Below are 81,859 nucleotides of genomic sequence, written 5' to 3' on the forward strand. Positions count from 1 at the left end.
GTAGCGACTTCCGTCTTCCCTGTAGCGACTTCCGGCTTCCCTGTAGCGACTTCCGGCTTCCCTGTAGCGACTTCCGGCTTCCCTGTAGCGACTACCGTCTTCCCTGTAGTGACTACCGCCTTCCCTGTAGCAGCTTCCGGCTCGATCGCCTATGCAATATCTTGAGGTGTAGCGTCTGTTACTAACATCGTTATTTTTTGATCGGGTTGGGGAACTCTATAAATACGTTTCAGTAATTGCCCAACGCTAAATGTGGGCTGCTCTGAACCGTGTTGTAACGATATCTGGAGTTTTGAGGATCGGCTGATGGATAAATCAATTATTCAGTTGGTTGACGAGTTACCGACTGACAATATTACTGTCAAAGTTTTAAATGCTCTTGATTATGTAGCACCAGGTGAATGGAGCAATTTGACGGGGTTTGACAATAATATCCGCGCCATTACAGGAGTTACCGATGCTAAGGTAATTCAAAAAATCCGCGATCGCGCTGCTAGTTTATACATAGATCCTCAACAAGGCTACCAGTTTGCAATCAAACTTTATCAAACAATTGATAAGGCAGACACAGCGATGGCAGCTGCGGCTTTAGCGAATAAAGTTAGTGAAAAAATCGGCTTTCTCTCTTTTTTAGGCAAAATTACTCCCAAAGCTGATGTCACTCAATCCATTGACTTGGTATTGAAGATTGCTGTCGAAATCATTGCCTTTTGCAAACTAAACGGTATTCCTCAACCTAATCCCCAAGAGTTTGCTAATTCCCTGACTAACAACTATCAAAATGCATCCCTAATGCGGATGGTAGCTTTAGTTTGTCTAGATGGAATTCTGCCCTTGGGCCCTGACTTTCTCAGCAAAATTCAGGGAGTTATTAATGGTACTGATGCTAGTGCAATAACTCAAAATCCGGTTTTCTTAGCGGTTAATAACTTTCTTCCAGGCAGTAATCCTTCTGATAAAGTTGGTTTTATCAGTCAGAGTTTTAACTCCGTGCAAGGCTGGATGAATAATTTAGTATCCAAGACGGGCATAACCCCACAATCAATTTCTAGTAATTTGGGTAATTTTATTCAGATTGCTGATGATAATTTAGATTTAGTTGCAGCATTTTTAGACCAAACTACCAATTACTACGAGCATACAGGAATTCAAACTGTCGCTCGCAGTTTGATTTTGCAAGCATACACTCTAGTAAAAGAGGAAATCAAACAAGAAGAACAAAAACCAATTCAAGATGTCTCATCTGCCGTTAAATCAGATCGGAATCAGTATGAAGTAAGCAAAACAGTAGAAGTCTGGGATAATGATGAGGAGGATTGGTATCAGGGAACCATTGAGAAAATCCAAGATGACCAGTTCTTTATTCATTACCTTGGATACGGTTCATCTTATGACGAGTGGGTAGGCGAAGATGACATTCGGACTCGCGATCTTCGCTCCACTGATGAAAATGGATATGCAGTAGGTCAAAAGGTAAAATGTTGGGATGATGACCAAGAGGCTTGGTATTCCGCAACGATTGAGCAAATCCAAGGCCAGCAATACTATCTTCACTACGTTGGTTATGACTCATCTTATGACGAGTGGGTTGATAGCGATGAGATTTCTTAACTGTTGAATTAGCACGGGATTGACGAGAATTGCAACCCGCAGCTCCCCGACTTTTCAAATAAGTCGAGGAGCTTGTTTTTCACGGATGGATTCAGGATTGCTTTAGTACTTCTAAAAATTCATAATTGACATCTCGTTAATCAATTACGAATTACGTTAGCGTAGCGGTAGCGAGTCCGCGAGCGTCATTACGAATTACGAATTACAAATTATCTTGATACTTGCGCTACGATATCCCCTATTGCTTTCGTGCAATGTACGTGAGGAGTAGTAGAGATGAAACAGATGATAGAAGAATTAAATACACAGGATACCCGGAATCTAGAGGCGATCGCTAACCAATTCGCCCAACAGGGAAAGGTTACAGGCGTTAAAGCATTTGGCAGTGGTAATATAAATGACACCTTTTTAGCAACTCTCGATTCCTCAAAGGAACAATATTTTGTCCTGCAACGCATTAACACACAGGTGTTTCGTCAGCCACAACTGATTATGCAGAATATGCGTACCTTAACTGAACACGTTCAAAAAAGGTTGCAGGATACACCCCTGAATCGTCGCTGGGAAGTGCCACGCGTACTGTTGACCAAAAACGCTCAAGACCACTGGAAGGATGCAGATGGCTCATTTTGGCGGGCAATCAGCTTTATTCAAGGCTCCCAGTCTTTTGATAGTATGCGCGATCGCTCCCACGCGAAAGAAATTGGTTATGCCTTGGGGATGTTCCACAATCTAATCAGCGATTTGCCAGCAGAAAAACTAGCTGACACCCTCGAAGGGTTTCATATTACACCGTTTTATCTCCAGCATTACGAGGAAGTTTTGCCGAAAACTAGTGTGCGTCAATCTTCGGAAGTTAATTATTGCTTACAGTTTGTTAGCGATCGCCAAACCTTTGCACATATCCTAGAAAATGCCAAAGCTGAAGGCAAGTTACCTCTACGTCTGATGCACGGCGATCCCAAAATCAATAACGTGATGTTTGACATTGTTACCCAGCAAGCCGTCAGCGTCATCGACCTAGACACAGTGAAACCCGGTCTGGTACATTACGATATTGGCGATTGCCTGCGATCGGGTTGCAATCCTGCTGGCGAAGAAACCGAGAATTGGGAAAGTATTTATTTCGATACCGATCTGTGTCAAGAAATCCTCCACGGTTATCTTGCTGTGGCTAAGGCATTTCTGACTGAAAATGATTATGCATACATATATGATGCGATTCGTCTAATTACTTTTGAACTAGGACTGAGATTTTTTGCTGATTATTTAGCAGGGAATGTCTACTTCAAAGTTAAGCACCCAGAACATAACTTAGCAAGAGCGATCGTCCAGTTTAAGCTGACCGAAAGTATTGAATCTCAAGAAACGCAGATTCGCCAAATTATCCAAGATATGAAATGAGCAAGCAGACATTTTCCCTGCAATCCTTCCCTTCCACCGAGTCTTTTCCTGATTTTAAAATTACAGGTAATATCTCCCGAAATGCTAATCAACTTGTCATCTCCTACAACCTTGAAGGCGATTTAAAAGAAATTGCAATTTCCCCACCATCAAATGCACCATCACGCAAGCATGAATTGTGGGAAGACACTTGCTTGGAATTCTTCCTTGGCATCAAAGATTCTCAACGTTATTGGGAATTCAACCTCTCCCCCGCTGGACACTGGAATGTCTATCGCTTTGATGATTATCGTCAAGGGATGCAAGAGGAAACTGCCTTTGAAAAGCTACCATTTAGTATTCAGAATCAAACCGATGCTTTGGTACTTGCGTTAGATGTCGATTTGGATAAAATCGTCTCGGTAAACCAAGCCATCGAAATTGGCATTACTACCGTTATCAAACACAGAGATGGTGAGGTGACTTACTGGGCGTTAACTCATCGAGGCGCGGAGGCTGACTTTCATCTCCGAGACAGTTTTATCGTTGAGTTGTGAAATGTGGTTACTGTTACCAATATGCCAAAACGAGAAGGCAGCAACAAGTCACCCATTTGGATGAAAGGCAATTCAACCGTTTGGGTGAGTCAATTGTATGAGGTTAATTTCTATAAATAAGAGGAATCTATTAGTAGAAACTATTAATTCCACTTCACTCTACTTAAGGAGTACCTGATGAAATTAACAACATTGATAAATTCTACAGTTATCATTGCCTCTCTTGCCTTCACATCTGGCATTGCTAGCGCTCAAACAACCAAATCGATAAACACAGCAGTTAATCTTGATGCATTAGGCAGTAATTCTACCAATGTCAGCTACATTCAGCCGTTTAATCTTGTTAATCTTGCTTACCAAGGTGGTTTAAAACAGCAAGGAGTTCCTAGCGGGGGAAGTTTGATTTCTAAAGGTCAACGCGGAAATATTACTGCGAAAGATTTAGTTAAAGCTGCGATCAATGCTAAAAAATTACCAGCACAAGTTTTAAACAATCAAGATTACATCAGTGCTGTTAATTTACAATTGGGGATATTAACCGGAGTAAATTATCCTGGATAAGTACAGCTTTGCCTATGGCTATTTGTAAATTTCTAATTGGATGAAATACAAGTTAACTTTTTCTTTGAACCCTTACGCGCGAGCCAAAATAACCCCTGTACATCTAAGGTACGGGGGTTTTAGATTAAGTTTTTTTATTAGACCGGAGACAATACTTGTCGGGTTTTGGGGAAAAGGGGAAGGTGGGGCCCCCTCTGGGGATAAGGGGCGGGGGGAAGGGGAAAGAAAAAACCTTTACCCTTTAACCTTTACCCTTTAACCCTTTCCCCAAGGCTTTGGGTTTGACGAACTTGAGGGTCATGCGATCGCTCTCTCCAATAGTGAGGAAGCGTTGCCTGTCCTGTTGACCTTGGCTCAAAGTTGGAGGTAGTGTCCAAACTCCGCCCGGATAGTCCTTGGTATCTTTTGGGTTGGCGTTAATCTCTGATTTGCCCACCAATTTGAAACCAGCCTTCTTTACAGCAGCAATTACCCCATCTTCAGACATATAGCCAGTTTTGATACTCTCTTGTAAAGAAATCCCCCCAAGGGCGCGGTGTTCTTCCACCCCTAAGATGCCCCCTGGCTTAAGTGCTTTATAAGCCGCAGCGTAAACCTGCTCGGCATAGCCAGCTTTCACCCAGTTGTGAATATTGCGGAAAGTAACAACCATATCCACAGAGTTTTCTGGGGCTAAGGTAAGTTCATTTGGAGGATTGATTTGGGCTACTTCGACTTTACCAAAAACCTCTGGATTAGCTGCCAGTTTCTCTTGCAAAGCCAAAGCTGGTTTACTTGTGCTAGAACCCAAGTTAGTAACTATGAGTTGTCCTTTGGGTGCTAGAAATGGGGCTAATATCTCAGTATACCAGCCGCTTCCTGGCCACAATTCAACCACCGTCATATTTGGGCACAGCCCGAAGAATTCGAGAGTCTGGGCTGGGTGGCGGTACTTGTCTCGAAGGCGATTCTGCTCTGAACGATGACTACTAGTTAGTATGGTTTGGAGTGTGGTTGTGCCGTTGAATGTCGCTTTTTCGCTCTCGTTGGCTAAAACACTGGGAGATATCACAGATGCCAATACGAGAAAAGCTAAAGTTAGGGCTTTCAGTAAACCTTGGCGGGGGATAAAATTTTGTAAAAATTTCATAGCTGTTGTTTTTATTTTCCCTATCAGCATAAGGGTTAGTAGTGTAGCGATCGCACATCAACTCACTACAACCACAAATCAACTCTATCGATTGACACTAGTAGTCTGCCAACCCAAAAATGCTATGTGGAGGTTGGGTAAAGGGTAAGGGATAAAAAACATGAGTCCCTTTCACCCTTCCCCTTTACCCCGACAAATGCCAAGAAGTCTAACGAATCTGATTAAAAACTTTTAGGCTTATTTTTTCCCTACCTTGCCAAGTGCAGATGTACGCGGAAAATTTCTTGAATTACCTCTTGTACAGCTTCTTTACTCAAGCTGCCATCTACCCGAACAATTCGTGAGGGATGGGATGCTGCCAAATGTGCGTATCCTTGTTGAACGCGCCGATGAAAAGCGATTGTCTCTTGTTCAATGCGGTCTAGTCCTACTTTATCTGAGAGTTTGCGGGACAGTCCGACTTCGACATCGACATCTAGCCAAATAGTTAGGTCGCTTTCTAAACCACCAGTAGCAATATTATTAAGCTGATTGATTAAACTCATGTTCAGACCGCGACCATATCCTTGGTAGGCAATGGTAGAGTCAGTGTAGCGATCGCATAAAATATATTTACCGGCGGCGAGATTTGGTTTGAGTTCTTGTTCAACGTGTTGCGATCGGTCAGCAGCATACAACAAGAGTTCTGTCACTTCTGCAACTGGCTTATCCTCTGCCTTTTCTAGTAACAAGCGGCGAAGATGTACACCTAACTCTGTTCCCCCTGGTTCACGAGTTACCAACACAGAAACGCCCAGACTTTCCAACCACTCAGAACAAAGCTGCATTTGGCTGGTTTTGCCACAGCCTTCCACCCCTTCAAATACAATTAATTTCCCACCCATACTTTTTTGTGCGCTGCTATAAACTGATTCGATGACGTTTCATCAGATCAAGAATAGCGCGAAGTGTAAAATTAACCTGCAATTGCGTAGGCGTAGCCCATCGTAGCTTGGTGGAAAGGCTGTTGTCAATGAAACCGGAAGCCCACACTTACTCCGTCAGGAAAAGTGTGGGTAGTTCACTTACCTGAAAATTACTATCACTCAGACGGTATAATATCTCGCCAGCCTTTGGCACAAGCAATATACCTTCATCCTCTCGGTTAGCCCATTCACTAGGTCGAATAGTCGCCGGATCGCGATAGTTCAAGTTATGAGCAGCACAGCGTTCAGCAGAAATGCCAGTAGCTAAAGTAACCCGAATTCGTGCTTGTTCTTCTTTTATCGGATCAAAAGTACCCATCCCTTTTAAGTGAGTACTATGGGCTAGCACTCCAGCAGGATACTCTTGGAATTTATGCCACTGTTTAAGAAAGTAATCCCGCACATGATAGCCAATTTCGGATAAGATTTCGCCGTGTGTATAGCTAAACTCAGTAATATGAGGAGCATATATAATTACTTCGCCTCCATCGGCTACTACTGGCTCTAACTTGTACATTCCTTTTGCTGCTGTCCAAATGTCATCATACATTTGGGGCATGACTGAAAGCACTTGTTTAAAAGGTCGCTCTACATATTTAATATGCAGTTTAGCTGATAGTTTTGCAGCAGCTTCCCAGGCTGCTTCTGGTTCATCTATATAAAGTCCAGCTAGCTGATTTGTTTTCGGTGCGACCACCATCGCCAAACAAACTTTTGGGGTAGAAATCAGGCTAGCGGCTTGGTTAATCAAACGCCGAACTGGTGTAATTCCCAGTGTACCAATAATTTCGTAACAGGTGATTAAAGCACCTAACCAGTGTGAGATATTAATTACTTCTTGACCACCAATCCCAGGAAAAAAATATTTATTTCCACCAGAGAAACCGACAACTTCATGAGGAAAAACTGGCCCACAAATCGCGATTAAATCGTATTCTGTGACCAGCTTATTAATACGCACATCAACCGACTGATGTAGCATACCACCGCTAATTTCTGCTATTTCGTCTGCCGAAATTACTCCACAAGAAATAAAAGTCTCTGGCTCATTCCAAAGGTGGTTAAAAATGCGAATTTTTTTAAAAGTTGTCTCTCGCTCCTCCGGTGTCACTCCTACCAAGCGATTGATTTGTTTTTCACTCATCGGATTATGTGTACCCAAAGCGATCAAAAAATCCAGAGCCGCTACTCTTTGACTCAATTCCTGATGAAGCAATCGAAACATTTGCGGGATGGGAGCAGTACGGGTACTGTCTGGAATTAACACTAAGATGCGCTGTCCATCAAACTTCGGGTCTGCTAAAGCTTGATGAACTAGCCCGGAAACTTGCTCATCTGAAAGTGTCCCATTATTTACAGCCAGTGAATACATGACATTATTAAACTCCACTGTAGATACTAAATCCACCATCTACCGGCACAACTACCCCGTTAACAAAACTAGAACCAGAACTGCATAACCAGATTAAGGTACTGAGTAATTCATCTGGTTTTCCGAAACGTCCGGCGGGGGTATGGTCAATAATTTTTTGCCCGCGTTCAGTCAAACTGCCATCTGCATTTAGAAGTAAATCTCGATTTTGTTCCCCAATAAAAAAACCTGGTGCGATCGCATTTACTCGCATTCCATCACCATATTTTTGGGCGAGTTCTACGGCTAGCCAACGAGTAAAGTTATCTAGCCCCGCTTTCGCAGCTGAGTAACCAACCACGCGGCTAATCGCTCGGATAGCAGACATAGAAGAAATATTCACAATGCAACCGTGGGGTTGGCTTCTTTCCACCATTGCTTGACCAAAAACCTGACAAGGTAGGAGAGTGCCAACTAAGTTGAGGCTAACCACTTCCTCAAAAGCTGTATGTGGCATCTCAAAAATATTCCCATCAGCAGTAATTGTGGCAGCCGGAATATTACCGCCAGCCATATTTACCAAGATATCTATCTCATCCCAACGCTGTATAATAACATCCCTAGCGATTTCTAATTGGGAGCGATCGCTAACATCTGCTACCACAGCCATACTTTCTCCACCGTCAGCAGTAATCTCAGCCACCACCGCCCCCGCCCTGACTTCATTGCGACCCAAAACCACCACTCGCGCTCCAGCCAAAGCCAAACCCTTTGCCATAGCCCCACCAAGCACACCAGAACCACCCGTAACTACTGCAACCCGCTCCGTCAAGCTAAAAAGTTTACTTAAAATCAACTCCGACATCACCCATTCCCCCAGTACAATTCTCTGCGTACCTCTGCGCTTCCCTTTGCGTCCCTACCCTATGGGAAGGCGAAGCGCCTATGCGTTTCAATTCCCCTCAAACTTATAAGCAACCTTAGCAAGGTCATAAGCCAAAGCACGAGCCATACCATACCCTTCCTCCTCCTCAACCAATCCCCGCGCAACCAATCCAGCCAACCAATTACAAGCTACCCGCCGCCAGACATGATGACGAGCCGGAATCGAAACAAAAGCCCGTGTATCATCATTAAACCCGGCAGTATTATAAATTCCCGCAGTTTCCATTACCTGATTGAAATAACGCTCCATACCATTTACGCTGTCGTGAAACCACCAAGGCGGCCCGAGCAATACACTGGGATAATGACCAGCTAACGGAGCCATCTCGCGGCTATAAGTGCTTTCATCCATGCCAAAAATGATTAAATGGAAGCGGCGATCGTTACCGTAAGCTGATAACAACGGGCGTAGATTTTCAGTCCATTCAATTTTTACAGGAATATCAGCACCTTTATCAGCTCCAAATTTCTCAAATAAAGCCGGATTATGGTTACGCATTACACCACAATGCATTTGCATCACCAACCCATCTTCTACACTCATCCGCGCCATTTCCATGAAGATATGACCGGTAAAATTTTCGACATCACCTGGATTCAGCTTGTTGGCTAATGCTCTCGCAAAGATAGCTTCAGCTTCTTGCTCAGAAAGGCGTGTGGTATAAGGTGTAGCTGCACCTTGATCGGTAGCTGTCGCGCCCATTTTTTTAAAGAAAGCTCGACGTTCTTCTAAAGCTTGCACAAAATTGGCGTAAGTATTAATTTCTCTACCGATAGTGCTTTCCAACTTGCTAAGATTTTCGCGCCAACCAGGAGCATCCAGATTAACTACTGCATCTGGGCGAAAAGTTGGTCTAATTTGAGTAAAACCTTCTTCGTGGAGCGATCGCTGATTCTCTAGGTTATCACTGGCAGCATCGGTAGTACAAAGCACTTCGATGTTAAAGCGTTTGAATAAAGCACGAGGCGAAAATTCTGGTGAGGCTAATAAATCTTCCAGATAATCATAGATACGTCCGGCGTTGCGAGAGTTTAAAGGTTCATCCACCCCAAAGACGTTAGTTAGTTCCTCTTTCAACCATAACCCTGACGGAGTACCTTGGAATAGATAAAAATGGTCGGCGAACAATTGCCAGATTTTACGGTGGTCGGTTTCTGCTGGCGAACCATCATTGCTTGGTATCCCCAAAGATTGCAGAGATACACCCCGACTATAGAGCATCCGCAAAAGGTAGTGGTCAGGGATAATCAGTAATTCCGTGGGCGAACCAAAACGGGCTGCCGGATTAGCTAACAAAACTGGATCTACGTGTCCGTGTGGGCAAACTAAAGGTAACGCAGATATGCTATCAAAAAATTGATGAGCCAATCGTCTTTGAACTGGTTCAGGAGAAAAGCAGCGATCAGGAGATAAACTCAGTTTTTTAGTTAACATAATTTTTGTATAAATTGTTTTGAGTTTTAAATTGTTAATAATGCTGCACTACTACCACGCTGTACTAGAAAAGGAGATAAAACGCGGTTTTCCACAGTTTTTTCTTCTATTAAATCGAGTAACATTTGCATGGCATAACCACCAATTTCTAACATGGGCTGACTAATTGTGGTCAGCGCCGGCGTAACGTAACCGCCCAAAGCAATACCATCAAATCCGACAAGGCTTAAATTTCGTGGTACTAAAATACCTAATTCTTGGCAAGCTAACAAAGCACCAACCGCCACCATATCGTTGTAACAAAATATGGCTGTAACTTCCGCAGCCAATAGTTTAGACAGCATATTTTGTCCGGTGTTCACGTCACTGGTTCTGGTATTATATTCGTCACTAATTGAAACCCAATCAGTATTTTGTGGGATACCAGCTTCTGCAAGGGCCATTTGATATCCTTCTAGGCGCTGCTGGTTCGACCGACTGCGATCGCCTACACCCAAATAACCAATAGCGGTGTGTCCTAAACTAATTAGATGCTCTGTCGCTAATTTAGCACCTAAGCGATCGTCTATTGCAACTGAATAAAATATTTCTGATTGGTCTTCAGTCTGACTATTAATTAGAACTGTTGGTACAGCAATTTGTGTGAGTTGTTTAGTATGCTGTTTACTAATTCGCGAGTCAGCTATTAAGATCCCGTCCACCCTACGGCGATGAAAAGTATCAATAGCTGCCATTTCCTGATCAAAATCTCGGTGTGAAGCACTCAATAAAACACTCAAACCCGCTGGTCTGGCTATCTTCTCGATTCCCTCTACCACCTCACCATAAAAGGGATCTGAAATTGAAGTTACTACTACACCAATAGTATTAGTACATTTATTTTGCAAGCTTTGAGCAATAGCATTTGGCACATAACTCATCTCCTGTGCCAGTCGCTTAATTTCTTCTCGCACTTTCGGGCTAATGAGAGCATTATCTCGCAAAGCGCGTGAAACTGTAGAATGAGAAACCCCTGCTCTACGGGCAATATCTTCAATTGAAATTCTTCGTTTATTCATTATTTTATCTTAGCTTTCAAATATTGCACACGTGTGCATTTGTATGTATTATAGAAAATAATCGTAACTTGTCAAGAGAATTTAATACAACTCACATTTCGCATGGCAAGGAGTTAAAAGTCCTCATTTTCGCCTCCGTTCATGATTGCAACTACAAGTTACGAATTACAAATTCCGAATTAGTGGAACTTTTATTAAGAAAAAAATGATTATTATCGTCATGGGTGTATCTGGTTCTGGAAAAACCACCATCGGAAAACTGCTAGCAGACTCCTTAGAATGGGAATTTAGCGACGCTGATACTTTCCACTCGCCAGAGAATGTTGAGAAAATGCGGCGCGGTATCCCTCTGAGTGAAGATGACAGAATGCCTTGGTTACAAGATTTGCAAACAGCCATCAAGCATTGGCTACAAGAAAATAAAAATGTGGTACTGGCGTGTTCGGCTTTAAAAAATAGCTATCGGCAATTTTTGGTAGTGAATAGCGAACGCATCAAGCTAGTTTACCTCAAAGGGTCTTACGAGTTGATTCAAATGCGCTTACAAGAGCGTAGCAATCATTACATGAGTGAAAAACTGCTCGACAGCCAGTTTTATACCCTTGAAGAACCAGTAGATACTCTATCTATGGATGTTGCACAGCCACCCCAGATAATTGTCCAAAACATTAGAACTGCTCTAGAAATTTAGCTGAGTGATGACAACCGTAATATTAAGATTAATCACGTATCTAGGAAAACACGAACTTTTGGCAACTAAATCACATCAGATGTAAGTCTAAAGAAATATCAAAGCAAGCAGATAACTGTAATGGTAGGAGAAAAGTAGTGTTTCTAAGATTAGCGCAACAGCATCAACAATTCGTCCAAGACTTGGTAATGAACCTGCAAGCCTTGACAACTATACTTGAGCGGCGTGGCTATACTGCGTCTTGTTATACATGCGGCGAGCAAATGAGTGCTTCATTTATGGTTAGCCTGAAAGAAAAGCACCTGATTCGGTTTTTAGTGTCTGATTACGGAATTACTTGGATGGAATTATGGGACGATCGCGAACTAATGAAGTTGGAGGGTGCAGAAGCGATAAACCAGCTACAAGAGTTGGCTAATCTTGTTAAGTATTCCACGACTGTACAATTGAGAAATTGATACTAGGGTGATTGAGTCAGACAGAAAGATTCATAATTATAGCTCTTGCATACGTGTGTCACCTAAAAGATTAGCTTATATCTAGTAAATTCATGCACGGTTGTGCAAAAAAAACAAAAGCACTGTTTTCAATCTGAACTAAACACATTGGGTAAGACAGTGAGGAAAGTGGATTGTGCATAGGTATGCAAAGATGAAATGAAACTTAACACGCATTTTTGCACACGTGTGCAAAAATAAATCCAAGACAGGTTTTGCACACCTGTGCATAATAGAGTGCGAAAGTCCCATTTAACAAATACAATATCGACAAGTAGGAAGATATGTCTCAAACTCTAAATAATGCCATTCTTCAGGCTCAAAACAATCCCTTACATTCACTAGAAGAATGGGAAGAAGACTTACTTAATCGCTATCCCGATCCAGATAACATCGTTAAAGAAGGTAAAACCACCGAAGAGTACAGGAATTACGAAACCACTATCAGAGATACGGTGAAAGAGTTTTATCGGTTAAATCATATTAACCAAACATATAATTTTGTACTTCAAAAAGAAAAAGAATTTTTGAAGTTTGATAAAAAAGAAATGTCTGTTTGGGATGCGATCGAATTTTTGAATCAATTAGTCGATGATTCCGATCCTGATACAGACATGGATCAGTTACAGCATCTATTGCAAACATCAGAAGCTATTCGCGCCGATGGTCATCCTGGCTGGATGGTACTTACTGGCTTCTTTCACGATATGGGGAAAGTGCTTTGTCTGTTTGGTGAACCTCAATGGGCTACTGTAGGCGATACTTATCCTGTAGGTTGTGCATTTTCAGATAAAATTGTTTTTTCAGAATTCTTTAAAAAAAATCCTGATTATAATAACCCCGATTACAACACTAAATATGGCATTTACGAGCCTAACTGTGGATTGAATAATGTACATATGTCATGGGGGCATGATGAGTATTTTTATCAGATGATGAAAAACTATTTGCCCGAACCTGCATTGTATATGCTTCGCTATCACTCATTTTATCCTCAACATCGTGAAAATGCGTATGAACATTTGATGGATAAACATGATAAAGAAATGTTTAAATGGGTACGTTTATTCAATCCCTACGATTTGTATTCCAAAAACCCTATTCCTCCTGATTGGCAAAAATTAAAACCATACTATGAAGATTTGGTGGCTAAATATTTACCCACAACATTAAAATTTTAAACTGCTTGGAGAAGAATTCAGGAGCCAGAATTCAGAATCCTCTATTTCTAAGGGAATAGAGTCAGAACAAGAAATTACATCTGCAAAAAATAAAACAGATATGTAACTGTTCTTTATCCCTAATCAGGCTTAAAAAAATTACTTCTGTATGGTCTTCAAGTGATGGAGGAGCAATAACAAATAAATACGCTTGGCAAGCAGATTTGAGTTGATTTTTAAAATCTAACCAAAGGATGTTTACATTTATCAAAATCCAGCAGTCAAATCAAATTATTTGTCCACTATAAGAGGATCTTTTCTGAAGGAGATTGATTGAGAAATGTTAACGATTTTAACATTGACCTTAATATTGAATAAGCTAATTTATACGAGTATTTTTGAATGTAGACTTTAAGTTATATCGAGAGATTTAAAACCCTTTAAATTTGTAAAGTTCGATAAACAAAATTAATTTCTGTACTAGAGCGGGATAAAATGAAAAAAGTCGATGAACAAATAAAGATTTACAATTTTAATAAAACTAGTTTTTGGAAGTTTCACTTAAAAGCTATTTTCAGGCTATGCGCTACGAAATAATTTTACAAAAAAAATGCGATTGTTTCAAGTAGTGTAATGTTCATAATTGTGCTTGAAGAATAAACTGTTTTCTTTTGTGAAACTAATAGCAATAACTGCAATTAACCAAATTACCAAACTTTTGAAGTTTAAATTCCAGAAGCTAGTAGTAACGCTAGGTTAGGTCTAAGTTTTTCAGACCTACTTTATCTTGTGATAACGTTTATCAAATTTAAATCAGTTGTTAGAAATAGATGAATATGAAAAGAATTTCGCTCATAGTTGGCATATTAGGTTTCGCGGTTGTTGGTTGCACAAATGGCGCTCAAAATAGCAACACAGCTAGTAATAGTACTAACAAGGCTACTAATATAAGCGCAGAAAGTCTTAGTACGCCAAATAGAAAATTGCAAACAATTGGCGTAGCTTTGGGTGATTTAGGCAATCCCTTCTATAATGCAGTGCAGAAGGGGACTGAGACAGAAGCTCAAAAAATCGGAGGGAATATCAGAGTTAATGCAGTTTCTAGTGCCTTTGATCTGAACCAACAAAGCAACCAAATCGAAAATTTTACGGCTGCTAATACTGACTTAATTATCCTCAGCGCTGTTGATAAAAAAGGAGTTAAACCAGTTATCGATCAAGCAAGGCTTGCAGGTAGGGTTGTTATTGCATTAGATTCAGCCGTTGATGCAGATGTAGATGCAATGATTAGTTCCAACAATACCCAAGCTGGTGAGGTTGCTTGCCAATATATTGCCGATCGCCTCAAAGGTCAAGGTAGTGTAGTCATCCTCAACGGTACTCCGATGGACTCAATCAATCAGCGAGTGAGTGGCTGTGAGAAATCATTGTCTAAATATCCGAATATTAAACTCATCTCTAAAGAGCAAAACGCTGAAGGGACAAGGGATGGAGGACTGAGAGTCATGAGCGATTTGCTGACAACCTTTCCGAAAATTGATGCCGTTTTTGCCACTAACGACCAAAGCGGTGTCGGCGCAGATTTAGCAGCTAAACAAGCGAGACGTAAAGAATTTTTTATTGTTGGGGTTGATGGATCGCCCGATGCAACCAAAGCAATGGAAGATAAAGATGGTCTATTTGCTGCAACTGCTGCTCAAAATCCCGCAGGGATGGCTCAAAAAGCGGTTCAGATTGGCAACGATATCATCCAGGGTAAAAAACCTGAGTCACCAAATATCCTGATTCCAGTCAAGTTGGTTACTAGAGAGAACCTCAGCAGCTATCAAGGCTGGTAATTTATAATTCGTAATTCGTAATTATAAAACACAGAAAAAGGCTTGATAAAGGAGGGTTAGTATATTTGACCCGGTTTTTAAAATACATCGTTTTCAAAATTTGTGTAAGTAAGAAATGACTTGTAGGAGATATATGAATGTGAAAAATATTGTAATTGCAGCTAGTCTACTAGGTATGATCAGTGGCAGTCTGATCGGCTGTACAAATAGTTCTCCCGATGGCAACACTGCTACTAATACTGATATTAAACCTGTTACCAATACTAGTGCAGAAATTAAAACCGCCACTGGGAATAGAAAGTTGCGATCGGTTGCCTTCACCGTTGGCGATTTAAGTAACCCTTTCTTCGTTGTTATGGGACAAGCAGTTGAGGCAGAAGCGAAGAGAATTGGCGGAAAAGATGTCAATGTGATTATAGCTTCCAGTGCCTATGACCTCAACCAACAAGCAAACCAAATTGAAAATTTTACTGCCGCGAATACTGACATCATTGTTTTAAATGCTGCTGACAAAAGTGGAATTAGACCAATAGTTCAAAGAGCAAAAAAAGCAGGTGGAATTGTCATTGCCGTAGACACAGGTGCAGAGGGAGGTGTGGATGCCACCATTACGACCAATAATGTCCAAGCTGGAGAAGTTAGTTGTAAATATATTGCTGACCGCCTCAAAGGTAAAGGCAATGTAGTAATAGTTAATGGGCCGCCAGTGGACTCAGTAATTCAGCGAGTTAGTGGCTGCGAAAATGTATTATCCAAATATCCCAATATCAAAATTCTCTCTAAAAACCAGAATGCAGATGGTAGCCGGGATGGAGGGCTGAGAGTTATGACTGATTTGCTCACAACCTTTCCGAAGATTGATGCTGTTTTTGCCATTAACGATCCGAGTGGACTTGGCGCAGAACTAGCAGCGAACCAAGCACAACGTAAAGATTTCTTTATTGTTGGGGTTGATGGTGCGCCAGAAGCAATAACTGCGATCGCCAATAAAGATGGTATATATGCAGCAACTGCTACTCAAAATCCGCGAGGGATGGCCGAAAAAGCAGTTCAAGTTGGCAATGACATTTTAAATGGGAAAAAACTTAGCAGTTCCACCATTTTGATTCCAGTTAAGTTGATCACCAAAGATAACGTCAGTACAGAAAAAGGCTGGAAGTAATAGAAATTGTGAATTTGCAATTGAAAAATATGCCTTTTGATATCAATCTTTTGGTGCGTTTGTAAAGTTTTTGCACATACCTAGAATGTCTGGCGGTTTTCACTTAAATTAATACCAAACCTCATCTTTATTCCTGTCTTTTATTTAATAGCAAGATGGGTTTGGAAAGAGGTTAAAACTCTGCTGCACCCAATTGAGAACCGCTATGTATGTGCATCAGGGGAAAATCTAAGTGTCTATTTATAGCACTCGAATTTTCCCAACAACCTCTATTAAGTAACCTTAACAACCAAGTATGAAAATATCTCTTCCCCATTCCCTATTTTCACACTAGTAGTCAGCTTTTAAAACATGATTTGCGGTCAATCAAATATGAGTTTATTAGTTTCTAATTTACAATCGTGCGATGCCTACGGCGGGCTGCGCCTACGCGAATTTTAAATAGTTTTTACAGGTTTTGCTCATGACAACCAATATTGAAACCTCACGTTCTGATACACCAACTAGCACCCCAGTGTTAGAAATGCAAGGAATTACAAAACGATTTCATGGTGTATCTGCGCTCCAAAATGTTAATCTCACGATTTACCCAGGAGAAGTTCACGCCCTCATGGGTGAAAACGGAGCGGGCAAAAGCACATTGATGAAAATCCTGGCAGGGGCTTACATTGCCGACGAAGGAGAAATTCGCATCAATAGTCAACCCTTGAAAATCACCGATCCGGCGACAGCACGCAAGGCGGGTATTAATCTCATTTATCAAGAATTGAATGTTGCACCGAATTTAACCGTTACCGAAAATATGTTTATGGGTAGCGAGTTGCGGCGAGGTCAGTTTTTAGACCGCAAAGCGATGCAACAAGAAGCAGAAGAAGTGCTGGAAAGCCTTGGAGCCAATTTTACTGCGCAGACTATAGTTGGTACCTTATCGATCGCTGAACAGCAGCAAGTGGAAATTGCCCGAGCGCTGAAGGATAAAAGCCGCGTTTTAGTGATGGATGAACCAACAGCTGCCCTATCTGACCGCGAGAGCGACCATTTATTTGAGGTCATTCGCAAACTGCGGCGTGATGGTATTGCCATTATCTACATCAGCCATCGCATGGAAGAAATCTATGCCCTAGCTGATCGGATTAGCGTGTTGCGTGATGGTCAATATATTGGCAGTCTGACACGCAGTGAAATTTCTCCCCAGCGATTAGTGCAGATGATGGTTGGTCGCTCCATGCAAGACTTTTACGAACATCAACGGCAAATGAATCCTGGGCCAGTGGTGCTGTCAGTCAGAAATATGAGCGACGCCCGCAAAAAGATTGAGCCGGCTAGTTTTGAACTTCATGCTGGAGAAATTCTGGGTTTAGCTGGGTTGGTTGGTGCCGGACGCACAGAACTATCCCGGCTGATTTTTGGTGCAGACCGTAAAGCTAGTGGCGAAGTATTCTTGAATGGGATGAAACTGGAAATTAATAGCCCCAGTGATGCCATTGCTGCGGGAATTGGCTACGTTCCAGAAGACCGCAAAGATCAAGGTTTATTTCTGGAAATGAGTGCCCGCAAGAATATTGCCATCAACACACTCAAGCAAGATGCAAAGGGTGGAATTGTTAACTGGCCTTCAGTGAATCGCCTGTCAACAGATGCGGTGGAAAACTTTAATATCCGCCTAGCCAATTTGGAAATTAGAGCGCTCGATCTTTCTGGTGGTAATCAACAGAAGCTATTGCTAGCGCGTTGGTTAGCCATTAAACCGCGAGTGTTGATGTTAGATGAGCCGACACGCGGCGTAGATATCGGTGCTAAAAGCGAAATTTATCGAATCATGAGCGAATTAGCAGCACAAGGTGTTGCTATTTTAATGGTTTCCAGCGAACTATCAGAGATTGTCGGCATGAGCGATCGCGTCTTAGTGATGCGAGAAGGACAGCTGGTAGGTGAGCTGGATGGCAGTCTTGGCAAAGAAATCACCCAAGAAAAGATTATGCACTACGCAACTGGAGCATCGGAGGTATCAGCATTATGAGTCAAACAGTCAGACCGCCTATCAATAAATCAGCCAACAATCCCGCAGCTCGCAACCGGAAATCAATCAGCAGTCTGTTGGAAGTTGCAGGTATTTTGCCAATTTTAGTAATTATCTGCATCTTATTTGCATTCCTTTCTCCCAACTTCCTCACCGGCGGTAACATCGTCAATATCTTGCGTCAGGCATCAATCAATATTGTGCTGGCGACAGGAATGACTTTTGTAATTCTCACCGGCGGTATTGACCTTTCGGTTGGGTCAATATTGGCTGTTTCTGCGGTAGTTGCATTGCTGGTATCACTACTACCGGCTTTAAGTTGGGCAGCTGTACCTGCTGCGTTGCTTGCAGGATTGCTGTTAGGCTTACTCAACGGTGCGCTCATTACCTTCTTGGATGTGCCACCTTTTATTGTCACGCTGGGTTCACTTACAGCCTTACGGGGTGTTGCCTTTTTAATTGCCAAGGGTACAACCCTGATTAATCGGGACATAAATTTTGCTTGGGTGGGTAATACATACGTCGGCCCCATTCCTTGGCTAGTGATAATTGCGTTACTGACTGTGATAGCTAGCTGGTTTATCCTGCGGCAAACTGTTTTAGGAGTGCAGATATATGCTGTGGGTGGTAACGAACGGGCAGCCAGATTAACAGGGATTAAAGTTAATCGGGTGTTGCTATTCGTCTATGGTATTAGCGGATTACTAGCAGGTTTAGCAGGAATCATGAGTGCTAGCCGTCTTTATAGTGCCAGTGGCGTAATAGGTCAGGGGTACGAATTAGATGCGATCGCAGCTGTTATTCTAGGTGGAACCAGCTTTACAGGTGGTATTGGTACCATTGGTGGCACCCTTTTAGGTGCATTAATTATTGCGATTCTCAACAACGGTTTAACCTTGTTGAACCTATCTTACTTCTGGCAACTAGTCGTCAAAGGACTAGTAATTATTTTGGCAGTAACGATCGATCGGTTACGCAGACGTTCTAGACGGTGAACAAAAGGCAGGGGAGCGGGGGAGCAGAGGAGAAGTTGCAGTAAGTCTTTCCCCTCTGCCCCTCTCCCCCTCCGCCCCTCTGCCTTCTATACCCAATTCTCAATATATAAACTTATGTCTTCTACTACTGTTCGTCGTAAAGCCAGCACGTTTTATGTAATTTTGATCGCTGGTGCCGCTGCCCTCGGCGGGTTTTTATTCGGTTTTGGCACTGCTGTAATCAATGGTGCGCACTTTCGATTGCTGCTGCTATGCAATGGGTTGCTAATTTCCTCATTTCGACAACATTTCCTCCGATACTGCAATATTTCGGTCTAGGTTCTGCCTATGGACTCTATACAGTTGCAGCAGCTACCTCATTCTTTTTCATTCTCTTTTTTATTAAAGAAACCAAAGAAATTGAGTTAGAGGATATGTAATTTGTACTCTTCATCAAGTCTGATTTTGCTACAAGTATTAAGGTAAGAATTCAGGAGTCAGAATTCAGAATTCAGAATAGTTAAAGAATTAGGAGATAATTGGATACATAAATGTACTAATCATGCTGCATTCCTTTTCAATTATGACTTTTGAGTTCTGAATGCTGAATTATTACATTTGTAGTAAGCACTTTAGTGCTTAGATGAAAGTTAGAGCCACCCACTACGAACTTATCAAAATTAATTTGGTGAACTAAATACAAACTCTCGCTTCAGTCAATCACTAAAAAGATGGAAACTATCAATACGGCTCTTTGTTCATCTGGTTTATCCGGCATGGTATTTCATGCGCCGTTTATTGATTTACATCCCGGATTTAAATTAGCTGGTTCTTGGGAAAGAAGCAAAAAGCTGATACAGGAAAATTATCCTGATGTTAAAAGCTATCCTTCTTTGGAAGCATTGCTAGCAGATGAGCAAGTAATCTTGGTGGTAGTAAATACACCCACTTATACCCATTACGATTATGCTAAACAGGCATTGCTTGCAGATAAGCATATAGTGGTAGAAAAAGCATTCACCACAACGGTAGCAGAAGCAGAACACCTCAAAGAATTGGCACACAAACAGGGAAAAAAATTATCTATATATCAAAACCGGAGGTGGGATAGTGATTTTCAAACAGTCAAAAAAATTGTTCAAGCGGGCTTATTAGGTGATATTGTTGAAGCAGAATTTCAATTTCAAAAATATAAGCCAACCCTTAGTCATAAACAACATGTTGAAGTTCCCAGTCCGGGGGCAGGAACATTAAACAATTTAGGGCCGCACTTAATAGACCAAGCTTTGCATTTATTTGGAATGCCCAATGCTATTTTTGCAGATATCCGTATAACTAGGCTGCGATCGCAGGTAGATGATTGTTTTGAGTTGATACTATACTACGACAAACTGCGCGTCAAATTAAAAGCAGGTTTCCTTGTACGTGAACCTGCACCTGCCTACATCATACATGGCACTCATGGTTCTTTTCTTAAAAGCAGAGCCGATAAACAAGAAGAGTATTTAGTGGCGGGTATGAAGCCTAACACACTTGATTGGTATACAGAACCGGAAAGTGAATATGGCTTGCTTCATACAGAAAAAGACACAAAAGTAATTCGGGAAAAAGTCAAAAGTTCACAGGGCAGTTATTTAGATTATTACGATGCAGTATATAAATCTATTGTTAGTAATCAGCCAATTGCTGTTACTGCCGAAAACGGAATTAATGTAATGAAAATTATAGAAGCCGCTATGAAAAGCAGCAATGAGCAAAAAGTCATAACATTGCTTGAAGTGAGCTAAAACTCCAACTTAAAATATGTAACTTTAATGTTGATTAGCTCATACTTTGGTTCGAGGATAACTTCTTTCGTTACAAGCTCGTAATTCAACCATTTTAAATTAATAAATCAATGCTAAAAACTATTTTTCCTAGCTTTTTTATTTTATTTTTGGCAATTCCAGCAGTTTGGGCAGTACCTCCAGAAGACGATCCGAATGCAACAGATGCTAATCGGACTTTGCAGGGACAAGTCACTTCTGTTTCCCAGTTTTCTGATGTACAACCAACCGATTGGGCATTTGGTGCATTGCAATCGTTAGTCGAACGCTACGGTTGTATTGCAGGTTATCCCAATTCCACCTATCGCGGCAACCGTGCCTTAACCCGTTATGAGTTTGCCGCAGGTTTAAATGCTTGTTTGGATCGGATTAATGAGTTAATTGCCACAGCTACTAGCGATTTAGTTAATAAGCAAGATTTGGCAGTGATGCAAAAGTTGCAGCAAGACTTTGCCGCAGAACTGACAACTCTGCGCGGACGAGTAGATACCTTAGAGGCACAGACAGCAACATTGGAGGCGCAGCAGTTTTCCACAACTACTAAGTTGAATGCTCAAATTATTACCGCTATTAGTGATACCTTTGGCGATCGAGTAGGTGGTGAAGATGATGAATCCAATCTCTACTTTGCAAATCGGGGTCGTCTCAACTTTGAGAGCAGTTTTACGGGCAAAGATTTGTTGCGAGTCCGGCTGGAGTTTGGCAACTTTGCGAATTCCAATGGTGCAAGCCAAATTGCCGCAGCCACAGGCACAGGGATGACACGCCTGAATTTCGATTATGACAGCAACAATACACTTTTTGTCCCCCACATCCGTTATTACTTCCCAGTCAGTGAATCCCTAAACTTCGTTGTTGGGCCTACAGGCATTGGTTACACCGACATTTCAACTACCGTCACTCCTCCCACAATTGCTGACGACGGCAATGGGGTTCCCTCACTTTTTGGATCGTACAGTCCCTTATTCCGGCGAGGTGGCGGCGGTGCAGCCGCTAACTGGAACATTACCAAAGACTTGGTTCTCACCTTGGGCTATTTAGCAAGCACTCCCAATGTGCCATCGGCGAGCAACGGGTTGTTTGATGGTGGCTACAATGCCCTAGCGCACTTAGCCTATTATGGTAAGCAAGGAGCGATCGGTGTTGCCTACTCTCATGGCTATAGTCCTGCTGGAGTACCCGATGTCGCAGCTGGGACGGGTAGCGTCTTGTCAAACGCTCCCTTTGGCAACAACATTGCTACTTCCAACGATATTGTCGGCACACAGGGATACTATCGCTTCTCCCCGAATTTCCAAGTTCACGCTTGGGGTGGATATATTTGGGCAAATGCCGAGAGTTCTGGTTTGAGTGATATTTCTAATGGTAGGGGTGGAACAGATTCTGTATTTGTGAACAATGGTGACAATGCCAATGTCTGGTTTGGGGCGATTGGTGTGTCGTTTCCTGATGTGGGTGGTAGAGGTAATCTGCCAGGAATTCTCTTTGGTATACCACCCCATGTTTCTAACAGTGATGTCCGTCAAGAGCGAGACAATGCTTACCATATCGAAGCATTTTATCGTTATCGACTAAATGACAACATCTCAGTGACTCCTGGTTTTTGGGTGATTCTCAACCCGGAAAACGATAGCAGAAATGATACGCAGTATGTGGGTGTGCTTCGCACAACCTTCGATTTTTAAAAAATCGGCGGGAATCTCATCCTTTCAAAGGGTCTTCGGGATAGTTTCCCGCCGCCACAAGTCATTAGTCCTTAGCCTCTAGTCATTAGTACTAATAACTGGTAATTAATAGACTTCTTGGCATTTGTCGGGGTAAAGGGGAAGGTGGGGCCCCCTCTGGGAATAAGCTACGGTGTACACACAAGTCGAAAAAAGCTTGATTTTCCATTGTTTTCTCGTTGATCTCGTTCCCATGAAGAGCATGGGAATGCCTGATTTAGAGGCTCTGCCTCCAGTCAGATATTGAGTCTCTGACTCAATGAATGCATTCCCAGTCTCCGACTGGGAACGAGGAAAAACAGGAAAGTCTTATCAAGCTAGGTTTTTAGGACTTGTGTGTACACCGTAGCTGGGGATAAGGGGCAGGGGAAAAGGGTAAAGAAACTCAAAATCCTTTCCCTTTAACATGCACCCTTTTCCCTAAGAGTGCAAAAATATATTTTTGCAAGAGACTCCATGAGCTGCGCTCACAAGGAACAATGAAAATAATCTGGGAATGATTTTGCGTTGTTTCAGCCTCTATTTTTAAGCCAGGTCTAATGACCAATACCTTCGCCAAAAAAAGAGAATTAAGAGAAAGAGCTGATTAAGTCATACTCATATCCGGCTAATTAGTTATAATTCCCAAATCTATGTAGAAAGCCCAAAAACCCTCCCTCGTTATTTTTATTTTTCTCGGCTACCCCTATTTATTGAGTCGATACTTACTCGTGATGATTGCTTTTAAGTTGACCATCTTCCATATAAATAATGCGGTCAGCAATATCTAAAATGCGGTTGTCGTGGGTAACAAGTAAAATGGTACAGTCTTGTTCTTTAGCGAGCTTCTGCATTAGTTCAACAACATCGCGCCCAGATTTTTTATCGAGTGCGGCAGTAGGTTCATCAGCTAAGACAATTTTAGGATAACTCACTAAAGCACGAGCAATAGCTACCCGTTGTTTTTGCCCACCAGAAAGATTTTCGGGGTAGTAATTGAGACGCTCTGCTAAACCAACAGCCTCTAGCATGGTCATTGCTTTGCTGTTTATATCATTATTTAAATACTCTTTATGCAATTCCAATGACATACGCACATTTTCTTGAGCAGTTAAAAATGTCATCAGGTTATGCGCTTGAAAAATATAACCAATTTGGCGGCGTAATTTAGCTAACTGCTGTTTATTAGCTCCACAAATTTCCTGCCCCAAAATTTTCAAACTACCTTCTTGAGCAGAACGCAAACCGCCCATTAAAGTCAAGAGAGTAGTTTTACCTGAGCCGGAAGGTCCAGTCAGAATTACAATTTCCCCCGCATAAATTTCTAAGTTAATGTTAAATAACACTTGTTTGCGTAATCCACCTGACCCAAAATAATGATTGAGGTTATGCACCGAAATCACAGGTTCACAAATAGGGAACGATAAATTAGTGATGACTGATTTTACTTCAGGAGTTTGGCTTATCGACGAAACTAGGGCAGTGAGTAACATTATAGTTCCGGCTCCTACAAATAAACCTGTTAGGCTAACTTCAAGTAATGCTCCAGAAATAGCCTGAGACAAAGGATCAAGAGCTACAGCCGCAAACATTGTTAGACCCATGATTCTTCCCTGCATATTTGCAGCTGTATTCTGTTGCAGCCAAGTTATACCCAGTACAGTGACAGTTCCACCCCCTATGCCCATCAGTCCAATTATTCCTGATATTATCCAAAGCTGCTGCACAAATCCTAGTGCTATTAGTCCTGCACCCAGACCATAAGACAACAAAATCAGGGGGGTTTTGGGACTCTTGACTGCACTAAGTTGACTGGCAACTAAGACTCCGATTAATGCACCTATACCGTAAGCTGCTTGCAGATAACCAAATGTTGTGGCGTTACTTTCAAACCGGACATTGACTAAGGCTGCAACACCGATGATGATTGGCCCTAACATGGCGAAATTAATCATCGCTAGGAGCAATAGGCTGATGCGAATGGGAGGCTGTGTCCAGGCATATTTTAAACCTAAAATAATTTCACCTATCAAAGCTGGTTCCTGTGTTTCAGTAGCAAGAGGTTGGCGACGACGAATCCGAACCAGGTAGATAAAGAAACTACCAAACGCAAATATGAGTGTATTGATAGCAAAAGCAATGGTTAACCCAAACGCACCAATTATAAAACCTGCACCAGCAGGACCGATGACTTCGGTGATCTGTTCACTACCCTGCATCCAAGCGTTTGCTTCTGCCAGTTGGGATTTTCTGACTAATTGAGGCAGTAGGGCAAGAATCGCTGGATATAAAATAGCTTCCAACAATCCAAACAGAATAGCGATCGCAATCAAATATATCAGTCGAACAGCATCAAATACTAATAAAGCAGTAGCCAAGGCAATCAAAACAGTATTAATCGTCGCAGCAATGATGGCAACATTTCTGGTTGACAAGCGATCGCTAATTGCACCTCCTATTAACATAAACAATGCTCGTGGAATGGCAGCCGCCACTAATACAGTTCCAACAGCCAATCCTGAACCCATTTTTTGGAGTACCAGCCATGTCAACGAGACAAACCAAAATTGAGCAGCACTCAAAATCAGCGTTTGTCCTAACCATAGCCAGCGAAAGTTAGGAAAATATAACGGCGATCGCAGCATATACATTTCACTACAGTAAATCTTTGCTCAAGTATCATTTCCCTGTTTTATTACTTTAGGGAGAGAAAAATAAATAATAGTTGGAAAAGCTTGAGGATAGAAGCAAACTACACTTTATTCTCAAAATAATTGTTGTCTTGCTCATTCTTGTCAACATAATTCTTGCGAAATATCTTCTCAGTCAAGAGATAAGGAATCGGCAATAAAAACCAGACATACTCCCACCAAGATTGATCTATAATAGCGACTGCTATTGTAAATAATGAGAAAACAGGCTCTATCAAGATTATCCATCGCGTCAAAATAATAGTTTTACTATCTAGATCAGGAGTAATTAACCGATGCTTATGAGTCGCGTAAGTCCAGTTCGCAAATGATAGTAACCCAATCAGCGTAGTGTTTACACTGAAGCAGATTTTGACAATTGCATTTCCTGGAAAATAGATGACTAAGGTATCAGAATAAGGAATCAGAAACATACTCATCAGATAGAGTAAGTAGAGTGATATATGAATATCATCTGATTTTTTGTAATACCTAAATTGCTTAATATGATCAAGCCAATAGTAACCTACAATAACAAATGCGATTGCATAGCTGGTAAGTGGTTTTACTTGAGCTAGTAAAAATCTAAAAACTTCTGAATTTGTAGGCTGCTGAAGCTCTTCTGGAAAACCAAGAGTAAAGAAGCACTGTGCCATTGCCAGTGCGAAGATAATATCAGCTATTCTTCCAAGGCGAACAATAGAGCTATTTTGAGCAGAATTATTGTCTTGAGCTTCATTCATTAAACTATTTCTTATTGATTTTAGAGGATGTATAAAAAACTCCACCCACAAGGAGATGAAGTTTTACCTAATGGGGAATAAGGAAGAGTCACCAATGCCCAATGCCCCAAGTCGGCGGGGGAACTATCCCTCTCTTGGGGATGGAGAGGAATAGCCGACTTTCTATGAAGCTTACCCTATTTCTGCGAGCAGTTTACCCCATTTCTCGTAGAAATTAGCTTGTCGCTGTTGGATTAAGACTAACTGGAATTGCGAATAATCAGGATTACTCTGTAAGGCATTTATGAGATTCTCTTTACTTTCAGAATCCATAAAATCTAACAATGGCTGCCTAACGTCCAGAGCGCAATTCAAAGCCTCAGTCATCCGAGAAAACCAGATCGGCGAATAAGTTTTATAGTTTACAGCACGGATATCTTTCCTACAGTTCTGACTACCACACTTACATACCGCATAAGTTCTATCGTTAGATTTGAAACATGCATCAAGCAAGGCATAATCTAATGTTATTTCCTCACCTTCAGCAATATTCCTTACGGCAATGGATACCGCATATCCAGTAATAAGAGTGTTAAAGTCACAGCTATGGTTTATATACTTGGCATTATTCCAATTCAAAACGACATTACCTTCCATATTCACATAAGCAAAAAAATCGATCATTTCCCTAAAATTTACATCTAAAGAAGCAAACTTGTCTGGTGTAACCTCTATATCAAGAGGATCTTCATACACAACAATAGTCCCTTTGGGAATTGGTTCAGTGGCAAAAATACCATATCCAATTTCTGAATTAACAAAGCGAACTTCAGTTGAATGATGTAGCATTATTCTTTAACCTTACTTTTGTAAAAACTTGGAATCGCAGCGGCACTTTCAGCAACAGTTTCTATCCTTCAGAGGTTGTCTGAAAAGCATACTCTGTAGTTGGCTTTGGTCTTCATGGTCAGGTTGAGTGGCAAAAAGAAATAGAGAATAGGTGATTAATATCTTCGCCAAAATAGAGGTAAATGCCAATACGAAGATGATCTAGGCTATCAACATCAATTTGGTTGTTCCATAATTGTCTATAAGTATCTAGGATACCGTATAAAATATCTAGATTATCTGCACATAGGCCCTGCTGTGCTTCTGGTAATTTATATCAGGGAATAGTAGGACAAAAATGGTGAACATAGTGATAACTTGCATTATGAAAGAAAAAATTAACGACTTTTCTTGAATAAAGTTTGTTTAGGTAATCATGAAAAGTCTACAGATGATAAGCCTGTAGGAGGTGTGATGCCACAGCCTAACGCACTGAAAATCTCTGATGGTGCGTTAAGACTAATGTCTATAACGCACCTTACCAGATAGATTCAAGCCAATGTAGATCAGGTTTTTTTACTACTATCCCTAGCCAGTACTCAATTAATTTGACACCAGTTAAACACTCAGTTATTCAGCACTACTTAGCACAAAATCTACATATTGATGAGTAAACTGCTTCTCACATGGCGGACACCAGTGTAAATAAGTATCAACTTGGTCTGTATTGATATTCCTGAACATCGTATTAAATTGTTTTTCTAACTCAGGTGATACCACTGATTTCAATAGTTTCATGCCCTTTTTATCTGTATTCCGAACATACTCTTCATACTTATCAACAAAAGTTCTGAGTGGCACAATCTCAACGTCCTTATTCAATTTCTGGAAGTAGCTAATTACATCAGACCAATTCAGTGGTTCTGGATTATAAAAAGTGTAGTTGTGTTTTCTCTCATTAATAGATAGTAACGATGTAGAAACGATCGTCTTAGCCGCATATTCAACTGACATCAAATCGAAATCAGCATCCATATCAGGAATACAACCTATATGAGAAATGGCACAGAGGAAATTCTCAAAGGCATCTTCATCGATAAAAAAGTCGTCGTCTATATTCTCGTAAGCCTTTTCTATCAAGGCAAATAGTTTGTTCAATGGGGTGTTTTGCTCGATATGCTTGACCCGCAGGGTATATAAATAGCCTAATCGGTAGTTGACCCACGGGTATCCCTGTTCTGCGAGGCGTAATACGATTTGCTCTGTCACATACTTGGTTTGTGCATATCCATTAACAAGACCAATGGGGATAGGTTGATTTGCGCAGTCTTCTAGCAAGGACGCGGCACAACTCGACACATTGTAAAGAGATTTAACCTTTCCGGCTAATGCGAAATCTGCAACTTCAATAGTGCCAATAACATTGGTATTTTTGATGATGTCGTATGGTAGATAGAAGTTATCTACAGCCGCTACATGATATACGCTATCAATGTTTTGTGCTAATTCTTCATAGCGATCATTTTCTAGCCCAAATCGCTTCTTAGACATATCACCGATAATAATTTGTACGCGATTCTCCCATCCTGGTAAGAAATGAACATCGAACTTTCGCGCTGTTTTTTTGATTCGTTGAAGACCTGCTTCTTCATTGGCTGCTCGAACTAAACAAGCAATATTGAGATTAGTAGTGTCGAGCAGTTCTTTTAAAAAATAAGTACCGACAAAACCCGATGCTCCGGTAAGTAAGCAAGTATTGGTTTGACGGCTCTGGCTTACACTAACTTCGTTGTCACGACGACGAAGAAGGTATTCTAAAGCATTTTCTATTTCTATATTTAGAGGTTGGCTGTGTGTCAGTCTAACTTTCGACCCGCCTTCACCAGAGATGGCACGAACTATATCGTCAATCATCCCCAAGAAGGTATTCGCATAGAAAAAAGCTTCTGTAGGAATTTGACAACCTAGTTCCCCTTCAAGTGTGCTATGAATTTCAATGATTTTTAAAGAGTCGATTCCATAGAAAAAGATTGACTTCTCTACATCAAAATCAGCCATTCGTACCTGATATCTCTTAGTTAGAATCTGTATGAGGCTAGTAAAGACCTTGAGGTGCATTGGCCCCATAGATGTGATCCGTTCAAATGTCTTTTCAATATTCAACATACTTACGTCTCCTTTTGATTGAGTTCTAGATTCTTCTTTAGGCCATTTAGCTAGAGCATCAAGATTGTTTTGGAGAAACTCTTGTTTGCACTGTTGTCTACGGATTTTGCCGCTAGATGTTTTCGGGATTTGCATATGTCCTAAAAACACGAGTTGGCGTAAGGGCATCTCGAAGTTATCTCCCAAAGCGAGACAAATAGCTTCAGCCAGTTCCTCCAAATAACTAGCTCGACGCAGATTGATGACACCTGTTTTTGTTAATTCAGCAAAAATTACCAATTCCTCGCCAGCTTCACCTGGGACACTAAAAGCGGCGACACAACTGAAGCGAATATCAGGATGTGCCTGCTGCACACAAATCTCAATGTCTTGGGGGTAGTAATTCACACCATTGACGATAATGATGTCTTTGATTCGGCCTGTAATGTATAGTTCGCCCTTCTCATCAATAAAGCCCAGATCACCGGTACGGAGGTAAGTCCGACTGTCATCTGGCAAAGAAACTAGGGTCTTGTCCGTGGCTTCTGGATTGTTGTAATAACCAGCCATGACGTTAGAACCAGTAGTCCAAATTTCTCCGACATGATTTGGGGATAATACACAATTTTTATCAGGATCGACAATATAAATTCTTTGGTCTAGCCAAGGGTGTCCACAACCGACAAAAACCTTTTCTTTGCTGCTGTCGGTCGCTTCTTGGGCTATGTTGTACTGACCCAGTGCTGTCCAATCAACTGCCTTAAAAACTGGGTCTTGATCAACATATCCAGAAGATATGTATACTGTCGCCTCGGCCATGCCATAAGCAGGGAGGAACATATGAGGCTTGAATCCGTTTTCCGCAAACTTTTCACAGAAGTCCCGTATAGTTTCTGGATTGATGGGTTCGGCGGCGTTAATTGCCATCCGCAACGAGGATAGATCGAGGGTCTTTTGATCGCTGGGCTGGATTTTATCAACACATAGTTGATAGGCGAAGTTAGGTGCACCTGTATATGCAGCACGGTATTTACTAATGGCACGTAGCCATTGTATTGGTTGGGAGGCAAAGGTTGCTGGGGCGAGTAGCACACAATGACCGCCACTATAAAGGCTGTGCAGAAGATGAGCGACTAAACCGAGGTCGTGATAGTGTGGCAACCAAGATACTGAAGTAGAATCGGCATCGGCATGACTCATGGCTACAATCATCTCTAGGTTATTGAGACAATTTTTATGGCTAATCATCACACCTTTTGGTAGTGAGGTCGAACCAGAAGTGAACTGCAAGAAAGCGATCACCGAGCCATCGATCTCTGGAAGAGGTAACTTCTGAGAGTTCAATGCCTCTTTAGTCATGTCTGTTGGTACATAAATCAGATCCTTAGGCCAGTTTTCTTCTTTGCTTAAGACATCATAAAAAGCTTGTTGATGGCTAGCAGGAAGTAGTATTGCTGAGGCTTTTGTGGCAACTACGATATCTGCAATTTTCTTGTTGGAACGATTGTGTTTTGGGATATGGATAGGTGCAGGCAATACCCCAGCATAAAGGCATCCGAAGAATGCAACTATAAATTCGATTCCAGGTGGATAAAGCAAAATGGCATTCTGTGATCGCAGTCCCTGAGATAACAACCCTTGGGCTATATCAATAGCCTGAGAGTACATATCTTTGTAGGTAATATAGCTATTCTCTGCACCATGAGAATCGAGCATTGTATAAGCCCTACGGTCAGGCTGTACCTCAGTCCAGTAAGTAAGAACCTCAGCCAAGTTATTAAAGCCTTGAGACTTGATCATCTAACAAAATCCTCAATCAAATTTGTTGGATATTGCAAAAGTCATATATTGACTAAATGACAAACTTGTTAACCACAAATCCTGAATAATTATGGTGCAAAGGTGCAGGGGCTTTAGGGAAAGAACTATTTAATATATGAACAACCCAGTTGAATGTTCCGTTTCACCTACACTGCTACACATTCACACCCAACGTTCAAAAGGGTTTTGGCTTATTTTAGTGCCATTTTTTCATGAACTGACATCACTTCTTACTTGAATTTTGGACGAATTAATCTTCGTTAAAAAATTGCGTGGATTCCTTAATGTCCATAATTCTAATGATTTTTGCAATTCGTTAGCTTAATGCAGTATATCGAAGTAACAATAATACTTAAAAGTAAAAATTAAGTTAAGCAACATTTACTTTTAAGTTAACTTTCGATAAACAAAGTAAGGGGAAAACCACAATCAGGCGATTCCCCTGCACATTATCGATCAGAAGTTGCATACTTTCTCATATCATTTCACTTTAGAGTTAATACATTTAGGCAAGCTCTCACGGCAGTGGTGTTTTGGTAAAACCTCAAAACACCACTGCCGTGAGGCTGGAGAAGTGAACTGTATCAGTATCTTCGTGAAATATTATTAGTTCATTTTCTGGATTTTACTTCTACAGTAGACCATGCCAGTTTCCATAGTACACTTATCTATTTGAGGTTCCTCAAGTCAGCACAGGTTCAATCTGGAAAATGGGTTGGATATTCAGTTCTGCCTGCCATACAGCAACTGGTTTTTCCCAGGCTTCTTCCCATTTTTGAGCAATCAATGGTTTAGCTGTTTGCCCCATTTCCCATCCCTTGGCGATCGCACTTAGAAGTAGAGATAGTTCGTCTGGTTGCAATAATGTAGTACTGATCAGGCTATTAGCGATGAGCATACTTGCAAGGGGTAGCTGAAACTGCGCTAGATAGAAAGCTTGCAAACCAATTTCACCGATTTCACTAGTGTCGAATCCGGTAATAATGTGCCAGATATCGTGGGTTTGTTGCCAGCGATTTTCTACATAGCTGGTATCTGAGTCAATTTTGACTTTTGCCGTTATTGTCTGCAAACCTGCCTCTTTCAAACTACTGGCATAGGTATAGCCTAAGGAATCTTGGGGATATTCCAACAAGGCTTTGAGATCGTGGGGAGGAGCCATATAGCGTTCAGCAATAATTGAGGCGACTTCTGGCTTGGCTTTCATAGACTCAACAGTGAGCTGGAAGGCTCGATTGTCAACTAGGCTAGTACTTAACTCCTCAACTAAATCTAGATTTCCTCTATCGTCAAGAAGTACTTTCAAAAATGCTTTTGTAGTTTTAAAAATACGAAAGAAGTTTTTTACACTCGTCCATATTGAGCCATTGGCTTGTGGCTTCCCGCTCTGATTACTTGTGACTGATGATAAATACTTGTAATTCATAGACTCCATTGGATTATCTTTAATGAGTGGAATTATCGTAATATATGAACAATGTTCACATATCTATAATATGAACATTGTTCAGATTATGCAAGGGTAATTTTAAATAATGGCAGATAATTTTCCAAAGCCTGTAAGAACGAGACGACAGCCAAAGCAGGCACGTAGCCAGGAGCGCGTCAACTGCATCCTTGGTGTTGCCGAACAGTTATTTATTGAACTGGGGTATGACCAGACTACAACAAGAGCGATCGCATCTCGTGCCGACATTCCTATAGGATCGCTCTATCAGTTTTTTCCTGATAAAAAAGCGATCCTTAAAGCTTGGGCAAATCAGTATTTTGAGCAAGAATATCAACTGTTTGTACAACTTCACTCCGAACTAGCCGAAGTACCAATCGAAGTCTATGTTGAGCGCATGGTTGGCGCTTTTGACCAGTTTGCAACCGATAATCCTGGCTATCGAGCTGTACTAGAACAATTGATCGATTTGATGATAGCAAGCGATATTAGTACCCTAGATAATTACGACTCACAAATTCTCAAAGAACTTGCCCATTTTCTGATACAGCGAAATCCTTCTTTAGATATTGCAATGAGTGAATTAATTGCTACAACTGTTGTGAAAGTTGTTAACGAGATGCTATGGCTTTCGCTTACCCGTGATCAAGTCTTTCGCAAACAAATTTTAGCAGAGACAAAAATATTAATTACAGCGTACTTACAAACTTACCAAATTTAACACAGAGATAAAATTGCTCCTAATTACAATAATATTTGCTATCGCTCTTTTATCACTCTCTTCAGATAAAAAGCTAATAATCCTTGCCACACAAGACTTTAATTTCAAAGAGATTATTTTAGCCGTAATGTTAAAAAATAAAGTTCTAAACCTAGTTTCTGCCTCTTGTTGAAAAGATAACTGAGATTTTTATCTGTCTAAAGTGATGAAAGAGCAATGTATTATATAGATCCCCAGTAGAGACGTAAAAACGTATAACAGGAGTAAGAAGGTAGAAAGTATAATTCTTACTATTCCTAGCATTAACGCTTTCAAAATGTCCTATCATATATCCCTCCTGACATCTTGTTTTCTATCTAAGTTATAACCATCCCTTGGATTTTTGATGCTGATGGGTTGGTTTATTATTAGATTTTAATACAATTAAGAATCTGTAAATTTTTTGAAAGCTAGGCTGACATTGTGACCACCAAAACCAAAGGAATTAGAAATAGCTAAATCTATCTTCTGTTTTCGACTTTGGTGTGGAACATAATCCAAATCACATGCTGGATCAGGAGAATCTAAATTGATGGTAGGAGGAATTTCATCTTTTGCAACTGTTAATGCTGTGGCGACTGCTTCAATACCTCCAGAACCGCCCAAAAGGTGGCCAGTCATGGATTTTGGCGAACTAATACTAATATTATAAGCGTGTTGTCCTAAGGCTTTTTTGATTGCTAAGGTTTCATTAACATCATTGGCAGGCGTACTAGTACCATGAGCATTAATGTAGCTGACTTGATTCACGGATAAACCAGCATCTTTGATTGCTAGTTCTATAGCTCTAGCAGCTCCTATACCTCCAGGAATGGGAGATGTCATGTGGTAAGCATCACAGGTCATCCCATAGCCAACGATTTCTGCATATATGTTAGCTCCACGGCTTTTGGCATGTTCTAGTTCTTCTAGGAACAGAATGCCAGCTCCTTCCCCCATGACAAATCCATCGCGGTCATAGTTAAAAGGACGAGAAGCGCAAGTTGGTTCTTCGTTACGAGTTGATAGAGCTTTGGCAGCAGCAAACCCAGCAACTAATAAAGGGGTAATGGGTGCTTCTGTACCACCGCAGATCATAGCTTGAGCATAACCCTGTTGAATTAAACGAAAAGCTTCTCCTATAGCATTGCTCCCCGCAGCACAGGCGGTGACTGTACAGGAGTTAGGGCCTTTTGCTCCTGTATGAATTGCTATTAATCCAGCAGCCATATTGGCAATAAACATTGGTATCAAAAAAGGACTACATCGGTCGGGGCCTTTGGTGAGATAAATTTCTTGTTGTTTTTCTAAAACATTCATGCCTCCACAACCATTACCGATGATTGCCCCAACTAAAGGGGCATTTAATTCAGTGATTGTGAATTTAGCATCTGCGATCGCTTGTAGGCTAGCACACACTGCAAAGTAAGCATAGCGATCCATACGTTTAACTTCCTTGCGCTCTAAATAATCACATGGATCAAAGCCTTTGACCTCTGCTGCAATCTGACAGTCGTGTTTTGAGGCATCAAAACACCTAATAGGTGCGACACCACTACGGCCTTGCATTAGCCCCTGCCAATATTCTGCTACAGTGTTTCCTATGGGGGTAATTGCTCCTAAACCTGTAATTACTACACGTTTTAACTGCAAGTTTTGCATAATCAAGTCTTATTTGTAGATTGTTGTAAATCTCATCAACTGTGCGGGAAAATAACTAAAGTAAGAGCGTGAACTCAAATTCGCACTGGTAAGTTCAGTAGTTTTTTGGTTTTAGTACTTTTCATCTTTCATTAACTGCCTGTAAAAGCTATCGATAATGAAACTATCACAATTTAATCCAGAGATAATTTATTTTTTCCATAAGGTAAGGTTAAATTTAAAGATCCAAAACTATTTAGTAAATAACCATCTTTTCATTCTTCGATAAAATAATTTTGCAATGAAGTCTATTGAAGATAGCAGAATTTATCTTAAACGATTGCAGCATTGCTTCTCTAAATCCAAAAAAGCTGCTAAAAACAGGGCTAAGTTTAGAAACAAATTATCTCGTCAACACCTCAAGGTCAGTCGGCAACGCAAAGAATTTGCTGTAAAGACAGCAAGGTGCGTAGTAAAAGTAAGTCGAGTCGCAAAAAGAGGAAGCCCAAAGAGTGATCTTTGGAATTCCCTACGCTCATTTGATACTCCAAATCAGTGGTGGGAGGATGTCAATTTTGCATATTCCGCTTCATTTGTTCTAACTCATCCTGAGTTTCCCAGCTACGAAACTTCTCTTCTAAGTCATCAAACCCACTAGAAAAATTGCTAGTTTGATTCGACCAACCACTGGTTTCAAAACGCTGCTGGGTTTGGGCTTTAGCACGGGCTGTCTGTGCTTCGGCGGCTTTAGCTTGCACTTCTTGTCGCCGTTGCTGAATTTTTTTCAGTAGTTCTTGAGATTGGTTAATGCGTTCTTTCAACCCTTGCATGTGTCCCCAGCGCTGATTTCCTTCGCGCAACAGAGCTGCTTCTCGCTCACCCGCCGCCGCCGCCAAATCCTCTCTATTAGCGTTTTTGGCTTTTTGAATGCGGATATGCCAACGCTGAATTTCTTGAGCAGTGGAGAGAATTTCTTCTTGCGATCGCTTCTCTTGTAATTTTAAATCTGCGATTAACTTTAATGTGTCTTCTTCTTGCTCACGCAGCTGTTCTAGCAGCGCCTCTAACTCCAAATGTGGATTGTTACGCAAGAATTCTTCTAAACGGTTTTCTAGAAACCGACTCAAATCATCAAATAATCCCACTGCTAGAACTCCAGAGATCGGGTGCGTGACTATTTTATTGTAGTGGGCGGAATGTAAATTTTAATCTTTCCCATTAGGTAAACTTCTGGCTGTTAGTTAGATTTCAAAGTTGGGAAGAATGTATTTGGTGAAACTACGCAAATAACCCTGACTTACGAAATAAGGCTTTAATCAGTATGAGTTCTGACTTTCAACCACCACCTAAGAGCTTGTCCATACTAGCTACTGTAGGAGGAGTCGTTACCGCTGCGATCGCGATCGCACTTTTAAATGGTTGGTCTAAGCAACTTTCCAATACTTCTATAAAAAAACCTGAAATCTCAACATCCCCAACTGCTTCTCAACCACAGAAAACCCAACCCCCTGTCTCTATTGCAAATCAAGCTGAAATAATTGCCAGCCTTGATGCTAAATCCGTAGTTTTGCCAGGTCAACCGATTCCTAAGAATCAATTAACAGTAGCCATAATTCCATACGTTGCCCCTGGAGTTGGAAAACTGACCCCAGAAGAAATGACAACGGCCCGTCAAGCTTGGTCATACTTCCAGCGCAACTGGAACGATGAAACTGGCTTGATCAATTCTGTTGATGGCTTTGCCTCGATAAGTATGTGGGATCAGACAGCAGCGATCGCAGCCTTAGTTAGTGCTAAAGAACTGAATATCGTACCTGCGGCTGAATTTGAAGCCAAAATGAGCAAAATGTTGAATACACTGGCATCAATGCCTTTGTATAAAGGAGAACTACCCAACAAGGTTTACAATGCGAAAACTCTCCTACCTGTTAATTATGGTCAACTAGATAAACGCGAAGAAATTGGCTGGTCAGCCATCGATTTAGGAAGAATGGCAATCTGGCTAAAGATTGTCGGTGCAAAGTATCCAGAAATGCGATCGCAAACAGCAGCAGTTTGGAAACATTGGCAAGTCAAGCGTTTGACCACAAATGGTCAAATGTATGGTACTGCTGTCATCAAAGGCAAAGAACAATACAACCAAGAAGGTCGCTTGGGCTATGAAAATTATGCTGCTTATGGTCTGAAGCTTTGGGGCTTGGATGTTAAAAAAGCTTTAGATTATCAGTCCCATACTGCCTTTGTCGATCTTTACGGACAGGGAATTCCTTACGACAAACGGGACTATAAAAACTCTGAAGCCAATAACTACGTTCTTAGCGAACCCTATATCTTGGATGGCATTGAAACTGGGTTTCAAGCTTTGCCTAAAGCTTATGCCGATCGCATTTTAGCTGCCCAAGCCGCGCGTTATGAAGCGACAAAACAATTAACTGCCGTCACCGAAGATAACTTAGATCGCCCGCCATACTTTGTTTACAGCACCCTATTTGTCAACGGACAACCTTGGGCAACCATCGCGGATACTAGAGAACAGCACAACAATTTGCGATTTCTCAGTGCGAAAGCTGCGATCGGCTGGCATGTGCTTTATAACACTGCTTATACCCGTCAGTTATTTGATTTTGTTCAAGGCAATCTTAAGTCTCAAGATGGCTGGTACAACGGCTTTTATGAGTCTCTGCGTCAGCCGAATAAAACTCTCACTGCTAACAATAATGGTGTAATTCTGGAAAGCTTACTGTATAAGCAAGTTGGGCAGCCACTTACTGTTTGGGCAGGAGTCAGGAGCCATAAGTCAACCGAGAAGACTATAAAAAGACCGTAAGTTATTTCATGTCCGTGATAATATCCCTCCTCAATCCTCCCCTTGCTACAGTGGATAGATGGGTATTGCCCACTCAAAATAAATCGCAGAAAAAAACCCCTAGCATTTCTACTAGGGGTGAGAAATAATACCATTTCACTTGATGTTTGTCTGAGATGACCCTGTTTGTGCCTCTGCTCTACGCAAGAGGCTGGAGTGTTTCTCAAATATTACAGTAAAAAGCGATCGGGTATAAAATTAGCCAACATTTGCCAAGAGCAATTCTCGTTTTTCTGATTTTTGTACTCTCACTTGAGAGTCATCATCAACATCGATAAGGGCTGTGTCTCCATCTGTAATTTCACCAGATAGCATTGCTTCGGCGAGAGAATCTTCTAAGAGGCGCATAATTGCCCGGCGTAATGGCCTAGCGCCGTAGCTGGGGTTATAACCTTCCTGTACCACAAGCTCTTTGAAGCGATCGCTAACTTCTAGGATAATTCCCTTTTCTGTCAAGCGGCTAGCAACATCGCGAAGCATAATTTCGGCGATTTGCTTAACTTCATCCTTGGAAAGCTGGGTGAAGACGATAATCTCATCAAGACGGTTAAGGAACTCAGGACGGAAGTAAGCTTTCAATTCCTCATTTACCAAGGTGCGGATGCGGTTATAACTAGCGTCGGCTTGAGTGTCGAAGTCAAAGCCTAAACCACTACCACCTTTTTCAATCACCTTGGAACCGATGTTAGAAGTCAAAATGATCAGCGTGTTCTTGAAGTCCACTTTCCGACCTTTAGCATCGGTAAGATGACCGTCATCCAAGAGTTGCAGCAGCATATTGAATACATCAGGGTGTGCTTTTTCGATTTCGTCGAATAGCAGCACTGTGTAAGGTTTCCGCCGCACGGCTTCTGTAAGCTGTCCGCCTTCGTCGTATCCTACATAACCAGGAGGCGAACCAATTAGCTTGGCAACGGTGTGACTTTCCATGTATTCGGACATATCTAGCCGAATCATCGAGTCTTCCGCACCGAAGAAGTAGGAAGCTAGTGCTTTCGCCAATTCTGTTTTACCAACGCCAGTCGGGCCAGAGAAGATAAAGCTCGCAATAGGACGATTGGGATTTTTCAAACCGACGCGGGCGCGACGGATACCGCGAGATACAGCCGTAACTGCTTGCTCTTGTCCGATGAGGCGCTGATGCAGAGTATCTTCTAGGTGTAGGAGCAACTCTGACTCAGATTCAGTCAGCTTATTAACTGGTACGCCAGTCCAAGAGGCAACGATTTGAGCAATATCTTCTTCGTCAACTACAGTCGAGTTGACAGGTTGCTCGTTTGATGTAAACGTTGCTTGCAGTTGTTCTGCGAGTTTTAACTCTTGGTCGCGCAGTTGTGTAGCTTTGTCAAAATCTTGGACTCTGACTGCTGCTTCTTTTTCTTTGGTGACGCCAGCGAGTTCACGCTTGAGTTCTTTATTGGGAGAACTTTGGGAGTTCCGCAGACGAACGCGAGAACCAGCTTCATCAATCAAGTCTATTGCCTTATCTGGCAAGAAGCGATCGCTAATATAGCGGTCTGATAATTCTGCGGCTGCGACAAGTGCTGAATCCAAAATTGTGACTTTGTGGTGCTGTTCATAAGCACCGCGCAAGCCGTAGAGAATTTGTACGGTTTCCTCTACCGATGGTTCTCCAACCTGAATCGGTTGGAAACGACGCTCTAGGGCGGCATCGCGCTCAATATGCTTCCGATACTCATCAAGGGTAGTTGCGCCGATGCACTGGAGTTCACCCCGTGCTAAGGCAGGTTTGAGGATGTTGGCTGCATCCAAACCACCTTCTGTACCACCAGCGCCAACCAAGGTGTGAATTTCGTCAATCACCAGGATGATATTGCCCACAGTGCGAACTTCTTCTACAACTTTTTTGATGCGTTCTTCAAAATCGCCACGGAAGCGAGTTCCAGCTACCAATGACCCCATATCGAGGCTGATAACTTGCTTGTCTTGTAAGCTTTCAGGAACATCCTGATTGATAATCCGTTGAGCTAGACCTTCTGCGATCGCAGTTTTGCCAACTCCTGGTTCTCCAATCAAGACTGGGTTATTCTTGGTGCGGCGACCGAGAATTTGGATCGCTCGCTCAATTTCCTTCTGGCGACCAACTACGGGGTCGAGTCTGCCTTCTTGGGCTAATTTGGTCAAATTTCTGCCAAACTCTTCCATTGTTAGCGGTTGGGTGCGCTTTTGATTACCACTACCAGCAAAAGCCGGTGCATTTTCACCCAAACGGCGAACTATGGCACTGCGGACACTCTTGAAGTCAACCCCTAGATTTTGCAGTACTTTGGCGGCGACACCTTCACCAGCCTCGGTTAATCCTAAGAGTAAGTGTTCAGTGTTGATGTAATTCTGTCCCAAACTATGAGCTTCTTTAAACGATTGCTCGAAGAGGCTTTTTACTTTAGGAGTAAAAGGAATTTCTGGTGGTACAAAGCCAGAACCCCTACCAATAATTTTTTCTACCTCGCGACGTGCATCTTTGAGGGTAACGCCTAATTCAGCTAGCACTTTAGCAGCAACCCCAGTTCCTTCTCCCATCAAACCCAGGAGAATTTGTTCTGTTCCTACAAAGTTGTGTCCCAGGCGACGGGCTTCCTCCTGAGCTAACATAATTACTCTAATGGCTTCGGAAGTGAAGTGTTCAAACATAATGGGTTCTTGCTCCCTCGCTGCTTGGACTTTGGGTGAGATAAAATTCACCCTCATCTAAAGTTTTTTGTATTTTCTTAAGAACAATGTAACTTTATTTAAAGTTAAGTGGCAGTGGTGAGAGCCGTAAGACATCAGGTGTACTTGCCGTCTAGTAGGAGTGCTGAGTGGAGTACGGGGAAAGTCAGAAGTTCTAAAGTTGACAGTTAAGCTTTCGGTATTTGACAATTTTCTTTTGTCTGTTCTGTTTTCCACTGTCAGCTAAACTTAAAACTTAGGACTTAGCACTCTCAACTCAGGACTGACAATGACTGAAGCAACGGCCGGTAAAGACCAACAACATCCACTTTATAACCGCGATCGCCCCCTTATTGATATTTTACTCTCTCAAGAGGCAACAGACTATAACTTAGCAGAATTGGCTAGACTGCGAATGCGCTATCAAGGGTTTCCAGGAGCGAGAGACATCCAAAAAGACCTAGATAAAGTCTTGCAACAGTGGGGTTTGACCGAAGCCGAGCTTTTTGAGAAAACTCGTCAAATTCACGATTCGGGTGGAATTTACAAAAGCCGTGGCAAGAAAGATGAACAGGATTGGAATTAGTTATTATTTTCCACTCCTAACTCCTGACTCAGCCTTGGAATGATGTTGGCAAAGCCCGCCGTAGGCATCGCTAATTCTGTGCCTTTGCCTAATTCAGATGTCAGTGTGAATTGTACACCATGTTTTTCTATAATCGACCGGGAAATGGCTAATCATCAGCAAGTATTTTTACTCACTGGTTTTGTGGTAAAGAAATAGCCAAATAGTTTTTGGAATATTAAAATAAACCTTGATTGCGATCGCTACCTCGTTTCCAGAACCAGATGAGTTTAGACAAGTCTTCTTGGAAATAGTCTAAATCGATTGTGGCGATCGCTTCTTCAATTTCTCCTCCTGCGATCGGGAAAGGTTTGCCAATAAAGCTTGATATCTGCCAGAGAATCGTAAAACTTGAAATATGTTAGGAATTCGTGTTGGCAAAAGTATTACATTTCTGAGGATCGCCCGTTTGGATACCTTGTTTAAACCAACGAACCCTTTGAGCGGAACTACCATGTGTAAAAGATTCTGGCACAGCATAGCCTTTAGCTTGTTTTTGCAAGCGGTCATCCCCAATACTGCTAGCTGCGTTCAATGCTTCTTCAATATCACCTGTCTCTAGAATTTGCCGTGAGCGTTGAGCATGATTTGCCCAAACGCCTGCAAAACAATCTGCTTGTAATTCTAATCGCACAGAAAGCTGATTTGCTTGCGTCTGATTCACTTGATTCTGCAAGGTTTGAACTTGCTGCGAAATCCCCAGTAAATTTTGGACATGATGTCCAATTTCATGAGCAATCACGTATGCTTGAGCAAAATCTCCCGGTGCCTGATATCGAGTCTTCAAATCACGGTAAAAACTCAAGTCAATATACACCTTTTGATCGCGCGGACAATAAAACGGCCCAACTGCTGAACGTGCAAATCCACAAGCAGACTCCACTGCTCCTGAGTAAAGAACTAACTTTGGTTCTACATAAGTTTCTCCGTCTTGCCGAAACTGCTCACTCCATGTATCTTCTGTATCAGCCAGTACAACAGATACAAAATCCGCCATTTGATCTTGAGTTTGAGATCCTGTTGTTTGAGGTGACTCAGCTATTGGGCTATCACTTGATGGGGAATCTTGTTGCCAAAGGGCACTAGGATCGCCACCCAATAGTAAAACCAGTAGCGATATGAGTGCTGCTCCTACGCCTCCACCCACGACAGGAGCGGAAATCTTCATCCCACGCCGATCTTCAACATTTGTACTCCGACGACCTATTTGCCAACGCATAATTACTGTTTACCAAACTCATAAAAAAATCCGGCTTGAACTAGGTAGGATGAAATCTACACAAGCCTTTTAGCTATACAAATAAATATTACTTATTCTATGTATCGATCTCTTCTGCCTACGGACAAACTATAAATAAAGGACAATCAGCCTTTAGAAAGGTTTTGTTAAACAGGTTGTTCATCAAATCACACAGAATTCCCAAACTCCTTAATAGAGAAAACCACAGTAAGGACAGAAGCGAAATTTCAAAGACGTAATTTGCACTCCATGACCAAGCTCTGAGGATTTGGGATATCAACACAAGAGAATTTCGTGATGTCTGCGTTGGACATACACATTTAGTTGAGGCTGTCCCGTGTCACTCAATACGGTTCGGTTAAAGGTGAAAGGGGAAAGGGTAAAGGTTTTTAATACATCCTTTCCCCTTTACCCGCAAACCCATTCCCCAGACCACAAGGAAAGTGAAAAATGCTTATCCAAACTGTATTGCCGTGTCACTCACTAATAATAATTCCGCATCAGTTAGGGATCTTTCCGACTTAGTGAATTCACTTTTTGACTTGCACCGTTGAGGGTGTTATTGCCTACCTCATGAGCGAAGAATGTATTTTATTACTAAGGATAGTTTTGAGTTGAACCAACTCGTATTTAATATAACAAGTACTGAAGGATCAACTTTGTCAGTGATTAATCTTTCCCCTGCGACCAAGGAGTAATAATGGTTTTAATTCAATATCAACGTGCTGTAGGCGTATTTACTCATCGAAGAGATGCAGAGCAGGCAATACATGAGTTGAGAGATTCTGGCTTGGCGATGGAGAAAGTATCTATACTTGTGCAAAATTCAGATCGCAATCATGAGATTGCCGATAATAAAGTTAAAGAGGACACTGGTGATAAAGCTGACGAAGGTGCAACAGTAGGAGGGCTTTCAGGGGGCGCTGTTGGTGGGTTAACTGGTTTATTAGTGGGTCTTGGAACTTTAGCAATCCCTGGAGTTGGCCCAATAATGCTGGCTGGGGCAGCGGCAACTGCTTTGGTTACAACCCTTGTTGGCGCAAGTATTGGTGCTGCCACTGGGACTTTTGCTGGTGCATTAGTTGGTTGGGGAATGTCGTCAGAGCAAGCTAGAGCATATAACGAGCGAGTAGAGGAGGGACACTATTTAATAATCGTGGATTGTACATCTTTTGAAATTGCTAAAGTACAAGAAATACTACAGCGTTGGGGTATTGAAGAATTTGGTATTTACGAGCATCTCAACAGTGAATATGAAACTACAAATTCTCCGACCACAACGACTTCTAATACTGCCATTCCTAATAAAAGTGGGATGATGTCTAAGTATAGTGTTAGTTGCTTTAATAGCATCGCTAATGCTGAAGCGGCAATTAAGGATATGTGTGTCGCAGGTTTTTCAGTAAATCAGATTTCCTTAATTTGCAAAGACTTTTCTCAATTCCTTGGGTCCACAGGCATTAATTTAAGTGAACGCTTTGACGCTATGAGGTTAGGAATAGCAGATGAGTGGGCACGCTTTTACAATGAGCAAATAGAGCAAGGAAATTACATACTTATCGTTAGTGGCACAGATGGTGAGCAAGATATAGCTAGGTCTATTCTGTGTAACTATGGGGTTCAAGAGTCTCAAATTTATGACCCAATGTTAATTCGTTCTTAAAAGCGGGTGCTGTCATGAATGGGAGCAAACTTATTATTTGAGTTTTGGAAGATACAGCAGAATTCAGGAGTAAAAAACGCTTTATATCTGGTTAACAGACTTACCTTGTGTAGCTCACTTTCCTTGCAATCTGCTGTATCAAAAAGCAATGGGTTTTGCAGCCTGAAAACTTTACTATGTAGAGAATCGACACCTTTCAAGGTTATAGCAAGTGGTGTCGATGAGCTTCAATATATTCACCTGACAGCAAAATATCTTACTTAAAATTCTCAACAGTTTTGCTTTGCTCAGGGTCAGCAGTGAGCGAAGTTGAAGGGTCAACCTGTATTGCCTCTTTCTCCGTCTCCAGTTCCTCCCGTTGCTTGCCATACTCCCGCAGCTGCTTCAAAAGGTTTTCTTGGGATGAGTTCGGGATAGACGGACTAGGACTTGGTTGAAGGTCGGTATCGGTACTTGCAAAATTAGCCGCTGAAGGATTATTTTCGTAGACTGGTAGCGACTTGTCATTAAACATAGCCTCTTGGGTTGGTGCTGAGGTAGGAATTAGATTCTTTGGTTTGCTGACAGCAGCTTTTACCGAATCTAGAGTAGTAGCAACCTGCACTTGTTGCTGCATCTGTTGTGTAGAAGATACTAAACCACTTAAACCATTCACCAATTGCCGCAAATTTTTACGGAAATTAGGATCGCCTGTCAATTCATCTAAATCAGATGTAATTTTTTGGGTATTTTCAAAGGTTACTCGTGCTGAATCTAAAGTTTGTTGCAGCAACACCGCATTCTTTGGATCGTTTAAGGTTTTAGAAGCATCACGTAAATTAGCTGAGGCTTGAGCTGCATTTGCTGAAAGCGTTTCTAAATTGTTGAGTAATTCTCCTTGAGTCAATCGATTGACAGATGGTGATAAGCTACTGACTGTAACACGCAATTGGTTGCTGGTTTCGGTGATATTGTTCAACGCACCAACCAGTGTCGAACGATTTGTTGTCAACAAATTATCCAGGTTGTTCAGCAATCGATTTGCTTGAGTTGCAGTTGCACCGAATTTATTTACTGTTTGATTTGCAGATGCATTAAGTTGGTTTGTCGCCCGTTGCACTGAATTAGCCGTAGCGGAAAATGTATTAAGTTGTAGTTGTAAGCTTTTGGTCAAACCTTGTAAATCTTGACTTAGCTCACTAAAACTGGATGCTGCGCCTGTGGTAGTTTCTAGAACTCTATTGACATTTCTATAAAATTTTGGGTCATTGTATACAGCGGCTAGCTCAGTTGAACTGCGAATTAGTGCATCAACACTGATGCCAACCTGACCTTTTAACCGAGAGCCATTACAGACGATGAGGCTGGGATCACAACTTTTATCTAAAGGTTTAGCAATCACAACCCCAGCAGGCAAGCTTGCTTTTGGTGTGATGTCGATAATACTTTCGCTAATTAATCCGCTTTGATTAGCTTCCACTACGACATTACGGGGGATAATCAGGCCAGTTTGGGCAATTTCAATTTCTACATCAATGGCATTTGGCCCTGGTCGAACCTGGGAAATAGTTCCTACCTTAACGCCACGATAGCGAACTGCTGCTCCCTTTTGCATTCCGCCAGCGTTGGCAAATTCTACAATAATTTTGTATGAACGGCCAGCAGCAGTGAATCTATTTAACCACAGAAAGAGTAATCCAAATACCCCTAGTCCTAGCAGGAGTAATAACCCCACAGAACCTTCTCTAAATGTTCGCCCAGACGCGAAGCGACTTGTCATAAGACCTCGCATTTTTTTGCCTCCACCAACAACCAATAACCAATTAGGAGTTAAAAGTTAGGAGTTAGTAGTTAAATTTAACTTTTTACTCCTGGCTTTTAAGTTTCTAGCCGGCGACTTTAATCGGGCCTTGAACACTTCCACTGATAAATTGTCTGATCAAGGGATCTTCTGTGTTGTATATTTCACTAACTGTACCTTGCCACTGCACTTTACCTTCATAGAGAAATATAAGTCTATCAGATGTACGGCGGATAGTGCTGTCTTGGTGGGTAACAACAGCATAAGTACTACAAACTCCATGTAAACATTGCAAGTGGCGGATTAAATCTTCGATGACTGTCGAGGCAATGGGATCGAGTCCAGCTGTTGGTTCGTCGTATAATAGAACTTCTGGCCCTTCATTGGGATTATCGGGGTTAGACATAATCGCACGGGCAAAACTTACCCGTTTGCGCATTCCCCCGGAAAGTTCGGCTGGGTAGAGGTCGGCTATTTCTGGCAAACCTACCATCTCCAATTTTTCGTTTACCAAATCTCGGATGCGCGATCGCCGCAGCCTTGAATTTTGATAAAGTAGAAATCCCACATTTTCCTCCACTGTCAGCGAATCAAATAGGGCCGCCTGCTGAAACACCATACCAATGCCAACCTGCTGGCCGCCATCCTCAATCAAACCCTCTCGCCGCACTCCTTGCACATAAATTTCTCCTTCATCAGGACTAAGTAACCCCGCTATTACTCGTAAGATAGTTGATTTCCCTGTCCCTGATGGCCCAATAATACCCAGTGCTTCTCCCCGGTAAATGGTCAAGTCTACATTATCTAGAACTTTATGGCTACCAAAGGACTTAGAAACACCTTTCAGTTCAATCAATGGTTCAGTCATTAGTTATTAGTCACTTGTACTGAGCACAGCCGAAGTATTGGTCATCGATCGTTGGTCATTAGTTAGTAGAAAATAAACAAATGACTACTGAGAACTAACAAAGGACAAATATGCCCAATAGTGATTTGATGGTGATTGGTAGGACATTGTATAGTGTATTATAAGTAGATAATGAGCATTCTGATTAGCAAACTTTATTTTTTTAGCATAATATTTAGTTACTGGCGATGTTTATCGTCTCAAAATACCCTCAATCCAAGGCTGAGGAGAAGACCGTAGTAATTAAACATCTCAGTGATGTGAAAATAACATTTCAGTTTTCTGTAGACATCAGCAAAGTTATTTATATATTATTAATATCCTACTTAACTTTATAACGATTCAGGTTGATACAAAATAGAAAAATCAAATTTAAGTTGTGAAAACCAAAAAGTTTAGACTTGCTATTTTTATATAAGTCACAAACCTGGTTTTTCATTAATTATGAATTATGGTTATAAAAAATTAGCTTCCTGCTATTCAAAGTTGTTGTAATTAGCAGAATTATTAAATAATTGGAAAAATTAATAGCATTACTCGCCAATGGATTTGGCAAAGTCAAAAATTATTTATTAAAATTATAATAATTAGTTACAAATCAAAATAAAAATTATGAGTAGCCAATTAGAACAGTTTGCAAGTGATAATTACTCTGGTATTTGTCCTGAAGCACTGGAATATATGATTAGGGCAAATCAAGGTAGTGTTCCAGCTTATGGAAATGATGAATGGACTCAAAAAGCAACAGATTATTTTCGGGAACTCTTTGAAATTGATTGTGAAGTATTTTTTACCTTTAACGGCACAGCCGCCAATTCTTTATCTTTAGCTGCTCTTTGCCAGTCATATCACAGCGTCATTTGCCATGAGACATCTCACATAGAAACAGATGAATGTGGCGCACCTGAATTTGCATCTAATGGCTCTAAATTGTTACTTGCTCAAGGTAAAAATGGCAAATTAACATCAGATTCTATAGAGTCAATTGTCACCAAACGTACTGACATTCATTATCCCAAACCGAAAGTTATTAGCATTACACAATCAACTGAATTAGGAACTTTATATTCTATTGAAGAACTTTTAAGTATTAGAGAAGTTGCAAACAAATATAACTTAAAACTTCACATGGATGGCGCTCGTTTTGCAAATGCAGTTGCCGCTATGAATAAAAGCCCTGCTGAAATTACTTGGAAAACTGGAGTGGATGTATTGTGTTTTTGTGGTACCAAGAATGGAATGGCATTAGGTGAAGCCATTCTTTTCTTCAATAAAGCCCTAGCAGAAGATTTTGATTATCGATGCAAGCAAGCAGGCCAGCTAGCTTCAAAAATGCGGTTTATTTCGGCTCCTTGGTTGGGTTTATTGGAAACTGGTGCTTGGCTAAAAAATGCTAGACATGCTAATCAATGTGCTGAATACTTAGAAAATCAACTATTAAACATAGAAGGTGTTAACTTGATGTTTCCTAGACAAGCTAACGCTGTATTTGTAAAATTACCTGAAGAAGTCATTCACAGTTTAAAAGCCAAAAACTGGCAGTTTTATACATTTATTGGTGTGGGGGGAGTACGTTTTATGTGTTCTTGGAACACTACTCAATTAAGGATTGATGAGTTGATTGATGATATTAAAAACGCAACAAAGTAAGCGATTTGATTACTTGAATCTATCCCACTAATACCAGAAATGTGATAATCTGCTTTTCAAATCAAAAAGGTATAATCACGGTATGGCTGGGCGGTTTGTTCGCGTAGCGTTCCGAAGGAAAGGATTAACAGACTAAGACTGGAGGCTGTTTGAAGATATATTTTCAAAAGAACCAGAAAAGCTATGGTCATAAGGGCAAAGGAATTTTAATACATACCCTAACTGACGGCAATGGAATGCCTTTAGCTAATAGTACAACAATCCTAAAATTAAATACGCTTGGGTTAAGGGTTATTGGTATAGATTATTGGTTTTTAAAGACGCGATAAATCGCGTCTCTACACTAGGGTTTTGTTGCTCATTTTAAACTGTATTGTCCTAAAATTGCTCCAGGTTATTATAACTGATAATGTCAGCGTTTACTTGGTATGTAACTCCAACTGCAATTTTGATTGTTGCCACAAACCCAAATGCTTATTTTTAGCATTAGCTTCTGCAATTAAAAATTGGGTTTTGCTCTCATAGCAATTTTGTAAAGATTCTTGGTCAACGACGGCATTACCTGACTCTACCAGAAGAAAATTTACTGACCGATTATCTACAAACACTTCACCCGCTGGGCGACCACTTTTAAGTTGTTCTGTGCTTCTAATCACGATAGGAGTTTGAGGTGGTAATAGCTGTTTTAGCTTTTGTATTGCTGCTAAACCATAACGCTTGTCAGTTGCCTCTGGTGCATTAATACACGCTAACTTGACTATAGTTGTTTGTCCTGCATTATCTTTTACCAAAATTGTGTTCCCATCTGTAACACCAACTACTGTACCTAGCACCAACATTAGTTGCAGTAATTCCATCATTTTATATCTGAGGGGGCGACATGAAAGCTAAAACGTAGACAGAATAAGCTTTATAGCCCTCAAACCTCGTAACTAATGCTCAATCTTATTGCGATTTAATTTCATTAATTTTTGAACAATACACTAACAATTATCCATGAAACTTACGCAGGGTTGACTATATAAACCGACATAAAAACTGTTATGTCTCCTGGTCAATCGTCCATATTCTTTGACTCTAGCAATATATTTTTGTACACCAATACACTTAATTTTTTGCCCTTGAAAGGTTGACATACTATAAGCATGCTTTCAAATAATATTGGTACAGGTAAAGCATTCGCCATTTTTTCTAGACTGACTTCTTTAATATCTTGTAGGACATTAATCAGCAGGTTTAAAAACAACAATTCGGACTCCGAGAGTTGATTTTCTAAGTTAGTTTGATACAATGGAGGTAACATTTTCAATAGATAGGTTTTCTTGACAATGAGTGATCTATCTTTTTTTACCATAATTCAGTCAAACCCTTGCATCAGTTGGAATATAAGGCGCGTGTCGCCCCTTCAGCGCAAAACGTTCAGCCTAATTATGATCAGGAAGAATTTCAGGGTAGTCAAGAAAATACTACCATTGAGAAGCTTTATCTCGTAAAGAACGTAAAAGGTTTATTGCTTCATATTTGCAATATTCTCCCTCAAGTGTCCCCTTTGCCAATACTATGCCACCTGAATTCTTACATTAGTGTTCTGCCACTACTAAAAAATACTGGTTATGTAACTGGGATATTGTGAACTTCTAGTATTTTTGCTTGTACAGATTTAATTTGTTGAATAGGAATCTCGATTATGAATTTAGCTCCTGCTCCTGGAGATGAAATACAGCCTAAATGTCCTTGATGTTTTTCTGTGATAATTTGATAGCTAATTGACATTCCTAAACCAGTTCCCTTACCTACCGGTTTGGTTGTAAAAAACGGATCAAATAGACGCTGTTGAACTTCTTGTGACATTCCTATGCCATTATCAGCAATCTCAATTGCAACCCAATCTGAGTTGAGTACAAGAATGCGGATAACGATTTGCGGATTGTCTGGCTGATTAATAACAAACAAATTTTCTAAAGCATCGATGGCATTAGTGAGGATGTTCATCAACACCTGGTTAAGTTGACCCACATAGCATTCTACTAAAGGCAGTTGACCGTACTCTTTAATAATTTCAATTGACGAAGGGTCGGATTTAGGTTTGAGGCGGTTTTGCAAAATCAATAGTGTACTTTCAATACCACTGTGGATATCCACAGTTTTCATTTGGGCTTCATCTAGTCGAGAGAAGTTCCGCAAGGATACTACAATATCACGAATGCGGTCGCTTCCCATTTTCATAGAATCTAGCAATTTTTTTAGGTCTTCAGTAATAAATTCTAACTCGTTCGCTGCGATGGCTGACTGAATTACTGGTGGAGGGTCAGGATATTGTAGTTGGTAGAGTTGTAGTATTTCTAGTAATTGTTGAACATATTCTTTAGCATGAGTAACATTACCATTGATAAAGCTAATAGGGTTGTTAATTTCATGAGCCACTCCAGCCACTAGTTGTCCTAAAGAAGACATCTTCTCAGTTTGAATTAGTTGCGCTTGCGTCTTTTTTAATTGTTTTAGTGCATCTTGAAGTTGTTGATTTTTTTCGGTTAATTCCCTCTCGCGCTGTCGCAAGGCTACCTTTGCCTTTTTCACAGCAGTAATATCTAAACCCATTTCCACAACCATTGGTTCACCATTCATATTCTTGAACGGATAATCATAAATCTGATACACATTGCCTGTTTTACTATCAACCCACTCCCAATGTTGCGGAGCATTAGTTTCAAAAACGCGAAAGGTAGGACAGACTGGACAAGGCTGCTTCAGCCCAGCGATCGCCTCATAACAAAGTTTCCCTGTGGGGTCTCCAAATACCTCCTGGAAGCGTTGGTTATAAAATCCTACGCCATAATCATTGGGTTGCAGATAAAGGAAAGCCGGTAGCTGATTCAGTAGGTTATGAAGGCTTTGGCGTTCAGTTGAGAGTGCTTCTATTTGGCGCAACTGCTGGTTGATATCTTTCCCTATTGCATAGATGAGTCCCTGTTGGCTAGTAGAAAGACTCCAAGACAACCACCGATAACTGCCATCTTTGTGAAGATAACGGTTATCCCAGTGCAAATTTTGCAGTGGTTCAGTTGGTAGCTGATTGATTGCAATATCATCTAGATGTACTAATTCTAACCAAGGATGCCCAATTAAGTTTTCTGGTTTCCATCCTAATACCTTTTCCCATGCAGGATTGACTTGCTGGTAGCAACCATCCCTTGAAATGATACAGAATAGGTCAGTTGAAAGGTTGAAGAAATCTTCTAGATTAAACACAGTAATCTTGCTATCTAAATTTTGTCCTCAAGGTAACTAAGTATATCCACTAGTCACAACGTCAAGATTACTGAATAATTATAAATACATGCATCATCACTGACATTCGTAACTGCGATCGCACTCTTGAGTTCATCAGCAGCCGGCTTCAGTGCAGGATTGACTCTGGTGGCAGAATTAACGGCTAACTGTGCGGCTTCATGAGATGAGGCTAAGGTTTGGGGTGTTTGCTCTTGTACGGCCTCTGTAGACTTCAGTCTTATGTAGTCTGACAAAAGTTTATAGTTAGCTTTAGCCATCTAGGTGTGGCATTAGCATAGCCCTTGGGTATCGCATATTTGCCTATCTGCCCATACTGGGGCATTTAGTTGATTTCTGAATCACACCAAAAGTGTGTCAGCATTATAATTGGCTTACTTTTTGTAAATGAGTTTTGCAAAGCGATCGCGTTGCTTCCTGGCTGGCGATCGCTTTTGCGTTATCACTACCTCAGTGTAATCAAAAAACTCTAAAGACACAAGGTGGTGTTGTAAATTAGAGGAGAGCTAAATGACAGAGGAGGTCTGCTTTGTGAAACTGTCCTATGTATCTCGTTTTACTTGGGATGAAGAAACAGCACAGCGATTGAGAAAACTACGGGGTAAAACTAGCCGAGATAAATTAGCGATTCAAGCTGGTCGCAGCAATACTTTTATCCAAAACCTTGAATGGGCAAACCCTGGAAATAGACCAGAATCAATTTCCAAAGAAGATGCATTTGCTATTTGTAATGCGCTTAATGTACCTATTTGGAAGTTATTTCCAGCGTTAGTGATCAATCCTGAAAGTTTACAAGAAATATGCAAAACTCTATTGATATAATACAAGACAGTGTTGTAAATTATATATACAAGAGAGGATTTGAGCGCGATGCCTCTCAGAGAAAGGAAGAAGCACTCAAAACTCAAACTAATCAAATTGAATTAGCAACAAAACTATTAGAAACCAATAGCCGACGGGATAAGTAGCCGCAGCCTAAAACTTGTAATGGCCAAGCCACCGCGAGATGATTCCGATGACCTACCACGTCTAAAAACTGGTTGTAAAAAACTTCAATCTTTGCAGAACAAAGGCGATTGTGAACTCCTCAATCGCCTTTTCAATTGTTGCCACGCGGCTGTACAGAGGACACGGTAACACCCCAATATCTTCCTACAGCTTTGTGCTGTCTGCTGTTTTGACACCATCTGATACGCTTTGCCTTGGAATTACTTTATGAGGCTTCGCCAATTCTAGATTGAGCGTTGTGCAAGCACAACGTTGTTCATGTAAATCAAAGGCGATCGCTTGCCTGAGAAACACTGCGATCGCCTTTCTATCCATAAGGAATCTTAAAATTATGCCACAAACAACAACAACTGTAACCTCTTGCGTTAAACCAGTTGAAGAACTGAGATCGGTAGAGATTTCGTTTGAAGATCACGAATTCTATGCAGGTCAAAAACTCGTAGCTAGGATTACCCACGACGATGACCTAACGCAACCTTGGATAGTAATGGTCAATGGTGAGGAGATCCATCGCACGAACACTTTTAAAAGATGCCATAGCTACATCACATGGCATTACCAGCGCGGAACACTGCCCATACAAGAAGAAGAAACCCCAGTCGCTACAACGGGGAATGAAATCATGGTACAGATTGCTGATGAATGCGAAAAGTACGGGTTTGAAATCCTAAACGATGGTATCTACGACCAGGATCAAAAGCTTGGCGAAGTAGGCTGTACTAACAGCAGATGGTGGGTTATTCGGGCAACTTTAGTGCATCAGCAGAAAGTTCCGTGTGATTCTGCCCTTGATGCGGTGTGGGTATTGTCGATGGTAGAACTGACGCAACCATCTTGTAAGGAACTGCTGGATAAGCCGTTTGATCGACTAACGGCTAATAATAGGAACAGCTACGGCAATATTAGCCATCCTCAGACGAGCCTCTTGATTGCGGTGGGTTCACAGACTCCGATTTTGCGCTGATAGAGGGAGTAGCGGCGTAAATGAAATGGTGGGCGTGGCTGAAATCTTCATCGGTCACGCCTACTGTTTTCTATTTTTAGCTACGCCTCGCTTAACAGATGACGAGATGACACAGCGATATAGCTAAAATTGTAGTTGAGGATGTCAGCAAGGAGAAAAGATGACAGACGATGTTAGATTTGACAATATTTACCTACGCCTCAATGAACTGACACAAGATGTTACAAACTTAAAAATTCAAGCAGGAACCATTGGAACATCTCAAACTGCCATAGCGAAAACTTTGACGCTGGCAACTGGTTTAGCTTCGGATATGCAGCAAGTGAAAGCAGATATTAGAGAAATGAAATCTGATCTGAGAAACTTAAACGCAGGCTTAGAAGAAGTTCTCAGGCTATTGCGTCAGAGAAACAGCCCAGAAGAATAGTTACACTTGATATAAATCACCAAGTTTTCCAGCACTTTTGTAATAGCAAGAGCGCTATTTTATTGGCTCTGCGCTTGATACATCTGAAATCAACGGCTTCGCCAATGTGAAAGTGAAAATGCTTTTGGTAAAAATAAATGACCCCTCAAGAAAATGCTGAATTACTATCTACACTGATGCGTCAGGAAGAGTTATTAAAGCAGTTAGTCGCAGCAATCAATAAACCAAAACTAGGATTGCACTCTGAAGCTGGCAGTTGCAAAATATACTGCAATCGTCACAATAGTTCGCTGTGGTATACCCTAAACAACAGTGAAGCGAGTGCGATTACCCATAACTGCCTTAACTGGATATCTAAAAGAACTCAAATTTGAGAAGTGTGAGCGCAGAGGTAAAGAAGTTTACAAGCTGCTGATTACAATTCAAGCAGACAGACCCTATATATTAGAAAGTGGTTATGATACTCACTTTGCTAAATCTGTATTAGCTGCGATCGCAACTCTGACCCCAGAACAATTATATTCTCCCATCACACACAGCCTACCCCTCTTCTGTCACTCTCCGGAATAAGCAAGTAGTTCAGGAGCTAAATCATCCAGAAGCATAAAAGGGTTTAAATTGATTCATAGCTGCAATTAAATGATTGAATCCCAGTAACAACTGTGAATTAGGGAAAATACTTAACCAGGGATAAATTAACCAAAATAGTAAAAGTGGTTGGATAATGAGATGCAGATTATCACATTTTTGACATTAGTGGGATAGGTTCATCAAAAAAGAGAGTCTTGCAAGTTGTGACTCAAACTTATCTTGACTTTTTAAGTGTTAATACGTTTTAAGTAGTATAAATAAATTTATACTACTGGAAAAATGATTTAGCGATCGCTTGTTTTTTAATGGATCTGACAAAACCGCATTGCTCTCACTACGACGTAACAATCGCTGTTGAGCCGATTAACGAGAAGTTTTCACGGGCAATTGAACGGGCTGTAAGTACTGATGCAGCATACGGACTCACCGAATATAACGGTTTAGTTTACGCCCTAACTGACTTATCTACTGGTTTGTTCACCTTTAACACCGATCCAACAGCAATCGGCTTAGAGGGCTTCCCAGAAGGCTTTATTGAATTTAGTGGTAGCGGTGCTAACAAGGTATCTGGAACGGCTACTGCCACCGCTTTAATTGACTTTGTAAACCTCAGAGGGTCTGGCTCTGGTTCTTTGATTATTACTGGCGGTGAGGGTATATTCACAGGTGCTACTGGCATACTAGACTTTTTTGAGAACGACACAATCAGTCCAAATCCAAACGATCCCATAAGAGGACAATCTGCAATCGGCTCATTTCCTTCATTAACCCCATATTCTCGCTCAATCAAACCCAACAACTTCTCCTCCACCTCCTTCAAATACGGCCGCTTCAACTCCCCCAGATACTTCAACATAGCACTTGGGGCCTCTTCCAAGTTCTTGCTTTCCCGTAGCCTACTGATGCGATCACAAATCACCTACATCTGCTGACACTCCGCAGGCAGATAATTGTAAGATTTGAGGTGCTTCAATTAATCTGTAAGGATGACGACGCTCAAACCCAAACCTGTCCTTGCAATACTCTTCAAAGGTTGAATGCGTCGAACGGTAGAGTCGGCGATCGCGCAATTCTGCCAACGCCTTACCTGCCTCAAAAAATGCCCGTTCCAGCTTCCGCTCCAGGTGAAGGCGATCCCGCTCCTCCGTTTCGGACAACTCCTCTACTTCAGCAGCAGTAACCATAATCGTTGCTGTAGCAGGATCTTCTGGATCAAAGATGTCTTCGGCAGAACTAGCGGATGGTTTTGAATTGTTGGATAGGGCAGAGATGGCTTTTTTGCGGTTCGAGGATGGTTTAGTCATGATTCCACCCTTTCAAATGGTATTTCTCAGACTAGATAACAATTTTATGGTTGTAGTCAGGAGGTACAATCGCTCGTAAAAAACTAAGGGCAAGGCGAGAGGAGTGAACTTGAGAGGTTAATCATCGAATTTCACTCCTAAGTCAATACCAAGTACTCGCTCAATTTTCCTTAATGTGTCTTCAGGCAAAGCATCTCGTATTCGTTCTGCCTCAATATCGTGCCAGTAAGATCGGCTGATATCAGCTTCTCCTGCCAAAACCTCAACTGAACGCCCATCAGCTTTTCTAGCTTGTCTGATTTTTCCTCCTAAACCTGAAATTTCAATGTCTGTGTAGCGTCTGATTTTCACTATATCTACCTAAACCACCTCCTTTAATGTAAAACGTCGTCCTACACTTACTATATAGTGTCGTGCATCAGTTGATAAGTGTAGAGCATCAGTCTACAATATTTGTATAGAGAAAGCGCCCCCGACCGGAAATCTGAAGCGCTTTTCTATGTCCATTAAGACTTTATCAATTATGACTTACAACATCTACAGTCATCAACAGCTGCAACTTCTAGCGAAACAGCAATGACACAAATACAGTTACTCGCTGCGATCGCCCAACAGATGGCAGAGCAAGAACAGCATTTACTTCAACAACAACAGCAACAGACTGAAATTTTGCATCGGCTAAAAGCCGTTGAAGTTGAGCAAGACAGAGTAAATACCCCATGTGGACATAAATACAGTGTTGTTGGTTTTGCTAATCTTCAAGGTTTAGAAATATCGGTGAAAGAAGCCGGTACTAAAGGTAGAAAGGCAAGTGCATTGTGTCGGAAGCAGGGCATAGAAATAGAACGCATTCATGACCCACGTTTTGGGAAAGTCGGTTTATATCCAGAAAGCGTGTTGATTGAGGTTTTCTCTACTGGTCAAAACTAACATGCCAATGCCAGAGCATATTACTGTTACCGAAGATGGTGAAGCACTCTTGTTTTAGGCTTGGGTAATGGCACATCCCGAAATCCCTGTATGCCTTACCGAGGGCGAGAAGAAAGCAGGTTGTCTCCTAACTTTGGGGTATGTAGCGATCGCACTTTCTGGAATCTGGAATGGTCGCGTGGGCAAGGAAGACTTGGAATACCTGCACCCTGATTTAGTCCCAATGGCTCAACACAAGCGTAAGTTTGTCATTCTCTTCGACTACGAAAGTAAGCCCAAAATCAAACAGCAGGTTTTTACTGCTACTCGCCGCACCTGCCAAGTCATTCTCCAACTTGCCTGCCAATGTGAAGTGGCACTACTCCCTGGACCAGAAAAAGGAATTGACGATTGGGTTGTAGCTTTGGGCAAGAAAGCTGAGAAAGCAGTGTCCACGATGATTGCCGATGCCTTGAGAATCAGCGAGTTAAACCAAAGATTTTTCGTGAATCGTGCCAGGGGGCTTCACATATTCAAACCTAATATTATCGTTAATACTCGCTATCTTTTTACAGTCATCCGCTCACTGCCTCAATCGGAGTTAGTTGGTTTGGCTTCTGACATGGGGACTGGCAAGACCGAAATCTTGGCAATGATTAGAAGAGATAACCCAGAAAGAAGCTTTTTGAACAACGGGCATCGGGTTACTTTGCTGAAAAATCTTAGCGATCGCTTGCAAACTGCCATGTACTCTGCAATTTCTTGCGGTGACTGGGCTAAAGCCAAAGCACTGAGTATCACTCTAGACTCATTGTATAAGATGGCGAATGGTTTACAGGCTTACGACATCTTATTTATAGATGAAGCCTGCCAGTATCTCGCTCACTTGCTCAAATCGAAAACCTGCAAAGATTCTCCAGAAGAATGAAATGACTGCCTTTCTCATCCGCATTGACAGAGAGACAGGCAGACGTGGTGCAGAGAAGGACTGGGCATTGGATGCTAGTTGTCAGATTGAAGCGCAACGGAATTGGTCGATTAATAATTTACGGGCTGATTTGTGATCGCTACTTGAAGAGATGGGGAATACGATTATTCCTTTGGGCGACGGTGGTGATGAAAGTACTTCTCGCTGGATGAAGGCGGCTGGTATCGCCATTGATGAAGAACATTATCGCAAGGTGGCGAATGCCAAATATATTGATAGGAGGACTTACACCAGTAGGCAGCATCAGGATTATCTCAAGCCGGAGGAGGTTTTGGAGTGTGAGAAGTTCCGCATACAGGATACTTATGGGATGAGCGTAACTCCTGAACTGGTTGAGCAAGATGATGGGGGACGCTTAATTAAGAAGATTGTCGCACTTGAAGCGATATTAGCAGCACCAGGAGAAATGATTACTGATGACCAGGGGCGAGAATTTGTCCCGCCGCCTGCTGTTGTTGCCGAACGTGATAAATCGGAACGGGAGCGATTAGCTATTTGCACAGACTGGAGCAACCATTCTACTGCGTGGTTGATGCGTCATCGGCTGGGACTCAGGGCAGTCCTAATGGATCTGATGGCTGGGGTTGAGATTAAAGGCGACGAGGCGATGATTCAGGCTTTCACTGAGTTCTCCAAGGTTTCAACAAAAGCAGGTATTGATGCTTCAACTGCCACGGTTACATGTGCTGTAACCATTGGCAGAGATCCAACCGATGGTGGATACATACTGTCTGCAAAATTAACTGTTGCTCTTCCTGGGGAAGACCGAGAGAAATCTGAACGGGTGGTTGCCCAAGCATACAAGCTCTGTCCCTACTCCAAAGCTATTCATGGCAATGTTGATGTGGAGGTGACGGTAGCTTGAATCATCTCGACATTATGACTGTTGATAGTCAGAACTGTCCACTTCGTGGATGATTACTGTGCGGTATATGAAGACAGATGGGATTACTTGGAATTTTAGATTAAAGCATCCACCTATGTGTGAATACTCTCTTCTTATCTCAGACTGTTACTGGGCACATCTATTGCTCTGGCTACCCCACTGTTCAAAGCAATAACGCCAAAAACAACTCCTCGACCATCGTTATAGTCTGCTTGATGAAAGTTGGGGAATGCCCCCGCGTAACCATTCCTGCCTGCCCAATCGTTAACTGCGCGGAATCTTTCTTCCATTGTTCTTGGATTACCTAATTCAGACATCAGCACATCTATTGAGAACAAGAGCTTTTTTCACCAGGCTGTTTCATAAAAATCTGGCGATAAGCGTTGCAATCTTGGGCAAAGACCATGCCATTCGACCACTGATTGTCGCCATCCAAGGTGCTAATAAACCCCAGCATGACATTCGGCTGTTGGAGACGCGCAGAAGTTCCCAGATCGCTCAGTAGACGATTCACTTCACTTTGACTCAGCAGAATCAGTTTGCTCATAAGGATCGTGTTGTAGGTTGCAGGCACCACATTGGGATTGAAGTATTCGCTGGGGTTGGTGTAGCCCGTATCGTTGATCTTCAGGTAATCGGCGTTGAAGCGTTGCAAGCTGGTATTTTCGCCGGCTCCACTACCCAACACCTGATTGAAGTATTGGTCTGGGCTTGTAAGGTATTCCTTCAGTTCCTGCTTGGTCATACCGATCGCAGACTTTAGCAACGTATTCAGCATATCTTCCTTCAGTTTACGGATCGGTTCGAGAAGAAAGTCTGGTGTAATTGCGTCGATAATATCGCTGACTACACCAATAGTCAGACCGACAAAATCAGGAGCTCCTGACATTGACAATAAATGATCCGTGACATATCGCTGCAACACATTTTCCGCTTGTTGCGTGTCTGCTGATCGACCGGGGTTAAAAAACAGTGCCTTTGCCACCTCATGGCTAACCCCAGGCCAAGCCCGAAGACCACTGTCAATGTCATCCCGCCATGCTTCTTTGTAGGTGACTTGAATCCCATTAGCGGCGACGTAAGCCGCTTTTTCAGCTAGGATGGCCACTCGGTTACAACTAAAGTCCAAGGGGCGACAGGCGTTGGCGCGGCGATCATAGTCCGCTTTTTTGGCATAGTAAGCATCGATATCACGCTGGAGATTAGCCCGCAAGGTCGAATAAATCCGAGGAATGGAAAATTCTGTGCCATTAGCTCCAGCTCGCAGTAGCTGACTATCCAGAGATGTTCCCGGTCGAGCATCGACCATGTTTTGGTAAATAAAGTCGTCAGCACCACTAATGCTGACATTAAAAAAATTGGCATCCAGGGCACTGGCATCTATACGTTTATCAATATAGCCCTCTAGAACGATATGCTTCACTGCATTGGCAGGTCCTGTGGGTGGCGTGATGGCAAAGGAGCCGCCCGAGAAATTATTGACAAAGGTATGACCGTACATATCCCCAGCCGCATGGGTGAGGTAGCCCACCGTAAACGCCCGAACTGCTGCGGTATTAGTGACGTTTGCGCGGTTCCATAGATAGGTCAGCCAAGCATCCGACCCCCCGGTAATTCCCGTATCTGACGAGGATGGGTGTATCACTTGCTGCCCAGTTAAGATGTCGGGATAGGCATCAGGTCCCAAAATTCCAGCACGGTATTGGGGGGCATGGCTGCGGAGGGCGGCAAGAATGCTGGGATCGACTTGGTAAGTACCGACTTCTCCAATAATTTGCCCATTATCATAGTTCACCCGAGGAATCGTGACTTTCCCGTCGTCTAAGGCATCATCAAGAGCCTGTTCGCCAAGGTAGACATGGGTGGTCGGCTTCCAAGCCCAAGCTTCCGTAGGATGCGATAGCAAACCGAGGGAAATGATAAGTAGGCTCGGACTACCCACTTTTAGCCAGTGCCAGAGAGAATGAAGTGTCGGTAGCATGGTGATCGGGGTGTTGCTGAATTAAGAGATGATTCGAGGTAAGTTGCGATTTATTTAACCGTTAAGTTATGAGCGAACACTCTTAAGATTACTGTCTACTTTCCTAAAAAATGAGCGATCTTATTTATACTTAACCTTCGAAAATTGCTGCTATTGAGTTTGGAGCAAATAATCTCTATTGCCAAGCCATTGAAAACATCTTGACCATTATCAAATGACTAAATCGCTTAATAGCATCCGATGGTCGGAATTTCCACCTTTGATAGTTTTACAATCTACTACTTTGATATCATTACTAACAAAAATATAATCTATCGGCAGCTTAATTACGCCTATAATCAAGGCTGGTAACTGAACAGAAGTTGTCGGTTCAATCCATGAAGGTTCTACTCCAAAGCCCAATTTTGTATTGTGTAGTTCCGTTTTTTCAACTAGTCTTTTATAGTAGGGCGACCAAGGAGTTAGGTTTAAGTCACCTGCAAATATTAGTCTTTTATCCTTTTGAGCTTGTAAGTACTGAGTTACTTCAGCTAATGCGGTGTTACGTTTAGCAAAAACATCAGGTTTGATCGGTACTGAAGGGTGGGCTGCTACTAAAGTGATATTTTTAGTGCCAGTTTTTACAGATGTGGTTAAAATCGTTCCTGCACTTAGTGTCTTTCCTTGAGGATTTACCAACCCAAAGCGGCTAAAAACAGCCAACCCACCACCACGAGTCCGGTAAGCAAAGGGTAAAGTAGCTTGCAGGTGCTTGGTTAGTTCCTTCATAGCTGGCGGGCTGATCTCGATTAATACAGCTATATCAGGCTTTTGCTGTTCAACGAGATTAGCGACCCTGGTCAACTGAGTATTTTGAATATTGATGTTAAATTCTATAATTCTAAGAGATTCGCCTCGCCCTTGATGGCTATTAGGCAGATACCAAGGTAATATCCAAACGCTATTAAACGCTAGCAAAGCAAGAGCAAAAAACAGTGTGCCCTGCCAGCGAATTCCAGCCAACCAAGCATACAAAATCCCGATAGTGATTAGTAAAGAGACTAAAAAGTAATAAACTCTGCCGTGACTTAATAACTCGAAAGGATACCACCAAAGGAAACCAACACCTATTGAAAGAAGGGCAGTAATCCCCAGTAGAAGGTTCAATAAAATTTGGCTATAATACTTTAACATCTAATACTGATATTTATACACAAAGATACTTAGCTATATATACAGTACTTACAAAGCTTATTACTGAAATTATACTAATTTTTAGTCAAACCATGATAGCCGATGCTGTGAAGAACTTCCACATTGGGTGAAATTGCTGAATCAGTAATCTGCATAGATACTTATAAAATTAGTTCTGTTACATACGAAAGATTTGTATTATGGCAACAGCCCCAATAAGCTCTCTAATATTTTGTATCCCCATTTGAGTGTTAGTAATCCGCAGAAAATTGCTAGGATCAGACTACCTATGATACCTGTGGTTATAGGTTCTGCATATCCAAACCAATCTGTATAACTCCAATACAATGCAGCGATCGCTACTCCAGTTATTACACCAATACCAAAACGCTTAATTAAGCTACCAACCTTTTCGGGTTTTAATTCAGGTGTATTGACTTCAGGGGGTAATGGGTTCATAAAAAACCTTTGCCTTTTTGGACAACAGAGGCGCTCTGCTTCCCATTTTAGTCTTACTTAGTTATCGAATAAACATTCTTGTTACTTTTTACCAGTTTGAGTTAGGTTGGGCGAATGAGCGCACTGCTTCACTCACTTTCGTGCGATGGCGTAACCGCTTTTTCCGTTGGCGTTCGTCGAACGCGAGTGCGTCTCGTAGAGAAGACGTGCCGAACGCGAGTGCGTTCCGCAGGAAAGGCATTGCCTCTCGAATGCGAGTGCGTCTCTGAAAGAGAAGAGAAGCTATCGCTCAAAAGCTTGAGATAACAAATCATCCGGCTATGTCTTTACCACTCTTGTAAGTCATAGCTCTGGGTTTTCTCTTCTTGAGAGGGACTACTGATTTTTTAGGTGCTTGTGGCGGACGGCATGTTTCACAGTAGAGTGGTCGCACACCAAAGGTTTCTCGTTGTGTGGGTTGTTCGCACTGCTTACATACGAAGTTAAAAATGCGAGTATGAATTTCCCGCTTATGCGCTCTGACGGTGTACTCTCGGACATCAATTGTTTTGCTGGGCATTGATTACCTATTGTGGTCTTACTTCTATAGTTTTTCATATTAGTTCTGCAAGACCCGTGCATCATCTGAGTAAAACATCCTTTTAATCAAATAAATACTCTTGGATGTCATTTTGATGTTGGCGGAGAATACTTATAGCTTTGACCTGGATTTGACGAATGCGCTCTCGACTGAGGTTTAACTGTTGGCCAATCTGAGCGAGATTGAAATGCTGATCATTTTCTAGCCCAAAGCTTAAAGTCAACACTTGACGCTGTATTGGTGTCAATGGTTCTAAGAATTTAACTACGTCTTGCGATAGAAGTTCTTGGGTAAGGAGTTTTTCTGGTGAAGCGCCAACGTTTGCTAAAATTTCGCCCAATTCTGTCTCTTTCTCATCTCCGACTTGTTTATTTAAAGAGATGGCTGTTCGAGAGGCGGCGAGATATTCTCGAAGTTTATCTGTACTTATGTTTAAGAGTGTTGCAATTTCTTCAGCAGTGGCATGACGACCGAGTTTTTGAAAGCTTTCTCGCTGCACTTTTTTAATTTTATTAAGTATTTCAGTGAGGTGAACAGGCAATCTAATAGTGCGGGATTGTTCTGCAATTGCTCTGGTTATAGCTTGACTAATCCACCAGTAGGCATAGGTTGATAGCTTATAGCCTCGGTTGGGATCAAACTTTTCTATACCTTTTTGTAAACCGATTGCTCCTTCTTGGATCAAATCTAGAAATTCCAAATTGCGGTTCTGATATTTCTTGGCAACAGATACTACCAGCCGCAGGTTTGCTGTCACCATTTTCTGTTTAGCTTTTTGACCAAGGTGTAGTGCTGCTCGGACTTGTGCTTCGGTTTTTTCAACAGCATTGGCTAATTGAGTCAAAGTTGGTTCCCGGTCTAGCTGTTGGGTGAGTTCATTTTTAGATTGGTGACATACTCCCCGCACCGCCTCTGGGACGGCGGGGGCTTCTCAGTGACTCCCGGCAACCCGTCGGATATTTCCTGAGCTTTCTAGGACGGAATGCCCCGCCGCCCTTTGTTTTAAATTTCGCGGTTGTAGTCGTTGGTTAGCTGGATGATGCGATCGCCCTCACGTAACAAATTCCCACCTCTATTAATCTCCACCTTGCTGGGGCTGGGCGGGTTGATCAACTGCTGCAAGACTGTGTTCAGGTTACGAGTCCCGATTACTCCCCGTGTCATCGGGCAAAGCACTTGGACATCAGTGGCCCGATTGTAACCTAAGCGTGGAATCAAATCGGTAATCAACTCGCAAATTGCCTGTACACCATGTTCGGGCTGATGTCCGCCGCCGTGCCAAATACAGTCAGACACAGGATTGTCAGAAATCGGTTCAATCGTGGGATAAATTCCTCGATTAATCTGATGAGCAGCAGTGATAATTGCACTTACTTGTTTGAGCTTGGCGGAATACCTGAGTTAACCGCACTACTGGCACACGACCAGATAATTATAGTACATAAATACTATGCTTTTTTGAGATTACAGTAATAGTAGATGATAAAGTCGAAAATGCTTTGCTTCACCATACGATGATTACGAGCGCAAGCTATGGAAGTTACGCCTCAAAGGTTGGTAAGAGTGAAAGATGTTGTAAAAAGCCGTAGATTTTACTCTAATAAAGCTTCAATTTGCCCTAACAACTTCTCTAAAACTTTTGCTTTATTAGGATCTTCCCAGACTTTAGCTTGCTTAACTCGCTGATAGGCTTCCTTCATCCGATTAGTCAGAATATTCGGCTGAGAAGACTTAGGAGGTTGATCTGCCGTGGCTGAATCTTAATTCCTAGACCTGTGGTTAAATTGCCTTGGGTATCAAAGTCAACTACAAGGCAGGAGGAACTTTCTGCCAGCAATCCACTTAGTGCGATAGTAGAGGTTGTCTTGGCTACTCCTCCCTTTTGATTAGTAACTGCGATAATCATATTTTCTTAGTACTATGCGATTCTTGATGAAAAAACATATATATATTAGTTACAGAATGAACTGATTTTATGACAATTTAAGTAGACCGCAAAGATTTTCACAAGTTTTACACCAAAGTAGTGAAAAACTAATGCTCTAAATTGCTTGTTACCTAAAAAGCTAACTATACTTTCGTTCTGGCGATGAGGAGCGTAACAAAGGCCGTCTTGGCTGGAAAGTTTGAGCGAATCAACGGGTCAATTACGTTCTTGTCAGGTCGCTGGGTGTACAAAAGTATGTGAATCCCTGCGCCACCTGCTTTTGCAAGCAACTTCATCAGCGCAGTCTCAATGCGATCGCAGTACTGATCATGGGAAAGTAGATCAAAACATTCATCAATTAGACAAATCACTCGCGGCATGACAAAATCAGGTGCAAACCGCAGGTTGTACTGTGCGATCGTTTCAATACTGCTGTGGCGCTCAAATTCTTGGTAGCGCAACAAGCACAGCCGTTCGGTAGCAATAGTTTTTAATGAAGTTATCTCTAGATTTATTAGCTAAATCAGTAAAATAACTAGTTTCTTTATTGCCCAAAAATAAATTATAAGATTCTCCTGAACTATTTTATAACCAATCTGCCTGGATAAACAGTAGTAAAGGTACACTTGATGACCAGGTACTTGATCCTTTGGATTTGGGAGAAGATTGGTTTGAAATTTTACTTCCTTCCCTACAATTAGTATTATAGCCGTAGCCACATAAGTTAGGACGCTGCTTGCTTGAGAACGGTTTCTATTGCATCACGCAAATTATCGGATGTGGGTAACAACTTACGAAGCCTACTTTTGAGCCATGCCCAACACTTTTCAATCCGATTGAGGTCTGGCGAGTAGGGCGGAAGGTAGAGGAGGTGGCATCGAGCGGCTTCAATTAATGAAGCAATGCGACCACCATGATGAAATGTCGCATTATCTATAATCACCCACTCACCCGAACGCAACACCGGAATCAAACAAGAATAAGCCAGGTTTCAAACACGGTTCGGTTACACGCTCCCTCAACGGTAAATGGTGCAATCAATTGCCCTTCTCGAAACGAACGCAATCATATTAATGCGACCTTGCCGCCGACCTGATTTAAGGTCGTAGAAGCGTTCGCCAACAGCAGAGTATCCGTAGCCATAGTTGTCGCGTTCATCCATACCAGATTCATCAACATATACTAGATGCGATGCTTTCGGATTTTTCAGTTGTGCTAAAAATGCTACCCGTTTGGCTTCGTCTCGTTGGCTATATCCGTAAGTTTTTTTTTACGCGAATGTCCGATCTTTTGTAATGCCCTGGAAATCGTGCGCTGGCTAATCTTTCCCTCCCATAACTGTGCCATCTCACTCTCTTGTTTATCCCCATGCTCTTTGACAAAGGAGCGAAACTTCTGCCAATCACCGATTTTGCTATTGTCTGACGATGCTTTCCTCTGTTTGGGCTTGACATCACCTGTTTCGGCTTTGCGCTGAAACCATAAGTTAATCGTGTTGCGACTGATATTAAACAAAAGGCTTGCCTCACACTTTTTGAGACCATCTAATTCAATCGCTTGCATAACTTTTCGCCGGAAATCATCACTATAAGCTTTTGCCATCAGGATGGGGTAGATTCAATGCTAACTCTTATAGTTTACGTCCTAATCTTTATGGCTATGGCTATAGTTTTTATACAATAGTTACAGCAATATTGCTTAGAAGATACAACCTACTACCAAAAACGAAGTTTATGTACATTATTGCTACTAGAAAAAAAGGTAAAATTTCCTTTCAGGAAGAGTTTTGAAATAGGAAGTATCTACCTTTATGGAAAAAAATATATCTGCGAATCTAAATTTTGCCGAGTCATTATCAGAATTGTTCCCAAATGAATCCAATTGAAACCCAATGGCATCAACTCAAAACTCATGAAATTGCCGGACAAATGTTTGATAATGAGTACGATTTAGCCATTGCTGTCATGGATGGCATGAAAACTCGTAGCCAAGCAGGTGAATACACATTGGAGCGTTTTATATTTACAGCAGTTTTCAAATGAATAGACCACAGTGGGCAAACCAACCCCAAGCATCATCAGAGGAAATTTGCTCATTCACAATCTGAGTTAAAAGTTGATTTAGTGTCTCATGGGTTGTAACTTTTGCCGCTCGCAAACAGTGCTTCAGTTTTGACCAGCATAATTCAATTGGAGATAAGTCAGGTGAGTAAGGAGGTAAAAAGACAAGACGTGCGCCAACTGCTTCAATTGAGTCTCGAATCACCGCAGCAGTATGTACTGATAAATTATCCATCACGACAATTGCTCCAACCCATAATTGTGGTGCTAAAATCTCTCGCACGTAAGTTACAAAGACATCAGTATTGACACTACCGGAGATACTCATGGTCGCAATTAGTCCATCCAAACTTAAAGCTCCGATAAAAGATATATTTTGCCCTCGATTGCGAGGACATGAATCGTGCAATCGCTCACCACTTTTTGCACGTCCGTACAGTCGCGTCATTCCTAACTTCAAACCGGATTCATCTACAAACACCAAATTATGTGGGTCTACACCCAAAACCCAATCTCGATACTCAAAACGCATTTGATTTACTCGTTGACTATCTTGCTCGCTAGCATATAGTGTTTTTTTTAGTGGTCAAATTCAGCCTTTGAACTGCTCGGTGCATAGTCGCAACGCTGACTTCAATACCACTTTTGGCTGCAAAACCAGAGCATAACTCTTCAAGTATTGCGTCTGGTTGCCGATCAACCAACTGCTCAACTACTGGTAAATTGCTATTCCTGATTTTAGCGATGCCTTCGGCGAGCTACGCTAACGCGCCACCTCCATGAGGCAAAGGTGCCACTTGTCCTGTATCTCGATAGCGACGAATTAACCTTTTAATGAAGGATAAGCTCACTTGAAAGCGTTCAGCCAGTTGCCGTTGCGACCCTTCTTGGGCTTCATAAGCATCTATCACACGTTGGCGTAAATCAGTTGAGTAAGGAGCAGGCATAACTATGAGTATTTTTGCTGCCTCTCCAGTTTCCTAAATTTGTGGTCTATTCAATTGAAAAACGCTGTAATGGAATTCGCTATCTCGATCGCTGGACTGTTGAGCAGATAATGGCAGCCATTGTTGCTGCAAATGATTAAGCTTTTTGATCCTTATCCCAACAAGTATTTCAGTGGGGAGTATTTCATAACTTCTATACCGACGACAAGAATCAGAAATTTCAGCAATTTAGCAAGAATACAGAGGCGATCGCAATGATAGTTTTTATATGGAAAAAAGTTCAAAAAATGTTGCTGTGCTTATTTGCATTAAGTGTTGTCGTTGTCATATCAATGCATCCAACACCAGCCACCTCCAAGGAATTACCTCAAGCGTCCAACTCTAAACCTGCGATCGTTCTCGTTCATGGGGCTTATGCTGATGGTACATCATGGCAACACGTCATTCCATTGTTGGAGAAAGATGGCTATAGAGTAACTGCTGTGCAGATTCCGCTGACCTCGCTTGCTGATGATGTCGCAACGACGAAGCGGGTGATTGATGCTCAAAAGGGTTCTGTTGTTGTAGTCGGACATTCTTATGGTGGAAATGTAATCACGGGTGCGGCGGCTGGCAATTCACAGGTGAAAGCTTTGGTTTATGTTAATGCTTTCGCACCAGATGTCGGTGAAAAGACGAGTGATTTGAATAAAAGGTACGCAGCACCTCCGATTAGTACGGCAATTGTGTCTGATGCTGCAAACTTTCTCTATGTAGATCGCGGGAAGTTTCACGAATTTTTTGCCCAGGACGTATCGAAGGCTGAGGCGCGAGTGATGGCAGCAACCCAAAAGCCGATCGCCAGCGCAGCCTTTGAGCAATCAGTGAATGAAATCGCTTGGAAAACGATTCCTTCCTGGTTTATCGTCACTCAAAGCGATCGCGCCATCAACCCTGAACTTCAGCGATTTATGGCTAAACGGATTGGTGCTAAGACAACCGAAGTTAACTCCAGTCATGTTCCTTTTATCTCTCATCCAAAAGAAGTTACCAAAGTGATTGAAGCAGCAAGCACGGCTCTGTAAAGTAATCCCAATTTAACGATTTGTTAGTGAGCTAAGTCCTGCAAACCAATGAGACGCAAGTTTGGTTTCTAGCAGAACATTTGGTGGATACAGCATTGGTACGCAGTTAAATTCAGCAGAGCGGGTGTTGTAAATCAAATAACTAACTAACAGTATCTCAGCGATCGCTCTTTCAATCAGTTCATTCTTGACTCCATTTATCCATTGTAGATAACAGAGGAAGAGAACTTTATGACTAATTATGACTACATTGTAATTGGTGCAGGGTCAGCAGGTTGTGTGGTTGCCAATCGTCTAACCGAAGACAATGACACAACTGTGTTACTACTCGAAGCGGGCAACCCAGATACAAAACCAGAGATTTTCATCCCAGCAGAGTGCGTCAATCTACTAGGCTCAGAGGTGGACTGGAGCTATTTCTCTGAACCAGAACCCTTTTTGAATAATCGCAAAATCTTTTGTTCCCGTGGCAAAGTCTTAGGAGGCAGCAGTTCGATTAATTTCATGATGTATGTCTGAGGCAATCATCACGATTATGACCACTGGCAGGAGTTGGGAAATCCTGGTTGGAGTTACCAGGATGTCTTGCCTTATTTCAAGAAATCTGAACACCAGCAACGCGGTGCCTCCGCCTACCACGGAGTTGATGGGGAGTTGAGCGTTACCGATCTCATTGCGCCTACTGCAATTTCTCAACGATTTGTAGAGGCATCTGTGGCAATGGGATTTGACTACAATCCTGATTTCAACGGTACGCAGCAGTCAGGAGCCGGACTCTATCAGCAAACTATCAAGGAGGGTAAACGGCACAGTGCTGCTGCTGCGTTCCTTGTACCCATTGCCCAGCGTCGCAATTTGACCATAATGACTGGGGCATTGGTGACTCGATTGTTGTTTGAGGGAACCCGCACCGTTGGGGTGGAATATCTGCACGAGGGAATGCTGCACCAAGTCAGGGTTGAGCGGGAAGTGATTTTAAGTGCGGGCGCGTTCGATTCGCCCAAGCTGCTAATGCTTTCCGGCATTGGGGATGCAGCACACTTACAAACATTAGGGATTCCTGTTGTCGTCGAGCTGCCAGGTGTTGGGCAAAACCTGCAAGACCACATTTTCTCTCCTGTGGTATACCAGGCAACTCAGGATTTACACTTTGCCAGCACCAGTAGTATCGGGGAAGCTGGATTATTTTTGCATAGCAAGTGGAATTCAGCGGTTGCACCCGATTTACAGTTTCTATTCGGTTCCATTCAGCTCTTACCCCCTGGCTATGCTCCAGCGGCATTTGGATTTACGGGTGCAGTCGCTTTGACCCATCTGCAAAATATTGGCAGTGTCGGTTTGCGTTCGCGAAGCGTGGGCTCTGCCCAAACGCCTGATCCTAAAGACACACCGATGTTGCGGATGAACTATCTGCAAAATGAAACCGATGTGAAGAAGCTAGTTGAAGGAATTAAATTAATGCGGCAATTGTTTCATAGCAACTTCTTTGATGAGTTTCGTGGTGCAGAAATTGCTCCGGGTGCTGAGGTTCAGAGTGATGAAGCACTCGTTGCTTATATCCGCAACAATTGCAACACAGTGTGGCATCCGGTTGGCACTTGCAAAATGGGCATTGACCCAATGGCAGTGGTCGATCCTGAGTTGCGGGTACATGGGGTTGAAGGATTACGAGTTGTTGATGCCTCCATCATGCCAACAATCACCACGGGAAATACGAACGCACCCACCATCATGATTGGTGAAAAGGCAGCGGATTTAATTAAAGCAGGTCGCACAGCACGAACGGTTCTCAGCAAATCTAACGTCCAAAATCCGGCGTATTCACCTACTTAGAAACGAGCGATCATCTTTGATTAATCTCAAATTATCATACCTGTTGAGCGTTTATCGGTCGATGTTAAGCAAACAGAACACTCGACCTCTGTAAAGGAATACACAATGGCACTGATTACAACACCATTCGGACGACATTCCACCGCCGCCGAGGTCGTAGAAGGAATTGATCTTTCCGGCAAGCGGGCGATCATTACGGGAGCTGCATCGGGCATCGGCGTAGAAACGGCGCGGGCACTGGCTCAAACTGGAGCGATCGTCACACTCAGCTGTGCGTAATACCGATGCTGGAGCGCAAGCCGCGGCTGACATTATGGCTACTACTGGGAACCGGAATATTCATGTTGCTCCGCTTGATTTAAGCGATCGCAACTCAATTGCCAAGTTCATTGCTGCCTGGCGTGAGCCACTGCACATCCTCGTTAATAATGCAGGGGTAATGGCACTGCCCGAACAGCGCACACCCGAAGGCTGGGAGATGCAATTTGCCACTAACTATCTCGGACAGTTTGCCCTAGCGCTCGGACTACACGACGCTCTCGCTGCCGAGGGTGCCGCCCGTATCGTGTCGGTTAGTTCTAGCGGGCACCTGATGTCGCCCATTGTGTTCGATGATATTCACTTCATGTTCCGTCCTTATGATCCGTGGTTGGCCTATGGACAGTCCAAGACCGCAAGTATCCTCTTTGCTGTGGGTACTACTGCGCGCTGGTTCAAGGATGGCATTACCGCTAATGCCCTGATGCCCGGGGCGATCGCAACCAACCTCCAGCGTCATACGGGCGGTCTTAGAACCCCACCTGAGCGGCAGAAGACAATAGCGCAGGGTGCGGCAACTTCCGTTCTGTTGGCAACCTCTGGGCTACTAAAGGGCGTTGGCGGACGCTATTTTGAGGACTGCAATGAAGCCACTCTCGTCACCAACGGGAACGGCTATATGAGCGGAGTTGCCCCCTACGCCCTGAACCCAGACAATGCCGATCGGCTCTGGAATGAATCGTTGCGCCTGCTCGCTTGACCTGGCAGTAACAGTGAGCTTCAGGCTGTTAATGAACAAATTGCCGATCGTAAGCCTGCCAGCCTTTCGTCCATCATGCCCACGATCACCACGGGAAATACGAACGTACCCACTATCATGATTGCTGAGAAGGCAGCAGATTTAATTAAAGCGGAGCGTAGCAAAGTCTTCCCAACAAGCTTAATGTTAAAAATTTGTCACACTTGTCTATCTAAAAACGGCATGAACGCCTGCCTTATCTGAACCGCAAACTTGAGCATTCGTAACACAATTTATTCATTAGAAGCATCTATTCCATGATAAAATCATTCTGGCTTCTTGGTTCTCGCCTCACTATCCTCGCCGATCACACCACGACTGACGGTAAATACGACCTGATTGAGGGCTATTTCACTCCTGGTACACAGACTCCACCCCATCGCCATACACGCTATTCCGAACAACTTTATGTGCTGGAAGGAGAGTTTACTGTCTGGGCAGGTGAGAACAAGGTTGTGCTAGGCGTTGGTGAAAGCTTCTTCATCCCGCCTAACACCATCCATGTAGTCGCCGCACTTAGCGATAAACCAGCTCGCGGGTTGGTTGTTGCTGCGCCTAGTGCCTTTGCTCAACTAATAGAAGCAACAGGGACGCTAAACGAGAATGAAAAAACTGACTTGGAATTATTCATGCGCGTCTCTAGCGAAATTGGCGATGAAACTCTGGGTGCGCCCGGAGATATCCCTTAGAGATTAAGCTGACTATTCTTCCTCCTGACTCCACTCTCCATTCGTAACTGACCACTTTAAACCCAACAATCAAAGGATTAGCATAATGGAAAAACTAGAAGGAAAAATCGCCCTTGTCACGGGTGGCAATAGTGGTATCGGTCTTGCCACAGCCAAACAGTTTGTTGCTGAAGGTGCCTATGTCTATATCACGGGTCGTCGCCAAGTCGAACTGGATGCTGCTGTAGAAGCCATTGGTAAAAATGTTACAGCTGTACAGAGCGATGTTTCTAATCTGGCAGACCTCGATCGTCTGTTTGCCACCATCAAGCAAGAGCAAGGACACCTCGATATCATCTTCGCTAATGCTGGCGGTGGACAAATTGCCCCACTTGGAGCAATCACTGAGGAACACTTTGACAAAACATTCAACGTAAACGTCAAAGGTTTGCTGTTCACCGTACAAAAGGCGCTGCCACTGTTACCAGAGGGCGCTTCTATTATCCTGAATGCTTCGATTACTTCTATAAAAGGTACGCCAGCTTTCAGTGTTTACAGCGCTACCAAAGCCGCCGTGAGATCGTTTGCTCGGAATTGGATACTCGACCTCAGAGAACGCAAGATCCGAGTGAATGCCATTAGCCCTGGTGTGGTTCCGACTCCTGGTTACGATCATTTGGGACTGAATGACCAGCAGTTGCAAGAATTCGTGGACAGCCAAGCTGTCACTATCCCATTAGGGCGAGTCGGCACAGCCGATGAGATTGCCAAAGCGGTTGTTTTTCTGGCTTCAGATGACAGCAGCTTTGTTAACGGCATTGAGTTGTTTGTTGATGGCGGTATGGCACAGATTTGAAGTCCAAAAGGAGTTGAAGATGAAGCTGATCTCTGTTAATGTCGGCCTGCCGCGTGAAGTGACCTGGAAAGGAAAACTCGTCCGCACTGGAATTTTCAAAGAGCCAGTTAATTCGAGAGTGATGGTGCGTGAACTCAATTTAGATGGCGATCGACAGGCTGATCTAACCGTTCATGGTGGTTTAGACAAAGCAGTTTATGTCTATCCCTTTGAGCATTACGACTACTGGCGAGATGAATTGCCTGACACAGAGTTAACGCCAGGAATCTTTGGTGAAAATTTCACAGTTACAGGATTTAAAGAAGAGGAAATTAACATTGGCGATCGCTTCAAAATCGGCAATGTAGAACTAATAGTTACTCAACCGCGCTTACCTTGCTACAAACTAAGCATTCGCTTTGGGCGCTCGGATATGGTGAAACGATTTCTCGCCAGTGGTCGCACCGGATTTTACTTTCGGGTTTTGCAAGAGGGCGAAGTTGGAGTCGGAGACACTTTAGAGTTGATGAGTCGAGATACTAACAATATTACTGTTACTGATATCACTAAGCTTTATGTTCGTGAGCGAAACAATCCAGAGTTACTGCATCGTGCAGCTCAACTCCAAGCGTTACCTGAAAGCTGGCGGGACTACTTTCAGGAACAGATCCGTCGTCAGGATGTGAGATAGCTCGACCTGTCGTAAAACGACATCATATCACTTTTATCACTTACAAGGAGTAATCCCATGACTACATATCGTACAGTATCGATCGATGGTTTAGATATCTTCTACCGTGAAGCTGGTTCTCGTAATAATCCGACGATTCTGCTATTGCATGGCTTTCCAACCTCGTCCCACATGTTCCGCAATCTTATACCTGCCCTCGCTGATAAATTCCATCTCGTTGCTCCTGACTACCCTGGCTACGGCAACAGTTCGATGCCAACTGTAAATGAATTTGACTACACGTTTGATCGCTTGGCTGAGATTGTGGAAAAATTCATTGCTGCGATCGCTCTCAAAAAGTACAGCCTTTATGTGATGGATTATGGTGCGCCGATAGGCTATCGGATTGCCGCTAAATATCCAGAGCGCGTGCAATCTCTGATTGTTCAAAATGGCAATGCTTACGAGGAAGGTCTGCGCGAATTCTGGGAGCCGATTAAGGCATACTGGCAAGAGCAATCGCCTGAGAATGCTGAAAAGCTCAAATATCTTGTCACCCTGGAAGCGACGAAGTGGCAATATACTAATGGTGTTCGCAATCTAGAAGCGATCAGCCCCGATACCTGGACTATCGATCAACATTTCCTCGATCGCCCTGGCAACGGTGAGATTCAACTGGCACTGCTGTATAGCTATGGTACGAATCCACCGCTCTATCCCCAATGGCAAGAGTATTTTCGCCAGTATCAACCCCCTACCCTGATTGTTTGGGGCAAGAACGACTACATCTTTCCTGCTGACGGTGCTTATCCCTACCAGCGTGACTTGAAAGATGTTGAGTTCCATCTACTCGATACCGGACATTTTGCCCTGGAAGAGGATGGGGATGCGATCGCAAACTATATCGATCAATTTCTCACATCACGACTGCAATCCGTTCTCACTTGATCGGTGGAAATGATGGATTATACCAATTCTCTAAAAAAATAAAAATACCTACCTTTGTAAGGGCTTTTAGTGAAAAATTAAGGAGGATTGGTCATGGCAGCAATCGATACAGCACCGTTAGAAAACAGCCTGGGATTTCTAGCTTTAGGAGCTTATATTCTCACCTTAATGCCCACGAATCTCAGAATCATTTTTCCTCAAACTAAACAAGCGAACCTTCCCAAATGGCTGTTAAAATATCGACGACTTATCGGTATTCTGGCTTTCTGCTTGGCTTTGCTTCACGCTTTCCTCTTAGTGAAAAAGAGAGACCTTGATTTTTTAGATCCCAATACTTATTGGATTTATATCCAAGGTATATCTACCTTCATAATTTTTACCCTATTGGCAATTACTTCTAATGAGTGGAGTGTCAAAAGACTGAAAAAAAATTGGAACCGATTACATACCCTGACTTACTTAGCTATGTTCCTGCTCACTTGGCACGTTTGGGACAAAATGTTAGAGCATTGGAGCTATTTAACCCCGATTGGGCTAGTAGGGATTGTCACGACAACCCTTTTATTTCTAATGCGACGCTGGATTGAACATCGGAATAAACAACAAAAAGCGAAAGGAAAAGCGTTCTCATCTCAAATTCCAGAAAAAATTACTCTATAGTACCGCTAGTCTCCGACACCGTTACGCAGTGGGTGCAAGCCAGATTATTCTCCCACTTGTACAAGGAATGTCCTGTTATGAGATCGAAACAAATTACCTCGAAATCTTCAGCAGCATTGGCAATCAGCACCCTAACGATCTTGGTTGGTAGTAGCAGTTGTGCTAGCCTATTGTCTTCCTTGCGAAACGCTAGTGTTGCTACTACCTCTGTTGCAACCACTCAACCCTTACGTTCTGTCCAAGGAAGTTCAACTTGGGTTTACGCGATCGCAATTAGCCCTGATGGACGCTTCCTCGCCAGTGGCAGTTACGATAAAAAAATTAAAATTTGGGATCTGCCTAGTAACACCTTACTTTATACTTTAAAAGGACATGGCGATGCAGTGGTAAGCCTTGCCATCAGTCCAGATAGCAAGCTGCTCGCTAGTGGCAGTTGGGATAACCGGATTAAACTCTGGAATTTAGAGACGGGACAACTGCTTCGTACTCTAGGGCGTGTCATCAATTAGGTAAACTGAAATCAGAACTGCTGAAGAAGAGTAAAAAACAAGAAAACAATGACGCGCCGATACGCACTACAAGATGACCAATGGCAGAGAATCAAAGACCTGCTACCTGGGCGAGAGGGCTATGTGGGAGTCACGGCGAAAGATAATCGATTGTTTGTCGAAGCAGTGTTATATCGTTACCGAGCAGGCATTCCCTGGCGTGACTTGCCTTCCCGATTTGGGGATTTTCGGGTGATTCACACCCGCTTCAGTCGATGGTCAAAAACAGGCGTGTGGGAGAAGGTGTTTCAGCACTTAGCAGATGATGCCGACAATGAATATGCAATGATTGACAAGGGCGTTTGTCCGCGCCCACCAGCATAGTGCAGGTGCAAAGGGGGGGAGCCATCTACTGAAGCCATTGGTCGCAGTAAAGGGGGATTGAGTACCAAGATTCATGCTGTGGTGGATGCGTTAAGCAACCCACTGAGTTTTCACTTGACACCAGGACAAGCCTGTGACCTCGATGGAGCAGACCAACTGCTACCCAATATTGTAGCGGATACAGTATTGGCAGATAAAGGCTATGATGCTGATGAACGAGTGATTGAGCGACTTGAATCTTTGGGCAAAATCGCAGTTATTCCTCCCAAACGCAACCGTACTGCACCTCGTGACTACGACCGAGATTTATACAAAGCCCGTCATCTCATTGAAAACTTTTTTGCCAAACTTAAGCAGTACCGAGCGATCGCAACGCGCTATGACAAACGTGCTACAAACTTTTTAGGTGCAATTTATCTGGCTGCTTCTGTCATTTGGCTCAATTGATGACACGCCCTAGCCCTCCTCCCGAAGAGCGGGGAGGGGAGACAAAGCACAGCTTTGGCGGGGTGGGGTTCTTCGGGTTTAATAAGCAATCAAGCGGACATGATATTACTCCTGATAAGAGACTTCCAAATAAAAAAATATCCCATCGCTTTGACGGCAGGGAGCAGGGGGAGAAAAAATCATTTTGACTCAGTGAAATTGGATAATTTATTTCTTGGAGTCCCTAAATTTATTGATTTGTCATCCCGTTCAATCAAACTCCGCCAAATATTAGCGGCTTCTTCATAATTTTTCACTTCTTCGGCAGATGTTGCTTTTTGTTCCAACTCCTCTACCGTTTGTGCCACAGTGATTTGAGGAATTAAAGCCAAACCTAAACTCAACAAAAACGGGAATATTTTCAGGTTTACCATAGACTTTCAGCTTAAAATAACTAAGTCAATCTTCAAACCAAGCTTAATCTCAGTATTTAAGTTTGTAACCCGTAAAACTTACCATACTGGGTAAATCAGGCAAAAATATGGCTACGAAAATTCCTGTCACAGTGATTACAGGCTTCTTAGGTAGTGGAAAAACCAGCCTAATTCGCCACCTGCTACAAAACAACCAAGGACGACGCATTGCCGTTTTAGTCAATGAATTTGGCGAACTCGGTATTGATGGTGAATTATTGGAATCTTGTCAAATTTGCCCCGAAGATGGTGAGGGTGACACTAATATCTTTGAATTAACCAACGGCTGCTTATGCTGCACCGTGCAGGAAGAGTTTTACCCGACGATGCAAGAGTTAATTAAGCGGCGAGATAGCATCGATTGCATTTTGATTGAAACCTCTGGTTTAGCTTTACCAAAACCACTGGTAAAGACTTTTCGTTGGCAAGAAATTCGTAACGCCGCCACTGTGGATGCTGTAATTACCGTGGTAGATTGTGCGGCGGTAGCAGCGGGGACATTTGCTAGCGATCCAGATGCGATCGCAGCCCAGCGACAAGCAGATGATAATCTAGAACACGAAACACCCTTGCAAGAACTGTTTGAAGACCAACTTGCTTGTGCAGACTTAGTGGTGTTAAATAAAATTGACTTGGTAGATGCCGAGACAAAAGCCAGAGTTGAGGAATTGATTAAGCAAGAATTGCCCAGAGTGGTGAAAATTGTCGAGAGCGACCGTTCTCAATTAGACGCATCTATATTATTAGGATTCCAAGCCGCAGTCGAAGATAACTTAGATTCTCGTCCTAGTCATCACGATACTGAAGAAGACCACAATCACGATGAAGAAATTACTTCAGCTAATTTAATTTTGGATCGTACCTTTGATCCAGAAAAGTTGCAACAGCAGTTGCAAACATTGGTACAACAACAAGAAATTTACCGGATTAAAGGCTTTGTCGCAGTGCCTAATAAATCCATGCGCTTAGTGATGCAAGGTGTGGGAACCCGATTTGATAAATTTTACGATCGCCCCTGGAAACCAGAAGAAGCTAGGCAAACACGCTTAGTTTTCATCGGGCGTGATTTGAATTCTTCAGAAATTGAATCACAGCTTGTAGCTTTATGAGTTAGGAGTTAGGAGTTAGGAGTTAAGTATAACTAGTACAACACGGCGGAAATTTACCTACCTTTAACAAGGATGTTTTCCTCTCTATCTATCAGATATTATGTGGCTTGGAGTAACTTTAAATGGTAAAATTATTCCGCTATTATGTATTAGTTAATTCAAAAAAACCAACAATACTAATAAATAAAAGTTCCTGATTTTTATTTTTAACTCCTAACTTATAACTTATACCTTCTAACTTAAACCCTCAGTCTTGATTTTGCAAAAATATGACGATTTCTCAACTATTTAATGTTGCTAACCTTTTCGTTTTGCCATTTTGGGCATTGATGATTTTATTGCCTAACTGGAAAGTTACACGGCAGATAATGTCATCATATTTACCCTTTGTGCTGTTAGCTGGAGCATATTTGTATTTGTTTATCAACAGCATTACGCCAGAAAATGCTCAAGCTTTATCGAATCCTCAATTAGCTGATATTGCACGATTTTTTGCAGATGAAGCAGCTGCGGCAACAGGTTGGATTCATTTTTTAGTGATGGATTTATTTGTCGGTCGCTGGATTTATTGGGAAGGACAGAAAACAGGTGTTTGGACCATTCACTCTCTGGCTTTGTCTTTATTTGCTGGTCCTCTGGGATTACTGTCTCACATTTTGACTGACTGGATTACTAAAACATTTTTCCCGAAGTTTCAGCAGAATGAAGGAGTGACGGTAGGAGAAAAAGCTGCGTCATAATCTTACACATAATAGGGTAGCACCGCTGTGCTACCCTATTATTTAGTAATTACCTGATTTAAAAATCATTATCCGTTGTCGTGTCTATAGTCAGCATCTAACCAACAGCGTGGTAAAACTTCACCTGAAGGAAAAACGAGATTTTCTTTTTTAAAGCTTTCAGGTTGCTGTTCTTCTTGACCTTCTTGGTCTTTTGCGTGAACAACATCATTATTCGGATCAATTAATTCCTGAATTTCAAGAATTTTCACCAATTCGCCACTATCTTTGACTTGTAAAAGCATAGAAATTGCCTCAATGAGTTTGCATGGAAGTTCAAAGCAAGTCTCAAGATAAACTCGCTCAAATATTAACCGATTTTGAACGCGGAGATTCCTTAATTGTTAAAGGAAATTTTTATCAGATATCTACACATGAATTACACAAGATTGATCTGTGTATATCTGTAAAGTTCATTTTTAGAAGATAAACGCAGCAAGTATATACCTAATTCAGAAGTAAAATTGAATCAGGGAATGCTGATTAATAAAATTGTCCAACTAAGATAATTTTAGTTTTAGCGATTAGAAATCACGTTGATATTTTTCCAAAATATCAACTAAAGTCACCTGACATTGCAAGGGTAGTAAATCGATTAAAGGAACTTCACGTTTCCCGCCACCAATTTTTACTGGAATCGATCCTAAAACTTGTAAAACTCGGTCTTCATTTACAGCGTTGGAAGTAATTAAGGGATACAGTTGCTCGGCAACAACTGTATGCAGTTTGGCATTAGATAAATAAAGATGCCATTTGGCAACGTCTATATAGACATTTTCGCCAATTTCAGCTGCTAGGGCTTCTAGTAGTTCTGTGGTGTTAGTCTTTGCCATAAAAATAACCCTATTTCAAGAAAAAGTGCGAAATCTCAGCCTTTTTTACATTATGGCTCAATTAACAGCCTAATCCTACTACCAGAGGTTACAATCGCCCCAGCCTGAGTAATCCATCTTCAGGTGGATTTTGGTGGAGTTTCGCTGTAATTAGCGATCGCACTAATATAAATCAGATGCACTAATACTATTCCTATCCAACTTGCAGTAAACAACGGCAGCCAGTCCCAGGTAGTGCTTTTCAAGATGTGAAAAAACCATAAGCCAGAATTGATCGTAGCAGCGATCGCTACATGGACGGCAAAATTCATCCGGTCATCGATCTTGCGGTAATCAGGGTCTTTGCGATCGGGTTTGCGAGGCCAACGAGGAGGCATAAATATTTGTTACAGATTTAAATACACCCTACTCATTCTAAGGTTTTTAGTGCAGTCGTTGCTATTAGACTTCTAAAAGCAGTCATAATTGAATTGCAAGTCAAGCACAGCTAGCTGGGTTAAATCCGATGACTATCTTTGGGCAAATAGACTCCGATCTGCTTTATCCCGATAGTGACGGCAAACCAATGGCAGAAAACACAGAACAGTATCGTTGGATTGTCTTAATTAAAGAGAATTTGGAGATTCTGTTTGCTAATAATGACAATATTTTAATTGTAGGCGATTTACTTTGGTATCCTGTCCGTTCCCAGCTGATTACACCGACTGCACCTGATGTGATGGTTGTCTTTGGTAGACCAAAGGGCAAACGTCGTTCCTATCGTCAATGGCAAGAAGACAATATTTCACCGCAAGTAGTCTTCGAGATTCTCTCCCCTAGTAACGATGCCAAGGAAATGGATCGGAAGTTAGAGTTTTACGATACTTATGGTGTTGAAGAATATTATTTGTACGACCCTGAAAGTTTTCAACTAGATGGCTGGTTGCGGCAAAACAACCATTTGAATAAGCTATGGCAAATGGATAGTTGGGTCAGTCCCCGTTTAGGAATTAGATTTGATACGGGGCAAGGAGAGTTAGTAATTTACCGTTTAGATGGACAGAGATTTTTGAATTCCTTGGAACTCAATCAACGGGCAGAACGGGCTGAGTTATTGGTAGAACAAGAACGTCAACGCGCTGAACAAGAACGTCAACGCGCTGAACAGTTGGCAGCATACTTACGTAATCTGGGCATTGATCCTGACAACCTGCCATAACTAGGGAGTGGGGAGTGAGGAGTGAGGAAGAAGAATTAATACCCATCTTCCGTTTTGTGGACTGGTTCTATTAATAGGCTGCGTTCGACGGTTTGGCATAAGTGTTTTTTAAATTTGCCAACAGTCGTCATAGGCGATCCCTATGCACCCAAGGTAAGGTAAGCATTCCGCAACTGCGCTTCGTTCCAGATGGTTCCATCGCTGAAGGTAATCTTTTCAACGCCGTAGTCATCAGTGCGATAAACTTGATCCTTGAGGATGACGGAGCCGATTACACCACCAAAAGAAATCTTCAGGTCATAGCTGCTACCGAGGCGTGTAACAATCGCATTGCTGGCAGTCAGACCAGTGCCGGAGAATATAAGCTGGTCGTTGCCGCCGTTGTATTCAGAATCATTGAGGGTGTCGTTGCCGTCCCCAAGAGTATAACGATAAATATCAGCACCACCGTAACCTTTGAGAAGATCATCGCCCTTGCCGCCAATCAGGGTATCGACAACGCTGGTGCCTTCGAGGATATCGTTGCTAGCAGCACCCAAGGTAAGGTAAGCATTTCGCAACTGCGCTTCATTCCAGATGGTTCCATTGCTGAAGGTAATCTTTTCAACGCCGTAGTCATCAGTGCGATAAACTTGATCCTTG

Annotated in this window: 83 protein-coding genes and 7 pseudogenes; 46 read left to right on the plus strand and 44 right to left on the minus strand. The window is 42.2% G+C overall.

Features of this window, described 5'->3' with window-relative positions; genetic code table 11:
- Positions 1–306 precede the first annotated feature (306 nt).
- From RMY16_RS12435 to RMY16_RS12450, 4 genes are all read left to right on the plus strand, one after another.
- Positions 307–1,611: a Tudor-knot domain-containing protein gene (locus RMY16_RS12435; RefSeq protein ID WP_322736616.1), complete on the plus strand. Its 1,305-nt coding sequence runs from the start codon at positions 307–309 to the stop codon at positions 1,609–1,611.
- 285 nt (positions 1,612–1,896) lie between these two features.
- Positions 1,897–3,015, plus strand: a complete 1,119-nt coding sequence (locus RMY16_RS12440) for an aminoglycoside phosphotransferase family protein (RefSeq protein WP_322736703.1) — start codon at positions 1,897–1,899, stop codon at positions 3,013–3,015.
- The gene (locus RMY16_RS12445) at positions 3,012–3,551 is read left to right on the plus strand and encodes a DOMON-like domain-containing protein (RefSeq protein WP_322736617.1); all 540 of its coding nucleotides are present in this window, start codon (positions 3,012–3,014) and stop codon (positions 3,549–3,551) included. Before RMY16_RS12440 ends, RMY16_RS12445 begins: the two co-directional genes overlap by 4 nt.
- 177 nt (positions 3,552–3,728) lie before the next feature.
- Positions 3,729–4,112: a hypothetical protein gene (locus RMY16_RS12450; RefSeq protein ID WP_322736618.1), complete on the plus strand. Its 384-nt coding sequence runs from the start codon at positions 3,729–3,731 to the stop codon at positions 4,110–4,112.
- Between the two features lie 241 nt (positions 4,113–4,353).
- Here the strand turns inward: RMY16_RS12450 and RMY16_RS12455 are convergent, their stop codons facing one another.
- From RMY16_RS12455 to RMY16_RS12480, 6 genes are all read right to left on the minus strand, one after another.
- Positions 4,354–5,241 carry a class I SAM-dependent methyltransferase gene (locus RMY16_RS12455; protein WP_322736619.1) on the minus strand — a complete coding sequence of 296 codons (888 nt, stop codon included), beginning with the start codon at positions 5,239–5,241 and terminating at the stop codon, positions 4,354–4,356.
- Positions 5,242–5,489: 248 nt separating this feature from the next.
- Positions 5,490–6,125, minus strand: a complete 636-nt coding sequence (gene tmk, locus RMY16_RS12460) for a dTMP kinase (protein ID WP_322668642.1) — start codon at positions 6,123–6,125, stop codon at positions 5,490–5,492.
- A 148-nt stretch (positions 6,126–6,273) separates the two neighbouring features.
- Positions 6,274–7,617 carry a lactate racemase domain-containing protein gene (locus RMY16_RS12465; RefSeq protein WP_322736620.1) on the minus strand — a complete coding sequence of 448 codons (1,344 nt, stop codon included), beginning with the start codon at positions 7,615–7,617 and terminating at the stop codon, positions 6,274–6,276.
- Positions 7,586–8,422, minus strand: coding sequence for an SDR family oxidoreductase (locus RMY16_RS12470; RefSeq protein ID WP_322736621.1), 837 nt, complete (start codon positions 8,420–8,422; stop codon positions 7,586–7,588). Before RMY16_RS12470 ends, RMY16_RS12465 begins: the two co-directional genes overlap by 32 nt.
- 87 nt (positions 8,423–8,509) lie before the next feature.
- Complete coding sequence (gene uxaC, locus RMY16_RS12475; protein ID WP_322736622.1) at positions 8,510–9,937, minus strand: glucuronate isomerase; 1,428 nt, start codon at positions 9,935–9,937, stop codon at positions 8,510–8,512.
- 26 nt (positions 9,938–9,963) lie between these two features.
- Positions 9,964–10,995, minus strand: coding sequence for a LacI family DNA-binding transcriptional regulator (locus tag RMY16_RS12480; RefSeq protein WP_322736623.1), 1,032 nt, complete (start codon positions 10,993–10,995; stop codon positions 9,964–9,966).
- 205 nt (positions 10,996–11,200) lie between these two features.
- Here RMY16_RS12480 and RMY16_RS12485 point away from each other — a divergent pair, with 205 nt between their 5' ends.
- The 10 genes from RMY16_RS12485 (at position 11,201) to RMY16_RS12530 (ending at position 22,848) form a co-directional block, all read left to right on the plus strand.
- Positions 11,201–11,686, plus strand: coding sequence for a gluconokinase (locus tag RMY16_RS12485; RefSeq protein ID WP_322736624.1), 486 nt, complete (start codon positions 11,201–11,203; stop codon positions 11,684–11,686).
- A gap of 137 nt (positions 11,687–11,823) precedes the next feature.
- Positions 11,824–12,144 (plus strand): DUF1815 family protein, encoded by a 321-nt coding sequence (locus RMY16_RS12490; protein ID WP_322736625.1) that lies wholly within the window; start codon positions 11,824–11,826, stop codon positions 12,142–12,144.
- A gap of 323 nt (positions 12,145–12,467) precedes the next feature.
- Entirely contained in the window at positions 12,468–13,364 is an 897-nt protein-coding gene (locus tag RMY16_RS12495) for an inositol oxygenase family protein (RefSeq protein ID WP_322736626.1), read from the plus strand.
- An 815-nt stretch (positions 13,365–14,179) separates the two neighbouring features.
- Complete coding sequence (locus RMY16_RS12500) at positions 14,180–15,181, plus strand: substrate-binding domain-containing protein (protein ID WP_322736627.1); 1,002 nt, start codon at positions 14,180–14,182, stop codon at positions 15,179–15,181.
- 133 nt (positions 15,182–15,314) lie between these two features.
- Positions 15,315–16,343: an ABC transporter substrate-binding protein gene (locus tag RMY16_RS12505; RefSeq protein ID WP_322668651.1), complete on the plus strand. Its 1,029-nt coding sequence runs from the start codon at positions 15,315–15,317 to the stop codon at positions 16,341–16,343.
- Positions 16,344–16,806: 463 nt separating this feature from the next.
- Positions 16,807–18,363, plus strand: coding sequence for a sugar ABC transporter ATP-binding protein (locus RMY16_RS12510; RefSeq protein WP_322736628.1), 1,557 nt, complete (start codon positions 16,807–16,809; stop codon positions 18,361–18,363).
- Positions 18,360–19,358 (plus strand): ABC transporter permease subunit, encoded by a 999-nt coding sequence (locus RMY16_RS12515; RefSeq protein ID WP_322736629.1) that lies wholly within the window; start codon positions 18,360–18,362, stop codon positions 19,356–19,358. Before RMY16_RS12510 ends, RMY16_RS12515 begins: the two co-directional genes overlap by 4 nt.
- A gap of 239 nt (positions 19,359–19,597) precedes the next feature.
- Complete coding sequence (locus RMY16_RS12520) at positions 19,598–19,777, plus strand: MFS transporter (RefSeq protein WP_322736704.1); 180 nt, start codon at positions 19,598–19,600, stop codon at positions 19,775–19,777.
- 291 nt (positions 19,778–20,068) lie between these two features.
- Positions 20,069–21,124, plus strand: coding sequence for a Gfo/Idh/MocA family oxidoreductase (locus RMY16_RS12525; protein WP_322736630.1), 1,056 nt, complete (start codon positions 20,069–20,071; stop codon positions 21,122–21,124).
- Positions 21,125–21,234: 110 nt separating this feature from the next.
- Positions 21,235–22,848: an iron uptake porin gene (locus RMY16_RS12530; protein ID WP_322736631.1), complete on the plus strand. Its 1,614-nt coding sequence runs from the start codon at positions 21,235–21,237 to the stop codon at positions 22,846–22,848.
- Positions 22,849–23,591: 743 nt separating this feature from the next.
- On the opposite strand, the gene RMY16_RS12535 is transcribed toward RMY16_RS12530, so the two are convergent.
- From RMY16_RS12535 to RMY16_RS12555, 5 genes are all read right to left on the minus strand, one after another.
- Positions 23,592–25,517, minus strand: a complete 1,926-nt coding sequence (locus RMY16_RS12535; RefSeq protein WP_322736632.1) for an MFS transporter — start codon at positions 25,515–25,517, stop codon at positions 23,592–23,594.
- A gap of 101 nt (positions 25,518–25,618) precedes the next feature.
- Complete coding sequence (locus RMY16_RS12540; RefSeq protein ID WP_322736633.1) at positions 25,619–26,299, minus strand: TMEM175 family protein; 681 nt, start codon at positions 26,297–26,299, stop codon at positions 25,619–25,621.
- 171 nt (positions 26,300–26,470) lie between these two features.
- The gene (locus RMY16_RS12545; protein WP_322736634.1) at positions 26,471–27,127 is read right to left on the minus strand and encodes an SET domain-containing protein; all 657 of its coding nucleotides are present in this window, start codon (positions 27,125–27,127) and stop codon (positions 26,471–26,473) included.
- 609 nt (positions 27,128–27,736) lie between these two features.
- Positions 27,737–31,051: an AMP-binding protein gene (locus RMY16_RS12550; RefSeq protein WP_322736635.1), complete on the minus strand. Its 3,315-nt coding sequence runs from the start codon at positions 31,049–31,051 to the stop codon at positions 27,737–27,739.
- Positions 31,052–31,754: 703 nt separating this feature from the next.
- Entirely contained in the window at positions 31,755–32,507 is a 753-nt protein-coding gene (locus RMY16_RS12555) for a Coq4 family protein (protein ID WP_322736636.1), read from the minus strand.
- 100 nt (positions 32,508–32,607) lie between these two features.
- On the opposite strand from RMY16_RS12555, the gene RMY16_RS12560 reads away from it, so the two are divergent.
- Entirely contained in the window at positions 32,608–33,240 is a 633-nt protein-coding gene (locus RMY16_RS12560; protein ID WP_322736637.1) for a TetR/AcrR family transcriptional regulator, read from the plus strand.
- A 423-nt stretch (positions 33,241–33,663) separates the two neighbouring features.
- On the opposite strand, the gene fabF is transcribed toward RMY16_RS12560, so the two are convergent.
- Positions 33,664–34,920 carry a beta-ketoacyl-ACP synthase II gene (gene fabF, locus RMY16_RS12565; protein ID WP_322736638.1) on the minus strand — a complete coding sequence of 419 codons (1,257 nt, stop codon included), beginning with the start codon at positions 34,918–34,920 and terminating at the stop codon, positions 33,664–33,666.
- 289 nt (positions 34,921–35,209) lie between these two features.
- Here fabF and RMY16_RS12570 point away from each other — a divergent pair.
- A pseudogene (locus RMY16_RS12570) lies at positions 35,210–35,377 on the plus strand (transposase); the annotation flags it as partial.
- A 91-nt stretch (positions 35,378–35,468) separates the two neighbouring features.
- Here the strand turns inward: RMY16_RS12570 and RMY16_RS12575 are convergent.
- On the minus strand, positions 35,469–36,044 hold the full coding sequence (locus tag RMY16_RS12575) for a TIGR04376 family protein (protein ID WP_322736639.1): 576 nt from the start codon (positions 36,042–36,044) through the stop codon (positions 35,469–35,471).
- A gap of 176 nt (positions 36,045–36,220) precedes the next feature.
- On the opposite strand from RMY16_RS12575, the gene RMY16_RS12580 reads away from it, so the two are divergent.
- Positions 36,221–37,726, plus strand: a complete 1,506-nt coding sequence (locus RMY16_RS12580) for a DUF3131 domain-containing protein (protein WP_322666350.1) — start codon at positions 36,221–36,223, stop codon at positions 37,724–37,726.
- A gap of 237 nt (positions 37,727–37,963) precedes the next feature.
- On the opposite strand, the gene RMY16_RS12585 is transcribed toward RMY16_RS12580, so the two are convergent.
- Positions 37,964–40,417: an ATP-dependent Clp protease ATP-binding subunit gene (locus RMY16_RS12585; RefSeq protein WP_322736705.1), complete on the minus strand. Its 2,454-nt coding sequence runs from the start codon at positions 40,415–40,417 to the stop codon at positions 37,964–37,966.
- Positions 40,418–40,724: 307 nt separating this feature from the next.
- Here RMY16_RS12585 and RMY16_RS12590 point away from each other — a divergent pair, with 307 nt between their 5' ends.
- Positions 40,725–41,021, plus strand: a complete 297-nt coding sequence (locus RMY16_RS12590; RefSeq protein WP_322666353.1) for a DUF3288 family protein — start codon at positions 40,725–40,727, stop codon at positions 41,019–41,021.
- A 39-nt stretch (positions 41,022–41,060) separates the two neighbouring features.
- The gene (locus tag RMY16_RS12595; protein WP_322666355.1) at positions 41,061–41,219 is read left to right on the plus strand and encodes a hypothetical protein; all 159 of its coding nucleotides are present in this window, start codon (positions 41,061–41,063) and stop codon (positions 41,217–41,219) included.
- Positions 41,220–41,315: 96 nt separating this feature from the next.
- Here RMY16_RS12595 and RMY16_RS12600 read toward each other — a convergent pair whose 3' ends face one another.
- Positions 41,316–41,441: a hypothetical protein gene (locus RMY16_RS12600; RefSeq protein WP_322736640.1), complete on the minus strand. Its 126-nt coding sequence runs from the start codon at positions 41,439–41,441 to the stop codon at positions 41,316–41,318.
- A complete protein-coding gene (locus tag RMY16_RS12605) occupies positions 41,422–42,279 on the minus strand; it encodes a neutral zinc metallopeptidase (RefSeq protein ID WP_322736641.1) in 858 nt (285 codons plus the stop codon). The genes RMY16_RS12600 and RMY16_RS12605 overlap by 20 nt, the downstream gene beginning before the upstream one ends.
- A 721-nt stretch (positions 42,280–43,000) precedes the next feature.
- Here RMY16_RS12605 and RMY16_RS12610 point away from each other — a divergent pair.
- Complete coding sequence (locus tag RMY16_RS12610) at positions 43,001–43,963, plus strand: general stress protein (protein WP_322666361.1); 963 nt, start codon at positions 43,001–43,003, stop codon at positions 43,961–43,963.
- Between the two features lie 256 nt (positions 43,964–44,219).
- On the opposite strand, the gene RMY16_RS12615 is transcribed toward RMY16_RS12610, so the two are convergent.
- A complete protein-coding gene (locus RMY16_RS12615; protein WP_322736642.1) occupies positions 44,220–45,734 on the minus strand; it encodes an MlaD family protein in 1,515 nt (504 codons plus the stop codon).
- A gap of 94 nt (positions 45,735–45,828) precedes the next feature.
- Positions 45,829–46,611: an ABC transporter ATP-binding protein gene (locus RMY16_RS12620; RefSeq protein WP_322736643.1), complete on the minus strand. Its 783-nt coding sequence runs from the start codon at positions 46,609–46,611 to the stop codon at positions 45,829–45,831.
- Positions 46,612–47,262: 651 nt separating this feature from the next.
- Between RMY16_RS12620 and RMY16_RS12625 the strand changes: the two genes are divergently transcribed.
- Positions 47,263–48,300: a low specificity L-threonine aldolase gene (locus RMY16_RS12625; RefSeq protein ID WP_322736644.1), complete on the plus strand. Its 1,038-nt coding sequence runs from the start codon at positions 47,263–47,265 to the stop codon at positions 48,298–48,300.
- A 419-nt stretch (positions 48,301–48,719) separates the two neighbouring features.
- Here the strand turns inward: RMY16_RS12625 and RMY16_RS12630 are convergent, their stop codons facing one another.
- The 4 genes from RMY16_RS12630 to RMY16_RS12645 form a co-directional block, all read right to left on the minus strand.
- On the minus strand, positions 48,720–49,160 hold the full coding sequence (locus RMY16_RS12630; protein WP_322736645.1) for a thermonuclease family protein: 441 nt from the start codon (positions 49,158–49,160) through the stop codon (positions 48,720–48,722).
- Between the two features lie 194 nt (positions 49,161–49,354).
- Entirely contained in the window at positions 49,355–49,654 is a 300-nt protein-coding gene (locus tag RMY16_RS12635) for a hypothetical protein (RefSeq protein WP_322736646.1), read from the minus strand.
- A 257-nt stretch (positions 49,655–49,911) separates the two neighbouring features.
- On the minus strand, positions 49,912–51,549 hold the full coding sequence (locus RMY16_RS12640; protein ID WP_322736647.1) for a PAS domain-containing sensor histidine kinase: 1,638 nt from the start codon (positions 51,547–51,549) through the stop codon (positions 49,912–49,914).
- Between the two features lie 53 nt (positions 51,550–51,602).
- Positions 51,603–51,824: a hypothetical protein gene (locus RMY16_RS12645; protein WP_322736648.1), complete on the minus strand. Its 222-nt coding sequence runs from the start codon at positions 51,822–51,824 to the stop codon at positions 51,603–51,605.
- A gap of 295 nt (positions 51,825–52,119) precedes the next feature.
- On the opposite strand from RMY16_RS12645, the gene RMY16_RS12650 reads away from it, so the two are divergent.
- Positions 52,120–52,410: an XRE family transcriptional regulator gene (locus RMY16_RS12650; protein WP_322736649.1), complete on the plus strand. Its 291-nt coding sequence runs from the start codon at positions 52,120–52,122 to the stop codon at positions 52,408–52,410.
- Between the two features lie 330 nt (positions 52,411–52,740).
- Here the strand turns inward: RMY16_RS12650 and RMY16_RS12655 are convergent, their stop codons facing one another.
- Positions 52,741–52,911 carry a hypothetical protein gene (locus RMY16_RS12655; protein ID WP_322736650.1) on the minus strand — a complete coding sequence of 57 codons (171 nt, stop codon included), beginning with the start codon at positions 52,909–52,911 and terminating at the stop codon, positions 52,741–52,743.
- 16 nt (positions 52,912–52,927) lie between these two features.
- Here RMY16_RS12655 and RMY16_RS12660 point away from each other — a divergent pair, with 16 nt between their 5' ends.
- From RMY16_RS12660 to RMY16_RS12670, 3 genes are all read left to right on the plus strand, one after another.
- Positions 52,928–53,560, plus strand: a complete 633-nt coding sequence (locus RMY16_RS12660) for a hypothetical protein (protein ID WP_322736652.1) — start codon at positions 52,928–52,930, stop codon at positions 53,558–53,560.
- 160 nt (positions 53,561–53,720) lie between these two features.
- On the plus strand, positions 53,721–53,987 hold the full coding sequence (locus RMY16_RS12665) for a hypothetical protein (RefSeq protein ID WP_322736653.1): 267 nt from the start codon (positions 53,721–53,723) through the stop codon (positions 53,985–53,987).
- Positions 53,988–54,299: 312 nt separating this feature from the next.
- Positions 54,300–54,557: a hypothetical protein gene (locus tag RMY16_RS12670; protein WP_322736654.1), complete on the plus strand. Its 258-nt coding sequence runs from the start codon at positions 54,300–54,302 to the stop codon at positions 54,555–54,557.
- A 21-nt stretch (positions 54,558–54,578) separates the two neighbouring features.
- Here RMY16_RS12670 and RMY16_RS12675 read toward each other — a convergent pair.
- A pseudogene (locus RMY16_RS12675) lies at positions 54,579–54,728 on the minus strand (IS701 family transposase); the annotation flags it as partial.
- A gap of 155 nt (positions 54,729–54,883) precedes the next feature.
- On the opposite strand from RMY16_RS12675, the gene RMY16_RS12680 reads away from it, so the two are divergent.
- Positions 54,884–55,510, plus strand: a complete 627-nt coding sequence (locus tag RMY16_RS12680) for a hypothetical protein (protein ID WP_322736655.1) — start codon at positions 54,884–54,886, stop codon at positions 55,508–55,510.
- Here RMY16_RS12680 and RMY16_RS12685 read toward each other — a convergent pair.
- Positions 55,487–55,882 carry a hypothetical protein gene (locus RMY16_RS12685; protein ID WP_322736656.1) on the minus strand — a complete coding sequence of 132 codons (396 nt, stop codon included), beginning with the start codon at positions 55,880–55,882 and terminating at the stop codon, positions 55,487–55,489. The genes RMY16_RS12680 and RMY16_RS12685 overlap by 24 nt on opposite strands.
- 117 nt (positions 55,883–55,999) lie before the next feature.
- Positions 56,000–56,233, minus strand: a complete 234-nt coding sequence (locus RMY16_RS12690) for a helix-turn-helix transcriptional regulator (RefSeq protein WP_322736657.1) — start codon at positions 56,231–56,233, stop codon at positions 56,000–56,002.
- A 225-nt stretch (positions 56,234–56,458) separates the two neighbouring features.
- Between RMY16_RS12690 and RMY16_RS12695 the strand changes: the two genes are divergently transcribed.
- The 4 genes from RMY16_RS12695 to RMY16_RS12710 all read left to right on the plus strand — a co-directional run bounded on the left by RMY16_RS12695 (position 56,459) and on the right by RMY16_RS12710 (position 58,644).
- On the plus strand, positions 56,459–56,812 hold the full coding sequence (locus RMY16_RS12695; RefSeq protein WP_225892779.1) for a hypothetical protein: 354 nt from the start codon (positions 56,459–56,461) through the stop codon (positions 56,810–56,812).
- 67 nt (positions 56,813–56,879) lie between these two features.
- Positions 56,880–57,719: a DUF3854 domain-containing protein gene (locus RMY16_RS12700; protein WP_322736658.1), complete on the plus strand. Its 840-nt coding sequence runs from the start codon at positions 56,880–56,882 to the stop codon at positions 57,717–57,719.
- 1 nt (position 57,720) lies between these two features.
- Positions 57,721–57,855, plus strand: a complete 135-nt coding sequence (locus RMY16_RS12705) for a hypothetical protein (RefSeq protein WP_322736659.1) — start codon at positions 57,721–57,723, stop codon at positions 57,853–57,855.
- A gap of 15 nt (positions 57,856–57,870) precedes the next feature.
- Positions 57,871–58,644: an OsmC family protein gene (locus tag RMY16_RS12710; protein ID WP_322736660.1), complete on the plus strand. Its 774-nt coding sequence runs from the start codon at positions 57,871–57,873 to the stop codon at positions 58,642–58,644.
- Between the two features lie 134 nt (positions 58,645–58,778).
- Here RMY16_RS12710 and RMY16_RS12715 read toward each other — a convergent pair whose 3' ends face one another.
- The 11 genes and pseudogenes from RMY16_RS12715 to RMY16_RS12765 form a co-directional block, all read right to left on the minus strand.
- Positions 58,779–58,955: a hypothetical protein gene (locus tag RMY16_RS12715; protein WP_322736661.1), complete on the minus strand. Its 177-nt coding sequence runs from the start codon at positions 58,953–58,955 to the stop codon at positions 58,779–58,781.
- A 35-nt stretch (positions 58,956–58,990) separates the two neighbouring features.
- Positions 58,991–60,646: a hypothetical protein gene (locus tag RMY16_RS12720; protein ID WP_322736662.1), complete on the minus strand. Its 1,656-nt coding sequence runs from the start codon at positions 60,644–60,646 to the stop codon at positions 58,991–58,993.
- A 210-nt stretch (positions 60,647–60,856) separates the two neighbouring features.
- The gene (locus RMY16_RS12725) at positions 60,857–61,819 is read right to left on the minus strand and encodes an endonuclease/exonuclease/phosphatase family protein (protein ID WP_322736663.1); all 963 of its coding nucleotides are present in this window, start codon (positions 61,817–61,819) and stop codon (positions 60,857–60,859) included.
- A 198-nt stretch (positions 61,820–62,017) separates the two neighbouring features.
- The gene (locus RMY16_RS12730) at positions 62,018–62,278 is read right to left on the minus strand and encodes a hypothetical protein (protein ID WP_322736664.1); all 261 of its coding nucleotides are present in this window, start codon (positions 62,276–62,278) and stop codon (positions 62,018–62,020) included.
- 310 nt (positions 62,279–62,588) lie between these two features.
- Positions 62,589–62,837, minus strand: coding sequence for a hypothetical protein (locus RMY16_RS12735; protein ID WP_322736665.1), 249 nt, complete (start codon positions 62,835–62,837; stop codon positions 62,589–62,591).
- 82 nt (positions 62,838–62,919) lie between these two features.
- On the minus strand, positions 62,920–63,765 hold the full coding sequence (locus tag RMY16_RS12740; RefSeq protein ID WP_322736666.1) for a sigma-70 family RNA polymerase sigma factor: 846 nt from the start codon (positions 63,763–63,765) through the stop codon (positions 62,920–62,922).
- A 98-nt stretch (positions 63,766–63,863) separates the two neighbouring features.
- A pseudogene (locus RMY16_RS12745) lies at positions 63,864–64,287 on the minus strand (ATP-dependent RecD-like DNA helicase); the annotation flags it as partial.
- Between the two features lie 279 nt (positions 64,288–64,566).
- Positions 64,567–64,764 (minus strand): ParA family protein, encoded by a 198-nt coding sequence (locus tag RMY16_RS12750; protein ID WP_322736667.1) that lies wholly within the window; start codon positions 64,762–64,764, stop codon positions 64,567–64,569.
- Positions 64,765–64,955: 191 nt separating this feature from the next.
- A pseudogene (locus tag RMY16_RS12755) lies at positions 64,956–65,246 on the minus strand (DNA translocase FtsK); the annotation flags it as partial.
- 263 nt (positions 65,247–65,509) lie between these two features.
- Positions 65,510–65,947, minus strand: a pseudogene (locus RMY16_RS12760) (transposase).
- Between the two features lie 62 nt (positions 65,948–66,009).
- Positions 66,010–66,387 (minus strand): IS630 transposase-related protein, encoded by a 378-nt coding sequence (locus RMY16_RS12765; protein ID WP_322736668.1) that lies wholly within the window; start codon positions 66,385–66,387, stop codon positions 66,010–66,012.
- A 269-nt stretch (positions 66,388–66,656) separates the two neighbouring features.
- Here RMY16_RS12765 and RMY16_RS12770 point away from each other — a divergent pair, with 269 nt between their 5' ends.
- Positions 66,657–66,827: a hypothetical protein gene (locus RMY16_RS12770; protein WP_322736669.1), complete on the plus strand. Its 171-nt coding sequence runs from the start codon at positions 66,657–66,659 to the stop codon at positions 66,825–66,827.
- Here RMY16_RS12770 and RMY16_RS12775 read toward each other — a convergent pair.
- Positions 66,820–67,377: an IS630 family transposase gene (locus RMY16_RS12775; RefSeq protein ID WP_322736670.1), complete on the minus strand. Its 558-nt coding sequence runs from the start codon at positions 67,375–67,377 to the stop codon at positions 66,820–66,822. The genes RMY16_RS12770 and RMY16_RS12775 overlap by 8 nt on opposite strands.
- Positions 67,378–67,603: 226 nt before the next feature.
- On the minus strand, positions 67,604–67,792 hold the full coding sequence (locus tag RMY16_RS12780; RefSeq protein ID WP_322736671.1) for a helix-turn-helix domain-containing protein: 189 nt from the start codon (positions 67,790–67,792) through the stop codon (positions 67,604–67,606).
- 254 nt (positions 67,793–68,046) lie between these two features.
- Here RMY16_RS12780 and RMY16_RS12785 point away from each other — a divergent pair, with 254 nt between their 5' ends.
- The 12 genes and pseudogenes from RMY16_RS12785 (at position 68,047) to RMY16_RS12840 (ending at position 76,846) form a co-directional block, all read left to right on the plus strand.
- Complete coding sequence (locus RMY16_RS12785) at positions 68,047–68,856, plus strand: alpha/beta hydrolase (protein WP_322736672.1); 810 nt, start codon at positions 68,047–68,049, stop codon at positions 68,854–68,856.
- Positions 68,857–69,087: 231 nt separating this feature from the next.
- Positions 69,088–69,954 (plus strand): annotated as a pseudogene (locus RMY16_RS12790) (GMC family oxidoreductase); the annotation flags it as partial.
- A 255-nt stretch (positions 69,955–70,209) separates the two neighbouring features.
- Positions 70,210–70,689: a GMC oxidoreductase gene (locus RMY16_RS12795; RefSeq protein ID WP_322736706.1), complete on the plus strand. Its 480-nt coding sequence runs from the start codon at positions 70,210–70,212 to the stop codon at positions 70,687–70,689.
- A 105-nt stretch (positions 70,690–70,794) separates the two neighbouring features.
- A complete protein-coding gene (locus RMY16_RS12800) occupies positions 70,795–70,968 on the plus strand; it encodes a hypothetical protein (RefSeq protein WP_322736673.1) in 174 nt (57 codons plus the stop codon).
- Between the two features lie 34 nt (positions 70,969–71,002).
- Positions 71,003–71,707 carry an SDR family NAD(P)-dependent oxidoreductase gene (locus RMY16_RS12805; RefSeq protein ID WP_322736674.1) on the plus strand — a complete coding sequence of 235 codons (705 nt, stop codon included), beginning with the start codon at positions 71,003–71,005 and terminating at the stop codon, positions 71,705–71,707.
- 296 nt (positions 71,708–72,003) lie between these two features.
- Positions 72,004–72,435 carry a cupin domain-containing protein gene (locus RMY16_RS12810; protein ID WP_322736675.1) on the plus strand — a complete coding sequence of 144 codons (432 nt, stop codon included), beginning with the start codon at positions 72,004–72,006 and terminating at the stop codon, positions 72,433–72,435.
- A gap of 85 nt (positions 72,436–72,520) precedes the next feature.
- Positions 72,521–73,270, plus strand: a complete 750-nt coding sequence (locus RMY16_RS12815; RefSeq protein ID WP_322736676.1) for an SDR family oxidoreductase — start codon at positions 72,521–72,523, stop codon at positions 73,268–73,270.
- Positions 73,271–73,289: 19 nt separating this feature from the next.
- Positions 73,290–73,940, plus strand: a complete 651-nt coding sequence (locus RMY16_RS12820; protein WP_322736677.1) for an MOSC domain-containing protein — start codon at positions 73,290–73,292, stop codon at positions 73,938–73,940.
- A gap of 57 nt (positions 73,941–73,997) precedes the next feature.
- The gene (locus RMY16_RS12825) at positions 73,998–74,867 is read left to right on the plus strand and encodes an alpha/beta hydrolase (RefSeq protein WP_322736678.1); all 870 of its coding nucleotides are present in this window, start codon (positions 73,998–74,000) and stop codon (positions 74,865–74,867) included.
- Positions 74,868–74,960: 93 nt separating this feature from the next.
- Complete coding sequence (locus tag RMY16_RS12830) at positions 74,961–75,527, plus strand: ferric reductase-like transmembrane domain-containing protein (protein WP_322736679.1); 567 nt, start codon at positions 74,961–74,963, stop codon at positions 75,525–75,527.
- 77 nt (positions 75,528–75,604) lie between these two features.
- Complete coding sequence (locus RMY16_RS12835) at positions 75,605–76,036, plus strand: hypothetical protein (RefSeq protein WP_322736680.1); 432 nt, start codon at positions 75,605–75,607, stop codon at positions 76,034–76,036.
- Positions 76,037–76,084: 48 nt separating this feature from the next.
- Positions 76,085–76,846, plus strand: a pseudogene (locus tag RMY16_RS12840) (IS5 family transposase).
- A gap of 179 nt (positions 76,847–77,025) precedes the next feature.
- On the opposite strand, the gene RMY16_RS12845 reads toward RMY16_RS12840, so the two are convergent.
- On the minus strand, positions 77,026–77,259 hold the full coding sequence (locus RMY16_RS12845) for a hypothetical protein (RefSeq protein WP_322736681.1): 234 nt from the start codon (positions 77,257–77,259) through the stop codon (positions 77,026–77,028).
- Positions 77,260–77,366: 107 nt separating this feature from the next.
- Between RMY16_RS12845 and cobW the strand changes: the two genes are divergently transcribed.
- Positions 77,367–78,407 (plus strand): cobalamin biosynthesis protein CobW, encoded by a 1,041-nt coding sequence (cobW, locus tag RMY16_RS12850; protein ID WP_322736682.1) that lies wholly within the window; start codon positions 77,367–77,369, stop codon positions 78,405–78,407.
- Between the two features lie 269 nt (positions 78,408–78,676).
- On the plus strand, positions 78,677–79,147 hold the full coding sequence (locus RMY16_RS12855; protein WP_322736683.1) for an ABA4-like family protein: 471 nt from the start codon (positions 78,677–78,679) through the stop codon (positions 79,145–79,147).
- A 68-nt stretch (positions 79,148–79,215) separates the two neighbouring features.
- Here the strand turns inward: RMY16_RS12855 and RMY16_RS12860 are convergent, their stop codons facing one another.
- The 3 genes from RMY16_RS12860 to RMY16_RS12870 all read right to left on the minus strand — a co-directional run bounded on the left by RMY16_RS12860 (position 79,216) and on the right by RMY16_RS12870 (position 80,396).
- Positions 79,216–79,431 carry an acetyltransferase gene (locus tag RMY16_RS12860; RefSeq protein WP_322736684.1) on the minus strand — a complete coding sequence of 72 codons (216 nt, stop codon included), beginning with the start codon at positions 79,429–79,431 and terminating at the stop codon, positions 79,216–79,218.
- A gap of 279 nt (positions 79,432–79,710) precedes the next feature.
- Positions 79,711–80,019: a DUF3181 family protein gene (locus RMY16_RS12865; RefSeq protein WP_322736685.1), complete on the minus strand. Its 309-nt coding sequence runs from the start codon at positions 80,017–80,019 to the stop codon at positions 79,711–79,713.
- A 119-nt stretch (positions 80,020–80,138) separates the two neighbouring features.
- Positions 80,139–80,396, minus strand: coding sequence for a hypothetical protein (locus RMY16_RS12870; RefSeq protein WP_322736686.1), 258 nt, complete (start codon positions 80,394–80,396; stop codon positions 80,139–80,141).
- A gap of 128 nt (positions 80,397–80,524) precedes the next feature.
- On the opposite strand from RMY16_RS12870, the gene RMY16_RS12875 reads away from it, so the two are divergent.
- Positions 80,525–81,217, plus strand: coding sequence for a Uma2 family endonuclease (locus tag RMY16_RS12875; RefSeq protein WP_322736687.1), 693 nt, complete (start codon positions 80,525–80,527; stop codon positions 81,215–81,217).
- A gap of 140 nt (positions 81,218–81,357) precedes the next feature.
- Here RMY16_RS12875 and RMY16_RS12880 read toward each other — a convergent pair.
- Positions 81,358–81,859: calcium-binding protein (locus tag RMY16_RS12880; RefSeq protein ID WP_322736688.1), on the minus strand; the 502-nt coding region annotated here is incomplete at its 5' end.

The sequence above is a fragment of the Nostoc sp. DedQUE12b genome, assembly GCF_034530835.1.
Classification (GTDB): Bacteria; Cyanobacteriota; Cyanobacteriia; order Cyanobacteriales; family Nostocaceae; genus Nostoc.

Excerpts from the sequence above, each read along its gene's own strand:
- RMY16_RS12685 (WP_322736656.1), bottom strand. The coding sequence starts at position 55,882 with ATGACTAAACCATCCTCGAACCGCAAAAAAGCCATCTCTGCCCTATCC.
- RMY16_RS12810 (WP_322736675.1), top strand. The coding sequence starts at position 72,004 with ATGATAAAATCATTCTGGCTTCTTGGTTCTCGCCTCACTATCCTCGCC.
- RMY16_RS12735 (WP_322736665.1), bottom strand. The coding sequence starts at position 62,837 with ATGCCCAGCAAAACAATTGATGTCCGAGAGTACACCGTCAGAGCGCAT.
- RMY16_RS12835 (WP_322736680.1), top strand. The coding sequence starts at position 75,605 with ATGAGATCGAAACAAATTACCTCGAAATCTTCAGCAGCATTGGCAATC.
- fabF (WP_322736638.1), bottom strand. The coding sequence starts at position 34,920 with ATGCAAAACTTGCAGTTAAAACGTGTAGTAATTACAGGTTTAGGAGCA.
- RMY16_RS12805 (WP_322736674.1), top strand. The coding sequence starts at position 71,003 with ATGGCTACTACTGGGAACCGGAATATTCATGTTGCTCCGCTTGATTTA.
- RMY16_RS12485 (WP_322736624.1), top strand. The coding sequence starts at position 11,201 with ATGATTATTATCGTCATGGGTGTATCTGGTTCTGGAAAAACCACCATC.
- RMY16_RS12610 (WP_322666361.1), top strand. The coding sequence starts at position 43,001 with ATGGTTTTAATTCAATATCAACGTGCTGTAGGCGTATTTACTCATCGA.
- RMY16_RS12825 (WP_322736678.1), top strand. The coding sequence starts at position 73,998 with ATGACTACATATCGTACAGTATCGATCGATGGTTTAGATATCTTCTAC.
- RMY16_RS12750 (WP_322736667.1), bottom strand. The coding sequence starts at position 64,764 with ATGATTATCGCAGTTACTAATCAAAAGGGAGGAGTAGCCAAGACAACC.
- RMY16_RS12715 (WP_322736661.1), bottom strand. The coding sequence starts at position 58,955 with ATGGAAGAAAGATTCCGCGCAGTTAACGATTGGGCAGGCAGGAATGGT.
- RMY16_RS12655 (WP_322736650.1), bottom strand. The coding sequence starts at position 52,911 with ATGGATAGAAAGGCGATCGCAGTGTTTCTCAGGCAAGCGATCGCCTTT.
- RMY16_RS12450 (WP_322736618.1), top strand. The coding sequence starts at position 3,729 with ATGAAATTAACAACATTGATAAATTCTACAGTTATCATTGCCTCTCTT.
- RMY16_RS12510 (WP_322736628.1), top strand. The coding sequence starts at position 16,807 with ATGACAACCAATATTGAAACCTCACGTTCTGATACACCAACTAGCACC.
- RMY16_RS12815 (WP_322736676.1), top strand. The coding sequence starts at position 72,521 with ATGGAAAAACTAGAAGGAAAAATCGCCCTTGTCACGGGTGGCAATAGT.
- RMY16_RS12540 (WP_322736633.1), bottom strand. The coding sequence starts at position 26,299 with ATGAATGAAGCTCAAGACAATAATTCTGCTCAAAATAGCTCTATTGTT.
- RMY16_RS12730 (WP_322736664.1), bottom strand. The coding sequence starts at position 62,278 with ATGAACCCATTACCCCCTGAAGTCAATACACCTGAATTAAAACCCGAA.
- RMY16_RS12710 (WP_322736660.1), top strand. The coding sequence starts at position 57,871 with ATGGGGAATACGATTATTCCTTTGGGCGACGGTGGTGATGAAAGTACT.
- RMY16_RS12440 (WP_322736703.1), top strand. The coding sequence starts at position 1,897 with ATGATAGAAGAATTAAATACACAGGATACCCGGAATCTAGAGGCGATC.
- RMY16_RS12500 (WP_322736627.1), top strand. The coding sequence starts at position 14,180 with ATGAAAAGAATTTCGCTCATAGTTGGCATATTAGGTTTCGCGGTTGTT.
- RMY16_RS12620 (WP_322736643.1), bottom strand. The coding sequence starts at position 46,611 with ATGACTGAACCATTGATTGAACTGAAAGGTGTTTCTAAGTCCTTTGGT.
- RMY16_RS12775 (WP_322736670.1), bottom strand. The coding sequence starts at position 67,377 with ATGCGTTTTGAGTATCGAGATTGGGTTTTGGGTGTAGACCCACATAAT.
- RMY16_RS12535 (WP_322736632.1), bottom strand. The coding sequence starts at position 25,517 with ATGTATATGCTGCGATCGCCGTTATATTTTCCTAACTTTCGCTGGCTA.
- tmk (WP_322668642.1), bottom strand. The coding sequence starts at position 6,125 with ATGGGTGGGAAATTAATTGTATTTGAAGGGGTGGAAGGCTGTGGCAAA.
- RMY16_RS12855 (WP_322736683.1), top strand. The coding sequence starts at position 78,677 with ATGACGATTTCTCAACTATTTAATGTTGCTAACCTTTTCGTTTTGCCA.
- RMY16_RS12820 (WP_322736677.1), top strand. The coding sequence starts at position 73,290 with ATGAAGCTGATCTCTGTTAATGTCGGCCTGCCGCGTGAAGTGACCTGG.
- RMY16_RS12530 (WP_322736631.1), top strand. The coding sequence starts at position 21,235 with ATGCTAAAAACTATTTTTCCTAGCTTTTTTATTTTATTTTTGGCAATT.
- RMY16_RS12435 (WP_322736616.1), top strand. The coding sequence starts at position 307 with ATGGATAAATCAATTATTCAGTTGGTTGACGAGTTACCGACTGACAAT.
- RMY16_RS12585 (WP_322736705.1), bottom strand. The coding sequence starts at position 40,417 with ATGTTTGAACACTTCACTTCCGAAGCCATTAGAGTAATTATGTTAGCT.
- RMY16_RS12785 (WP_322736672.1), top strand. The coding sequence starts at position 68,047 with ATGATAGTTTTTATATGGAAAAAAGTTCAAAAAATGTTGCTGTGCTTA.
- RMY16_RS12470 (WP_322736621.1), bottom strand. The coding sequence starts at position 8,422 with ATGTCGGAGTTGATTTTAAGTAAACTTTTTAGCTTGACGGAGCGGGTT.
- RMY16_RS12765 (WP_322736668.1), bottom strand. The coding sequence starts at position 66,387 with ATGGCAAAAGCTTATAGTGATGATTTCCGGCGAAAAGTTATGCAAGCG.
- RMY16_RS12590 (WP_322666353.1), top strand. The coding sequence starts at position 40,725 with ATGACTGAAGCAACGGCCGGTAAAGACCAACAACATCCACTTTATAAC.
- RMY16_RS12615 (WP_322736642.1), bottom strand. The coding sequence starts at position 45,734 with ATGCGAGGTCTTATGACAAGTCGCTTCGCGTCTGGGCGAACATTTAGA.
- RMY16_RS12495 (WP_322736626.1), top strand. The coding sequence starts at position 12,468 with ATGTCTCAAACTCTAAATAATGCCATTCTTCAGGCTCAAAACAATCCC.
- RMY16_RS12480 (WP_322736623.1), bottom strand. The coding sequence starts at position 10,995 with ATGAATAAACGAAGAATTTCAATTGAAGATATTGCCCGTAGAGCAGGG.
- cobW (WP_322736682.1), top strand. The coding sequence starts at position 77,367 with ATGGCTACGAAAATTCCTGTCACAGTGATTACAGGCTTCTTAGGTAGT.
- RMY16_RS12695 (WP_225892779.1), top strand. The coding sequence starts at position 56,459 with ATGACACAAATACAGTTACTCGCTGCGATCGCCCAACAGATGGCAGAG.
- RMY16_RS12455 (WP_322736619.1), bottom strand. The coding sequence starts at position 5,241 with ATGAAATTTTTACAAAATTTTATCCCCCGCCAAGGTTTACTGAAAGCC.
- RMY16_RS12830 (WP_322736679.1), top strand. The coding sequence starts at position 74,961 with ATGGCAGCAATCGATACAGCACCGTTAGAAAACAGCCTGGGATTTCTA.
- uxaC (WP_322736622.1), bottom strand. The coding sequence starts at position 9,937 with ATGTTAACTAAAAAACTGAGTTTATCTCCTGATCGCTGCTTTTCTCCT.
- RMY16_RS12845 (WP_322736681.1), bottom strand. The coding sequence starts at position 77,259 with ATGGTAAACCTGAAAATATTCCCGTTTTTGTTGAGTTTAGGTTTGGCT.
- RMY16_RS12505 (WP_322668651.1), top strand. The coding sequence starts at position 15,315 with ATGAATGTGAAAAATATTGTAATTGCAGCTAGTCTACTAGGTATGATC.
- RMY16_RS12445 (WP_322736617.1), top strand. The coding sequence starts at position 3,012 with ATGAGCAAGCAGACATTTTCCCTGCAATCCTTCCCTTCCACCGAGTCT.
- RMY16_RS12595 (WP_322666355.1), top strand. The coding sequence starts at position 41,061 with ATGATGTTGGCAAAGCCCGCCGTAGGCATCGCTAATTCTGTGCCTTTG.
- RMY16_RS12780 (WP_322736671.1), bottom strand. The coding sequence starts at position 67,792 with ATGCCTGCTCCTTACTCAACTGATTTACGCCAACGTGTGATAGATGCT.
- RMY16_RS12465 (WP_322736620.1), bottom strand. The coding sequence starts at position 7,617 with ATGGTGGATTTAGTATCTACAGTGGAGTTTAATAATGTCATGTATTCA.
- RMY16_RS12770 (WP_322736669.1), top strand. The coding sequence starts at position 66,657 with ATGAATCCAATTGAAACCCAATGGCATCAACTCAAAACTCATGAAATT.
- RMY16_RS12605 (WP_322736641.1), bottom strand. The coding sequence starts at position 42,279 with ATGCGTTGGCAAATAGGTCGTCGGAGTACAAATGTTGAAGATCGGCGT.
- RMY16_RS12560 (WP_322736637.1), top strand. The coding sequence starts at position 32,608 with ATGGCAGATAATTTTCCAAAGCCTGTAAGAACGAGACGACAGCCAAAG.
- RMY16_RS12625 (WP_322736644.1), top strand. The coding sequence starts at position 47,263 with ATGAGTAGCCAATTAGAACAGTTTGCAAGTGATAATTACTCTGGTATT.
- RMY16_RS12680 (WP_322736655.1), top strand. The coding sequence starts at position 54,884 with ATGGATCTGACAAAACCGCATTGCTCTCACTACGACGTAACAATCGCT.
- RMY16_RS12705 (WP_322736659.1), top strand. The coding sequence starts at position 57,721 with ATGACTGCCTTTCTCATCCGCATTGACAGAGAGACAGGCAGACGTGGT.
- RMY16_RS12665 (WP_322736653.1), top strand. The coding sequence starts at position 53,721 with ATGACAGACGATGTTAGATTTGACAATATTTACCTACGCCTCAATGAA.
- RMY16_RS12700 (WP_322736658.1), top strand. The coding sequence starts at position 56,880 with ATGGCACATCCCGAAATCCCTGTATGCCTTACCGAGGGCGAGAAGAAA.
- RMY16_RS12580 (WP_322666350.1), top strand. The coding sequence starts at position 36,221 with ATGAGTTCTGACTTTCAACCACCACCTAAGAGCTTGTCCATACTAGCT.
- RMY16_RS12635 (WP_322736646.1), bottom strand. The coding sequence starts at position 49,654 with ATGGTAAAAAAAGATAGATCACTCATTGTCAAGAAAACCTATCTATTG.
- RMY16_RS12545 (WP_322736634.1), bottom strand. The coding sequence starts at position 27,127 with ATGCTACATCATTCAACTGAAGTTCGCTTTGTTAATTCAGAAATTGGA.
- RMY16_RS12860 (WP_322736684.1), bottom strand. The coding sequence starts at position 79,431 with ATGCTTTTACAAGTCAAAGATAGTGGCGAATTGGTGAAAATTCTTGAA.
- RMY16_RS12550 (WP_322736635.1), bottom strand. The coding sequence starts at position 31,051 with ATGATCAAGTCTCAAGGCTTTAATAACTTGGCTGAGGTTCTTACTTAC.
- RMY16_RS12725 (WP_322736663.1), bottom strand. The coding sequence starts at position 61,819 with ATGTTAAAGTATTATAGCCAAATTTTATTGAACCTTCTACTGGGGATT.
- RMY16_RS12875 (WP_322736687.1), top strand. The coding sequence starts at position 80,525 with ATGACTATCTTTGGGCAAATAGACTCCGATCTGCTTTATCCCGATAGT.
- RMY16_RS12515 (WP_322736629.1), top strand. The coding sequence starts at position 18,360 with ATGAGTCAAACAGTCAGACCGCCTATCAATAAATCAGCCAACAATCCC.
- RMY16_RS12660 (WP_322736652.1), top strand. The coding sequence starts at position 52,928 with ATGCCACAAACAACAACAACTGTAACCTCTTGCGTTAAACCAGTTGAA.
- RMY16_RS12630 (WP_322736645.1), bottom strand. The coding sequence starts at position 49,160 with ATGATGGAATTACTGCAACTAATGTTGGTGCTAGGTACAGTAGTTGGT.
- RMY16_RS12525 (WP_322736630.1), top strand. The coding sequence starts at position 20,069 with ATGGAAACTATCAATACGGCTCTTTGTTCATCTGGTTTATCCGGCATG.
- RMY16_RS12555 (WP_322736636.1), bottom strand. The coding sequence starts at position 32,507 with ATGGAGTCTATGAATTACAAGTATTTATCATCAGTCACAAGTAATCAG.
- RMY16_RS12865 (WP_322736685.1), bottom strand. The coding sequence starts at position 80,019 with ATGGCAAAGACTAACACCACAGAACTACTAGAAGCCCTAGCAGCTGAA.
- RMY16_RS12800 (WP_322736673.1), top strand. The coding sequence starts at position 70,795 with ATGGCACTGATTACAACACCATTCGGACGACATTCCACCGCCGCCGAG.
- RMY16_RS12870 (WP_322736686.1), bottom strand. The coding sequence starts at position 80,396 with ATGCCTCCTCGTTGGCCTCGCAAACCCGATCGCAAAGACCCTGATTAC.
- RMY16_RS12720 (WP_322736662.1), bottom strand. The coding sequence starts at position 60,646 with ATGCTACCGACACTTCATTCTCTCTGGCACTGGCTAAAAGTGGGTAGT.